This window comes from Arthrobacter sp. 01N444, from assembly GCF_056399305.1.
Genome location: NZ_JBFTRB010000002.1, coordinates 279,527 through 393,061, shown reverse-complemented (window position 1 = coordinate 393,061; position 113,535 = coordinate 279,527). Strand labels below are relative to the sequence as shown.

Sequence of the window (113,535 nt, the reverse complement as noted above, 5' to 3'; positions counted from 1 at the left end):
TCGAGGCGGCAGGCATGCTGCGGCACGTGGACTTCCACGAACAGCTCCACAGCGGGCAGGCCCACAGCTCCGGCACGGACGGCAGCCTCCGGCCCGACCTCGTGGTGCAGCTGCCCGGCGACAAGCAGCTGGTGGTCGACGCAAAGGTCCCGCTGGCGTCGTATCTTGCCGCCCAGGACCTCGGCGCCGCCCAGGCGGGCCAGCAGTCCTCGCAGCTGCCCGGCAGCCAGCAGGCGCACCTCGCCGCCCATGCCAAGGCCCTGAAGGCCCATGTGGACGCGCTGGGCAGCAAGAAGTACTGGGACATCCCAGGCAACTCTCCGGAGCTGGTGGTCTGCTTCCTGCCGGCGGAATCAATCCTGGCCGCCGCCCTCACGGCCGACCCGGCCCTGCTGGACTACGCACTGGCCAAGAACGTGGTCCTGGCCTCCCCCGGGACCCTGCTGGCGGTGCTGAAGTCGGTGGCGTTCACGTGGCGGCAGGACGTGTTGACGGACAGCGCCCGGGAACTCTTCGAGCTCGCCCGGCAGCTCTACGACCGGATGGGCACGCTCGGCGAGAACGTCACCAAGCTGGGGTCCTCGCTGAAGACCTCGGTTGAGCGGTACAACTCCATGGTCGGGACCCTTGAGGCGCGCGTCCTGCCGACCGCGAGGAAACTCAACGCCCTGGAAGCCGCCGGACTGGCCACTCCCCCCGCCGTCGAAGTTACACCGCGGGCAGTCGCGGCCCCGGAACTTCAGTCCCGTGACGAGTCAGAAGAGTCCGCGGCCTAGGTGCCCTGCGCTTGGGTCTCAGTACCCCAGGACTGTCCAATGCCCAGGACTGTCCAGTACCCAGGACTGTCCAGTGCTTAGGACTGTCCGGTGCCTAGGACTGTTCGGGGCGGGTGCCGCGGCCGCCGAGGGCGCGGGTGACGTCGCCGGCCTGCTTCAGGGTGGCCCGGAGCTCCTTCGGCAGGGAGAACAGGAGGTCTTCCTCGGCCGTGACGACTTCCTCGACCGATCCGTAGCCGTAGTCGGCGAGGAGCCGCAGCACATCCTTGACGAGGACTTCCGGGACAGAGGCCCCCGACGTCACGCCCACCGTGGCGACGCCCTCGAACCACGTCTCGTCAACCTCGTTGGCGAAGTCGACCCGGTAGGAGGCCTTGGCGCCGTATTCCAGCGCCACCTCCACGAGGCGGACCGAGTTTGAGGAGTTGGCGGAGCCCACCACGATCACCAGATCCGCCTGGGGCGAGATCTTCTTGATGGCCACCTGGCGGTTGGTGGTGGCGTAGCAGATGTCGTCGCTGGGCGGGTCCTGCAGGGTGGGGAACCGCTCCTTGAGCAGGCGCACGGTCTCCATGGTCTCGTCCACGCTGAGGGTGGTCTGCGAGAGCCAGATGACCTTTTCCGGGTCGCGGACCGTGACCTTGTCGACCTCGTGCGGGCCGTTGATGATCTGGATGTGTTCGGGGGCCTCGCCGGCGGTGCCTTCGACTTCCTCATGGCCGTCGTGGCCGATCAGCAGGATGTCGAAGTCATCCTTGGCGAACCGGACGGCTTCGCGGTGCACCTTGGTGACCAGCGGGCAGGTCGCGTCAATGGTGCGCAGGCCGCGGTCCTCGGCGGACTGGACGACGGCGGGCGAGACTCCGTGCGCGGAAAAGATCACGAGGGCGCCTTCCGGAACCTCGTCGGTTTCATCGACGAAGATGGCGCCCTTTTCCTCCAGGGAGCTGACCACATGGACGTTGTGCACGATCTGCTTGCGGACGTAGACCGGCGGGCCGTAGTGTTCCAGGGCTTTTTCCACCGCGATGACTGCACGGTCCACGCCGGCACAGTAGCCGCGCGGGGCTGCCAGGAGGACCTTTTTGGGACCGGCGACCGGGGCCGCGGCCAGGACGTCTTCCGGGGAACGCCGCCTGCGCGGAACGGATGGCATCGGAACGGAGACAGCGGTGGTGGTCATGCTCCCATGCTACCGGTGTTCAATCCTGCCCCGTTTGCGGCCGCCGGCGACCCGGACAGCCACTCCCGTGGCTACCAGTGCTGCTCCCGCGACGGCAGCAGCGACGATCCACTGGCCGAAGCTGGCAGAGCACGCCGCGACGAACTCGTTCTTGAACAGCTCCGCCACATCGTTACCGCTCGAGGTCCCGGCGACAGCGGCGCCGGCGGCATCGCTGGCAAGCTTCCATACCCCCGCGAGCACCAGCGTCCCAACGCCCATTCCGACCAGCACGGTCCACCGGCGTCGGGCCGCAACGAACGCCAGAATGAAGGCGATGGCCGCGCCGACGGCAACGGCGTAGCCCATCGGGGCGTAGACGGTGACGCGTTCGATCATCTGGCGCTGGTCGGACTGCCCGATATGGATCAGCACCTGGCCGGGCGCCTCCAGCGGAAGGGTGGTCGCCGCAGTGACCTGCTTGGCCACCAGCCCGGCAAGCGGCGCGACATCCAGGGTGAGCGAGGACGAGCCGTCAACCTCCGGCGGCAGCGTGCTGGGGTCGGCGAACGTGAGGCGGTGGCTCTTGCGCAGGGTTTCAGCCCAGGCCTCGGGGTAGCCGGGCAGTCCCGTCAGCGAGCGCGCCGCGCTGTCCAGGACCGGCCGGGCCAGCTCCGTGAAGGCTTCGGGAATGCCGGCGCTGGCGGCCAGGCCGTCGACGGCGGCCGCGGCCAGCCGCTGCTGGAACGCCGGGTCCTTGCCCAGCGGCGCGGTCAGGGCAACGAAGCCCTCTTCCTGGACGATGTTCTGGTCCACCCACATGGCTGGAACGGCGACGGCTGCCATCAGGAGCCCGATGAGGACGGCGACGGCAGAGACAAAAGTGCGCAAGGGATTCCTAGGAGGTTGATGGCATCCCTCCCATCCTAGGGCGGGGCCGGGCGCGGCCATAAAGTCGGACCCCGGTGGTAGAGCTATGGATAGAGTTGACAGAGACAACTTCCGGCTGCCGGCCGGCCCACCCGCCGGGGAGCGGGCCGCCGGCAGTCGCGGTGTAAGGACATGCAGTAAACGGCACGCAGCAAAGGACACGCACACATATGCACAAGGCACTCCACCAGGCACTCCCGGCCATGGAGCCCACGCATGCCTGAGGACGCGGCGGCGGCCACCACGCTACCGGCCACCGCGGCCCAAACCAGTCCGGACAACCCCTGGCCGCTGCAGTTGCTGTCCCAGAAGCTCAAGATGCATATCGACCGCGCGCCCTCGGCATGGGTTGAGGGGCAGGTAATCGAACTCAACCGGCGTGGCAGCAACGCCTACCTGACCCTGCGGGACATCGACGCCGAAATCTCGCTGCCGGCATCGGTCTGGACCACAGTGCTGGACCGCCAGGCCGCCCCGCTGGAACGCGGTTCCCGGGTTGTAGCCCTGATCAAGGCCGAATTTTGGCTCAAGACGGGCCGGCTGAACATGTCTGTGAAGGACATCCGGCCCGTGGGCCTCGGCGACCTCCTGGCCAGGATCGAGCGGCTGCGCCAGGCCCTCGCCGCCGAAGGACTCTTTGCCGATTCGCGCAAAAAGCGGCTTCCACTGCTCCCGCACCGGATCGGCCTGATCACCGGCCGCGACTCTGACGCCAAGAAGGATGTACTGCGCAATGCCGCCCTGCGCTGGCCGGCCGTCGAATTCGAGATCCGCGAAGTAGCGGTCCAGGGGAACACCGCCGTAGCCCAGATGATCGCGGCCTTGCGGGAACTCGACGCCCACCCCGTGGTCGACGTCATCGTCATCGCCCGCGGCGGGGGCGCCCTCGAGGACCTGTTGCCGTTCAGCAGCGAGGAGCTCATCCGGGCCGTCGCGGACGCGTCCACCCCCGTGGTGAGCGCGATCGGGCACGAAGCGGACCGGCCTATCCTCGATGACGTCGCAGACCTCAGGGCATCAACGCCCACCGACGCCGCGAAGAGGATAGTTCCCGACGTCGCCGAGGAGCTTGTCAGGGTCCGGCAGGCACGGGACCAGCTCCGTCGCGGGGTCACCCGGCTCGTTGAACGCGAGGGCGACCGGCTGGCCTCCCTGCGTTCGCGCCCCGTGCTGCTCTCCCCCGACGTCATGATCAGCCAGCGCCACGAGGACGTCGAACGGCTCAAGGTCCGCTCGCACTCGGCGATCAGCGCCGCCGTCGTGCGGGCAGCGGACCAACTGGTCCACCTCAAGGCGCAGGTGCGCGCACTCTCGCCGCAAAAGACACTGGATCGCGGCTACGCGGTGGTCCAGCTCGCCGGCGACGGAAACGCCCCCGCGGCGCACCGGGACGTTGTGCGCCATCCGTCCCAGGTGCCCGCCGGCACGGACCTCACGGTTCGGGTGGCCGGCGGCCGGTTCACGGCCCAATCCACCGGCGGCCAGGAACCGGCCGAGGAATAACCCCGGCGGACGGACGTGCCCACACGGCCACCCGTCAGCGCCCCGAACAGGCACCACCGTCAGCACCACAGACAGCGTCACCGCGGCACAAACCGCGACAATCAAGGAGCACCCACATGGCAGCAGAACCCAACCCGAACGCCGACATCGAGGCCCTCAGCTACGAGGACGCCCGCGAGCAGCTGGTCGCCGTGGTGGGCAAGCTGGAGGCCGGCGGCGCAAGCCTGGAGGAATCGCTTGCGCTGTGGGAACGCGGCGAAGCGCTGGCCAAGCGCTGCGAACAGTGGCTGGAAGGCGCCCGCAAGCGGCTCGCCGCGGCCCGGGACCAGGCCGCGGACAAGAACTAGGCACCGGCACGCCGCGGCGTGCCGGTTCCCTCCGCATTAGGAGCGCTCGACCAGATCCCGTTCCAGATCGACGTCGAACTCCGGATCCGGCCACTGCAGCTTCAGCCCTTCCAGGGCGTCCAGCATCAGCTGCTGCACCGCGATGCGGGCGTACCACTTCTTGTTGGCCGGCACGACGTACCAGGGCGCGATGTCAGTGGCCGTCTTCTCGAACGCCTCCTGGTACGCATCCATGTAGTCGTTCCAGAAGGCGCGCTCCTTGAGGTCGGTGCTGCTGTACTTCCACACCTTGGTTTCGTCATCCAGCCTGGCGAGCAGCCGGTCCTTCTGCTCGTCCCGGCTGATGTTGAGCATGACCTTGACCACCGTGGTCCCGGCTGCCGCCTGCCTTGCCTCGAATTCGTTGATGGCCTTGTAGCGCCGCTCCAGTTCCTCGGGGCTTGCCCAGCGGTGGACCCGGTGAATCAGGACGTCCTCATAATGCGAGCGGTCAAAGACGCCCACCATGCCGGCCCCCGGCACTGCCTTCTCGATCCGCCAGAGGAAATCGTAGGATTTCTCCTCCGGGGTCGGCGCCTTGAAGGACTTGAGCTGGACACCCTGCGGGTCCATCTGGCCCATGACATGGTTGACGATCCCGCCCTTGCCTGCGGTATCCATCGCCTGCAGGACCAGCAGGATGCGCTTGGTGCCGCCGAACCGGGATTCGGCGAAAAGCTGCTCCTGCAGGGTGGTCAGTTTGCCATCGAGCTCTGCCAGGAGCGCCTCGCCGTCGGATTTCCCGCCCGGGTAGCCCGGGGTGGAGTCCGGGTCGCAGTCCTTCAGCTTGAATTTTTTTCCGACCAGCAGCGTCTCGGCGGGGTGCCGCTCGAACATCACAGCATCTGTCATGGAAAGCCTCTTTCCAGTTTCGTGCAGCCGCTTCGCGGGCGAGTCCCCGAGCTCCGCTGCTGACCGAAGCCTAGTTCCCCTTATACCGGCTCAGGAAGTCCGCCATGCGGTTGATTGCTTCCTCGAGGTCCTTGACGTTCGGCAGCGTCACCATCCGGAAGTGGTCCGGCCGGACCCAGTTGAACGCCCTTCCGTGGGACAGCAGGATCTTCTGCTCGCGGAGCAGGTCCAGGACAAATTTCTCGTCGTCGCGGATGTGGTAGACCTCGGGGTCCAGCTTCGGGAACAGATACATGGCCCCGCGCGCCTGCTGCGTGCTGACGCCCGGGATGGCGTTGAGCATGTCATAGGCCTTGTTCCGCTGTTCCAGGAGGCGCCCGCCGGGCAGGATGAGGTCGTTGATGCTCTGGTAGCCGCCGAGGGCGGTCTGGATGGCGTGCTGGGCCGGCACATTGGCGCAGAGGCGCATGTTGGCTAGCAGGTTGATGCCCTCGAGGTAGTCCGCGGCGGCCTTTTTCGGCCCGGAGATGGCCATCCAGCCGGCCCGGAAGCCGCAGACCCGGTAGGCCTTGGAGAGCCCGCTGAAGGTCAGGCACAGGACATCGTCGCCGGTGAGCGAGGCGAGGTTTACGTGTACCGCGTCTTCGTAGAGGATCTTCTCGTAGATCTCGTCGGCGAAGAGCACCAGGCCGTGTTTCTCCGCGAGGGCAACGATCTTCTTCAGCGTCGCCTTCGGGTACACCGCACCTGTCGGGTTGTTCGGGTTGATGACCACGATGCCCTTGGTGCGCGGCGTGATCTTCGCTTCCATGTCCTCGAGGTCGGGCTGCCAGCCGGATTCTTCGTCGCAGAGGTAGTGCACGGGCTTCCCGCCGGCCAGGGCAACCGAGGCCGTCCACAGCGGGTAGTCCGGGGTGGGGATGAGGACCTCATCGCCGTCGTCGAGCAGGGCCATGAGCGACATTGTGATCAGTTCGCTGACGCCGTTGCCGAGGTAGATGTCATCCACGTGGATGTTCTGGATCCCGCGGGTCTGGTAGTACTGCGAGACGGCGGTGCGGGCCGAAAAAATGCCGCGCGAGTCGCTGTAGCCCTGGGCATGCGGCAGGTGGCGGATCATGTCCACCAGGATCGCGTCCGGCGCTTCAAACCCGAACGGGGCCGGGTTTCCGATGTTCAGTTTGAGGATGCGATGACCCTCCGCCTCCATCTGCTGGGCGGCCTGAAGAATCGGTCCACGGATGTCGTAAAGGACATTATGAAGCTTGGTGGACTGCTTGAATTCTGCCATTCATCAAATATGCCATATGGAGGATGTACTTCCGCTGAGACATGACTCACACACGGGCGCCGCAGTAACAACAACGACGCCGGTGCCCGGGCTGTAAGCCCGGACACCGGCGTCGCAGGGTCGCCAGTGGCCTACTGCTGGGCGAGGCCCTTTTCCTTCAGCCACGCGTCGGCGGCATCTTTCGGGTTCTGCTTCTGGCTGCCGCTCACGGCACGGTTGAGGTTGATGAGGTCTTCCGTGGTGAGGACCTTGGACACCGCGTTGAGCGTTTCCTTTGCCTTGTCCGTCATCTTGGCCGAGTTGTACAGCGGCAGCACCTGCTGGGCGATGAAGTTGTTCTTCGGATCCTCCAGCACCACGAGGTCGTTGTCCGGGATGGACGGGGTGGTGGTGTAGATGTCCGCGACCTGGACCTGGTCCGAGAGCAGCGCCTTGAGCGTGACGGCGCCGCCGCCGTCGCTGAACGGCTCGAGTTTCTTGGGCACGCAGTTGTAGTTCTTCGCCAGGCCCGGCAGGCCGTAGGCGCGCTCGGCGAAGGTCGCCGGGGCGCCGATGACGAGATCGCCGCAGACCTTCGCCATGTCTTCGATGGACTTCAGCTGGTGCTTCTCGGCCGTGGCCTTGGTGACCACCATGGCGTCCTTGTCCTCAGCCTTGGAGGCATCGAGCACGGCCAGGCCCTGCGGGAGCTTGGTCGGGAGTGCCTTCGCGATGTCTTCGGCGGAGACCTCGGTGGCGTCCTTGTTTACATACAGCAGCAGGTTGCCGCTGTAGTCGGGAACAACGTCCACCGAGCCGTCCTGGACTGCTTTGATGTAGACCTCGCGCGAGCCGATGTTCGGCTTGGTGCTGGCGGTGACGCCCGCGGCGTTCAGGGCACCGGCGTAGACCTCGGCCAGGATCTGGCTCTCGGGGAAATCAGCCGACCCGATCACCAGGGCACCGCCGGAACCGGAGGCGGCACCGCTGCTGGCCGGGGCCGAGCTCAGCGGGTTTGATGAGCCTCCGCAGGCGGACAGGGCCATGGCCAGGCCGACGCCGACGGCCAGGCCGCCGAATGCGCGCCGGCCAAGGCCTCGTTGGCGGGATTCCTTCATGACGTACCTCCTTGAACAACAGTCTCCGCGATCACGGGGTCTGTGAGATCAACCGCAGCCTGCTGGCTGCGGTTCGGCTTGGATGAGGCGCCCCGTGACAGGAACAGCCTCTGAATAAGGGCAAGGATAAGGTCGACGCTGATGGCAAGGGCGGCGATCAGCAGCGAGCCTCCCAGCATTTGCGGGAAGTCGGAGAGCACGAGCCCGTCGAACAGGTAACGGCCCAGGCCGCCCAGGTTGATGTAGGCGACCACGGAAACGGTGGCGATCACCTGGAGCACCCCGGTCCGGAACCCGCCGTACATCACCGGCAGCGCGTTCGGGAATTCCGCCCGGAACAGGACCTGCCACTCGGTCATGCCCATGGCGCGGGCGGCATCCACCACGTTGCGGTCGACGCTGGAGATTCCGGCGTAGGTGCCGGCGAGCAGCGGCGGGACGGTCAGGATCACGAGCGCCCAGATCGGCGGCATCAGCCCGATGCCGGCGAGCAGGACGAACAAGGTGAGCAAGCCGAGGGTGGGCAGGGCGCGCAGCGCGCCCGCGACTGACACGATCGCAACCCGCCCGCGGCCGGTATGCCCGACGAACAGGCCGATCGGGACGGCGATGGCGATGGCGATCACCATCACCAGGCCCGTGTAGAACAGGTGTTCGGCCAGGCGCACCGGGATTCCTGCGCTGCCGGACCAGTTCTCCGGGTCGCTGAGCCAGGCAAAGGTGTCCGTGACGACGTTATTCACGCGTTTCCCCCTCCGGTCTTGGGACGCGAAAACCGCATCGCCGCCGCGGCGGGGCCAGTCCTGTCCGGGCCCGCGCCCGAACCGGTGCCGCCACCCGTGGCCGCCGCGGCCCGGGTCCAGGGCGTCAGCAGCCGTTCAAGCAGCACCAGGACGGCGTCCATCAGCAGCGCCAGGAGAAGGATGGCGATGATGCCCACCACCACTTCGGTGACGAAGTCACGCTGGAGGCCGGAGGTGAAGAGCATTCCGAGGTTGCCGATGCCGAGCAGTGCCGCGACGCTGACCAGCGAGATATTGCTGACCGAGACCACGCGCAGCCCGGCGAACAGCACCGGCAAGGACAGCGGCAGGTCGATCTGCATGAAGCGGGCGAAGGGTTTGAACCCCATGGCGACGGCGGCCTGCCGCAGGTCCTCGTCCACCGAGTCGAAGGCATCCAGCGTGGCGCGCACCAGCAGGGCGATGGCGTAGATGGTCAGGGCCACCACCACGTTGACCGGATCCAGGATCCGGGTTCCGAGGATGGTCGGCAGGATGATGAAAAGCGCCAGCGAGGGGATCGTGTACAGCAGCGAGGACCCGGTGAGCACCAAGGACCGGAGCGCGCGGCTCTGCCGGGCGAGCTGGGCCAGCGGAACGGCTATGAGGACCCCGAACACCATCGGCAGGATGGCCAGGATGAGGTGCTGGCCGGCGAGGCTGAAGACTTCGGCCCTGTTGGCCAGGAACCACTCCATCAGAGCCCTCCGTGCCGGACGTTGCGGTCTGACTCGATGACGGCGAGGACTTCGGCGGCTCCGATGACTCCGGCCACCCGGCCGTCGTCGTCCACGGCGACGCCGAGGCCCGAGGGTGAGGACAGGGCCGCGTCCAGTGCCCGGCGGAGCGTGTCCCCCTTCCGGAACAGGGAGCCTCCGGGAACCATCGCCGGGGCGGTTCCGGTGGCGCGGCGGGGCCCGGCCCAGCCCAGGGGCCGGAGAGCGTCGTCGACCACCAGCTGCCATTCATCGGAGCTGCCCTCAGCCCCGAGCTGATCGGGCGTGAGAGTGGGGACGGGGTGGATGGTGACACCGTCCGAAGGGCTGAACGCAAGGTGCCGGAACCCGCGGTCACGGCCCACGAAGGAGGCCACGAACTCGTTCGCCGGGGCCCGCAGGATCTCCGCCGGGGCGGCGTACTGCGCCAGCTTGCCGCCGACGGCGAACACGGCCACTTTGTCGCCCAGGACGGTGGCCTCGTCGATGTCGTGGGTGACGAAGACGATCGTCTTGGCCAGGTCATGCTGGAGCCGGAGGAGCTCCTTCTGGAGTTCGTCGCGGACCACCGGGTCCACGGCGCTGAAGGGCTCGTCCATGAGCAGCACCGGAGGATCGGCCGCGAGTGCCCGGGCCACGCCCACGCGCTGCTGCTGTCCGCCCGAGAGCTGGGACGGGTACCGCTTGCCGAGCGAGGAGGCCAGCCCGACGACGTCGAGCAGTTCCTGGGCGCGCTTGCGGGCGTCGGCTTTGGACACGCCGTTGAGCCGGGGAACGGTGGCGATGTTGTCCAGCACGGAGCGGTGCGGCATCAACCCGGAGGACTGCATGACGTAGCCCATGGACCGCCGCAGCTGCGCGGCAGGGACTGAAGTGACATCGGCCCCGTCCACGGTGATGACGCCGGACGTGGGCTCCACCATGCGGTTGATCATCCGCAGGGACGTGGTCTTACCGCAGCCGGAGGGTCCGACGAAGACAGTGATGGCGCCCTTATCGATGGACATGGTCAGTCCGTCAACGGCGGCCTGACCGCCCTGGTACTGCTTGGTGACGTTCTGGAACTCGATCATGGCTTCGGCCATTTCCGGGCTTACCTAACTGTTGGCGGCAACATTGGTCGGGCCAGCGCACGGTTTCGTCAGTGTGCTGGCCATAAAGCAGTTAGCTCATAGACTAACCAGCACCCCGGACTATGTCAGCGGCGCGGGGCTCCCGTAAGGCTTCGGAAGCACAACGATTTTGGATGGGTGGCGCGCCGGAAATCCTTCCGGCGCGCCACCGCGGCCCTTGTCTCACCCGGCGGTGTGCTTCAGCGGGGCCGCCGCGCACCCTTCGCGCCACTGGTGTTTCTGCTATTTCCGTCCTGGCGGCTCTTTCCGCCGCCGTGCGCGTTCTCGTGGTTGTCCCGTTCGGCTGACCGCTGGCTCTTGCCCGCTACGACGATCTTCTGGTGCCATTCCCGCTGGTAGGCGCGCCGCGCGGCCGCGTCGTGGCGGCGCGCCAGGGCGGCGAGTTCGCGTTGCAGCTTCAGGTAGCTGGCCCACCGGCGGTCCTCCAGTACGCCGTCGGCGAGCGCGGCCTGCACAGCACAGCCGGGTTCCCGGCCGTGCGCGCAGTCCGAGAAGCGGCAGTGCTCGAAGAGCTCTTCGAGGTCGCCGAACATCTCCTCCATTCCTCCCTCGGCGTCGAAGACCCCGAAGCCGCGCACCCCCGGCGTGTCCATCAGGACGGCGCCGCCGGGCAGGGGAACGAGCGCGCGGGACGTGGTGGTGTGCCTGCCCTTGCCGTCGCCCGCCCGCACTGCCCCCGTCTCCTGGGCCGGGACGCCGGCGAGGGCATTGATGAGCGTGGATTTTCCGGCGCCAGAGGGCCCCAGCAGCACCAGCGTGCCGCCGGGCGGCAGATGGCCCAGCACTTCGTCGAGGCCATCGCCGTTCTCGGCAGAGGTGGTGACGACGTCGACACCGGCTGCCTGGCGCACGACCGTCGCCACGACGTCGTCCGCGAGGTCCGCGATGTCCGCCTTCGTGATGATCACGAGCGGCGTGGCACCGGAGTCCCACGCCGCAACCAGGGTCCGTTCGAGCCGGTTGTGCGTGAGCGGACGATCCACCGGAACGACGATCCCGACGACGTCCATGTTGGCGCCAAGGACCTGCGCCTCGGACGAGGCCTCGAAGGCACGCTTGCGGCTCAGCTCCGAGTGGCGGGGCAGGATGCCCACGATGGCGGGCTCCCCCGCCGCGTTCGGACCCAGCCAGACCCAGTCCCCGGTGGCGGGAAGCTCCCCGCCGCGCGGGTAGGGCAGGTGGGCGGTTCCGCCGCCCTCGGCCACCAGGACGAGGTTGCGGTCCACCCGGATGACGCGGCCAGGGCGGTCGCCGCCCGGCACCGGCTGGGCCGCGAACCGCTCGGCGACGCCAGCCGTGTAGCCGTAGAGGACAGGCCCCTCGGGGCCAGCCTCATCGGAGGGCACGGCCGTATGAGGCACGGACGTATGAGGCACAGATGAATGAGGCACAGATGAATTGGTAATGAGGGCGCTGCCGGCGCCCCGGGATGCAGGATAAATGGTCAACGAAAACCCTTTGGTGGGGCCCCGTGGTGCGGCGCATTGCGGGCTGCGGCGGTTTGGATGCCGCGCGCGGAGACTAGCGCTCGATGGCTAGGCTGCGCCGTGGGACGGGGCAGGAGTAATGACATGGCTTGTATCGGTGCGCTGCGCGCTCAGAAATATCGCATTCATTGCTTCCACCTCCCCGTCAATTGCCGGTCTGCTGCGGCCGGCGGTTTCTACAGGATAGCGATGGTGCCCGTGCCTGGCCAGCGGTTTAGCCGGAAAGTTTTCCGTTCAACGGCCGCTCACGGTACAAACGCAGCCCGGCATCCACGAGCGAGACCCGGTTTAGCTGCGCCACCTCATCCAGTGGAATCCAGGCCGCGTGGGTGGTGCTGCCGTTCACTTCGTGACGCAGCTCCCCGCCCGTGATCGTCGCCTCATAGACCAGCCGGAGCGACTGAAAGTCCCGTACGCCGCCGTCGAGCCGGACTTCGGACGGCCAGTGCCCGACGTCTATCCCCAGCATGGCGCCGACCTCGGCGTCGTAACCGGTTTCCTCGTGAATCTCGCGTCGGCACCCGTCCACCGGGTGTTCAGCCAGGTCCAGGCCGCCGCCGGGCAGCGTCCAGCCCTCGCGGCCGTCCTGCTTCCAGTACGCCAGGAGGATCCCGGCATCCCGGATTATGACGGCGTAGGCGGCGGGCCGGGTGTCGAATTGCATGCTCATCCCCCCAGCGTAGTGGCCGGAGGATTGCCTCCGCCTACTCCTGTTCCGCCACCAGCTGCAGCACCCCGAACACCGGCTCGTGCGCCAGGACCCGGACATCGGTGATCCCCGCGGCGGCCAGTGCCGTGCGGAACGACTCCTGGAGCCCCGTCACGTTCATGCCGAGTCCGCCGCCCAGGATGACGGGGCCCTCGATGCCGAGCTGCCGGACGGTCTGCGCGGCGAGGTCGGCGAGGTCGCGCCCGGCCTGCTCCATGAGGGCCCGGCTCGGCGCATGCCCGGCGTCTGCAGCCTCCACCACGAGACGGGCCTGCTGGGCCCAGAACCGGCGCCCGGTCTCGGGCGAGTGGAACATGGCGATCAGCTTGTTCGGGTCATCCACCCCGCAGGATGCCAGCAGGGCAGTGGAGAGTTCGTCGGGTTCCAGCCCCTGGTTCATCCGGCGCAGGCTGTGGCGGACTGCCTCCCGGCCCAGCCAGTAGCCGCTGCCCTCGTCGCCGAGCAGGTAGCCCCAGCCACCGGCCCGGGCCTCCTCGCCGCGGCCGTTCTTGCCCCACGCGGCCGATCCGGTGCCGGCGATGACGGCGACGCCGGTGCTGGCGCCGCCTGCGGCAAGCAGCAGCCGGGAGTCGTGGACCACAGTGATCCGGGCACCGGGCACGTGCGGGGCAATCAGTGCCGCGAGCGCCGCGGCGTCGTCATCGGTGTCGATGCCGCCGGCTCCGGCGTAGACCTGGGCGACGTCTCCCCCGCCGATCCTGGCGAAGAGTTCCGCGAGGTTGAAGGCGGCTTCCTCGGGGCTGACGTTCTGGACATTGGAGCTGCCCACCGATTCATCGGCAACGGGCGCGCCGTCCTCGAACCTGACGCCCCGGGTTTTGGTGCCGCCGATGTCCAGTCCGATCACGGCACCTGTCCTCGCCGTGGCAGATGGCGTGGTGGAAGATGGAACGGAGTCCGCCGCCGGCGGCATATCAGTGTTAGTCACTGGATCAGGTTACTGAATCGCTGCAAGGAGCCCGCAATGCCCCACGATCTTTTCGGCACACCCGTCATCGCGGCGCCCATGGCCGGCGGCACCTCCACACCGGCCTTCGTCGAGGCCGTGCACCGGGCCGGCGGGCTGGGCTTCCTCGCGGCCGGCTACAAGAGCGTGGCGGCCATGCAGGCGGAAATCCGCACCATCCGGGAGTCCGGCGCCCGGTTCGGCATGAATGTGTTTGTCCCGGATCCGGCCCAGCTGCCGCCCTCCGCGGCGGTGCTGGCGGAACTCGAGGATTACCGGCAGCAGCTGCGCCCCGACGCCCGGCGCTACGGCGTCGAGCTTCCGCAGTTGCGGCTCGACGACGACGACGAATGGCAGGGAAAGATCGATGCCCTGCTCTCAGACCCCGTGGAGCTGGTCAGTTTCGCCTTCGGGCTGCCCGGCCCGGACGTCGTTCGGGCCCTGCAGCGGGCGGGGTCGGCGGTGCTGGCCACTGTCACTACCGCGGCCGAGGCCGTGCAGGCGGCAGGGCAAGGCGTGGACGCCCTCGTCGTGCAGCACGCGAGCGCCGGCGGACACAGCGCGGCGTTCCTTCCGGCCCCGGAGCCGCAACCGGCTTACACAGCGGAGCCGGGCGGCACAACTGCGCAGCCGGGCGGCACGACGGCGGAGCTGCTCGCCGAGGTGCGGTCCGCCGTCGACCTTCCGCTGGTGGCTGCGGGCGGCATCATGGATGCGGCCGGGCTGGACGCCGTGCTGCGTGCCGGGGCCGTCGCAGCCCAGCTCGGCACCGCGTTTCTCCGCACTGACCAAAGCGGCGCCAAGCAGCTGCACAAGGATGCCCTGGCCGATCCGCACTTCACCCGAACCCGGCTGACGCGCGCCTTCACCGGCCGGCAGGCCCGGGCCCTGGAGAACGAATTCGTCCGCGGCCACCCCGAGGCGCCGGAGGCCTACCCTGCCGTCCACCACCTCACGGCGCCCCTGCGGGCCGCGGCCACCGCAGCCGGCGACGCGGAACGCCTGAACCTGTGGGCGGGCACGGGCTGGCAGAAGGCACAAGCCGGACCCGTGGCCGGCGTCGTGCAAGGGCTGCTCGCCGGCCGCTGACCCCCCGCCGACCCCGTCCGACCCCCACCATCGGAATCCGGCCGGACCTGGCCGAACTCCGAAGTCGCCGGAAACGTGCCAAACCGCCGTCACTTTACGGCGACCTCGGGGCCAACCGGCGACCTGAGCGTTCCGGCCTGAGCGGACCAGCCCCGGCACACCCGTCTGCCCGGCTCAGCCTGCCGAGCGTTCGCGCACGAAGCCTGCCAGGAGCGCCGGACCGTCGCGGAGCACGAATTCGCGGAACAAGCGCACGGGATCGGACTCGCCATCGGCCACGGCATTCCGCGAAACCGGCTCCCGCCAAGCGAGGCCGATCTCGCGGAACGCCAGGACTGAATCCAGGGGAATCTCAACCCAGCCCGGTCCGCCGTCGTCGGCTTCGGTGCCCCGCGACGGGTGGTGGCTGTTTTGTGCGGCTCTGCCGGGTGCGGAGCCGCCGGGCGGCAGAATGCTGACGCCGAGCCCGGCCGAGACGAGGCCGCGGACGGTGTGCGAGTCCTGGCTCTCGAAGGCAATGCGCGGGCGGAACCCCGCCTCCCGGAACAACGCGTCGGTCAGCGAGCGCATGCCGTAGCCGGACCCCATCGCTACGAAGGGCTCCTGCCGGATCTCGGCAACCTTGGCCCGACGGCGGCCGGCCAGGGCATGCCGGTGGTGGACCACCAGGCGCAACGGTTCGCGGTACAGCGCGGCCGAACCGATTCGCTTGCTGGGTGTGGCAACGGGTGCCGTGAGCGCCACGTCGGCGGAGCCCGCGGCCAGTTCCGCGAGGCAGCCGTCCCGTGCACCCTGGCTGAGGTCAAAGGCAGTCTGCGGGTGCCTGCTCCGGAACGCACTGATGAGCAGCGGCAGCATTGCCTCGCCGAAGGTGTGCTGGAACGACACGGCGATCCGGCCGCGGACCACCTCCGACTCGTGCCTGACGCTGTCCAGCCCCGTCTGGAATTCGGCCAGGGCGGCCTCGATGTGGGGCATGAGCGCCTTCGCCGCGGGCGTCAACCGCACGCCCCGGCCGTCCCGGATCAGCAGCTCCGTCCCCACGATGGCGCTGGCCCGCGCAATGGCACGGCTCACGGTCGACTGCGGCAGGCCCAGGAGCTCGGCCGTCTCGGTAATGTGCTCCGTCCGCCCCAGTTCCGCCAGCATCGGCAGCAGGGGCAGCAGCTGCACGAGCTGCCTGTGTTCGACGTCCATGTTCCCCTCCAGCAAACTGATCCATATTTGCTATCTATTCTATGGAAATCATGCATTGGAAGCATCCCTCGGGCAGGCTTTAGCCTGAAGGCATGCCACGCATTTCCGCACCCACCGGCACCGGCCCACGCCCCGCGGCCAAGGACGCAGCCAATCTCGCAGCTGATCCTGCAGCCAACACTGCCGCATGGGCTGGCCATCCGAAGGGCTCCACGGCCTACCGCCGGATCCTCGCCGGGCTTGCCTTTGCCGGCGTCGCAACCTTCGCCCAGCTCTACTCCACCCAGGCGGTGCTCCCGCTGCTGGCGGCGGATCTTCGCGTCTCGGCCGCCGAGGCCGCGCTGACGATTTCCCTGGCTACGGTGGGGCTGGCCCTGACGGTGCTCCCGTGGTCCTTCCTGGCCGACCGGATCGGCCGGGTCCGGGCAATGATGTGGGGCATCTCCGCGGCCACCGTCCTGGGCCTGCTGGTCCCCCTGGCCCCCAGCTTCCCCGTGCTGCTGTGCCTGCGGATGCTGGAGGGAATGGCCCTCGGCGGCATCCCGGCGATCGCGATCGCGTATCTCAACGAGGAGGTCAACAAGGCCCACGCCGCCGTCGCCGCCGGGAGCTATGTCGCCGGGACCACCCTGGGCGGCCTGGCCGGCCGGCTGGTCGCCGGGCCTGCGGGCGAACTGTGGGGCTGGCGGGCAGCGGCCCTGGCGGTCTCCGTTCTGGCTAGCGGAGCAGCAGTCCTGTTCCTTGTTCTGGTGCCCCGGGCCAAGGGCTTCACCGCCGCGGCCGCGGGCGGCTTCCGCGGGGCCTTTCGCACGCTGGCCGGCCATGGCCGCAATCCCCGGCTCCTGGCCCTGTACGTCCAGGCATTCCTGCTCATGGGCGGTTTCGTGGCCGTCTACAACTACCTCGGATTCCGGCTCTCAGGGGAACCGTTCAGCCTGCCCGCCACCGCGATCAGCCTGATCTTCCTGGCCTACCTCTCCGGAACCGTCTCGGCGCGCTGGGCAGCGGGCCTGACGTCGCGGTTCGGCCGGCGCACCGTCCTGATCGCCGGCACCGCACTGATGGCAGGCGGCCTGGCCCTGACGCTCACGGAACAGCTGGCCGCGATCCTGGCGGGATTGCTGCTGTTCACGGGCGGCTTCTTCGCGGCACACAGCATCGGATCCGGCTGGACCGGGCTGATCGCCACGACGGGCCGGGCGCAGGCCGCCTCGCTGTACAACCTTGCCTACTACCTCGGCTCCAGCGTGCTTGGCTGGGCCGGCGGCCTGGTCTTCCAGCGGTTCGGCTGGACGGCCCTTGCGCTGACGGTCATCGGACTGGCCGGCGCGACGGCGGCAATCACCGCCGTCGCGCATCCCGCGCCGGTGCCCGCAACCGGCACCGCGGCCGCCGGCAGGGTCACGGCATCGGGCTAGGCACCGGACCCGCGGGCTACTGCGTTGCCTCGATCGCCTGCACGAGGTCGGCGACGATGTCGGCCGGGTCCTCCAGCCCCACCGAGATCCGCAGCAGGTTCGCGTGCGGCTTGGCCGCGGCTTCGACCGGCCGGTGGGTCAGGCCGGCCGGGTGCTGGATGAGGGTATCGATCCCGCCGAGGGACACGGCGTGGGTGATCATGCCGACGGCGGCCGGGATCCGCTCGGCGTGCTCGGCGCTGGCGAGCTCGAAGGCCATGAGCGATCCCGGTCCGGACATCTGTGTCCCCACCAGGCCCTGCGGGTCGCATTCGGCCAGTCCCGGGTAGTAAACCCGACTCACGAGCCCGTGCCCTGCCAGGGCAACCGCGACTTTTTCGGCGCCGGCCTGCTGGGCGCGGACCCGGACCGGGAGCGTTGCCAGCCCGCGGTGCAGCAGGTACGCCGGCCACGGCGTCAGGATGCCGCCGGTCACGGCCCGGATCTGGCGCAGGCGCACTGCCCATTCAGGGCCTGCGGCCACCACGCCGCCCATGGCGTCCCCGTGGCCGCCCAGGAACTTCGTGGCGCTGTGCAGCACCATGGCCGCGCCGTGCTTGAAGGGTTGCTGCAGTACCGGGCTGGCGAACGTGTTGTCCACCAGGAGCGGCACACCGTCGGCGGCGGCTGCCACGCGGGCGATGTCCACCAGCTCGAGGGTCGGGTTGGCCGGCGTCTCCAGGATCACCAGGCCGGTGTCCGGCCGGAGGGCGGCGCCGACGCCCTCCGGCGTCGTGAAGGTGACCTCGTTGCCAAGGACGCCGGACGCCAAAAGGTAGTCGCTGCCGCCGTACAGCGGGCGCACGGCGACAACGTGCTTCTTGCCCGCGGCCACAACCGCGAGGAGCACGGCGCTCAGCGCCGCCATTCCGGTGGCAAAGGCGACAGACTCGGGAGTGCCTTCCAGGACAGCGACGCCTTCTTCGAAGCGTGCCACCGTGGGGTTCCACAGCCGCTGGTAGACCGTGCTTTGCCCCTCCACATGTGAGCCGCCGGTGGCCATGTGCTCGTAGGCAAGGCCCCCGTCGTGCACGGACGGCAGGGGCGCCGTCGTGGACAGATCGATGGGCACCGCGTGCACGCCCAGTTCCGTGAGCCCGCTCCGGCCTGCGTGGACCGCCAATGAATCCTGAGAAAGCACCCTTGCTCCTTACGAATATTCACCATTGAATTCCGCAAGTATCTGGCAATAATTCGCGCTTTTGTAGGGGTTCTGAATGGAACTGTCGGATAACGCCGTTTATGATGAACGGAGAACACTACTAGGAGGATCCGTGAGCAGCACCGCGAAGAATGTTCGGCCGGGAGCCAGCGAGCCGCTGGACGCGATCGACGAGCGCCTGCTCGCTGCCCTCGTCGCGGACGCCCGCATCTCGAACAAACAGCTGGCAGAGCTCGTGGGGATCGCGCCGTCGACCGCGCTGATGCGCACCCGCGCCCTGTCCGAGCGCGGCATCATCGAGGGCTTCGAGGCCAATCTGAGCCTGTCCGCGATCGGGCGTTCGGTCCAGGCCCTCATTGCGGTCCGGCTCCGGGCCCATGACCGCGAGCAGATCGACCGTTTCACTGCCCGGGTGCCCAAACTGCCGGCAGTGCTCTCGACCTTCCACACGTCCGGGTCGGTGGACTACCTGCTGCACATCGCCGTCGCCACCACCGAGGACCTCCGGGACTGGGTTCTGGACAACCTGGCCACCGACCCCGTGGTGGGCCACACCGAAACCACGCTGGTCTTCGACCACATCCAGGGCAACCACGGCCCGCTGCCCTAACGGGCCCGGCCGACGCAGTTAGGGCCGGCGCAATTAGACCCTGCGCAGTTAGCCCCGGCGCAGTGCGCTTCGCAGCGTAACGGCCGCCAGCGTCAGCGCGGCGGCGGCGCACACCGTGACGAAACCGGCGACGGCGCTCTGCAGCCCGACGATCCCGGCTGCGAGCCCCAACCCGATCACCGGGAAGGCGCTGCCAAGGTACGTAATCACGTAGACGGTGCTGATGATCTGGGCGTGCCGCGCGGCCTCCACCCTGCCGGCAACGTCATTGAACACGGTCCGGAAGGCCACGCCCTGCCCCACGCCGGCAGTGATGCTGGCCAGAATCAGCAGCCACGGGCTGCTCCAGGCGGCGGCCGCGGCGATCAGCAGGACGGAGACGCCCAGGACGGCCAGGCCGGCGGACACGGCAAATCGTCCCCGGATGGCCAGCAGCTGGCTCAGGGCTGAGGACCCCAGCGTCAGCCCTGCCAGCAGGCCGATCAGCGGCCGCGAATCGGCGTGGACAATCTGGGCGAAATAGCCGGGTGCGAGCGAGAGGCAGAAACCAAAAACGGTGAAGCTCAGGAAGCCCACAGACGACGCCAGCCAGAAGGCGCCGCGCGCGTCGCTGGAGACCGAGGGCCGCCGCGGTGCCAGGACCCGCAGGGTCTGGGGACCGGCGTGCAGGCTGATGGCGGGCCGCGCCTTGAGCAGGTACAAGGGCACCAGCACGGCGGCGAGGACGATGGAGTGCAGGTAGTACGGCGTCGACGTCGGGCCCGGCAGGAGGGACAGCATTCCGCCGATTGCGGGGCCGGCCGCCACCCCGCCGGCGGAGGCCAGGAGTGTGAACCGTGAGGCCCACTCCGGCCGGCTGGGCAGCAGCTCGCGCAGGGCAGCCGAGCTGGCCCCGGTGGCGAGCGCTACGGCGACGCCCTGCAGGGCGCGCCCGGCGGAGAGCGCCACGAGGTTGCCCGCGGTGGCGAAGACAAAGCCGCCGGCCAGGCCCACCAGCACTGCCAGTACGAGGGCGGCGCGGCGGCCGATGTGATCGGACCAGTGGCCGGCCAGGACGAGTGTGGCCACGAGGGCCAGGACGTAGGCCGAGAACGCCACTGTGACATCGAGCGCCGTGATTCCAAGTTTTGCCTGCAACAGCGGGTACAGCGGCGTCGCAAGATTCGCGCCGACCAGCAGCGTAAAGATCACAACCCCGGCCATCCCGAGCCGTGCGGTGGTGGAAGCGTCCCAGCCCCAGCGGTCAGCTGTGGCCGGGCGCATGCGGAGTTCGCTAAAGACTGTCATGGCCGTGCCCTTGCATGAAATCGGGCCGCATGCGTTCCCTGTGGGGAACACCGACGGCCCGGTCGAAAAGATTGGTACCTACAGAATGCAATACCAATGATCTGGATGTCCAAGTTCTGTGCCAAAATTGAGCAAAACAGTCATTCTCAGACTGCTCAAGTGAACCGGAGTGATGATTTGAACAGTCTGGACCCCACCGACCTGAAGATCCTGCTGGAGCTGATCCGGGATCCGCGGATCCAGATCGGCGAGCTCAGTGACACCCTGGGCATCGCCCGGAACACCGCCCAGTCGCGCGTGCGGCGCATGCTGCGCTCCGGTGTGCTGCACGACGGCGGCCGTGAAATCGATCTGGAGGCGGTAGGGTACGACGTCGTCGCCTTCGTGACGATCGAGGTCAACCACCGGGAACTCGACGGCGTCGTGGGGGCCCTGCGGCTGATCGCCCAGGTTCTGGAAGTCCACGAGATCTCCGGGCGCGGCGACGTCTGGTGCCGGGTGGTGGCGACGGATACGCACAATCTCCAGGCGGCCCTCCGGTCGATCCTTCGGATCAAAGGCGTCATCCGCACCGAGACCGTCCTGGCGCTGCACACCCATATCCCGTACCGGACCGAGCCGCTGATCAGCCGGCTCGCCCAAGGCAACGCGCTCGCCCCCGGCCGGTCCGCGTCGCGGCGGGCCGGGTCCGCCGAATTCCAGGTGGACAAAGGATAATGTCCCGGTGACTATCATCGACAACGCCGTCTACGTTGACGGCATCCGCAGCGCCGAGCCGCGGAACCTCGAGCAGACTTTTGAGACCCTGACCGAGCACGGGGGCATGGCCTGGATCGGCCTGTACCGGCCGACCACTGAGGAAATGGCGGCCGTGGCGGCAGAATTCAACCTGCACGGGCTGGCGGTGGAGGACGCGATCTCTGCCCATCAGCGCCCCAAACTGGAACGCTACGACGACAACCTGTTCACTGTGCTCCGCCCCGCCAGGTACCTGGACGAGACCGAAACCGTGGAGTTCGGCGAGCTCCACGTCTTCACGGGGCGCAACTTCGTGGTCACCGTCCGGCACGCCGAGACGAAAGTCGTGGGCCAGGTCAGGCGCCGGATGGAGGGCCGGCCCGATCTGCTGCGCCACGGGCCCGAGGCCGTCCTGTACGCGCTCATGGACCAGGTGGTGGATGACTACGGTCCCGTGGTAGCCGGGCTGGAAAACGACATCGACGAGATCGAGGACCAGCTCTTCAGCGGCGACCCCCTGGTGTCCCGGCGGATCTACGAGCTCGCCCGTGAAGTCATCCATTTCCAGCGCGCCATCCACCCGCTCCCGGCAATGATGCAACAGCTCCGCCGGGGCTTCGAGAAGTACCGGGTGGACATCGAACTGCAGCACAGCCTGCGCGACGTCGAGGACCACGTGGAGCGGCTGATTTCCCGCGCCGATTCGTTCCGTGACCTGCTGCAGAATGCGCTCACCCTGGACGGAACCCTGACCGCCAACCGCCAGAACGAGGCCAGCGCGGAACAAAACGAGCAGGTCAAGAAGATCTCGTCGTGGGCCGCGATCTTCTTCGCGCCGACATTTGTGGCCGGACTGTATGGCATGAACTTCGACAACATGCCGGAGCTGCACTGGACGCTTGGCTACCCGATGGCAATCACGCTCATGGCCGGCACGGCGGCGCTGATGTACGCCATCTTCAAGAAGAAAGGCTGGCTCTAGCCAGCGGCGCGGCGGTTCCGGACCTGGACCATGAGCCGTCGGAACGCCAGGACGAACACGACCTCGATCAGCACCATCAGCCCGAGCAGCAGCCACTTCCCGCTGCCGATGAAAACGATGGCTCCGGTGAGGACCAGAATGCTCCCCAGCGCCAGGGAGTAGACGGCAAATCCGAGGGCTACCCTGGCGCTGCGGACGCCCGTGCGGAAGCCGAAGCCCTGCGGTTTCCCACCGGGGTACCCGGCAACCCGGTCCGGACCGGCGGGCTGGAGCTTGTCGAACTCCTCCCACGGGTCGCGGTCCTGCTGCTGATTGGTCATGGTTCCATTATCCCGCGGGCCCGGAAACGCCGCGCCCCTGAGACCGAACCGTTGGACACTTTCGCGCTGAAACACTTTCGCGCTGAAACATTTTCGTGCCGTCACGACGACGGGGCCAGGACCAGTGGTCCGGGCCCCGTCATTGCATGCCGATTGGGCTACTTGCTGTGGCCGTGCCCGCCCGAGTCGCCGCGCTTGCTGGTCTTGGCGGCGTGATCGCTTTCAAGACCGGCCGGAGCGGCACGGTGCTCGGCGGCCTTGGCCTGGCCGGCGGCGCGGTGTTCAGCGGCGTTGGCCTGGCCGGCGGCGCGGTGTTCAGCGGCGTTCTGGTGTGCCCATCCGCTGTTGCCGTTCGATGCGTGGGACGCGTCGGCTACCGGCGCGTCGGCCGAATCCTTCGCATCGTCTCCGGCGGGCGCCGGGGCCGGAGCAGCGGGGGCCGGAGCCGGGGCAGCAGGCTCCTGAGCGTCCGCGACCTCTTCCGCGCCATGGTCGTCCGCGTTCTGGTCGTCCGCGACCTCTTCCGCGCCCTGATCTTCCGCACCCTGATCGTCCGCGTTCTGATCGTCCGCGTCCGCCTCTGTGCCCTGATCGTCCGCCTCCTGGTCATCCGACTCAGCCGGATCGCCCGGTTCAGACGATTCAGCCGGATCGCCCGGTTCAGACGATTCAGACGATTCGTGATCGGCGGCTTCCTGGTCGCCCACTACCGGAGTCTCCGACCCGGCCGACTCGACCGGCTCAGAGGTTTCGGTGCCGGTCGCCGTCATGGTTGACGTCGGGTCAGCCGGGAGATTGGTGGTCGCGGTGGCCGCCGCTGCGCCGGCGCCGCCAGTGACGACGACGGAGGCCACTACTACTGCCTTGCCTGTGGTGCCCAGAGCACTGAGCCAGCCGATGATTCCTGCCACGGGAGATTCCTTTCAAAGCGGATAAGAGACCGCTGCCGTCCCCCCGGTCGGCAGCCAGCGCCACACTACCGCTCGGAAACGACCACTTGTCGGCCCTTTAGCCGCTCAGGCCACATCCTGAGCCAATGTTGAGCAAACACTGAGCCTCGGGGCAATCACCACGTCCTTAGGCCGCGCGTACGTCGACCTCGCCGGGTTCTGCGCCGTCGGTGCCGAAGACCAGCTGACGGGTGGCGATCTTTTCGGTGAAGAAGCGGTCGTGGCTGACCACGACGACCGCGCCGGGGAAGTGGAGCAGTGCCCGCTCCATCACCTGGGTACTGGACATGTCCAGGTGGTTGGTGGGCTCATCCAGCAGCAGCACCGAGGCCCCGGACAGCAGGCACTGGGCCATGGCGACGCGGGCTTTCTGTCCGCCGGAGAGGTTCCCGATCTTCTGTTTGAGGTCGGCCTCGGAGAACTGGAACATGGCGAGGAACCTGTTGACGGACTTCTTCGTGGCGCTGAAGGCCAGGCTGTCCGGCAGCGCGTTGACCGCGTGCGAAACGGTGTCGGCGTCGTCGAGCTCCTCCAGCATTTTGTTGTAGGAAACAAAACCCGGCCCCTTCGCCCAGACCACTTCACCGGAATCCGCCGGTTCCTCCCCGGTCAGCACTTTCAGCAGCGTGGACTTGCCGCTGCCGTTGGAGCCCAGGACCACAATCCTGTTGCCGCGGCGGATCTCAAAGCTCAGGTCCTCGAACAGGACCTTGTCGCCATAGGACTTGCCCAGTCCTTCGACCCGGCAGAGGACATCCTTCACGTGCAGCCCTCCGTAGATCTCGGTGACGATCTGGTCCACGGGACGTGGTGTCCGCGCTTTCTTGATCTTGGCCAGCTGGTTCCCCAACCCGCGGCTGGCGGCCTTGGCGGCCTCCCGGCGGTCGGCGATGCCCTCCGCTTCAAAAGCCAGCAGCTCGGACTCATGGACGAACTGGGCCTCGAGCGTCTTGAGCCGGAACTGCTTCTGGACCACGTACTCGGCGAAGTTTCCGGGGTACTCGTGCAGGTGGAAGTTTTCCACCTCGATGATCCGGGTGACCACCGCGTCGAGGAACTTCCTGTCGTGCGAGACGATGATCGCGGCGCCGCGGTAGTCGCGGAACCAGTTTTCGAGCCATTCGACACCGGCCACGTCGAGGTAGTTGGTGGGTTCATCCAGCAGCAGGACGTCCGGGCCCTCCAACAGGATCTTGGCCAGGGCGGCGCGGTTGCGCCACCCGCCGGAGAGTTCGTCGATCGCGCACGTGCGGTGGGCGTCGCTGAACCCCAGAGTGGTCAGGACCGTGTCGATGCGCCGCTTGTAATCCCATCCGTCGAGGCGGTCCATGTCCTCGAACAGCTCGGCCTGGCGCCGGATCAGCCGGTCCAGCTCCGCCTCGGCGGGGTCAGCCGCAATGGCGGCGTCGATGGCTGCCAGCTCGGCCTCGGCAGCCTTGATCTCGACAAACAGTCCGTCAAGGACCGCAAGGATGGTTGCCTCGCCGTCGAGCTCGGAAAACTGGGAGAAGTAACCCACCCTGGTTCCCTGCTCCACGGTGACCGTTCCGGTGTCCGGGGAGACCTGGTCCAGGACGAGCTTGAGGATGGAGGTCTTCCCGGAGCCGTTCTTGCCGATCAGGCCCACCCGGTCCCCGGGCTCCAGACGGAAGAACGCCTCGCGGAGGATCTGTGTGTTGTCGAAGCGGACGCTGACGTCGTGCAGCCGGACCAGGCTCACTGCTGCGCGAGACGGTTGCGGACGATTTCGCTGACGGCCTTGCCGTCAAAACGTCCGGCCACCGTGGCGGTGACGGGCTTCATCACTGCCCCCAGCTGACGCATGGACAGCTCGACGCCGTCGGCCTTGAGCGCCGCGATGGCCTCGTCCACGATCGTCTCGACTTCCGCCGCGGTCAGTGGCTTGGGCAGGTAGGCCTCGATCACCTCGGCCTCGGCGATCTCGGCCGCGGCGCGCTCGGCTTCGCCGGCCTCGGTGTAGATGCGGGCCGTGTCGCGGCGCTTGGCGGCTTCCTTTTGCAGGAGTGCGGTCACCTGTGCGTCGTCCAGCACGATGGGCGTCTTGCCCGATTTCTCCCGGGTCTCGATCTCGCCCAGGACGTTGCGCACGGTGGTCAGGGCAACCTTGTTGCGGTCCTTCATGTGGCTCACGACGTCGGCGTGCAGGCGTTCTTTCAGGGTGGTCATAGTTCTCCTCGTGTTGTTAACAAGGCTAGCGGCAGAACCCGTTGGCCCCGATCGCCGAGATGATCCGCTGGGCGTCTTCGTCCGGGAGGGCGGGGACGTCCCCGCTGAACTCCGTCTTTGCGGCAGCGATGAGCTGGTCCGCCGTCGATTGCCCCAGCAGTCGGCCGCACAGGCGGCGGGCCTTGTCGATTGCCTGGTCGTCTGGCAGGCGGGGGTTGATCTTGGCCAGCGCGGCCAGGAGGGCTTCCTGCTGGGCCGGGTCAGGCTTGGGCAGCGACGCCGGCAGGCCCGCCGCAGGGGTCCCGGCGGACGGCTCGGGGCTCGGGGAGGCGGAGCAGGCCGCGGTCAGCAGAACAGACAGCAGGGCCAGGGCGATCGGGGTGGTGTTCTTCATCGGTGGTGGCCTTGTCTGCGCTGGATGTCTGTCTTGGATGCCTGCGCTGGATTCGGCTGCCTTGCCGCTGGATTGCACGATGGCCTTGCCGCGCGGATTGCTGCGCCGGCGCGGCCACGGCGCCGTTCACGCAGGTTCACACCATCTCATGAAATCACTGGCGTTCCGTACCCGGGGTCGCCGGCAGTGCGACACGGTGCAGCTGTTCCAAATGCCGAGAGACTGGCGTAGCGTGACCTACGTCACGTCTGGTTGAGGATTGGTATCGGCCCGCTTCGCTTCGGAAGAAGGAATCCATGGATCGCCGGACTTTTCTCACTGCATTGCTGGCTGCCCTGGAGGCGGCCGGGGCCAGTTCCGCTGCCACACCCCCCGGGCCGGCTCCGGCCCTAGTTCCGGCCCTCTCCACACCGTCCCTTGCCCGTACGGCTGCCTCTGCCTCCCGGGCTCTCAAGGGCGCAGCCCACGGCGGAGATGATGCGCTGGCATTGAGGCAAATCCGGAGTCTCAATGCCAGCTGGTACTACTCCTGGGGATCCTCGTATACCGTCACGACCAACCCGGCCTTTGTCCCGATGGTGTGGAGCGCGAATGCTTTGCTCAGACAGGACGCCCTCGGCGACGTGGCCAGGCAACTTCCCCAGACGAGGACCAAACACCTCCTCGCTTTCAACGAGCCGGACCACCCAGGCCAGGCCAGCATGTCTGTCGATGAGGCCATCCGGTTGTGGCCCCACCTTCAATCCACCGGCCTGCGTCTGGGATCTCCGGCCACGGTCGATGTCAGGAGCCCGTGGCTGGACCACTTCATGGCCAGGGCGCGGCAGGCGAACCTCCGCATCGACTTCATGACGATGCATCACTACGGCTCGCCGAACCCAGAGAGTTTCCTGGCCAAGGTCTGGTACTTGCATCACAGGTATGGGAGGCCCGTCTGGGTTACCGAATTTGCCGTTGCGGACTGGCAGGCAACCCCGGCACGCCCCTCTAAGTACACGACCCGTGAGACCGCGTATTTCATGCGGGCTGCGGTTGCCGGCATGCGAGTGATGCCCTTCGTCGAACGGTTTGCGTGGAAATCCAGGGATCCCGGTGACCCCGCCATGGGCCCGTCTTCCCTCTATCAGACGAACGGCCGGCTGACCTCACTCGGCCGGCTGTACGCTTCGCTGTGACTTCCCGTCAACAGTCGGAGAGAGACCCCCCGCTACTTGTCCGTGCTGTTCGGCCCATCCTGTCGGGTGGGAAGCACGAGGAGGGCGTTACTGACGGGACGTTCCGCGCCGCCCGAGGGATATTGAGAACGGCTCCTCCGGCAACTGCTGTTGTGGAACCGCCACCGTCCAGGTTGATCGCATGGACCATTCCAAGGGACGTACCGACGTCGGCATCCCTCACTGTCCGGGCCGCGGCTTAGGCTGGTCGCATGCCGCCAACACCTGCCCAGTCTCCGGTTCCGGTTGAAGTCCTCCTCCACACAGGTCCGGCCGAGTGGTGGCAGATCGTTGCCGCGCTGGCCCCTGTTGCTGTGCTTGTGGCGGCAGCCGTGGGAGCGTTCATGGCCTGGCGGACCCTGCGCCAGAAGGCCGTCGCCGACGACCGGGCCGAGTGGTGGAAACGGACCCAATGGGCGCTGGACCGTGCCCTGGACGAGGAGGGGGACAGCAAAGCCCTGGGGCTGGCAGCGCTGGATGTGCTCGCCCGCAGCGAGTTGGCCCGCGACGAGGAGCTTGAGCTTCTGGACATTGCGTGGGAGTCCGTGAACGGGGCCGGGGAAAGCAGAGGCGACGGGCAGCACGTCGCTGCGCAGGTTACCGGCCCGGCGGCCCTCTCGCATCACCGGGTTCGGGTCGCCGCCGCCAGGCTGCGCGTCAGACTGGACGACCGGCTCGGCCGCACGACTCCTCCCGGCACTGCGGCCCTGGCCAAGGAAGCGCTCTAGCCGCGGCTCGCCCTGCCTCGAGTGGGAGCACCAGGATGACGGCCGCGCAGACGCACCCGGCGCCGCAGAGGGGGCAGAGGTAGCCGGCTGCCTGTTGCTCGTCCGCCCAGAAGGCGGGGATCGAGGCCACCTGCGCAAAGCCGGCCCGCTCCAGCATCCCCAGGGAAGAGTGCTGTGGGTCGGCCGAGACCCAGGATGCGGACACGACATCGTGGCAGCCTCGGGCCTTCAGAAAGTCCAGGCTGGCCGCGAGCATGATCGAGCCGATGCCCGTTCCCCTGGCTGCGGGCGCGACGACCTTGGGCTTCAGCTCCCCGACCCGGGCCCCGTTCGACGCCGCCCGGGTGCCCATCGTTGCGGCTCCCATGTTTTGCTGCTCGTCTTTCGGGCGTGAGCATGCACCATGGCGTCGCCTTGGTGCGTGCATGGACAACCCGGCCGGTGGCCAACAGGTGCGCCGGCCGGGGCAGTGTCGGACTACGAGTATGTCAGGCCAGCTGCATTTAAGGGCCAGCGTGGATCCAGGACGGGATAGCCTGGCCTCCCGGACCACGCCGGCATGAGGCGGGCCCGGGAAAGCCGTTGGTCAGCGGGCGAGGTACGCTCCGCTGGTCCGCGACACGGTGGTGTAGCCGAACCGTGAGCCGGTGACGCGGACGGTGAGCTTGGTGCCCTTGTCGGCGGTCCGGACCTTGTAGGTGGATGCGTAGGCGTCAGAGATGACGACGCCGTTGCGCAGCCAGCGGTACGTGAAGGCAGTGCCCCAGCTCCACGTGCCCCGCTGCACGGTCAGGACATTCCCGACCTTGACCGTACCGGCAATCGTCGGCGTGGCCGAAATCAGGGGCAGGCCCGCCACCCTCGCCGAAGCGTTGATCGTCTGGTACTTGCCGCCCGTTGCAGTCGGGTTCACGTAGGCCGAGAGCTTCGTGCTGGCGTCGGCCTTCGTCAGGACGTAACTCCAGCCGTAGGCCCCGGCGATCTGGACGCCGTTGCGCAGCCAGTGTACGTCCGAGGTGATCCCCGCCCGGTCATACCAGGGGTCGGGAGTCAAGGTCACCTTCGACCCGACGGTCAGGGTTCCGGTAATGGCCCGCGTCGACTCACGCGCGGTCACGGGCTTGGGTGCGGTGACTTTTACCCAGGCGGTGGTGTAACCGGGGGCGGACGCGGTCACAAGGACGGCGAGGGTCTTGCCAACTTGGGGCTGTTCCGGGGTGAAAGTCGCGCCGCTGACCGTTTTCGACCCGTCCAGCCAGTTGTAGGTGAACGTCAGCCTGTCGGAGGGCACGGACCAGGTCCCGGCCGACACCTTCATCACAGAGCCGGTCACGGCGTCCCCGGTCACGACCGGCTTGGTGACGTTCGTCAGCTGCTTCAGCTCCCCGGCCGCCGGCACGGCGACCGGGTTGGAGTAGATGTGGGTGTCGTACCAAGTGCCGGACTCGAGGACCAGGGTGTGGCCCTGGTCCTTGGCCGTGATCGTGTAGGTCAGCGCAGTGGCTCCGGGAATCACGACACCGTCGCGCAGCCACTTGTAGGTGTACTCGCCCCGCCAGGCAGTCCAAGGAACTTCGTCTACGGCGGTGAGGACCTCCCCCAGGCCGGTGCCGCCGGTGACCACGGCGCCGGGGGCTTGGTCGAAGTCAGAAACCTTTCGCTGTTTAGAGGTCGCGGCGGCCGGCTTGAACCCGGGCGCGTGGCCGGTGATCCTGACGCTCAGTAGCCCCGTTGATCCCCAGCCCTTCGGGTCGAACATTTCCGCGGTGGCACCCGGGATGGGCTTGCCGTCGCGAAGCCACTGGTACTGGCGGTGGATGACCGGAGCGCCCTTGAAAGTTCCCCCAGCGAACACAAGACGGCTGGGCCTATCCGGGTGGGTGTCCAATTGAGCGATGCCAACATCCCCCGCAACGACGGACGGGACAGCGCCGCCGGCGATCGTGACGGGGTTGGTTTTGGCGGACTGCAGGGTCGTCTTTGCATAGCTCGGCGCTGCCGCCGTGGTCTTGACCCGGAGGCCCTTGCCGAGGTCCGCCGTGGTGAGCAGGTAGGTGGGGCCGGTGGCGCCCGGGATGGGCACGTCGTTGCGCAGCCACTGGTGCGTGAGCGTGGCGTCCGCGGGATCCCAGGCGCCGTTAACAACGGTCAGGGTGCTGCCGACCTGGAGGGCCCCGCCGATGCCGGGCCGCGGGCCGGCGACGGCGCCGCCGTTGACCAGCATCGGATACGGATGCCCGTCCGGCGCCGTGCAGAATCTGACTGAGTCGACCACCGGGCCGCAGGAATCGATGTTCGGTGGGATGGCCCACTGATCGGGATCGGCCTGCGCCGGAACGGCGAGGCCCGCAAGCGAGAGCGCCGTGAGCGAGAGCGCAGTGAGTGCCCCGGCGATGCCGAAGCGGATGGTCTTCTTGTTCAATTTTCCCCCAAGTCTTTGAGCCGGCTCCCGGCTCCCCCGTCGCCGAGCATAATGCCCAGACACCATTTCAACAATGATTGCGCAGGTCAGGGGCTTGGAATGATGGTGCTGCTCTGCACCGGTCACGGGTCCGTGGGCAACGCGGCCGGGGTCCAGGACCAGTGCTGGGCCGGCTTCATGCAGGCGACCTTCAGCGCAGAAACGGCCTTTTCGACTGTCCAAACCGGGAAGGGCGTTGCCGCTGGCGGCCAACGACTAAGGTCAGGCTTGGAGATTTCGGTGGGTGCCGGAGCCGTGCTCAGTCGGGCTGACGGCCGCGGATCCTGGATGATCCTGCCCTGCAGCCGGGCCACGCACTCGAAGCTTCAAAAACCCTTGAAATCTGTGGAGCTAAGGAGATTCGAACTCCTGACCTCTTCGATGCGAACGAAGCGCTCTACCAACTGAGCTATAGCCCCGAAGCAACGCCGGTCCTGACGGAACGGCGTTGCCGGTGTCCCTAGGCTACAAACTATCTGCGCTGTTTTCCAGCCAGCCCCGGAAAGTCTCAGTGCCGTGTCGCGCCTCCGGTACCAGGTTCAACCCCTCGCGCAGGTAGCGGCCCATCGCGCCGGGCAGTGGGAAGCGCACGAGTTGACCCTTTGTGCGGGTGGCCCGCTGCCATTCCCGGGCAAAGTCGACCATGTCTTTGGATTCCGGGCCGCCGAGGTTCAGCACCCGGTGCCGCGGGCCCGCGGCTGGAACGGGCGCCGGTTCAAGGGCGGTCTCCAGCAGCACCGCGGCTGCGTCGGCCGGCGATACCGGCTGGAACCGGGCACCTCTGACCACGGGGATGATCCGCAGCTTCGAGCCGGCGCCGAACAACATCGCGAGCAACGAGTGGAACTGGGTGGCCCGGACCACCACGGTTTCGAGTCCGGACAGCTCGTAGGCGTGTTCTTTGGCAGCTTTCGACCGGTAGAAGGAGGAGTTGCTGCGATCGCAGTTCACGATGGACAGCATGACGGCCCTGGCCGTTCCCGCGTCCTGTGCAGCGGCCAGAAGCCGCGCACCGCCGTCGGCGAAGTTCTTGCGCGCCTTCCCGGCGCGCCCTTCCAGGCAATCGATCACGACGTCGGCGCCGGCCAGGGCGGCCGCTATCCCCTCTCCCGTCGTGACGTCCGCGCGGAAGTACTCCGCGCCCGGGATGTTGCCGGCGGCGCCGGCCCCTGGCGGGTTGCGGCTGAGGACGGCCACGGCGTGCCCGGCGTCGACGGCCAGGCGCACCACTTCTCGGCCCACTTGCCCGGTTCCACCGGCAACGCAGATCCTTGTCATGACCCGAGGCTACCGCAGCGAAGCCCGCTGGCGACGCTGCGGGGAAATGAAAAACCCCGGGCCGCCATCGCTGGCTGCCCGGGGTAATCTCCGGAAGGACGGGGCGGATCAGGCGCGGCGCCGCTGGAGGACATCATCCAGGTTGCTCAAGGCGCTCTGGGCCTTGCTGAGCTGCTTAGTCTCAGAATCGTCGGCGGTCTGCGGATCGGACGCTGCCGGTCGCGCCGAGGCCTGCTTGAGAGACGGTTTCCCTACGGCCTTCGGCGCCTCGGGAAGGTCAAGGGGCATTGGGGCCGCACGTTCGGCCTTCGGGGCTTCGACGTAGGTGGGCTTGGGAACCTCGACGGGCTCCCAGCTCGTGCCCTCCGCTACTGCACCCGCGTCGGCTGCCATGGCCGCCGAGGCATCCCCAGAGGCAACGGCTTCAGCGAGGGCGGCCTGGCGGAGTTCCAGTGCCGTCAGCGGCTTCGGCGCGGGCTCGGGCGTGTCGCGGCCCGCTTCGGCGTCGAAGAGCGGGCTTTCCGGCCGGGCAGCGGGACGTCCGTCGGGAAGGGAGGGGGTCTGTTCGGGCACCGACGGCCGCGCAGGGGTGCGTACCGGGCTGCCCATGGCTGCACGGAATGCAGCGTTCATCTTCCGCCGGCGATCGCGGACAGCAAGACGACGAAGCAGCGCCACTGCGGCGAAGGCGCCCAAGAGGGCGGTCACCGGCAGCCAGCCTGAACCGATGCCGAAAAGCCGAAGGGCCCCGGACACCACTGCCGTGAGGAGAGCCAGGAGCCCGGCTACCGCCAGCACCAGCCGCGCCCAACGAATCCGGAATGCCGGGGAGCCCGACGCAGCAATCGGACTCACCCGAGGGGTCGCCGCTTTGCCCGCCCCAGGCCCAGGTGTGCCGCCGGCCGGGTCTGCGCGCTGTGTGCTGATCATGGGTTTCTCCTGCTGCGCCGCCATTTTCATAACCTTCCCCGCATGTGGATCTGCTGGTTCCATGTCAATGACATCCGCCAGGAATTCGCCTGCAGGCTGCAGCTGGTGGCGTCCGTTCCGGAGAACGTAAGGCGCCACCCACACGATCCAGAGCGCAACAGCAATGACAAGGATCACAGAGCTGCTAAGAGGGAAGTCCACACTCAAAACCGTATGAGGTATATGGGGTGCTGCCCCGCATTGTCAGGGGTGTGTCGCGCGCGCAGCGGCGACTGGCCGGCGTCGGGGCGTCGTGGCTGGTCAGGCGGCTCTCATGGGCCTCAGGACTGGCGGGTTCTCAGCCACCGCGCGAGGAGGCCTTCCGGCACTTCCTCAGCCGTGAGCGCGAACGTCCGGTGGTCTGCCCATTCACCGTTGATGTGCAGGAACCTGGGCCGGAATCCCTCGTCACGAAACCCGAGTTTTTCCACCACGCGCAGGCTCGGCGCGTTCTCCGGTCTGATGTTGATCTCCATGCGGTGCAGGCCAAGGGTGCCGAAGCAATAGTCGGTCGCCATGGCCACGGCGGTCGGGGCGATCCCCCGGCCGGCCCGTTCCTTGTCGACCCAATAGCCAAGCGTCGCCATCATGGCCGATCCCCAGACGATCGAGGACACCGTCAGCTGCCCCACGATCACCGGCGCCTGATGGCCTGGTGTCCATTCCGCGATGACGAACGGCAGGGCCGTGGCCTGCGCGGCCTGGGCCTTGAGCGAGCGCACCATCTGCCGGTAGTCCGGCAGGCCGCCGCCGGGGACCGGGTTCGATGCCTCCCAGGGGGCCAACCACTCGCAGTTGCGGGACCTGAGCGCTGTCCACTCCCTGCGGTCCCGGTACCGGATCGGGCGCAACACGATGTCGCCGCTCTCCAAGGTCACCGGCCAGGTGAAGCTGCCCCCCACGGGAGTTATTTGGCGAGGCTGGGGGCCAGGCTGGACGCGAAGCCGGGCAGCCATTCGCGCAGGCCCGGGCCGAGGTCCTCACTGTCGCAGGCGAGCTGGACACAGGCCTTGAGGTAGCTGAGCTTGTCGCCGGTGTCGTAGCGGCGGCCGCGGAAGATGACGCCGTACACGCCGTAGCCCTCGCCGGTGCCGGCCGAGAGTTCCTGCAGGGCGTCCGTGAGCTGGATTTCCCCGCCGCGGCCGGGCGCGGTGCGCTCCAGCACTTCAAAGACGGCCGGGTGCAACACGTAGCGGCCAATCACGGCCAGGTTGGACGGGGCGTCCGCGACATCGGGCTTCTCCACGAGCTGGTTGATGCGGACGTAGTCCTCACCGCCGATTGCCTCGACGTCCGCGCAGCCGTAGGCACTGATCTGGGACGGGTCCACCTCGATCAGAGCGACCACTGACCCGCCGGTCTTGGCCTGGACCTCGATCATGGTGCTGAGGAGCTCATCGCGGGCGTCAATGAGGTCATCTCCCAGGAGGACGGCGAACGGCTCATGCCCGACGTGCTGCTTGGCCCGGAGGACCGCGTGGCCGAGGCCCATGGGATCGCCCTGGCGGACGTAGTGGATGTCACCGAGGTTGCTGGCGGCCTGGATGGATTCGAGCTTCGCAGTGTCACCCTTCGCCTCCAGGGTGGACTCCAGCGCGGGGACGCGGTCGAAGTGGTCCTCCAACGCCCGCTTGTTGCGGCCAGTGATCATCAGGATGTCGTTCAGGCCGACATTCACGGCCTCCTCGACGACGTACTGGATGGCCGGCTTGTCAACGACAGGCAGCATTTCCTTGGGCATGGCCTTTGTGGCCGGGAGAAACCTGGTACCAAGGCCCGCGGCGGGGATAACGGCCTTGCGGACGGAAGCGATGGGTGTATTCACACGACTAATCTAACGGAGGGACCAATCATTGCGTAATCATTATGCGAACTGCCTGCCGGGCCCCCCGGTGCAGCGCGGCCGCAAAAGGCAGAGGACGGGCCAAGATGGCGTCAAAAGAGGAAATTCGCTCCAGCCACAGGGCGGCGCGTTCCGCACTCCCGCTGGCCGCACAGGACACCGCCGCGGCGGGCATCGCCAGCCACGGGCTCGCGTGGGCCTCCGGGCTTGGCCGCGGCCGCCAGGGCACCTTCGCGGCGTACCTCGGTGTGGGCGCCGAACCGCCCACACTGCCACTGCTGACTGCCCTGGTCGAGGCCGGGCACCGGGTGCTGCTGCCCGTTTGCGAACCCGACATCGAGCTCAGCTGGGTGTACTGGACTCCCCAGTCCGGGTTTGTCCGCAGCCGGTACGCGCCCATCCAGGAGCCTGTCGGAGAGCGCCACGGAACCGAAGTCATGCGGGACGCCACCGCAATCTTCCTGCCGGCCACCGCGGTGGATTTCTCGGGCAACCGAATCGGGCAAGGCGGCGGCTACTACGACAAGTTCCTTGCCGCCCTGGCTGCCATGTCCTCCGCATCCGGCGGGGCGGACGCCGGGGCGGCCGACGCTGCAGCCGACGCTGTCGCGTTGCCGACTGCCGCCGTCGTCTATGACACGGAGGTGCTGCCCGCAGGCAGCATCCCCGCGGAGTCGTTCGACCGGAAAGTCGACACGGCGCTGACCCCGGGCGGGATCGTCCGGCTCGGCCGATCCCGGCCTGCCTGATCCGGGTTCCCGCCAAGGTGATAGAATTGGCACTCAGGCCCTGCGACTGCTAAGGACGGAACAGGTCGATAGACATATCGGCGGTGATCCGGACTCCGCAGCACGGGACCTGCTCGTTTGCCCCTGAGGAGGATTTCCAGTGCCCACGTATGCATACGCCTGCAAGGACTGCAGCCACGCCTTCGAGATCGTGCAGTCGTTCAGCGACAACTCCTTGACGTCCTGCCCCGAGTGCCAGGGCACGCTGCGCAAGAAGTTCAACAGCGTCGGCGTAGTGTTCAAGGGCTCCGGCTTCTACCGGACCGATTCGCGCGACACCAAGGGCAGCACGGTTTCCCCGGCTCCTGCAGCTCCCGCGGCCACCCCCGCGCCCGCCGCAGCGGCCAGCTAAGGCACCTGCCGGGTTGGCACCGGCCGCCGGCTGGGCTACGGCCGGCTGATTCTGGGCACTGCCTGAATCCCTGTCCGCTGTTGCCGCTGTTGCCGTTGTCCACATAGGACGTTCCGCAGCTGCCGCCGCTCTGCGCAGATCCGTAGCGTGGCGGCATGGAACTTTTCCTCACCGCGGTTTCCCCGCCTTCGTTCAAGACGGCTGCCCCGGCGGCGCCTGTGCCGTCTTCCACGCCTTTGTTCAGGCCGTTCCGCGCCGCAATGCCTGAAGCTGGCCCCGGCCGCTGGTCCCGTACCGGTATCCGTCCAACGAGCCTTCCTGCCGCCACGTTTTCCGCCGCAGGCCTTCCGTTCCGGAGCCGGATCGGTCCCGTGAAACCCCGCCGGCGTCCGCCCCGCGGCCGCCCGTCGTGGCGCCGCCTGCGCGGCTGGCTGAACCGGAACCGGCGGCTTATCGCGGCCCTCCTGTTCTGCATCCCCGCCGGACTGACAGTTCAGCAACTGGCTCCAGCGCCCACTGACACTGTCGCAGCCTTCGCCGCCGCGGCCGATCTGCCTGCTGGAAAGTCCCTGGAACCCGGCGATCTCACCAGGATCAGCGTGCCACCCGGCCTTATTCCTGCGGGCAGCCCCGGCAGCGAGACCGCGTTCGAGGGAAAACAGCTGGCCGCACCGTTGCGCCAGGGCCAGCTCCTCACCGACGCCCAGATCCTGGGACCGGGCCTGCTCGCCGGAAGCCCGCGAGGCTCTGCGGCCGTGCCGCTGAGGATGGCAGATCCGGCCTCCATCCAGCTGGTCACCCCCGGGCAGCTCGTCAACGTGGTGCTCACTGCCGGCAACGGCATGGAACAACCCGGCGAAAGCCAAATCCTGGCCGAAGCCGTTCCAGTGCTCTGGACGTCGGCGCAGGGCGGCAAAGCCGGCTCCTGGCCCGCCACTGCGGAGACTGACGGGCTGGTGGTGGTGGCAGCGACGGCCGACCAGGCCCGTAGGCTGGCGGGCGCGTCTACCCAGGGCAAATTGTTTTTCGTGCTTGTGGCGTCACCGCCGGGCTAGCTGTCCAGCCAGCAGGGCGTTTCCGCCGGGCCAGTGGCCCGGGCCGTATGCTCCGACGCGGGCCGCGCCCGCAGGCTCTGGGCTGCGGGCCGCCACGTCAGCCCCAGTGCGGCGGCTTCTGTTCCTGGAGCCAGGCGTCGTGATCGTAATTATCAGGCTGGTCACCCCAGCGCCGGGGGTCGTCTTCCGCCGCCTTGTTCGGCAGCACACCCTCCGGAACGGTGGCCTGTGCCTCCGAACGGCGCGACGTCTCCTTCGCGGCCTCCTGGTCCGGCCCGTCGCCGGTCGATTCGCCGGTCGATTCGCCGGCCTTCGACCCTGCGGGGTCGGCCGCGGCCCCGGTCGATTCGCCGGGCTTCGGCTCCGCGGTGTCGGCCGCGGCGCCCGCAGCGCCGGCTTCGCGGGCGCCGGTGGCGCCGGCGTCGTTCGTGTTGCCGGTGTCGTTCGTGTTGTCGGTGTCGCCGGTCTCGCCGGTGTTGCTAGTGATGCCGTCCGCACTCATGCCGCCGGCCTCCTTACTGCCTGTATTGCCTGTCATTGCTGTTGCTGGTGCCTGCCGGCGGAATTCTTGGCCAGCAGTTTCGTGGCCGCGGAACACCTGTCCCGAGGGTTCGGCCGCCACGTGGTACTCGGCGGCCCGCGCCTCGTCGATCGCCAGGTGTTCGATGCCGTCGTCGAAGAAACCGTGCGATGTCCGCAGCCGGCTGGACACGGCGGGCTTCTCCAACCCGAGGTAGCCGCCAATCCGGTCGGCGCAGGCCGAGGGGTCGGTGAAGACCTCTATGGTCCATAGGGGCATGTACCGCCAGCCAAGCCGCTCCAGGAGCTGCGGCCTGAGCCTGCTCCGTTCGCGGACGCTCATCCGCCGGTAGTGGCTCGTACCGTCCGACTCGATCGCCACCGGACGGGGAATCTCCGCATCGTCCTGGCCGATCGTGGTCATCGGATCGGCGGCCGCCACCATGTTCAGGACACCGTCGTACTGGTGCCACACCCGTGCCCCGCGGGCCCGGAGCCGGTCACCCAGGTCGGCCACGAGCGGATCGGCGCCGAGCGCCTGCTCGCTGGCCGCAGCCCGGGAGGCGGGGCTGCCAAGATCCGTGTTGCCCGCGATCTCACGGTCCAGGAGCTCGTAGAAGTCCACGGCGCCGTGGCTGAGGCGGCTGACATCAAGGTCTTCGGGCCGGAAGCAGCTGAGCACGTGCAGGGACCGGCGGGCACGCGTCATCGCCAGGGCGAATTTTGCTCGGCCACCTTCGGCGGAAAGCGGCCCGAGGCTGTGGAGGGTGCGCCCATGCGGGGTACGGCCATAACCCGGGGAAAAAATGACGTGGTCGCGGACCAGGCCCTGGGCCCGTTCCAGATCCACTACGCGGAAGGACTCATCCCCCGCAGTGAAGAAGCTGCCCAGCATGGGGTAGTTGGGCAGTTGCGCCCTGATGGCCTCGCCGATCCGGGCGGCATGGCGAAGGCTGCCGGTCACCACGGCCAGCGACGTCCGGGGGCGGAGCCGGGCGTGCTCGAAGACCAGCTCCACCGCGCGGTTGACCTCGGCAACAACCGATTCGACGCCGTCGTGGTCAGCGCTGGGCAGCCCCGTGCCGTCGGGGAGGTACTCCACGCTGAGGGTACGGTCCAGCCCTGTGGCGGATTGGCCCTCCGGGAGGCGGGTGAGTTCCCCGCCGTAAAAACCCTTGCTGAGCTGGCGCACCAGGTCTTCATCGACCGCACGGTACACGGTCCTCAGGTTCCAGACCGGAAGCACGGCAGAGAGTGCCCGGAACGAGCTCTCAACGCTTTGGTAGGAGCTCTCCCCCGCGGCGAGCCGTTCGACGCCCACGGTAAAGGTCCGGGGGCTGGCGATCTGTTCGTCGCCGAAGGCGATGACCTGCCGGGACCGGGCGATCGCCGGGAGGACGGCCTGCAACGAGGTCGTCTCGGCGTCGAGAATCACGACGGCATCGAAGGTCTGCTCGATCGGCAGCAGACCCGTCATGAGGTAGGGGCTGACGGACCACACCGGTACCAGTGTGGGCAGCAGCTCCTGCGCCTGGCCGCTCAGGGCTGCCAGGGTCACCCGGCCGTCCTTCAGCAGGCTGCGCAACAGCTCGGCCTGGCGGGGGTACGCCGAGATGGCAGTGCGCCAGCGCTCGGACAGGTTCCAGCGCAGCCGGGCAGCGCCGCTGGCGATATGGGCGTTGTCCGCGAGACGGTACTCCGCCTCAAGCTGGCGCAGGGCGTCGCCGTCGGACATGGCGAGGTAGTCATCGCCGCTGATCATGGCCTCCAGGGCCGACTGCCACCAGGCCAGCTCGAGTTCGGCGGTCACCGAACCTTCCGGGACCTCTCGCTCGGCAAGGTCGGCGAGAAGCTCGCCCAGGCCGTGCTCTCGCATGCTTTCGACGAGCAGCGTGCGCTCCGGAAGGGTTTCAAGGGTCGCGGTGTCGGCGACGAGCCGCCGCACCCGGGGCAGGAGTTCGTCGTAGGGTGCGCGGTCCAAGTCGCCGCCGGCGGCGGTGTGCTTGACAGCCAGGCCCAGTTCAGCCAGTTCCGCTGCAAGCTCCCGGTAAAGGCCGCTGATTTCAGCCAGCCCGGACGGCACGGCCGGGTGCCGCTGCGTGGTCGCGTAGCCGGACCAGGCGGCGCGCTGTTCCTGCACGAGGACCAGGGAGCTGTGCAGGTCCGCGATGTGCACGCCGGGCCGGACGTACTCCTTGGCCACCCTGCGCAGGCGTGAGCGCTGCATGGACGGCATTTCGATCCCGCGTTCCCTGCGCCAGGCAGAGGACGCGGTGGCCGAGATCAGGTCGTGGACGGGCCGGTCAAAGATGTCGGGAGTGAATTTGTCCAGACTTTCGCGGACGGCCACGAGAAGTTCGATCTGCTCGCCCCATTCGGCGAAGGTCCGGCCGAGCCGGATCTCTGCGTGTTCCGCCACGGCATCCATGCGCCCGCGCAGCAACGGCAGTTTTTCCGAAACGGACTGGGCAACGCCCTGCGCTTCCTGCGTCTCCTTGCGGGTCAGCAGGCGCGCGCCGTGCCAGGGGCTGGTGGTCGACGCGCGGCTGAAGCTGCCGAGCTCGGCGGCGCGGCGGAGCCGGCCTGCGAGCTCCTCCCGGTCCCGGATATTGTCCAGCACGCTGCGCTTGAGCCGGACGGTCGTCGCCGGTGCCGGCTGGATGGAGGTCAGCTCTGCAAGGGACTGCATGGCCTCATACGGCGAGCAACCCCAGCGCGCCCGGACGTTGTGCAGGGAGGCTACATGGTCCATGAGTGCGTGGCGGTGGCCGGTCAGTGTGGCGTGCAGGTTGCTCAGTTGCGGCTGCAGCGACTTCTCGTTGCGGACGATCGCCCGGACCAGCTGGCCCTTCAGCTGCAGCGGGCTGGCGCTGCCCGTCAGCTGCAAGAGGACCGAATCCAGGCCGAGGCCATCCAGCTGCCCGGAGATCTCGGCGAGGCTGGCCCGCCTGTCGCCAACCACCAGGACGGACTTGCCCTCGTCCACCAGGGCGCCGATGGTGTTGATGACTGTCTGGGTCTGGCCCGTGCCCGGCGGGCTGCTGACCACCAGCGAGTCGCCCGCCCGGACGGCGTCGACCACATACTGCTGGTCCGTGTCGGCGTCGAGCAGCAGAAGCTCGTCGGCGGGGTCACGGTCGTCCGTGCTGGGGAAGCGGCCGGGTTCCAGAGCAGGCACGTCGACCAGTTCGCCGGAACCGGACCGGGCCAGCGCGGTGACCAAGGGGTTGTTCTGGTTGATCCACGGATCATCGAGGTTGCCGGAGAGGTCGGCGAAGGTGGAGACGAGCAGGTTGTGTTCGACCTCCGCGCCGTGAATCGGCTGGACCAGGGTGCCCAGGCGGTCCAGAACGGGCTGCGGGTCGTAACGGGCCGTGCTGTACGCCATCCGCGTCACCGCGTTGACGTCGAAAACGATCCCGTGGACGGTCTTGAGGTGCCGGACCAACGCCGGGTTGATCTGCGCCTGTTCGGTGAGCTGCAACTCATAGTCGTCCTCGCCGGGGCGCACCGTGAGGGATATGGCGGTGAGCATGACCGGGGCCGAGATCCGTTGCGGCTTACCGCCGACGGCGGACGTCCAGACGACCGTGCCGGCGGAGAAATACCCCGCGTCGATGCCGCGGTCATTGGCGAGTTCGAAAATCTTGGAGCGCAGGTTGCGCGATGCCCGGGCCGCGACAACGAATTGCTGGCGGTCGCGGATCAGGGTCGAGAGCCGGGTACGCCGCCCTGCCATCAGCTGGGCGAGCCCCGAGGGATGGGCATGAGTCAGGTCAATTGAGCCTTCGGGCGTCTTGGTGAAGCGCAGCATGGTATCTGCACCGGTGACGGGCTTGAGCCCCGACAGCCATTTCCTGAACTCCTCGGAGCCCTCGGGGTGGCCTTGACCAACTGACACTTCTGCCTTCTTTTCTGTGCTCGACTTCTCTGTGCCGGACCGCGGCGGGCTCGACTCTGGCGGGTTCGTCGTATCAACGCTCGTCTGTGTTGCGTCCGCGCTTTCCCTGGCCGCATCTTGTGTGCTCGCGGTTGCCAGGCTCGCGCGGGACGCCTTGGACCATACCGGCATGCTTTCGAGGGTAGCCCGAATCCCCCGCAGGTGCGGGGCCGCAACACTGGGCGGTGCGAAATTCAGGCTGAATTGTCAGAAACATTGTCAGGAACAAAATGAAATGGCCGGCCTCGAAAGGCCGGCCACTCAGATTGCTATTCCCACTCGATGGTTCCCGGCGGCTTGCTGGTCACATCCAGCACCACGCGGTTGACGCCTTCCACCTCGTTGGTGATCCGGTTGGAAATCCGGGCCAGGAGATCGTAGGGCAGCCGCGACCAGTCGGCGGTCATGGCGTCCTCGGAGGACACGGGGCGCAGGACAATCGGGTGTCCGTAAGTGCGGCCGTCGCCCTGGACGCCCACGCTGCGGACGTCCGCCAGCAGCACCACGGGCATCTGCCACACTTCGTCATCCAGTCCGGCCGCGGTCAGCTCGGCGCGGGCGATCGCGTCGGCCTTGCGGAGCAGGTCCAGGCGTTCCTTGGTGACATCGCCAACAATCCGGATGCCGAGGCCCGGGCCGGGGAACGGCTGGCGTCCGACGATTTCCTGCGGCAGGCCGAGCTGGGCACCGACCGCGCGGACCTCGTCCTTGAACAGGGCGCGCAGTGGTTCAACCAGTTCAAACTGCAGGTCCTCGGGGAGCCCGCCCACGTTGTGGTGGCTCTTGATGTTGGCCGCACCCTCGCCGCCGCCGGATTCGACGACGTCGGGGTACAGGGTGCCCTGGACGAGGAACTTGATCTTCTCCCCGTGCGCCGCTGCCTCGGCAATGATCGCCAGTTCGGCTTCCTCGAAGGCGCGGATGAATTCGCGGCCGATGATCTTGCGTTTGGTCTCGGGATCGCTGACGCCGGCAAGGGCGCTTAGGAAGCGCTCCTGCTCGTTGGCGACGTAGAGCTTGACGCCGGTGGCGGCCACGAAGTCGCGTTCGACCTGTTCGGCTTCGCCCTCGCGCAACAGCCCGTGGTCCACGAAGACGCAGGTCAGCTGGTCGCCGACGGCGCGCTGTACCAGGGCGGCGGCCACAGCCGAGTCGACGCCGCCGGAGAGGCCGCAGATGACCCTGGCGTCGCCGATCTGGTCACGGATCCGCTGGACCTGCTCTTCCAGAATGTTGCCGGTGGTCCAGTTCGGTTCCAGCCCGGCGCCCTTGAAGAGGAAGTTTTCCAGGACCTGCTGGCCGTAGGCGGAGTGCTTGACTTCGGGGTGCCACTGGACGCCGTAGAGGCGCTTGTCCTCATTGGCGAAGGCCGCGACGTCGGCGCCCGCCGTCGTCGCCAGGACCTCAAAGCCCTCGGGGGCTTCGTGGACGGAGTCGCCGTGGCTCATCCAGGTGCTCTGGTGCTGGGGCATGCCGGCCAGGATGGAGCGGCCCTCGCCGAGTGTGGTGGTCTCGGTGGCGCCGTATTCGCGCAGGCCCGTCTGGGCCACCTTGCCGCCGAGGGCGTTGGCCATGGCCTGGAAGCCGTAGCAGATGCCGAAGACCGGGACGCCGGCCTCGAAGAGGTCGGCACCGACGCTGGGGGCGCCGTCGGCGTAGACGCTCGAGGGCCCGCCCGAGAGGATGATCGCGGCGGGGTTCTTGGCCAGCAGCTGCTCGGTGCTGTACGTATGCGGAACCACTTCCGAATACACATTCGCTTCCCGGACGCGGCGGGCAATCAGCTGCGCGTACTGGGCACCGTAGTCAACAACCAGAACCGGCCTGTGGGACGTCTGGGATGCAGTGGGAGTAGTCACCCCACTAGACTACTTTGCGCTGCTGCCCGCCCGCACATTGAGAAGCCGGTGCTGGCCCGAATCGCGGGCCGAGGTAAGCGAACTCACATGCCCGACGGCGGCCGCCGGCGTCGAGTCACTGACCCGGAAGGACTGATCGGGACGGATCAGGAAGGGCGCCGGGTCAGGAGGGGTTCAGTACCGCTGGGGCGCCTGCGGGTTTGCTGCGAGTTCGGCCTCGACCTCGGCGTGGAACTTCTTCTCGACGAAGAAGGACAGGAACGGCACGACGCCACCCAGGGCCATAACCACCAGCTTGGTGAACGGCCAGCGCATGAGCGACCACAGCCGGAAGTTGGAAATCAGGTACACGACGTACATCCAGCCGTGCACGATCAGGACCGTGATGGAGAGGTTGACGCCCCCGATCACCCCTGGCGGCTCGGCGTCGGCGAATCCGAGGCCGAACGGCTGGCCGGTGACGGCGTTGGTGCCGCCGGCGAAGAGGTACTGACCGAAGCCGTACCGGGCGATCAGTTCGGCGCAGAGCAGCAGCAGCATCGTGCCCGTCAGGTAGGCGAGCACCTTGTAGAACTTCAGGGCGGACCGGATTTGGGCCTCGGTGCCGCCGAAGCGGCGCTTCTTCCCGGCTTTCCCCGTGCCGTTGGTGGACTGCGGCTGGATGGCGGGCTGGGGCTCGATCATGATTGCACTCTCGGGTCTGTGGGTTGGGGGGCTGTGGGATGGGATTCGGTGGGCGCTTGGGCCGCGTTGTGGTGGGCCGCGTGGCGGTCGGTTGGGGGCTCTTCGCCGGCCGTTTCCTCGTCGAGCGCGTCTTCGAGGTCGCGGCGGTAGTCGTCCTTGACGAGCCGCCACCAGATGAACAACGCGAAACCGGCGAAGACCACCCATTCCACGGAATAAAAGAGGTTGAGCCAGTTGACCTGCTGCGCGGGCGGCTGCGGGCCGATCCGGAGGGGTTTGACGTCGCCGCCTGCGGCCGCGGCCCCGACGTCGGTGCCGCCTGCCAGTTCGGTGGTCGCTGCGACAAAGCCCGGATAGCTGCTGACGTTCCAGTCGTTGATGAGTTCGGCAACCGAGACGGCGCTGGCGCGGCCGGGTCCGGGATCCGTCCGCGGCAGCGGGGACTCGGACGGCAACAGCCGCCCGGTCAGTTCGATGGTGCCCGACGGCGGCGCCACGGCATCCGCGGGATCCGCCACCCATCCGCGTGCGACCGGAATCCAGGTCTGCGGTGTGGCCCCGCCGCCTTTCAGGGCCGGGGCATCCTTGACGGCGAAGGCCGACACGATCCAGTAGCCCTTCGCCCCGTCATTGAGCCGGCCGGGGACGAGGACCTGCTTCTGGGGGTCGTAGCTGCCGGTGGCGGAGACCATCTGGTCAGCCACGGATCCGGGGAAGAACCCACCCGGCTGCAGGACCGAGGTGAGCTGCCGCGTTTGCTCCGTTGTGGTGGAGACCGGGGCTTCGGCCTGCGTTGAACGGCCGAATTGCCACTGGCTGAGCAGCACAAAGACCCCGGAAATGGCGATCGCGAACACGAGTCCTGCGATCCAGCGGGGTTTGAGGGCAGTTTTCAGCACCCCTTAAAGGTACTTCGTCCCTGTGTAGAACAGCGAAACGGGCCATCGAGAGAGGGGCAGCCGGGTCCCTGCGTGGCGACGGAGTCGACACGAAAGGGCCTGCCCCAATCTCAGTGGTCGAAGAACACCAGGCTGGAATTGATCAGTTCGGCGATCACTTCGGCGTCGTAGGCGCGGCGGAGCGATTCGCGGAAGGACTCTTTCGACAGTGAGCGTGCCAGCGTCGCGAGCACTTCGAGGTGATCGGAAAAGGAGCTCGCCGGGGTGGCGATGAGCAGAATCACTGTGGCCGGGCCGTCGGCCGCGCCGAAGTCCAGCGCCCTGCCATACTTCGTGATGCCGACCGCGATGGATGTCTGTGACACGAGCTCGCTGCGGGCGTGCGGCAGGCCGACACCGCCGGGCAGGCCGGTGGCGAGCTGGTGCTCCCGGGCATTGACCTGCTTGAGGAAGCCCTCGAGATCGGAGATTCGTCCGGCAGCATGCATGCGTTCAGCGAGCTGGGCAGTGGCGTCGAGCTTGTCCGTGGCATCCATTTCGAGGATCACCATCTCGGGTGTGGTGAGCTCGGCGTCGTACCGGTCCAGTGGTTCCGCCAAGAGATGTCCCTTCGAAGTGGCGTCAGTGACGCCGGCCGGCAGTCCAATGACTAGCGTTGCAATCCTGCACTGCCGGCCGGCGCTGAGTCTTAGCGCAGGGGCACAATGTCCTCCACGCCCAGCCGTGCGGCGTCGGCGGATTCGTCGTCCGGCTGCTGTTGGCTCAGGCGCTCGGCATCAACCCGGGCCAGATAGTGCTTGATTTCGCCCTCGCGCTGCGCATCACTCCAGCCGAGAACGTCTCCCATTAGTTTAGCGACTACCGGAGCGGCGGACACACCGCGGTCCCACGCTTCAATCGAAATCCGGGTGCGGCGGGTCAGGACGTCCTGGACGTGCCGGGCTCCCTCGTGCGTGGCCGCGTAGACGGCTTCGGCGGCCAGGTAGTCGTCAGCGCCCGGCAACGGTTCGGCCAGTTCCGGGCTGTCGGCGATGAGCGCCAGCACCTCCGGCGTCATGGCACCGTAGCGGTTGAGGAGGTGTTCGATCCGGGCAACGTGGACGCCGGTCTCCTCCGCCATCCGGTTCCGCTGGTTCCACGCGGCCTTGAAACCGCTCGCCCCCAGCAACGGGACGGATTCCGTGCAGCTGGCCGGGACACGCTCGTCCATGCTGCGCGTCGCCTCGTCGACGGCGTCCTTGGCCATGACCCGGTAGGTGGTCCATTTACCGCCCGCCACCACCACGAGACCCGGCACGGGGTGGGCCACCACGTGTTCGCGGGAGAGCTTCGCGGTGGAATCGCTTTCCCCGGCCAGCAGCGGCCGCAGCCCCGCGTAGACGCCCTCGACGTCCTCGCGGGTCAGCGGGCGCTTGAGGACCTTGTTGACGTGCTCGAGCAGGTAGTCGATGTCCTTGCTGGAGGCCGCGGGGTGGGCCTTGTCGAGGTGCCAGTCGGTGTCAGTGGTCCCGATGATCCAGTGCCTGCCCCAGGGGATGACGAAGAGCACGGATTTCTCGGTCCGCAGGATCAGCCCCACCGTGGACTGGATCCGGTCGCGGGGCACCACGAGGTGGATGCCCTTGGAGGCCCGCACCTTGAGCTGCCCGCGGTCTGTCACCATGGCCTGGGTCTCGTCGGTCCAGACCCCGGTGGCGTTGATGACCTGCTTGGCGCGGATTTTGAAGCTGGAGCCGTCCTCGTGATTGACCACCTTGGCGCCGACCACGCGCTCGCCCTCGCGCACGAAGTCCACAACCGACATCTGGTTGACCGCGTGGGCGCCGTAGTGCGCCGCGGTCCGCACGAGGTTGGCGACGTACTTGGCGTCGTCGACCTGGCCGTCGTAGTAGCGGATGGATCCGACGAAGGCGTCGTCCTTGAGGCTGGGGGCGGCGCGCAGGGTCCCTCGCCGGGACAGGTGCTTGTGGAAGGGGACGCCGCGGCTGTGCCCGCCGGTGATGGACATCGCGTCGTACAGGGCGATTCCGGCGCCGACATAGGGCCGCTCCAGGAACGGTTTGTGGAGCGGGTACAGGAACGGGACCGGCCGGGCCAGGTGCGGCGCCAGGACGGAGAGAATGAGGCCGCGCTCATGCAGTGCCTCTTTGACCAGGCCGAAGTCGAGCATTTCGAGGTACCGGAGGCCACCGTGGATGAGCTTCGAGGACCGCGACGACGTCCCCGCAGCCCAGTCGTTCGCCTCGACGATGCCCACACTGAGCCCGCGGGTCACGGCGTCGAGGGCGGCGCCGGCACCCACGATGCCTCCGCCCACGATCAGGATGTCGAGCTCTTTGCCGGGGGCGGTGCTGCCCCTGAGCACGGTGATTGAAGCCTCGCGAGCCGCTGGCCCGAGGGCACCTCCGGCCTCGGCAGAACCGCCGGGAAAACTGTTCATGTCACGCCTCCATCCGGATCAAACCTCGTAGGGCACCAGACTACGTCCAAGTTTCCCGGATGGGCAGGGCCCTCAACGGCCCGCGCGCGGTTTCAGTTGCCGGCGTACGGCGAGACGACGACGTCGACGCGCTGGAATTCCTTCAGGTCCGAGTAGCCGGTGGTCGCCATTGAACGGCGCAGCGCGCCGACGAGGTTGGAGGTGCCGTTGGTGTGGTGGCCGGGCCCGAACAGAACCTCTTCGAGCGGCCCGACCGTTCCCACGTTGACCCTGTCGCCGCGGGGCAGTTCGAGGTGGTGGGCTTCCTGGCCCCAGTGCCAGCCCTTGCCGGGGGCTTCGTCGGCGCGGGCCAGGGCGCTGCCCAGCATCACGGCGTCGGCGCCCATGGCGATGGCTTTGACGATGTCGCCGGAGGATCCCATGCCGCCGTCGGCGATCACATGGACGTAGCGTCCGCCGGACTCGTCCATGTAGTCCCGGCGGGCCGCCGCGACATCGGAGATCGCGGAGGCCATGGGCGAGTGGATGCCCAGGGCGCGCCGGGTGGTGGTGGTGGCTCCGCCGCCGAAGCCGACCAGCACGCCGGCGGCGCCGGTGCGCATCAGGTGCAGGGCCGGGGTGTAGCCGGCCGCCCCGCCGACGATCACGGGGACGTCGAGTTCGTAGATGAACTGCTTGAGGTTTAGCGGCTCGTGGTCCTTGGAGACGTGCTCGGCCGAGACAGTGGTCCCGCGGATGACGAATATGTCGACGCCGGCGGCCACCACGGTCTTGTAGTGTTCCTGCGTGCGCTGCGGGGTCAGGGAGCCTGCCACCGTGACGCCGGCGGCGCGGATCTCGGCGAGGCGGGAGGTGATCAGCTCAGGCTGGATCGGCGCCTGGTAGAGCTCCTGCATGCGCCGGGTGACGGCCGGGCTGTTGGTCTCGTCAGCGAGGCCCGCGATTTCGTCCAGTACGGACTGCGGGTTCTCGTACCGGGTCCACAGGCCTTCGAGGTCGAGCACACCGAGTCCGCCGAGGCGGCCCAAGGCGATGACGGTCTCCGGCGACATGGCCGAATCCATCGGCGCCGCGATGACCGGCATGTCGAACTTGTAGGCATCGATCTGCCAGGAGACGGAGACGTCCTTGGGGTCACGGGTGCGCCGGTTGGGGACGATCGCAATGTCATCCAGGGAGTAGGCACGACGCCCACGCTTGCCACGGCCAATCTCAATCTCGTAAGTCACTGCTCTAGGTTATCCCAGCGGACGCGGGGCGCCGCTTCGGCGTACTGTGGCGTCATGCTTTGGCGTAACGGACAGCGTTGGATCTTCGACGGACACATTGCCGGACTCGGCACGGGATCGGGCCTGCGCGCGGTGGTGGGCCTGTGGACGCAGTCCCCGTTCGGGTCCTTCACCGACGCGATGGTCCAGCTGCCCTCCGGCCACCGGATCCTGCTGGCACCGAGCGTCGAGGCCGCCGGCTTCATCAGCGCGGTCTATAACTTCGACGAAACCTGCATCGTGCCCCTGGCATCAGAGCATGGGGCGGGGCAGCTCGCCGTCGACGCCGGGCCGCTGCGGATCCGCGCCCGGCTCGGGTCCCGCACCCGGCTGGGCGCCGTGGCGCGGCTGGTCCCCCGGGCTCTGGCGGTGCATCCGCGCTGGCTGCGTGCGGTCAACCCCATTGCGGGCAGAATCATCCCCGGCGTGCGCACTGCGGGCACGGCCAAGGGCGGCCGGCGGGAACACTACGGGGTCACCGATCTGCACCGCATCGACTCCGCGACCGTCAGCTGGGGCGGCGCCGACGCCGGCCCGCTCACCGCCATCCGCCCCGCCGTCAGCTTCGGTTTCAGCAGCGTCCCGCCCGAACCCAGCCTGGCCCGGGTGCGGACGACCATCGAGGGCGCTCCGCTTACTCGCCGCTGACGTTCTCGGTGTCCGGGACGGTGAGCTGGGACTCGAACATCCGGAAGTACCGGCCGCGGCGCGCCACAAGTTCCCTGTGGGTGCCTTGTTCCACGATGCGGCCTTCCTCGAGCATGTAGACCACATCGGCCTTCTCGATCGTGGCCAGGCGGTGGCTGATGGCGATGATGGTGCTGCTGCGGTCGGCGAAGAGCCGCGTGAAGATCCGGTGTTCCGCCAGCGCGTCGATGGCCGACGTCGGCTCGTCCATCACCATGAACGATGCGCCGCGGTAGAAGTTCCGGGCCATCGCCAGCCGCTGCCACTGCCCGCCGGAAAGGCCGGAGCCCTTCCGCCCGCGCGGGTCCTCCATCCAGTTGCTGACGTGGTTATCCAGGCCGTTGGGCAGTTTGTTGATGAATTCGAGGGCCTCGGCATCCGCGGCGGAGCGCCGGACCCGTCCGTCGTCGCGGGGCGAATCGACGTCGCCGAAGAAGATGTTTTCCGCCGCGGTGGCGAATTCATACTTCAGGAACTCCTGGCTGAGCACCGCCAGGTGCCGGTGCCAGGAGGTGACGTCGACGGCGGCGAGGTCCACGCCGTCGAGCATCACCTGCCCGGAGTCCGGACGGTACAGCCCGGCCAGGATACGGATCAGGGTGGACTTGCCGGCGCCGTTCTCCCCCACGATCGCGATGTGCTGGCCCTGCCTGATGGTCATCGAAATGCCGCGGATCACCTCCAGTTCGCTGCCGGTGTACGTGAAGCGGATGTCCCGCAGTTCCACCGTCTTCGGCGCCTGCAGCAGCGGCGGGGCGTGGCCGGACGGCACGGGCAGGGCCATGAAGAGCTCGTAGTCCGTGAGGTTCGCCAGGTCCTCGTCGATTGAGCTCAGTGAGGAGACGAGGCTGTTGGCGGTCGAGAGGGCGCGGCTGACAATCTGCTGGACATAGAGGAACTGCCCCACCGGCTGGGCCCGGGCGATGATCTGGCCCACCACCCAGATCAGCGAGACCACCTCGGCACCGTACTGCAGGGCATCGGCCGCGAGCTGTTTGGGGATGTAGCGCTTCTGGAAGTCCAGCCGGCGCTTTTCATCGGCGTCCCGCAGGCGGGAGCGCAGGCCCATCAGGTAGCCGACAATCCCGTAAAGCCGCATCTCGGCGATGTGCTGCGGCCGCAAGAGGTTGGTTTCGATCATCCTGCGCTGCCGGCGCGAATCGACCTGGGTGTTCCAGTGCGCGATCTGTTCGCGGGAGAGCTTGAACTGCAGGTAGACGCTGGGGACGATCGCAACCAGGACGATCACGGCGATCCACCAGCTGACCAGCAGCAGCGCGCCGATCGCCAGCAGCACGGAGACGAGCTGGGTGAAAATCGCGGCGATCCGGTCCAGGACGCGGGCGTAGGAGTCGGAGAAACGCTTCGCCCGGTCGTACAGGTCCACGGTCTCTTTGTCGTCGTAGCGCCAGAAGTCCAGGGTCAGGAAGCGCTCGTACATCAGGTCACCGACGATCGCGCCGACCCGGAAACTCATGAGCTGCTGGATGTAGCGGTCCACGCTGCTGAACGATCCCCAGAAGAGCCCGAGTGCCGCGGTGATGATGACGTACACGACGGCCTGCGCGCCGGCGTCGGCGTCGCCCGCGTAGGCGGCGGCCAGCGCCGTGGTGGTCAGGGCGGCGAAGTACGTCGTGACCAGCGGCAGCAGTGCCGAGATCAGCGAGCCCAGGACCTTCATGACGACGGCGGCGGGCGAGGCGCGGAAGCTCACCCGCAGCACTTGTGCCACGGCGCGGGCGTAGGGCTTGAGCGCGAGCTTGCGTTTGGGCGCGCGTGCCGGCAGGAGTTCGGACATGCCTCCAGCCTAGTTCCGGGACCCGGAGCCGGGCGTGAGCGGCACTGCCGCCGGGATTCGGGGCGCCCTTAAACTGGGTGAGCCCGCCGAAACTGTGGTTTCGGCGGGCTCACCCGGTTCGGGCAGCGGGTCTTAGCGCGACCCGTAGTTCGGGGCTTCGACCGTCATCTGGATGTCATGCGGGTGCGACTCCTTGAGCCCGGCCGCGGTGATGCGGACGAACTTGCCGCGCGCCTTCAGCTCCGCCACGGTCGGTGCGCCGGTGTAGAACATGGTCTGGCGGAGCCCGCCGACCAGCTGGTACGCCACCGACGACAGCGGACCGCGGTACGCGACCCGGCCCTCGATGCCTTCCGGGATGAGCTTGTCATCGCCGGAGACGTCGGCCTGGAAGTAACGGTCCTTGGAGTACGAGGTGTTCTTGCCGCGGGTCTGCATGGCGCCGAGGGAGCCCATGCCGCGGTAGCTCTTGAACTGCTTGCCGTTGACGAAAATCAGGTCGCCCGGGGATTCGTCGCAACCGGCCAAGAGGGAACCGAGCATCACGGTGTCGGCGCCGGCGACGAGCGCCTTGCCGATGTCACCGGAGTACTGCAGGCCGCCGTCGGCGATCAGCGGCACGCCGGCCGGGATGGCGGCCTTCGCCGACTCGTAAATGGCCGTGATCTGCGGGACGCCGACGCCGGCCACCACACGGGTGGTGCAGATGGACCCGGGACCGACGCCGACCTTGATGCCGTCGGCACCGGCGTCGATCAGGGCCTGGGCGCCTTCGCGGGTGGCGGCCTGGCCGCCGATGATGTCCACGTGCGCGGCAACGGGATCGGACTTGAGCCGGCGGATCATTTCCAGCACACCCTGGGAGTGGCCGTTCGCGGTGTCCACGAAGAGGGCATCCACACCGGCGTCGATCAGCGCCATGGCGCGTTCCCAGCCGTCGCCGAAGAAGCCGATCGCCGCGCCGACGCGCAGGCGGCCTTCGTCGTCCTTGGTGGCGAGCGGGTACTGCTCGGCCTTGGTGAAGTCCTTCGTGGTGATCAGGCCCTTGAGCCGGCCCTGCTCGTCAACGAGCGGGAGCTTCTCTATCTTGTTCGTGGCCAGCTTGTGCGAGGCTTCCTCGCGGCTGATGCCGACGTGTCCGGTCACGAGCGGCATCTTGGTCATGACATCGCTGACCAGCCGCAGCGGGAAATCGGATTCGGGCACGAAGCGGGTGTCGCGGTTGGTGACGATGCCCAGCAGCCTGTTGCCCTCGTCCACGACCGGCAGGCCGGAAACGCGGTAGCGTGCGCAGATTTCGTCCAGCTCGGCCAGCGTGGCCTCGGGGCCGATGGTCAGGGGGTTGGTGATCATGCCGGATTCGCTGCGCTTGACCCGGTCCACCTGGTCGGCCTGGTCGGCGATGGAGAGGTTGCGGTGCACGACGCCGAGACCGCCCTGGCGGGCCATGGCGATGGCCATCCGGGACTCCGTGACGGTGTCCATCGCGGCGGAGAGCAGCGGGGTCTGGACCGTGATGCGCTTGGAGATCCGGGACGACGTGTCCGCTTCCGAGGGGATCACGTCGGTGTGGCCGGGCAGGAGCAGGACGTCGTCGTACGTCAGGCCGATGAAGCCGAAGGGATCGTGTTCGGGCTGGGTCATGAGTGCGCCTCTTACCTTGGGTTACGGGTTCACGGGTAGGGGTTGCAACAGATGACCAGCCCGTCATTACGGGTCTGGCCTGTGCAGAAGGTCATGCAGAAGGTTCGTGCAGATGATTCGTGCAGAAGTCCTCAATAAATAGTAGAACCTTGGCGGCGATAGCCATATTCCGGGCGGTAATGTCCGGTTTCAATGTGAGCCGCCCCATGCCGGACGGCTCCCCCGGCTCCCCCGTCCGGCCGGTGCTGCTCCCCGGCCGGTCGGCGTCGGACTACTTCCAGCCGGTGGCGGCGAGCAGCCTACTTCCAGCCGGTCGCGGCGAGCAGCCGCCGTTCGAACATGGGGATCATGGTCTGGACGTACGTCTTGGTCAGGTGGTTGTCGTCCTTGTAGACGTACACGTTGCCGACCACCGCGGGGCATGTTCCGTTGGCGCAGATGAAATCGCTCATGTCCATGAGGTGCAGCCTGGGCACCTGGCCGCGGTACGCGTCCAGCGGCGAGGACCCCGCGAGCGATTCCTGCTCCGGCACATTGCACTCCGAGGCATCCGGGCCGTTCTTCTGGACGCACTCGGGCATATTGATGGTGAAGCGGGGGTTGTCGCGGATGCCCACCACGTCCATGCCGGCGTCGGTGAACGGCTTGATGCCCGCCAGGTACTCAGGCACTTCGGTCTCGAACGGCGCTTCCTTGTGAGTCAGGGACGCAACCGTGAAAACGGCGTCGGGGCGGTGGTCCAGGACGTACTGCGCGCTGGCCCGGTTGAAGGCGTTGCAGTCCGCGTCCCGCTCCGGGGACTCCCCGCCGAAGCGGCAGTTGCCCTTCAGGAGCGTGACAACTTCCCAGCCGTGGCTTTTCGCGATGGGGCCCAGCGCCGCCATGTACTGCTGGGCATGGGAGTCACCGAGCACCACGATCCGTTTGGTGACCTTGTCTGGCTTGTTGTTCTGCAGGCACCCCTGAAGCAGGGGGTCGCTGGGGACGTTGGCGTCCGTGCACAGCCCGTCGATGTCCGCCCACTCGTTCTTCATCGCCGCCGGCGCGGGGATGATCTTGGCTTCCGGCGTGGGCTTGCCGGCGTTTTCCGGTGCCAGGGCGGCCGCGCCGGGGGTCAGTTCCTTGGGCTGGGACGCCGCCTCGGCTTCGTCGGCCAGGAGCTGGCTCTGCCACACGGCGACGGGACCCGCCAGCAGGGCACCACAGGCGGCAATCACGACGGCGGTGCGCCAGGCGCGGCGCTTGGGCCAGTGCCATTCGCGCAGGGGCTTCTCGACGAAGCGGGTGGTGAGCACGGCCAGGACGAGGGACGCGGCAACGATGCACAGCCCCTGGAACAGGTTGGGCGCCGTGATGCCCGCCCCGGCGAGGGCCAGGACCAGCAGCGGCCAGTGCCAGAGGTAGAGCGCATAGGAGTTATCCCCCAGCGCCACCAGGGGTTTCCAGGTCAGGAAGCGGTCAACCCCGAAGCGGCTGCCGCTTTGACCGGCGGTGATGATCGCCGCGGCGGCCAGCGTGGGCCACAGCGCGATGAATCCGGGGAACGAACGGTCCACGGTCAGCAGGAGCCCGCAGGAGAGCATGGCCACGAGGCCGCCCCAGCCGAGCACGACGCGAAGGACCCTGCCCGGCTTCAGGTACGGCAGGGCGAGGGACAGGAGCGAGCCGAGCGCGAACTCCCAGAGCCGGGCTCCGGTATCGAAGTAGGCGTGGGCCTGGTTCGTTGCGGTCTGCTGGATCGAGTAGGCCAGGGACACGGCGAAGATGGCGCCGAAGGCCGCGGCCAGCAGGGAGCGGTAACGCAGCAGGACGTGGTCCTGGCCGGTCCGGCGGCGGAGCAGGCGGGAAAGAAGTGCGGTGCCGGCAAAGACGAGCGGCCAGAGCACGAACACCTGGCCCTGGATCGAGAGTGACCAGAAGTGCTGGAGCGGGCTCGCGCCCGAATGGTCCTGGGCGTAGTAGTCCACGGCGCTGTCCGCCAGGAGCCAGTTCTGCCGGTACAGCAGGGAGGCCCAGGCCTGTTCAAGGACGTCGGGCCAGCGGCTTTGCGGCAGGATGGCCCAGGTGCCGGCGAGGACGCCGAGAACCACCACGACGACGGCGGGCAGCAGGCGCTTGAGCAGATGCAGCCAGTGGCTGAGCAGCCGCAGCGGCGCGCCGCTTTCGACTTTCCGCGTGAAGCTGAGTGTCATCAGGAAGGCTGAAATGAGGAGGAAGATGTCCACGCCGCCGGAGACCCGGCCCAGCCACACATGGTACGTGACCACCATGAGGACCGCGAGGGCGCGAAGGCCCTGGACTTCGGGGCGGTAGCTTGTTTTTCGGGTCGCCGGAGAACCTGCATCCGCCCGTGGCGGGGTGACGGTGGTTCGCTCGTTCGACACAAAGATCCCTTCAGGCCGGTTTCCAAAACATCAATGTTACCGAAACGTAATTTTCTTTGCCAATCACACGGGCCCGGCGGTGTCCTTCACACGCCTGGCCGGCGGCGCACCCAGGGGGCGGCGGCGCCGTCGGCCGCGGGGCGGAAGCTAGGCTGGTAGGAGTCTGAGGAGGCCGCCACGTGATCGTGCAGGTGCGCATTTGTGTTCCGGGTGAATTGTCCGGAGTTGTTCTCGAAAGTTGTACGAACCACGTCGGCGTCTCGGAAGTGGCGCTCGCGAAGGCCTCTTCCGTCACGCCGCCCGGGGACGTCATCGAGGTTCTGCTGGCCCGGGAATCCGTGGAGGGGCTCGTGGAGAAGCTGCACGCCCTCGACGTCCAGCAACGGGGATCGATTACGGTCATCGCACCGGACCTTGTGCTCTCGGACCGCGCCGACAGGGCGGAGGCGGAGGCTCCAGGTGAGGGCGCGGACGCCGTGATCTGGGACGAGGTGTCGCGGCAGACCGGCGAGGATTCGCGCCTGACGTGGAGTTTCCTGGCGTTCCTGGTCCTGGCGACCCAGCTGGCGGCCATCGGCATCGTGACGGACTCCACCATTGCGATCGTCGGCGCCATGGCCGTGGGCCCGGAGTTCGGCCCGCTGGCTGCCCTGGCCGTAGCCCTGGTCCGGCGCCAGCGGCGGCTCGGACGTGACGCGGCGCTGGCCCTCGGCGTCGGTTTTCCCGTCGCGATGCTGGCCGCCGCGCTGACCGCGTGGCTCTCCGTGCCACTCGGGCTGTTCCCCGCAGACGCGCTGGACCACGGTTCAGCAGTTGAATTCATCTACCACCCCGGCCCCTATTCCCTGATCGTCGCCGTCCTCGCCGGGACAGCCGGGATGCTGTCGGTCATCAGCCGGCGCTCGGCGGCGCTGATCGGGGTGTTCATCTCCGTCACGACGGTGCCGGCAGCCGGGTTCGTGGCCGTGGCACTGGTCCTGGGCGAGTACCAGAAGGCAGCCGGCTCCGCCCTGCAGCTGTTCCTGAACCTGCTCGGAATCGTGGTGGCCGCCGTCGGGGTCCTGCTGTTCTACCGGCTGGTGACCAGGCGGCTGGCGCCGGACGCTGCCCGCCAGCTGCGGCGCAGGGCGGACCGCTCCCAGCACTGAGCCACGGGCGCCGCAGGTGCCCGCGACGGCCGGCAGTCCTGGGGACTACGGCCGGCAGGCCCGGGGACCGTGGAGCTTAGGGGCCCCATCCGGTCGCGGCGAGGAGCCTCTCGCTGAACATGGGGGCCATGCTGGCCGCATAGCTCCGGCTGAGGTGGTTGTCGTCCAGGTAGACGTAGGTGTTGCCGACCGCGCCCGGGCATTCCGTGCCATTGCAGATCAGGTCAGTCATGTCAACGAACGCGACGCCCGGCACCTTGCCATCCAGCGCGGCCAAGGGATTCGTTGCCGCAAGCATGCCCTGCTCGCGCGGCCTGCAGTCCGGCGCGTCGGCACCCTTGGTCGCTACGCACTCTGCCATGTTGAAGGTAAAACGCGGATTGTCCCGGAGGGCCACGACCTTGATGCCCTCGTCCGTCCAAGACTTCGCGGTGGCTTCGAAGCCCGGGATCACGGTCTCCTGTGGCGACGACGGCGCTGCCTCAGTGCCCACGATGATAATGGCGTCCGGCGGGTTGTTCTTCACTTCCGATGCGACGGCCGCATTGAAATTGTCGCAATCCGCCGAGACGTGCTGCGGCGCGATGTTGGGCTTGCAGGCACCCTTGAGCATGGCGTAGAGCCGCCAGCCCTTCTCATCGCTGAGGGGAGCAATCGAGCCCAGCCATTGCTGTGCGTGGGAATCCCCGATCACGAGGACCTTTTTCGCTCCGGTGCCGGATTGATTGTTCTGGAAACAGTCCTTCTGAAGGACCGGGTCCTGCGGCTGCAGGTCACCGGAGCACGAGTTAGGGAGGCTGGCCCAGTCCTGCGGCAGCGTCTGCGGGGTGGGGAGCAGGACGGCGTTGGCGTCGGCCTGGTCCACAAAGCCCGGCGTCAGCGCCAAGGCGCCCGGGTTGTTCTTCGGGGCTTGGGCCAGGACTGCTTCGCTTTCGAGGTGCTGCTGGATCTGAATCCCCGCCAGCGGCACGGCGGCGGTGACCACGGCCACGGCGATGGCAACGAAGGCGCGGCGCCGCCGCACCTCCGGCCACTGCCACTCACGCCAGGGCTTCTCAATGAAGCGGGTGGTGAGGTAGGCGAGCACCAGGGAAACAGTGACGATGACGGCGCCTGTGATCAGACCCGCTTTTTCCCTGTGCATCACGGCAAGGGAGATGACCAGAACCGGCCAGTGCCAGAGGTACAGGGCATACGAAATGTCGCCCAGCCGGACCAAGGGCTTCGAACTCAGGATCCGGTCGACGCCCAGCTTGCTGCCCGACTGCCCGGCTGCGATGACACAGGCGGCCGCCAGGGTGGGCCAGAGCGCCACAAACCCGGGAAAGGAAGCCTGGACGTTGAGCAGGAGGCCGCAGCTGAGCATGGCCACAATGCCCAGCCAGCCAAGCCCGATCCGCCAGCCCCGCGGAAGCCGCAGGGCAGGAAGGGCCAAAGCCACGAGCGTGCCCAGGGCAAACTCCCACAGCCGGGCCCAGGTGTCGAAGTACGCCTCCGTTTGGCTCGCCTGGGTGAAGACGATCGAGTAGAGCAGCGAAACAACGAAGATCACGGCGAAGACGTAGGACAGCAGCACACGGTAGCGGAGCCTGAAGCGCTTGGCGACGAACGCGGCCCCCACAAAAATGAGCGGCCACAGGATAAAGACCTGGCCCTGGATCGAAAGGGACCAGAAATGCTGGAAGGGACTGGCCTGGCTGTGATCCGCGGCGTAGTAGTTTGTCGCCTGGGTCTGCAGGAGCCAGTTCTCGGCATAGCCCAGGGAGGCCCAGCCCTGGTTGATGATTTCCATCCACCGGGTCCGGGGCAGGAAGAGGACAGTTGCGGCAAGGATGGCCACCAGGACGGTGACGGCGGCAGGGACGAGGCGCCGGAAAAGGTGCAGCCAGTGTTTGATGAGGGCCATGGACCGGCCCTGCTCGTACCGGCCCACGAACTGAAGCGTCATAAGGAATGCCGAGATCAGCAGGAAGACGTCCACGCCGCCGGAAACCCGGCCCAGCCAGATGTGATAGGTCATGACCATCAGCACAGCGAGGGACCGGAGTCCCTGGATTTCGGGCCTGAAGGTGGATTTTCGGCCAGACTTGGCTGCGGGATCGTGCCCCGTCGCGGCAATGTGCCGGGCAGGCCGGGGCAAGGTTCCTTGCTGTGTCATAGAACTACCCCTCAACCAGATAACCAAAGCCTCCATGTTACCAAACCGTAATTTTGATGGCCAATCGTCACGGCGGCCACTGAACCCCATTGAGGCATGCCAACGTGGGAGTTTCCAGTGAACCCGGGACGCTGGAGCGGCACCTGACGGGTTAACTCTGCCAGAATCACGGCAACTTGCGGCCACGAACACGGCAGGACGGCAGCAGAGACTCGACAGAAAAAGGACGGCCCGGCAGATGCCGGACCGTCCCCTGCGGGCAGAGCCTAGTGCTTGTGCCCTGCGTGCTCGTCTTCGTCAGCCGGCTTCTCCACCACGAGGGTTTCCGTAGTGAGGACCAGTGCCGCGATGGAGGCCGCGTTGCGCAGAGCCGCACGCGTCACCTTCACGGGGTCGATCACGCCGGCGGCGATCAGGTCTTCGTATTCGCCGGACTTGGCGTTGAAGCCCTGGTTCACGGCGGATTCGGCGACCTTGGCAGCCACGACATAGCCGTCGAAGCCGGCGTTCTGGGCGATCCAGCGCAGCGGCTGGACCAGGGCGCGGCGGACGATGCCCACGGCCGCAGCCGCGTCACCTTCGAGGGCCTGGACGGCAGCGTCCTCGTCGAGCGCCTTCAGCGCGTGGATGAGGGCGGAGCCGCCGCCGGCCACGATGCCTTCTTCAAGGGCAGCGCGGGTGGAGGATACGGCGTCCTCGATGCGGTGCTTCTTTTCCTTCAGCTCAACCTCGGTGGCGGCGCCGACCTTGATCACGCCGATGCCGCCGGCCAGCTTGGCCAGGCGTTCCTGCAGCTTTTCCTTGTCCCAGTCCGAATCGGTGCGGGTCAGCTCGGCGCGCAGCTGGGCAACACGGGCGGCGACGTCCTCGGCCGAACCGGCGCCGTCGACGATCGTGGTGTTGTCCTTGGTGATCGTGATGCGGCGTGCGGTGCCGAGCACCTCGAGGCCAACGGTGTCCAGGCTCAGGCCCAGCTCCGCGGAGACAACCTGCGCACCGGTGAGGGTCGCGATGTCCTGGAGCATGGCCTTGCGGCGGTCACCGAAGCCCGGCGCCTTGACGGCGACGACGTTCAGCGTGCCGCGGATGCGGTTGACGATCAGCGTGGACAGGGCCTCGCCCTCGACGTCTTCGGCGATGATGAAGAGCGGCTTGGAGCTCTGCAGCGCCTTTTCCAGCAGCGGCAGGAAATCCTGCACTGAGGAGATCTTGCCCTGGTTGATCAGGATCAGGGCGTCCTCGAGGACGGCCTCCTGGCGTTCCGCGTCGGTGACGAAGTACGGGGACAGGTAGCCCTTGTCGAACTGCATGCCCTCGGTCAGTACCAGCTCGGTCTGCGTGGTGGAGGACTCCTCGATGGTGATCACACCATCCTTGCCGACCTTGCCGAACGCCTCGGCCAGCAGCTCGCCGACCTCGTCGCTCTGGGCGGAGATTGCGGCAACGTTGGCAACCTGCGTGCCTTCAACCGGGCGCGCGTTCTCCAGCAGGCGGGCGGCGACGGCCTCGACCGAAACCTCGATACCGCGCTTGATTTCGCCCGGTGCGGCGCCTGCCGCTACGTTGCGCAGGCCTTCCTTGACCAGGGCCTGGGCCAGGACGGTGGCGGTGGTGGTGCCGTCGCCGGCAACGTCGTTGGTCTTGGTGGCGACCTCCTTGGCAAGCTGCGCGCCAAGGTTCTCGTAGGGGTCATCCAGCTCGATTTCACGGGCGATGGTCACACCATCGTTGGTGATCGTGGGGGCGCCCCACTTCTTGTCCAGTACGACGTTGCGGCCGCGCGGACCCAGCGTGACCTTGACGGTGTTGGCGAGCTTATCGATGCCGGCTTCAAGCGACCGGCGGGCAGCGTCGTTAAACGCAAGCTGCTTTGCCATGGTTTTGTCCTTTCAAGACAGAACCCCGCGCAACTGATCCATTCAATGCGAAAGGATCGGCTGCGCGGGGGTCCAAGAGAGTTACTTTACGACGATCGCCAGAACGTCGCGGGCGGAGAGCACGAGGTACTCGGTGCCGCCGGTCTTGACTTCGGTTCCACCGTACTTGGAGTAGATGACGACGTCGCCAACGGCAACGTCAACGGGAACGCGGTTGCCGTTGTCATCGAAGCGGCCGGGGCCTACTGCAACAACTTCGCCTTCCTGCGGCTTCTCCTGCGCGGAGTCCGGGATAACCAGGCCGGAAGCCGTGGTCTGCTCGGCTTCGAGCGGGCGGACAACAATACGATCCTCAAGAGGCTTAATAGAGACCGACACTCGGACCTCTCCTTTTCGTCAGCAAATTCGTGGACTATGAAGCGGTGATGCCAAGGCGCACAGACCGTCGTCGCGGTGCCGGCAGCGTGCCTGGCGGAACGCGCTTCATGTGTTAGCACCCTCCTAGGGAGAGTGCTAATGACGACTCTATGTAAATGGTTAGCACTCGGTCAAGGCGAGTGCCAGAAATTCGTTCCGGGTGAACATTTCCCCCTAGGGGACATGCCCATTTTTGCCTGCGGCCAGAGGACACTTGGGCATCATGCTCTGTGCCCGTGCTGAGCGATGGACATGCCCAAGGTGCGCGGGCTGCCCGGGAGGACATGCCCATTTTTTGCTGCGGCCAGAGGACACTTGGGCGTCATGCTCTGTGCCCGCGCTGAGCGATGGACATACCCAACGGGTGCGGGCTGCCGGGGAGGACATGTCCATCCGTGGCGCAGGAGGCTGGGCATGTCCCCTGGCCCGTGGCCGTTGGCCGTTTGGCGGTGCGGTGCGCGCCCACCAGCGGCGTCTATTCGCGCGCCTACTCGATGGCTACTGGTCTGCGAGGTCGTCGAAGTCCACGTCCTCGCCGTCGTCTTCGTCCGTGTTCTGGCCTTCGTCATTCCGGTGCCGGAACGACAGCACGGCGCCGGCGGCGGCCAGCAGAATGCCGGCGACGAGGAAGATGATGCCGCCGAGCCGGGCCGCGGCATAGGTCTCGCGGATGGCCCGAGCCTCGTCCGTGGCGTCCTGGACGTTCTTGCCGCCGACGGAATACACGGTGGCGTTGAAGGAATCGAGGAAGAAGATAATCACCAAAAGTGCGACGGACACGACGGCGATCACCGCGCCGGCGATCAGCGCCGGTTTTGCGTAGCGGGCAAGTCCCTGCGGCCGCCGGCGCTCCTGCCTGGCGTCGTCGTCGCCGGCCGTGTCCTGCCCGGCCGTGTCCGCTGAGATGCTGTCGCCTGTGCCGCTGTCTTCCATGCCATCAAGCCTAGCCCCCGCCGTCCGGTCACAACGCGCCCGCGGACCTCAACTACGCTGGATGCCATGACTGACGCACCGCAGGAATATATTGCCCCGATCCTCACCCCCGAGGGCTGGGAGCTGCTGGCGTCGTTGGGCCCGTACCGCGAGGACGAGGCCTTCCGCCTCACGGCGTCGCTGCGCAAGGCCGGCCACTCCCCCGAGCTGGTCTCGGCCGTGCTCACCCAGTCCCGGCTGCGGACCAAGGCCGAGGCGAAGTTCGGCGAATTCGCCCGGCAGATGATTTTCACGAAGGCCGGTCTGGAGCAGGCCACCCGGCTCACGGTGGCGGCACGGCACGCGCAGCGGTTCGCGGAGGCCGGGATCGGCCACGTCGCCGATCTCGGCTGCGGGCTGGGGGCCGACACGATGGCCCTGGCATCCCTGGACCTGGTGGTCACCGCCGTGGAAATGGACGAGGCCACGGCCGCCTGCGCCACCATGAACCTGATCCCCTTCCGCAACGCCACCGTGGTCCACTCCGATGCCACCTCGGTTTCGCTCGAGGGGATCGACGGCGTCTGGCTCGACCCAGCCCGGCGCACGACGTCCACTTCGGGTACCAAACGGATCTGGGATCCGGAGGATTTCTCCCCGCCGCTGTCCTTCGTGGAGTCACTCGCCGGCTCCGGCCGCGCCGTCGGCGTGAAGATGGGCCCGGGCATGCCGCACGATTCCGTGCCGGCCGGCTGCGAGGCGCAGTGGGTCTCCGTGGGCGGGGACGTGACCGAGGTGGCCCTGTGGTTCAACGCGGTGCGGCGTCCGGGGGTGCGGCGCGCGGCCCTCGTGCTCGGCCCCCTTGGTTCCGCTGAGCTCACCAGCGGCGAGGACTTCGGCGCCGGCCCGGTGGCGCCCGTGGGTCCGGTGGAGGGGTACCTGTACGAGCCCGACGGCGCGGTGATCCGCGCCGGCCTGGTGGCCGACGTCGCGCTCCAGCTGGGCGGGCACCTCGTGGACGAGCACATCGCCTACATCTGCGCCCCGGAGCTGCATGACACCCCGTTCGCCAAGGCGTACAGGGTCCTGGAGGTGATGCCGTTCAACGTCAAGGCACTCAAGACGTGGGTCAAGGATAAAGGCATCGGGGTCCTGGACATCAAGAAGCGCGGTATGGCTGTCACGCCCGAAGAGCTGCGCAAGCAACTCCTGCCCGGCGGCAGCGCAAAGCACAAGGACAAGAAATCCGCCACCCTGGTCCTCACCAGGATCGGCGAGGACCGGGTGGCCGTCTCGGTGGAGCCGGTCTAGCCCCGCCAGCGGGATCCCACCGGCCGAGTGCCCCGCGGCGCCGTGCCCCGCCGCCGGATGTCAGCGAAGCGGCCGGTCAACTGGGCTGTCGCGCTACTGGGCCCGCGTGAACTCCTCGGCTGCCCGGATTTGCTCGTCGGTCGGCCGGACGCCGGTGTACAGCACGAACTGCTCGAGCGCCTGGATCGTGGCGACCTCGGCTCCGGTGATCACGGTCTTGCCGGCCGCGCGGCCGGCCTTGATCAGCGGTGTCTCGGCCGGGAGCGCGACGACGTCGAACACCACTTTGGCGGCATCGATGGCCTCCTGCGGGAAGGGCAGCGCGGCGGCGTCCGGGCCGCCGGCCATCCCGATGGGGGTGACGTTGATGAGCATGTCCGCCGTGCCGGTACCGGACGGCGCAGAGCCCAGGTCCGCGCTCCAGGCGAAGCCGTACTGTTCGGCCAGGGCGCGGCCGGAGCCCTCGTTGCGGGCCACGACGGTCACGTCCTTGAACCCGGCATCCCGGAGCGCGGCCACGGTGGCCTTGGCCATGCCGCCGGAGCCCAGGACCAGCACCGAGTAGTCCGTGGGGACTGCATTGCTCTGCAGGAGCTGCTCGATTGCGGTGTAGTCGGTGTTGTACGCCGTGAGCCGGCCGCCGTCGTTGACGATGGTGTTGACCGAGTCGATGGCCTTCGCCGACGGGTCCATGACGTCAACGAGGGCGATCACGTCCTCCTTGTAAGGCATGGACACCGCGCAGCCGCGGATGCCGAGGCCGCGCACCCCGGCGATCGCCTGGGCGAGGTCGGTGGGGGCAAAGGCCTTGTAGATCCAGTTCAGGCCCAGCTGTTCGTACAGGTGGTTGTGGAAGCGCGTCCCGTTGTTGCTGGGCCGGGCCGAGAGCGAGATACACAGGGTCATGTCTTTGTTCAGAATGGGCACAGCTCCATTAAACGCCAGGATCGCTCCGGCCACCCGCAGCCCAACGCGCAACCGCGCGCGCCGTCGCTGACCAGCGACGTTGTGAATACACTCACGCAGCAGCGGCAACTTTGACACCGTCCCGGGGCCGCCCCTGCACTAGACTTGGACCACCCGTAGCCCTGCCGGCCCCCGGCCGGCGCACTGGTGTGTGGGAAATTGCACGTGACACCGCCGGTGCCATGTCCAGAGGCATGTCCGAGGATGTTCGCCAGCGCATTTCCCCACCAGGACCACGGCCAGCGACAGCAGAACAGTGAAGGGACCACATGAAGATCGAGTTCGCTTCATCCAGGCAGTCGACTCTTGGCGTGGAATGGGAGCTGGCGCTCGTCGACGCCGAGACCGGTGAGCTGGCCTCCGTGGCGAACCAGGTGCTGCGCGGCGTCGCTGCCCGGCATCCCGAACTCAATGAGGACGACGAGCACCCGCACATCAAGCAGGAGCTGCTGCTGAACACCGTGGAGCTCGTCACCGGCATTTGCACCACCGTCGCGGAGGCCAAGGCGGACCTGAGCAGCTCGCTCGCGGCTGTCCGGGACGTGACCGATCCGATGGGCGTGGAGATCTTTTGCGCCGGGAGCCACCCCTTCAGCCCGCCCCAGCTTCAGCCCGTCACGGACAAGGAACGCTACGCCAAGCTCATTGACCGGACCCAGTGGTGGGGCCGGCAGATGGTCATTTACGGCGTCCATGTGCACGTCGGACTGGACAGCCGGGACAAGGTCCTTCCGGTGCTGGACGGCCTGGTCAATTACTTCCCGCACTTCCAGGCGCTCTCCGCGTCCAGCCCGTTTTGGGGCGGCGAGGACACCGGATACGCCTCGCACCGCGCCCTCATGTTCCAGCAGCTGCCCACCGCCGGGCTGCCGTTCCAGTTCGCCAGCTGGGAGGACTACGAGTCCTACGTCCAGGACATGTTCACCACCGGTGTGATTGACACGCTCTCCGAGATCCGGTGGGACATCCGCCCCGTTCCGGCGCTTGGCACCATCGAGATGCGCATTTGCGACGGCCTGGCGACCCTCGAGGACGTCGGGGCGATCGCGGCGCTGACGCAGTGCCTTGTCGACGAGTTTTCCACCACGCTGGAAAACGGCGGCACCATTCCCACGATGCCCCCGTGGCATGTGCAGGAAAACAAGTGGCGCGCGGCCCGGTATGGCCTGGACGCGATCATCATCCTCGACGCCGACGGCAACGAGCAGCTCGTAACGGAGCACCTGCGCGAGACGCTCAAGCGGCTTGAGCCGGTGGCTGCGAAGCTGGGCTGCAGCGCCGAACTGGCCGACGTCGAGAAGATCATCGAGCGCGGCGCCGGCTACCAGCGGCAGCGCCGGGTCGCCGCCGAGCACGGCGGGGACCTGCGCGCCGTCGTCCTGGACCTGGTCAAGCAGATGCGCCAGGGCCAGGACGCCTAGCTCCGGCGCCCAACAGCCGCCACGCAGGCGGCCGAAGCCCCAGGCCGTCTAGCTCCACGCGGACGAAGCCTCAGGCTGTGGCCTCAGGCGGAGACGGTCGTGACCGGCATTGAGGAATCCGGCGCAAAGCCGATGCCGCTCGGCTTCACGCCGGCCATCACCAGTTGCGCCCCGAGCGAGGCCACCATGGCGCCGTTGTCCGTGCACAGTGGCAGCGGCGGCACCGTCAGCCGGATGCCGGCCGCACTGCAGCGTTGTTCGGTGAGCTGGCGCAGCCGCGAGTTGGCGGCGACCCCTCCACCCAGGAGGACCTCCTTGATGCCGTTTTCGCGGCAGGCGAGCACTGCCTTGGCGGTAATGACATCCACCACGGCTTCCTGGAAGGCCGCGGCGATGTCCGCCACGGGCACCTCCTCGCCGCGGGCCTCGAACTGCTCCACGCAGCGGGCGACGGCGGTCTTGAGCCCGCTGAAGGACCAGTCGTAGCGGTGCGGCCCGGGCTCCTCGGCGGTCCCCATGTACTTGGGCTGGGTGAGCCCGCGCGGGAACCGGATGGCTTTGGCGTTGCCCGTGCGCGCGAGCTTGTCGATGGCCGGACCGCCCGGATAGCCCAGGCCCAGAAGCCGCGCCACCTTGTCATACGCTTCGCCGGCGGCGTCATCGATCGTGGAGCCCAGCAGCTCGACGTCGTCCGTGATGCTCCGGATCCGCAGGATCTCGGTGTGGCCGCCGGAGACCAGGAGCGCGCCCATATTCTCCGGCAGGGCGTGCGGCGTTGTTTGCGGCGACGGCGCGCCGGCGCCCTGCTGCAGGAGCCCGACGCCGACATGCGCCACCAGGTGGTTGATGGCGTAGAGCGGTTTGCCGGTGGCGACGGCGAGCGCCTTGGCCGCGCACACTCCCACCATGAGGGCACCTGCCAGGCCCGGCCCGGAGGTGACGGCGATCGCGTCGATGTCCGCGAGCGTCACTCCCGCCTCCGCGAGGGCCTCCTCGAGGGTGGGGACGAACGCGTCGAGGTGGGCGCGGGAGGCGATCTCGGGGATCACGCCGCCGAAGCGGACGTGTTCGTCCATAGAGGACGAGACGGTGTTCGTCAGCAGGGTGGTTCCCCGGACGATGCCGACGCCGGTTTCGTCGCAGGAGGACTCGATGCCGAGCACGAGCGGCTGGGTGCGGTTCATGGTCGGCCTGCTTCCGTTGGCTGGGGGCTGAGCGGTTCGCGGGGCAGCTGGAGCCGCATGATCAGGGCGTCGACGCCGTCCCGGTAGTAGCGGGGCCGGATGTGGATCTGTTCGAAGCCGAAGCGCAGGTAAAGCTGCTGGGCCCGGGGGTTGTCCGCCCTGACCTCGAGCAGCACATCCTGGGCGTGCCGGCGCCGGCTTTCCGCGATCAGCTCGGTGAGCAGGGCAGAGCCGATGCCCTTGCCTTCCTGCTCGGGCACCACGGCGATCGTCTGGACGTCCGAAATCGGTTCGATGCACATGAGCCCGGCATAGCCCACGATCCCGCCGTGGATCTCCGCCACGAGGTAGCGGCGGGTATCCACCTGCGCCAGCTCGTCGTGGAACATCTGCAGCGGCCAGGCATCCACGGGAAAGAGCCGGAGTTCCAGGGCGTGGATGGCGGGGATGTCCGCGGCGTCCATGTCCCGCAGGGTGACTCCGCCGGGCAGCCGGACGGCTCGCTCCGCGCTCACAGGGCACGCTTCCGGGGTCCGGGCACCTGGGCGTCGGATTCGCGCAGGTACAGGGGGGTGGAGTCCAGGAGCTGTTCCCCCGCGGAGAGCCGGGCGAGTGCGAACTGGCCGAGCGAGAGGGCCTCCGGCTGGCGGGTGCTGAATTCCGCGACCGCCTTGACGACGTCGGAGTAGATTCCTGCCCCTGCACCGTACACGGGCAGATCCGGCAGGTCCGCGGCGAATCCCACGTGCGGGCCGTCCTCCAGATGCGGCAGCTGGGCATCGGAGAGGGTGTACCGGGCCCAGTACACTTCCTTGCGGCGCGCATCGGTGGCGACAATGAACTCCGCGGCCGAGTCGGTGGATTCGGCTACTTCCAGGGCGATCGCGTCCAGGCTCATGACGCCGTACAGCGGCTTGCCCCAGACAAAGGCGAGGGTGCGGGCCGTGACGATCCCGGAGCGCAGTCCTGTGAACGGGCCGGGGCCGACGCCGGTGACGATAGCGTCGACGTCGTGCCCGCTGACGCCGGCCTCAGCCAGGAGCCCGTCGATCCCCGGGGCCAGGACCTCCGCGTGGGTGCGCGTGTCCTCGGTGGCGAAGCTGGCGAGCACGGATTCCGGTGCATCATCGGAGACCAGGGCGGCGCTGGCGACAGCTGAGGTGTCGATGGCGAGGATCAGCATCAGGGATTCCGTTCCGGGGTCTGGGGCGTGGTCCAGGGGAGGGGCCTGGCGCCGGGCATAGTCTCGGACAGCGGCTCGGCGCCGGGCAGCGTCGGCGCTTCAGCCCAGCGCGGACCGAAGCCGCGGATCACGACGGTCCGCGGCTCGTCGTCGTCCGTGTCGAAATCCAGAACGGGACTGGCGCCGGTTTCGGCGGGGGCTTCGGGGGCTTCGGGGGTTTCGGCGGAAGCGGCGGCGCCTCCGCGGGTGCGGTGGAGTTCCACCTCCAGCCGGCTGTCGCTGAGGTGCTCAACCCGGCCGCGGCCCCACTCGACCACGGTCACGGCGCTGTCCATGGTGTTTTCAAGATCGATGTCGTCGATTTCAGCGGCCGACTCCAGCCGGTAGGCGTCCACATGCACCAGGTCCGGTCCGCCCGGCCGGGGTCCTCCGGGCAGGTTGGGGTGGATGCGCACCAGGACAAAGGTCGGCGAGATAATGCCGGCCCGCACTCCCAGGCCCTCCCCCAGCCCCTGCGTGAACGTGGTCTTGCCGGCACCCAGTTCGCCGGTCAGGACCAGCAGATCGCCGGTTTCCAGCACGGCGCCGAGGGCCGCGGCGAGCGCATGCGTCTGCGCCGCCGTGTGGACCTCAAGGCTCCGTTCCCACGCGGGCGCGCTCACGGCCGCTCTTCGCCGGTGGAGGGCTCTTCGTTCAGGTAGCGGCGCGGCACGCGGGGGCTGATCCTGGTGACGATCTCGTAGTTGTTGGTACCGGCGGCCTTGGCCCAGTCATCGGCTGTGGGTCCGCCGTCGGCGCCGTCGCCAAACAGCACTGCCTCGGCGCCGAGGATGCTCGGGCCTCCGGCCGCCACGTGGCGGGGTCCGAGGTCGATCACCATCTGGTCCATCGCAATGCGACCCACTACCGGATAGTTCACGCCCTCGACCCGGACGGGGCCGCCGGTGGCGATGCGCGGCACGCCGTCGGCGTAGCCCAGCGGGATGAGCCCGAGGGTGCTGACGCCGTCCGTGCGGTAGTTCAGCCCGTAGGAAACGCCCTGCCCGGCGGGCACGTCCTTGCAGTGCGAGACCACCGTGCGGACCGTCATGGCCGGGCGCAGCCCGAGCTCGGCCGGACTTTGCCCTTCGAAGGGTGACAGCCCGTACAGGCCCAGCCCCACGCGGACGAGGTCAAAGTGGGTGTCCGGCCGGGAGAGGGTGGCCGGGGTGTTGGCGAGGTGGCGGACCTCGGGGTCCACGCCGGCGTCCTGGGCGACGGCGAGGACCTGGCGGAACGCGGCGAGCTGCTCGTCGGTTTCGGGCCGTTCGGGTTCGTCGGCGACGGCCAGGTGGGAGAAGATCCCCACGACCCGGAGCAGGCCCTGGTCCTGGTGTTCCATGGCTTCGCCGACCAGGCTGTCCCAGGCGTCGAGGGTGGCGCCGTTGCGGCCGAGCCCGGTGTCGACCTTCAAGTGGACGCGGGCGGGCCGTTCCTGCTCGCGGGCTGCGGCCACGATCCGGTCCAGTTCCCAGCCCGAGCAGCCGATGTCGATTCCTGCGGCCACTGCGGCGGCGAAGTTGCTGTCCGGGGTGTGCAGCCAGGCCAGCAGGGGCGCCTCGATCCCGGCGGCGCGCAGGGCGAGGGCCTCGGAGATGTGGGCGACGCCAAGCCAGCTGGCCCCCGCGCCGAGGGCCGCGCGGGCCACCTGGACGGCGCCGTGCCCGTAGGCGTCGGCCTTGACCACGGCCATGACCTGCGCGGGTGAGGCCACCGCTGCGATGCGGCGGACGTTGTGCCGGATGGCGTCGAGATCGATTACGGCTGAGCGCTCCTCAGCGTGGGCCGGCACTGCCGCCGAACCGGGCAGGAGATCGCCTGTTGCTGCTTGGTAAGTCACCTAACGATTCTAGGCGCGGCGCTGCGGGCCGAATAATCGGCCGGGCCCGGCCACCGCTGGACATGCCCATTCCTCCCCGCGGGGCATGCCCAATTTTCACGCCCAGGGCCGCGCAGAACGGCTCCATGCCCACGCCCCGGCCCCAGCGGAGGACATGCCCACTGGTGCCACGAATCCGGCCGCACACCCACCCCGGGACATGCCCAATCTTCACACCCAAGGCCGCGCAGAACGGGTCCATGCCCACGCCCCGGCCCCAGCGGAGGACATGCCCAGTGGTGCCACGAATCCGGACCCAGCGAAGGAGATGTCCACTGGTGCCAGCCACGAAAGCCCAGCCGCGCCCGCCCGTCTACGCGTCGGACTGGTGGGCGATGGTCGCCGTCGCGCGCCGCTGCGCCTCGGGCGGGACGTCGTGCACGATCTCTTCCAGGAAACGGTAGCGGCGAAGCCATTGGCTGCTTTGCCGTTCCTTCCGTGCGTTGGCCCGCTGCCACCAGTCGGCAATGTCGCCCCAGCCGGGCGCGGCCAGCGAGCCGCCCACCTCCTGGACGGCCAGGGCGGCGCACAGATTGGCGAAGCGGAGACGGTCTCCCAGCGGCCAGCCGGCCAGGGATCCGACAATGAAGGCCGCACCGAAGCAGTCACCGGCGCCGGTGGGATCGTAGGCCCGGACCGGCAGGGACGGGACCCACTCCTCCTCCCCCGTTTCCGAATCCACGGCCATGGAACCCTGGGCGCCGAGGGTGACCACCGCCACCGGAACCCGGTCCGCAAGCGAGTACAGGGCGGACCAGGGGTCGTCGCAGCCCGTGAAGTTCATGGCCTCGTGCTGGTTCGGCATGAAAGCATGGAAATACTTCAGGTGGTCCAGCCGGGTCGAGGACCACGCGCCGGTGGGGTCCCAGCCGACATCGCCGAACAGCTGGACGCCGTTCTTGTGCGCGTCGACAGCCCACGGTTCGAGTTCCTCCCCCAGCTCCGCAACGGCTGCGAGCGCCGGCGGCGGGCATCCAACCAGCTCGGTGGAAGTCACCGGCGCCGGGTGCCCGTGCGTCACCATGGACCGGTCCTTCTCCACGCTCAGGGACACCGTGACGGGCGAATGCCAGCCCGGAACACGCCGGGACAGGGACAGGTCCACGTGTTCCTGGGCGGCCAGAATCTTCCAGTTGTAGTCACCGTAGCCGTCATCGCCGAACACGGCGGCAAGACCGGTCCGCAGTCCCAGCCGGGAGGCGGCGATGGCCTGATTGGCGACGCCCCCGGGGCAGCTGCCCATCCCGTCGCTCCAGATTTCCGTGCCGGGCTGCGGCGCGTGGGGCAGCCCGGTGAAGATGATGTCCTGGAACACGGTCCCGGTCAGGAGCAAGTCGAATCCGTCCGCGGCCGGGCTGCGGACGGCAGAGAGCGGATCAAATCGCCGCGCCGGGGTCGCGTCCATATACGGCACATTACGCCGTACCGCCGTCGAGGGATACCAGGGGAAAGCGGGGCCCAAACCGGAGGGGAACACGGCGGGGAATAGACTGTCCGCATGCGGCTCACGATCGCCGGCGGGGGCGGCTTCCGCGTCCCCCTGGTCTACCGGGCGCTCTCTGCCGGGCCTTTCACGGGGCTGGTGCGGGAGCTGGTGCTCTACGACGTCGACCCCGCCAGGCTGGCGGCCATCGAGGCGGTCCTGGCCTCCCTGGCCCAGCAGGGCCCGCCGGGTTCCGGCCCGCCGGGTTCCGGCCCGCAGATCCGTGCCGTGTCCTCGCTCCCCGAGGCCTTGGACGGCGCCGACATGGTCTTCGCCGCCATCCGGCCCGGCGGCACGGCCGGCCGGACCGCCGACGAGCGGATCGCCCTGGACCTCGGACTCCTGGGCCAGGAAACCACCGGCGCCGGCGGGATCTCCTACGCGCTGCGCTCCATTCCGCCGATGCTGCGGCTCGCGGAGGAAATGCGGAGCCGCTGCCCCGGGGCGTGGCTGCTCAACTTCACCAACCCCGCCGGCATGGTCACGGAGGCCCTGGTCCCCGTGCTCGGCCCCAGGGTGATCGGGATTTGCGACTCCGCCAGCGGCCTGGTGCACCGCGCGGCGCGGGCCGCCGGCGTCGCGCTGCCCGAGGGCACGCTCGACGGCGTGGGCTACTACGGCCTGAACCACCTCGGCTGGCTGTACCGGCTGGAGGCCGGGGGCCGGGACGCCCTCCCGGCACTGCTCACGAACCCTGCGGCGCTGTCGGAATTCGAGGAAGGCCGGCTGTTCCCGCCCGGGTTGCTGGCCAGCCTTGGCTGCCTGCCGAATGAATATCTTTTCTACTACTACGACACCGTTCGGGCGGTGGCAGGCATGCGCGCCGCAGGTCAGACCCGGGGGGAATCGATCGCCCGGCAGCAGACCGAACTCTATCCCCGCCTGGCTGCCGCCGGAGCCGAGGCTTTTGCGCTGTGGGAGGATGCCCGCAGGTCCCGCGAGGAGGGCTACCTCGCGGAGGCCCGCACCTCGGGCGAACGCCGCGACGAGACCGATCTCGCAGGCGGCGGCTACGAGCGGGTGGCGCTGGCGGCCATGCGCGCCCTCTCCGGCGGCGGCCCGGCGGACCTGATCCTCAACACGCGCAACGCCGTCACCACGCCCGGGTCCGCCGGCCCGGAAGCGGCGCCCGCCGGCCCGGAAGCGGGCGGCGCCGGGTCCGGAGCGCAGGTGGTGCCGGCTGTCCCGGGGCTGCCGGCCGACGCCGTCGTCGAAGTTCCGTGCCGGGTGACGCCCGACGGCGCCGAGCCAGTCCCGCAGGACCGCCCGGGACCGGCGCAACTGGAGCTGCTGCGGCGCGTCAAGGACGTCGAACGGCTCGTGGTGGAGGCGGCGACGACCGGCCGGCGGGAGGCGGCCCTCGCCGCGTTCGCCAGGCATCCGCTCGTGGACTCGGATGACCTCGCCGGAAAACTGCTGGCCGGCTATGAAGCAGCCTTCCCGGAACTGGGCCGTCTCTGGCACGGCGGGCCGTAGCTGCCCGCGGGCCTTAACGGCCCGCCAACATCAGCGTCCCGGCGTCCCGCGGCACCGGGCCGGCAACCCTACAGCTTTCGGTACATCACGTGCAGGCCCACGTAGCCCAGTTCAGGGTGGTTGAATGCCTCGGGAATGGTCGCGAGCACCTCGAAGCCCATGGATTTCCACGCTGCCACGGCCCGGACATTGCTTTCCACCACGGCGTTGAACTGCATGGCCCGGAAACCGGCGTCGCGCGCGGCGTCGAGCGAATAGGCGCAGAGGGCCCGGGCCAGTCCGCGGCCGGCCTGGCCCGGGTGGACCATGTAACCCGCGTTGGCCACATGGCTGCCGCCGCCGCCGTGGTTGGGGTGCAGCTCGCCGGTGCCAAGAACCGCGCCGGTGTCGGAGGCAACCGCGACGAACGTCCGGCCCGGCGCCTGCTTGAACCAGCGTGCGCGGGCCTCGTCCTCGGCGGTGTCCCGGTCCCAGGTGAAGGTCTCCCCGGCCCGGACGACGGGTTCCAGGATCGCCCAGATGCCCGGCCAGTTCTCCGGGCGGGCCTCCCGGATGGTCCAGCCGGCTGCAGGTTCTTGTCCTGTCGTTGTGTTCACAGCGGCCACGTTAGCAGCACGCCCCGGTCTGCGAACCGAACGGGCCCGTGAACCGGCCGGCACTTCAGGAGTAATGTTTTATCGACATGCATTGGGCAGAAAGAAATGGGCAGAGGAAAGGGGAACCGTGTCTCTGATCCGCCGCGTCGCTTTCCTTTCCCTGCACACCTCGCCCATGGAACAACCCGGCTCCGGTGACGCCGGCGGCATGAACGTGTACGTCCGGGCGCTGGCCGCGGCCCTCGCCGAGACCGGCGTGGAAGTGGAGATCTTCACCCGGTCCACCTCGGCCACGCAGCCCGCCGTCGAACACCCGTCCCCGGGCGTGTGCGTGCACAACGTCCTCGCCGGCCCGCCCCGTAAGCTGCCCAAGGAGGAGCTCCCGGGGTTGCTGCACAGCATGGTCGCCGAGATCAACCGGATCCGGCTGCTCCAGCCGCACGGCCGGTATGACGTCATCCATTCCCATTACTGGGTCTCCGGGGTGGCCGGGCTGGAGCTCGCGGAGCTGTGGCGGCTGCCCCTCGTCCACACCATGCACACGATGGCGAAGGTCAAGAACCAGCTCCTCGAGTCCGGCGAACAGCCCGAGCCGCGGCGGCGTGAGGACGGCGAGCACCGGATTGTCGACGGCGCCACCCGGCTGATCGCCAATACCGGCACCGAAGCGGCCGAGCTGGTCTCGCACTACAACGCCGACATCGACCACATCGACGTCGCGCCGCCCGGCGTGGACCTGGCCGTCTTCACGCCGGCCTTCAGGAACCGGGCCAGGGCCCAGCACGGCATCGCCCCGGGCAAGTTCCATCTGCTGTTCGCGGGCCGGATCCAGCGGCTCAAGGGCCCGCAGATCCTGATCAAGGCGGCGGCGCTCCTGCGCTCCCGGCGCCCGGACATCGACCTGCAGCTGACCATCCTGGGGGCCGTCAGCGGCGCCAAGGACTTCAACCTCAAGACGCTGATCAGCGCCGCCGGAATGGACGACGTCGCCACCCACCACCCGCCGGTGAACGCCCCGGAGCTGGCCGGCTGGTACCGGTCCGCCGACGTCGTGGTGATGCCCTCCTACAGCGAGTCCTTCGGCCTGGTGGCGCTGGAGGCGCAGGCCTGCGGGACGCCGGTCCTCGCCACGAAAGTCGGCGGCCTCTCCCGCGCCGTCCAGGACGGACGGACCGGGATGCTGATCGAGGGCCACAAGGCCAGCGACTGGGCGGACGCCCTCGAGTCGCTCTTCGACGACACCCAAACCCGCACCGACATGGGGCGCGCCGCCGCGATCCATGCCCAGGAGTTCGGCTGGCAACGCACCGCCGCGATTACGCTGGAGAGCTACCACACCGCCGTAAGCCAGTATTTTGGAAGCCTGACCATCCCGGTGGGCCACACACCCTGAACCGGTTCCACCACCTCCGCCCGCTCCAACCCCGCCCGGCAACACCGGACCGGGACAAACCCGCCGACGCCACGAGCCGAAGGACAACGATGTCTGAGACCACCACTGCCGGGAACAACGTCCCCAGCGACCTGGAAATTGCCCAGCGGGCAGTCATGAAGCCGATCGGGGAGATTGCGGCGGCCGCCGGCATCGCCCCGGACGCGCTGGAACTCTACGGACCCTACAAGGCCAAGATCGACCCGGCGAAGCTGACCGTTCCGGCGGGCACCCCCGTGCGCGCGCCCGGCAAGGTGGTGCTGGTCTCCGCGATGTCGCCCACCCCCGCCGGCGAAGGCAAGTCCACCACGACGGTGGGGCTCGCGGATTCCCTGGCCCGGGCCGGGCACAGCGTGATGATCGCGCTGCGCGAGCCCTCGCTCGGCCCCATCCTGGGCATGAAGGGCGGCGCGACCGGCGGCGGCTACTCCCAGGTGCTGCCGATGGACCAGATCAACCTGCACTTCACGGGCGATTTCCACGCCATCACTTCGGCGAACAACGCCCTCATGGCCCTCGTGGACAACCACATCTTCCAGGGCAACGAACTCAACATCGATCCGCGCCGGATGACGTTCAAGCGCGTCCTGGACATGAACGACCGATCCCTCCGGGAGGTCGTGATCGGCCTCGGCGGGCCCGCCCAGGGCACGCCGCGGCAGGACGGCTTCGACATCACCGTGGCCTCGGAGATCATGGCCGTGTTCTGCCTCGCCACGGACCTGAACGATCTGCGCGACCGGCTCGGCCGGATCACGTTCGGCTACACCTACGACCGCCGGCCCGTCACCGTGGCCGACCTCGGCGTCCAGGGCGCCCTGACCATGCTGCTCAAGGACGCGATCAAACCCAACCTCGTGCAGACCATCGCCGGCACCCCGGCGCTGGTGCACGGCGGGCCCTTCGCCAACATCGCCCACGGCTGCAACTCCCTCATCGCCACGCAGACGGCCCGCCGCCTTGCGGACATCGTCATCACCGAGGCGGGGTTCGGCGCGGACCTCGGCGCCGAAAAGTACATGGACATCAAGGCGCGGATGGCCGACGTCGCCCCGTCCGCCGTCGTCCTCGTGGCCACCGTCCGGGCGCTCAAGATGCACGGCGGCGTGCCGAAAGACCTGCTCAAGGAGCCCAACGTGGAGGCGCTGGCCGCCGGCGTCGCCAATCTGCGGCGCCACATCCGCAACGTCGAGAAGTTCGGCATCACCCCGGTCGTGGCGGTCAACAAATTCGCCACGGACACCGCCGAGGAGCTGGACTGGCTGCTTCAGTGGTGCGCCGCGGAGGGTGTCCAGGCCGCGGTGGCCGATGTCTGGGGCCGCGGCGGTGGCGGCGACGGCGGCGACGAGCTCGCGGCGAAGGTGGCGGCCGCGATCGACGCCCCGCACGGCTTCCGGCACCTGTATCCGCTGGAGATGTCCGTGGAGGACAAGATCCGGACCATCGTGCAGGAGATCTACGGCGCCGACGGCGTGGATTTCTCCGTGCCCGCGCTCAAACGGCTGGCCGAGATCGAGAAGAACGGCTGGTCCGGGATGCCGGTGTGCATGGCGAAGACCCAGTACTCCTTCACCGACGACGCCACCCGCCTCGGCGCGCCCAAGGGCTTCACCATCCACGTCCGGGATCTCATCCCCAAGACCGGCGCGGGCTTCATCGTGGCCCTCACCGGCGCCGTGATGACCATGCCGGGCCTGCCCAAGGTGCCGGCAGCGATGCGGATGGACGTCGACGACGCCGGCAACCCGGTCGGCCTCTTCTAACCCACCCGACGCTCCCTCACCTCCTGCATCCCCCCAACCAACGATCCCTCAGGTCCGGCAACTCCCCAACCGACGCTCCCTCAGGTCCGGCGCGGCGCTTGCGCCTGCCGCCGCGGGCCGATCCGGGAGATCTGTGGATAACTCCTGCGCGGCTCTCCAAATAGGTTCAAAATGCCAGCATGGAAAAGCCTACGAAGCTTCCCGGTCCACTCAGCGCAGCACCCTTTACCATCGCGGATGCAAGGTCCTTGGGAGTGCCGAGAACCAGGCTCAGGCACTCCGACGTAATTCACATCAGCCGGGGTCTCTACCGGCCCACGGATTGGGACTTCGAGCTGGAGGCGGCGGCTCGTGCGTTGGCCGCAGCGTCGCCCGGCGCCTGGATCTCCCACGTCACCGCTGCCAGGCTCCGATGCCAGATATTGCCTCCTTGGCTCTCGGACTCGGAGGAGCTACACCTGAGCAAGCCGCGGGCGCTCCCGGAGGTCCGGCGCAAAGGCATTCTCGGACACACGGTTCTTGCGTTGGAGGGCGAGGTCGAGACAGTGGACGGGATCCGGATCAGCACGCGCTCCCGGACGTGGCTCGACCTCGCCCTGCGGTTGAGCCTGCCGGAGTTGGTCTGCCTGGGTGATGAGCTGGTGCGGATTCCCCGACTGGGGTTGGAAGGGCGCAGTGATCCCTTTGCGACCATCGATGAGCTGCGTTGGATGGTGAGCCGTCACCCGAACCTGCAGGGAATCGTCCGCGCCCGTGCCGCACTGGACTTGATGCGCGTGGGCTCGGATTCAGCGCCGGAGACGTTGCTGCGGCTGGCGATGTGCGACGCCGGGCTCCCGGAACCGGAACTGCAGCTCCCGCTGCGACCGGACAGTCCTGCCGCGCCGACGGCGGACCTTGGGTATCGCCGTCGGCGGCTGGCGGTTCAGTACGACGGCGGGCACCACCTGCTCCCCGCACAGATCTTCAGCGACCGCCGCCGTGACAAGGCCTTCGAGGCAGCCGGATGGACAGTGCTCGTCCTGACAAAAGATGACCTCGCGGATGGCTTCTCCGGCGCCGTCACCAAGATGAAGCGAATCCTCCGCACCTCATACCTCAGCCCGCCGGCCGCAGCTGGCTTTTCCAGCGCAATCTGAGGCAGCGAGCCGCCGATGTCTGCAAGACGTGAGGGAGGATCGGGTCGGTATCGGCCAAAGGTGAGGGAGCATCCCGGACCCAATCCGAAAACGACGACGCTCCCCCACCATTGGTGAGGGAGCGTCGGGTTGGAACACGCCAAACGTGAGGGAGCGTCCAGAGGCAGGGCGGCAGCGGGGGCGGTTAGCGCTCCAGGTCGCCGCGGATGAAGGCCTCGACCTTTTCACGGGCGAGGTCGTCGTTGAACTGCTCCGGCGGGGACTTCATGAAGTAGCTCGACGCCGAGACCAGCGGGCCGCCGATGCCGCGGTCCAGGCCGATCTTGGCGGCACGGATGGCGTCGATGATCACGCCGGCGGAGTTGGGCGAGTCCCAGACTTCGAGCTTGTATTCCAGCGACACCGGGGCGTCGCCGAAGTTGCGGCCCTCAAGGCGGACGAAGGCCCACTTGCGGTCATCGAGCCACTGGACGTAGTCGGACGGGCCGATGTGGACGTCCTTGGCGGCGAGCTCGGCCTCGACGTTGGAGGTAACGGCCTGGGTCTTGGAGATCTTCTTGGACTCCAGGCGGTCGCGCTCGAGCATGTTCTTGAAGTCCATGTTGCCGCCGACGTTCAGCTGGTACGTGCGGTCCAGGGTGACGCCGCGGTCCTCGAACAGCTTGGCCATGACGCGGTGCGTGATGGTGGCACCGATCTGGCTCTTGATGTCATCGCCCACGATCGGCACGCCCGCGGCGGTGAACTTGTCCGCCCACTCCTTGGTGCCGGCCAGGAAGACCGGCAGGGCGTTGACGAACGCCACGCCGGCATCGATCGCGCACTGGGCGTAGAACTCGGCGGCCTGCTGGGAGCCGACCGGCAGGTAGCAGACCATGACGTCAACCTGGGCGTCCTTGAGAGCCTGGACGACGTCGACCGGCTCCTCCGGGGACTGCTCGATGGTCTCGAGGTAGTACTTGCCCAGGCCGTCCAGGGTGTGGCCGCGCTGGACCGTGACGCCGGTCGGCGGGACATCGGCGATCTTGATGGTGTTGTTTTCGCTGGCCAGGATGGCGTCGGACAGGTCCTGCCCCACCTTCTTGCCGTCGACGTCGAACGCGGCAACGAACTGGACGTCGCCGACGTGGTACTGGCCGAACTCCACGTGCATCAGGCCCGGGATCGTGGCCTTGGGGTCGGCATCTTTGTAGTACTGGACGCCCTGGACCAGCGAAGCGGCGCAGTTACCTACGCCGACGATTGCAACACGAATCGGATGTGAAGACACGGAACTCCTTTTGAGAAACAAGGGTGACCGGCGCGGCCGCACTCTGAGGTACTGCATCAGTTGTGCGGGCGGCAGGCGGACACGACGCCGTAAGGCGCCCTTAGTAGTCTAGTCAACGCCGCCGGGGCCGCGGTTGTTCCCCGGCGGACCCGGCGCTTCTGTTAACTGCGGTAACTGCGGATGCCTACGACTTCTGGGCCCACAGGTTGATATCTGATTCGACGGCGAATTCATCGATCGCGTCGATCTCATCGGCCGTGAAATCCAGGTTGTTGATCGCCGACAAGGTGTCCTCAAGCTGCCGGACGCTGGACGCGCCCACCAGTGCGGACGTGACCGACGAGCCCTTGCCCTGATCGCGCAGGATCCAGGCGATGGCCAGCTGCGCGAGCGTCTGCCCGCGGCCCTCGGCGATCCGGTTGAGCCCGCGCACGCGGTCCAGCTTCTGCTCGGTGATCATGGATTCGCCCAGGGACTTGTGCTGGGCGGCCCGGGAGTCGGCCGGAATGCCCTTCAGGTAGCGGTCGGTGAGCATGCCCTGGGCCAGCGGCGAGAACGCGATGGATCCGGCGCCCACCTGCTCCAGCGCCTCGAAGAGGTTGGGGCTGCCGTTCTCGGTCCAGCGGTTGAGCATGGAGTAGCTGGGCTGGTGGATCAGCAGCGGGGTGCCGAGTTCCTTGAGGATCCCCGCGGCCTCGATGGTCTGTTCCGGGGTGTAGGACGAAATGCCTGCGTAGAGCGCCTTCCCGGAGCGCACGGCCTGGTCCAGGGCGCCCATGGTTTCTTCCATCGGCGTTTCGGGGTCCGGGCGGTGGCTGTAGAAGATGTCCACATAGTCCAGGCCCATCCGGCCCAGCGACTGGTCCAGGCTGGCCAGCAGGTACTTGCGGGAGCCAAAGTTGCCGTACGGGCCCGGCCACATGTCGTAGCCGGCCTTGCTGGAGATGATCAGCTCGTCGCGGTACGGCTTGAAGTCGTCCTTGAAGTGGCGGCCGAAGTTGGTCTCGGCGCTGCCATAGGGCGGGCCGTAGTTGTTGGCGAGGTCAAAGTGGGTGACGCCCAGGTCGAAGGCCCGGCGCAGGATGGCGCGCTGGATCTCGAACGGCTTGTCGTCGCCGAAGTTGTGCCACAGGCCCAGTGAGATGGCCGGGAGTTTCAGGCCGCTGCGCCCCACGCGGCGGTAGGGCATGGAGTCGTAGCGGGTATCAGCTGCCAAATATGTCATACGTCATATCCTGCCTTAGTGGGTGAGTACCGCGGCGCTGTGGCCGGGTAGATGCAGTGTTGTGGCCGGCGCCGCGCCGCCAGGAGCGGGTTCAGCATCGGAAGCCGGGTCCAGCCGGACGCCGTCATCGGTTGCCAGGGCCAGGGCCGCCCCGCGGACCGGGACCCGCCGCGCCTCGGCGGAAAAGTTCATCGCCACGTCGGTGCGGCCGCGGCGCAGCAGCAGCCAGCCCTCGTCCTCGCTGACGTCGACGGCGGTGTCCTCGAAACCGGGTTCCGTCAGGTCCGGCGTGGTGCGGCGCAGCGCGATGAGCGCCCGGTACAGCTCCAGGAGGCGGGCATGGTCCCCTCCCGAGGCCTCGGCCCAGTCCAGCTTGGACCGGGTGAAGGTCTCCGGATCCTGCGGGTCGGGGACGACGGCGGGGTCCCAGCCCATGCGCTCGAACTCCCTGATCCGGCCCTCGGCCGTCGCCTTGCCCAGCTCCGGTTCCGGGTGGGAGGTGAAGAACTGCCACGGGGTGGTGGCCCCGTATTCCTCGCCCATGAACAGCATGGGCGTGAACGGCGAAGTCAGGGTGGCGACGGCGGCGAGCGCGAGCGGCCCGTAGCCCAGGGTCTGGGACAGCCTGTCCCCGGTGGCACGGTTGCCGATCTGGTCGTGGTTCTGGCTGCACACCACCAGCGCGGCCGGGTGGACCTGGGCCGGGTCGATGGGCCGGCCGTGGTGGCGGGCGCGGAAGCTGGAGTAGCTGCCGTCGTGGAAGAACCCGCGCTCCAGGACCTTGGCCAGAGCCCCGATCGAGTCGAAGTCGGCGTAGTAGCCGGTGGTTTCGCCGCTGACGTTGACGTGGACGGCGTGGTGGAAGTCATCGCTCCACTGCCCGGCCAGCCCGTACCCGTTGGTGTCCCGCGGATAGAGCAGGCGCGGGTTGTTCAGGTCCGATTCCGCGATCATCGTGGCCGGGCGTCCGGTCTCGGCGGCTATTTCGTCGGCGAGGGCGCCGAAGTCCTCCAGCAGGTGCACGGCGCGCTCGTCCTTGAAGGCGTGCACGGCGTCCAGGCGCAGGCCGTCCACGTGGTAATCGCGCAGCCACATAGCGGCGTTGTCCAGGATGTAGCGGCGCACCTCGTCCGACTCCGGGCCGTCAAGGTTAACCGAGTCGCCCCAGGTGTTGCCCTCCCCCGATTTCAGGTAGGGCCCGAACCGGGGAAGATAGTTGCCGCTGGGGCCGAGGTGGTTGTAGACGACGTCCTGGATGACGCCCAGGCCGGCGGCGTGGGCGGCGTCCACGAAGCGCTGGTACGCGGCGGGTCCGCCGTAGCCTTCGTGCACGGCGTACCAGAGGACACCGTCGTAGCCCCAGTTGTGGGTGCCGTTGAACCCGTTGACCGGCAGCAGCTCGACGAAGTCGATGCCCAGCTCCGCCAGGTACGACAGCTTCCCTGCCGCGGCGTCCAGTGTTCCCTCCGGCGTGAACGTGCCCACATGGAGTTCGTAGATGACGGCGCCCTTGAGCTCCCGCCCCGCCCACTGGCCGTCAGCCCACTGGTATTCTCCGGCGTCGAACGTGCGGGAGAGCGCGTGCACGCCCGCGGGCTGGCGGCGGGACCGCGGGTCCGGCAGCGGGGTGGGATCCCCGTCCACCAGGTAGCCGTAGTCCACGTCCCCGGCGGCGGGCGCCCCGGCGGCGGTCCACCAGCCGGGTGCCTCCGCGCCGCGGCGGGTCATGTCGTACTTCCGGCCGTCAGCGAGGAGCGTGACGTCCTGCGCTTCCGGTGCCCAGAGATCGAAGCGGTCGCTTCCGTGTGCAGGCAAGGTCATGGCATTCTTCCGTTCCCCATGTCGGTACTATTCCCCATATCGAAGGTCTGCTTAGGCGGTGGGCACCAGGAGGGCCACGGGGTAGTCCCGCAGGATCTCCCCCACCGCCACGGCGCCCGGACCGTGTGTGGCACCGGTCAGTTCATCGGCCATGGCCGCGGCGAGCTCGACGGTCGTGTCCTGCCATCCGCCGCGCTGCTCCAGCCCGCGGGGCAGCCGGGTCGCGAGCGTCAGCGCCCCCGGGGCTGCGGGAGTCCCGCGGTCAAAGGCGAGCAGGTGCGCAGCGGCGTCGCCCGTGGCGGTGACCGGGGCGTACCCGGTGAACAGCTCCGGCCGGTCCCGGCGCAGCCGCAGGGCCCGCGAGGTGACGAGGAGTTTCGCTGCCTCGTCCAGGAACGACGCCGGACGCTCACCGGCATCGAGCGCGGCGAGGGCGCGCCGGCGGGCACCGAAGTCGAACGGCCGCCGGTTGTCCGGATCAGTCAGCGAGCGGTCCCAGAATTCGGTGCCCTGGTACACGTCCGGCACCCCGGGCATGGTGAGCTGCACGAGCTTGGCGCCCAGGGAATTGGCGGCCCCGTAGGGCTCCAGCAGGGCCACGAGGGACTCCAGTTCGGCGGTCACCTCCGGGGTGTCGAAGGCGGCGTCGACGGCGGCTGCAAGTTTCGCCTCGAAGGCCTCGTCCGGATCGATCCAGTTGGTCGAGTTCCCGGCCTCCCGGGCGGCTTTTTGCGCGTAGGACTGCAGCCGGTCCCGGTCTGCGGGCCAGACGCCCGCGACGGCCTGCCACAGCAGGTTGGCCAGCGGGCCGTCCGGCAGCGGCGCCAGCTTCTGCAGCCGCTGCAGGGATGCCTGCCATTCCAGTGCGAGCTCGGCCAGCACCGAGATCCGGGCCCGGGTGTCCTCGCTGCGCTTGGTGTCGTGGGTGCTGAGGGTGGTCATGGACAACGGCTGCTCGGCCTGGCGCCGGGCCATCCGGGTGTGGAATTCTTCCGGTGCCACGGCGAACTCGGTGGGGTCGGCGCCGACTTCGGTCAGGGTGCCCAGCCGGGTGTAGCGGAAGAACGCGGTGTCTTCCACGCCCTTGGCCATGACCATCCCGGAGGTCTGCTGGAAGCGCATGCCCAGTTCTGCGGAGGGGGCTGCCTGCGCGTCGAGCAGCAGCGGCAGCAGCACGCCGACGGCGCCTTCCAGTTCGGGGCGGCGGCGGACCGCGAGTTCGCATGCCTCCTTCAGGACGTCAGCACCCTCTGGAAGATAGCTGCGGTAGACCGGGAACGCGGCGATGATCTCGGACAGTGCGTCCGCCGCGGCTTCCTGGCCCAGTCCTGCCGCGGCAGGGACCAGCCGTGCCAGCCGGAGCATCTCCGAGTGCAGGATTCCGTCCGTGATCCGGCGTTTGGTGCCGCGGATCATGTCCTCGTAGTCGGCAGCGCCGCCGCGCAGTTCGGCGTCGAGCGCGTCAAGCGGCGCCTGGCCCGCGGCGTCGACGAACACCCGGTCCACGTCAGCGAGGGCGTCGTAGCCGGTGGTGCCCTCGCACTCGAAGCCGGCCGGCAGGGCCTCGCCCGGTTCCAGGATCTTCTCGATCAGCAGGTAGCTGCCGCCCGTGGCCTCCCGCAGCCGGTGCAGGTATCCCTCCGGATCGGCGAGGCCGTCCGGGTGGTCGATCCGCAGCCCGTCGACGAGCCCCTCCCGGAACCAGCGCACAACCTCCGCGTGGGCTTCATCGAAGACCTCGGGGATCTCCACCCGGATCCCCGCCAGGCTGTTGACGGCAAAGAACCGGCGGTAGTTCAGGTCCGTGTCGGCCCGGCGCCAGCCGATCAGTTCGTAGTGCTGACGGTCGTGGACCTCGCGGGGATCGTCGGCAGTGGAGTCACCTGCGGTGTACGTGCCCTCTGCAAGCGGAAAGCGGTGGTCGTAGTAGCGCAGTTCCCCGTCCTTGATTTCCAGCGCGTCGACGTCGGAGTCGTCCCCCAGCACCGGGATCCGCACCCGGCCGCCGCCGAAGTCCCAGTCGACGTCGAACGCCTGCGCGTAGCGGGACTGCTGTCCCTCCTTCAGGAGAGACCACCACCACGGGTTCTGGGCCGGGGTCGCGACGCCGACGTGGTTGGGCACGATGTCGACCAGCACCCCCATGCCGGCCTCCCGCGCGGCGGCCGACGCCGCCAGCAGGCCGTCCGCGCCGCCCCGGTCCGGATCAATGGCGGAGGGATCGGTGACGTCGTAGCCGTGGTCCGAGCCGCGCTCCGCCGTGAGGATCGGCGAGAGGTAGATCCAGTCCACGCCCAGCGACTTCAGGTACGGCACGGTCTGCGCGGCGTCCTGCAGCGTAAACCCGGGCCGGATCTGCAGCCGGTACGTCGAGACGGGGGTTCTCATTTAGCCCGGCCCTTCGGGGTCTTCGGCTTGTCGGCCCCCGCCTTTTTCGAGCCGGAGGCTTTAGCCGAGCCCTTGGAGGCGCCGGTTGCCGGGGCCTCCGGAGCCGGGTCCGCCGGAGCCGGCGCCTCCGGTGCCGGGTCCGCCGGAGCTTCCGGTGCCTGGACCGCAGAACCTGCATCCGCCGAATCCTCGTGCTCGGCCATCGCGGCGAGGGAGGCTGCCGCGGAGTAGTCCACCTCCACCTCGGGGCCGGAGTGGGCCCGGAGCACCACCATCGACTTTGCCGCCAGCTTCAGCACGGACCCGGCTTTCAGCGGGGCCTCAGTGTCCGCCTGGTCTGCGGTGTCCACCAGCACGTCCCAGAACCGTGAGTACTCCTCGGCCGGCAGGGCGAAGTCCACGTCGCCGTCGTGGGCGTTGAAGCCGAGCAGGAAACTGTCGTCGGTGATCCGGCGTCCGCGGGAGTCCTGTTCCTGGATGCCGTGGCCGTTGTAGAACACGCCGATGGTCCGGCCGAAGCCGCTGCCCCAGTCCTCCGGGAGCATTCCGGTGCCGTCGGTCTTCAGCCAGACGATGTCCGGCAGTTTCTCGCCCTCACCGCGGACCACCGGGCGGCCGTCGAAGAAGCGGCTGCGGCGGAACGTCGGGTGGTCGTGCCGGATCTTGTTGACGACGGCGGTGAACTCCACCAGCGGCTGGTCCATCGCGTCCCAGTGGATCCAGCTCAGCTCGGAGTCCTGGCAGTAGGTGTTGTTGTTGCCCTGCTGGGTGCGGCCGAGCTCGTCGCCGTGCAGGAGCATCGGGACGCCCTGCGAGAGCAGCAAGGTGGCGATGAAGTTGCGCTGCTGGCGGGCACGGAGGGTCAGGACCTGGTCGTTGTCCGTGTCCCCTTCCTCGCCGCAGTTCCAGGAGCGGTTGTGGGATTCGCCGTCGTTGTTGCCTTCGCCGTTGGCGTCGTTGTGCTTCTCGTTGTAGGACACGAGGTCGCGCATGGTAAAGCCGTCGTGCGCCGTGACGAAGTTGATCGAGGCCACCGGGCGCCGGGCGGAGCTTTCGTAGAGGTCCGCGGAACCGGTCAGGCGGGAGGCGAATTCGCCCAGGGTCGAGGGCTCGCCGCGCCAGAAGTCGCGGACCGTGTCGCGGTATTTGCCGTTCCACTCGGTCCACTGGGGCGGGAAGTTGCCCACCTGGTAGCCGCCCGGGCCGATATCCCACGGCTCGGCGATCAGCTTGACCTGGGAGACGATCGGGTCCTGCTGGATGAGTTCGAAGAAGGTGGACAGCTTGTCCACGTCGTAGAACTCGCGGGCCAGGGTGGAGGCGAGGTCGAAGCGGAAGCCGTCGACGTGCATTTCCGTCACCCAGTAGCGCAGGGAGTCCATCAGCAGCTGAAGGGAGTGCGGGTGCCGGACGTTGAGGGAGTTACCGGTGCCGGTGTAGTCCATGTAGTGCTTCTGGTCATCGTCCACCAGCCGGTAGTAGGCCTGGTTGTCGATGCCCTTGAAGGACAGCGTGGGGCCGAGGTGGTTGCCTTCAGCGGTGTGGTTGTACACCACGTCCAAGATCACTTCGATGCCGGCCTTGTGCAGCTCGCGGACCATGGCCTTGAATTCCTGCACCTGGTGCCCGACGTCGCCGGAGGAGCTGTAGGTGTTTTGCGGGGCGAAGAAGCCGATGGTGTTGTAGCCCCAGTAGTTGTTGAGGCCCTTCTCCTCGAGCGTGCCGTCGTTGACGAACTGGTGGACGGGCATGAGCTCGATCGCGGTGACGCCGAGCTTCTTCAGGTGCTCAATCACGGCCGGGTGGGACACGCCGGCATAGGTGCCGCGCTGCTCTTCGGGAATTTCCGGGTGGAGCTCGGTCAGGCCCTTGACGTGCGCCTCGTAGATGACCGACTGGTGGTAGGGGATCCGCAGCTGGCGGTCGCCGTCCCACTCGAAGAACGGGTTGATGACGACGCCGTGCATGGTGTGCGGGGCCGAGTCGCTGTCATTGCGCGAGTCGGGGTCGCCGAATTCGTAGGTGAAGAGCGCCGGGTCCCAGTCGATCTGGCCCTGGACGGCCTTGGCGTAGGGGTCCATCAGCAGCTTGTTCGGGTTGAAGCGGTTGCCGTGTTCGGGTTCGTACGGGCCGTGGACCCGGTAGCCGTACTTCTGTCCGGGCTGGACCTGCGGCAGGTAGCAGTGCCACACGTAGCCGTCCACTTCGGTCAGTTCGATCCGGGTTTCGGTGAGGTCGTCAGCGAGGAGGCACAGTTCCACCCGCTCGGCACGCTCGCTGAACAGGGCAAAGTTGGTGCCAGTGCCGTCAAAAGTGGCTCCCAGCGGGTAAGCCGATCCGGGCCAGACTTCCATGTGTACTCCTCGTGCGGAACGAATATTCTCTAGACAGACTACTTGTAAGTAGGGTTAGTATTTGCCCGGGCGCTCGGAGCGCCCCCGTTTGTTACAGCTCCCGCATCACCTCCGGAATGGCACGGGCGATGGCCGTTGCGGTCACTGGCCCCCCGCGGGAAGCCCGGACTCCGGCAAGACCGTGGATGCTGGCTGCCATCGCCGCGATCGCCGCCCATCTGGCGTCGGGGTCGATGTCATATGCACCGAAGCGCCCGACGTCGGCGCCCAACTGGGCCAGCAGCGCGCCGATGACTCCGGCCAGGACGTCGCCGCTGCCTGCCGTGGCGAGCCAGGGCGTGCCTTCGGACTGGCTGAAGAAGTCCTGGAAGGGGGAGGCCACAAGGGTCGTGGCGCCCTTGAGCAGCACGGTGGCTTCAGTCAGGCCCGCAGCCCGCCGCACTGCGCTGAGGGTGGATGCTTCGACGGCGGAGCGGTCCAACCCGGCCCCGAGGCGCTGAAGCAATGCCGACAGTTCGCCGGCGTGGGGTGTCAGGATCACTTGCGGGGCCAGCACATCAGGCAGGGCCGGCAACGCGCCGGCGTCGGCGATCGTCGGCAGGCCCGAGTCTGCGGCGTCGCGGGCGCGCTGCAGCTGCTCCTCATCGGAGTCATCGAGTCCGGAGCCAACGAGCCACGCCTGCACGTGCGTGTCGGCCACGGCGCCGGTGCTGCACACCACCTCGGGACAGGAACGGCGGACCAGGTCGGCGACGTCCGGCGGCCCCAGGTAACGCACCATTCCGGCGCCGGCTGCCAGGGCGCCCTGGCAGGCCAGCACCGCGGCGCCGGGATAAGCGCCGGAGCCCGCGACCACCCCCAGCACCCCCCGGGAGTACTTGTGCGCCCGCCGCTGCGGGCGTGGCAGGAGGGCGGACAGGTCTGCGGCCTCAAGCCGTCGCAGGGACGGCCATGGCAGCGCCTGCTCGATTCCGATCGGGACCACCCGGATGGCGCCCGCGAAGTCCGCGCCCGGGTCCGCCAGCAGGCCGGCCTTGGCGGCCCCAAAGGTCACCGTCATGTCGGCCGCCAGCACCGGCGCGTGCGCCTCCCCCGTGTCCGCGTCCACCCCGCTGGGGATATCGCAGGCCACCACCAAGGGGGAACGGGAGCCTGGCCGGGAACGCTCCAGGGCCGCGACCAGTTCGGCGGCCGGTCCGCGCAGCCCGCCCTGGGCTCCGGTCCCGAGGACTGCGTCGATCACGACGTCGGCGCCGCCGGCCAGCGCGGCGAGTTCGGCAGCGTTGTCACCGGTGAGGGCCACGGCATGGCCGCCGGCCTTCCGGAACGCCGCCAGCCCGGCGTCGTGGGCCGCGCCCGCGGTGAGCACCGCCGTCGTGCGCATGCCGCGGCGGGCCAGCAGCGCAGCGGCGAAGAGCCCGTCTCCGCCGTTGTTGCCCTTGCCCGCCAGCACGGCCACGCTGGAGCCGTACAGCCGCTGCCCGCGGCTCCGCAGTTCGCGGATCACGGCGTTGGCGAGGCCGTACGCGGCCCGCTGCATAAGAACAGCGCCCGCACCGGAGCCCAGGGTGTCGTCGAGAAATGGCTTTTCGGCCTCTCGCACTTGGGTTCCGGTGTAGGCGCTGATCATGGTTTCAGTCCATTCGCGGTCGCTGGGGAATGCTCGGCGCTGGGGCCGGTTCTGCCTGGACGGCCGTCTCAGCCTTCGGCGACAACCGTCGCCGTGGCGATCCCGCCGTCGTGGCTCATGGACAAGTGCCAGCGCTTGACGCCCTTGGACTCCGCCACGGCCAGCACGGTGCCTTTGACCTGGACGGTGGGGCCGTTCTGGTCCAGCCCAATCCAGCAGTCCTGCCAGTTCATGCCGGCCGGCGCCCCCAGCACCTTGGCCACGGCCTCCTTCGCGGCAAACCGCGCGGCGAGGGACCGCGTGTTCAGTTCCCGCTCGGCGGGGACGAACAGCCTGTCGCGCAGCCCGGGGGTGCGCTCGAGCTGGCGCCCGAACCGCTCAATGTCTACGACGTCTACGCCTATGCCAACAATCATGGCGTTATTCTACGGTCACGCTCTTGGCCAGGTTGCGTGGCTGGTCCACGTCGTAACCCTTGGCCGAGGCGAGTGCGAGGGCGAAGATCTGCAGCGGAACCGTTGCGAGCAGCGGCGCCAGGAGCGTGGGGGTCTCGGGGATGTAGAAGACGTGTTCGGCGTACGCCTTGACGGCCTCGTCGCCTTCTTCGGCGATCACGATCGTCTTGGCGCCCCGGGCACGGACTTCCTGGATGTTGGAGACCACCTTGGAGTGCAGCGAGTCGCGGCCGCGCGGGGAGGGGACCACCACGAAGACGGGCTGGCCTTCCTCGATCAGCGCGATCGGGCCGTGCTTGAGTTCTCCTGCGGCGAAGCCCTCGGCGTGGATGTACGCGAGCTCCTTGAGCTTAAGCGCGCCCTCCATCGCCACCGGGAAACCGACGTGGCGGCCCAGGAACAGCACGGACTTGGCGTCAGCCATGGACTGGCCGAGTTCCTTGATCTGGGCCTCGTTGTCGAGGATGCGCTGGATCTTGGCCGGGATCTTGCCCAGGTCGGCCAGGATGTCCTTGATCTCGCCCTGGAACTTGTTGCCGCGCAGCTGTGCCAAATAAAGGCCCAGCAGGTAGGCGGCCGTGATCTGGGCCAGGAACGCCTTGGTCGAGGCCACGGCGATTTCGGGTCCGGCGTGCGTGTAGAGCACGGCGTCAGATTCGCGCGGGATGGTGGAGCCGTTGGTGTTGCAGATGGAGACGGTCTTGGCGCCCTGTTCCTTGGCGTAGCGGACCGCCATGAGGGTGTCCATGGTCTCGCCGGACTGGGAGATGGAGACAATCAGCGTGTTCTCGTCCACGATCGGATCCCGGTAGCGGAATTCGTGCGAGAGCTCGACCTCGGTGGGGATCCGGCACCAGTGCTCAATGGCATATTTCGCCACCTGCCCGGCGTAGGCGGAGGTGCCGCACGCGAGGACGATGATCTTGTTGACGTTCTTGAGCAGCTGCGGATCGACGCGGAGCTCATCAAGCGTCAGCTTGCCGTGGATGTCGGAGCGGCCCAGCAAGGTCTGCAGCACGGCATCCGGCTGGTCGTGGATTTCCTTTTCCATGAAGGACGGGAAGCCGCCCTTTTCCGCCGAGGCCGGGTCCCAGTTGACGTGGTATTCCTTGCCCTCGGCGGGGGCGCCGTAGAAGTCCGTGATTTCCACGGAGTCGGCGGTGATCGTGACGATCTGGTCCTGGCCGAGTTCCACGGCGCGCCGGGTGTAGTCGATGAAGCCGGAGACGTCGGAACCGAGGAAGTTCTCGCCTTCGCCGAGGCCGACGACGAGCGGGGAGTTCCGGCGGGCAGCGACCACAACGTCGGGCTGGTCGGCGTGGACTGCGAGGAGCGTGAAAGCTCCCTCGAGCCGCTGGCAGGCAAGCTGCATGGCCCGGGTGAGGCCGCCGTTGCTGGCGTCACCGCCGAGCTGGTTCCGGTAGACGTCCCCGAGCAGGGCAGCCGCCACTTCCGTGTCGGTCTCGGACTCGAAGGTGGCGCCCTTGCGCTGGAGTTCGAGCTTGAGCTCGGCGAAGTTCTCGATGATGCCGTTGTGGATCAGGGCCAGCTTGCCGCCGTCGGACAGGTGCGGGTGCGCGTTCTGGTCCGTCGGGCCGCCATGCGTGGCCCAGCGCGTGTGGCCGATTCCCGTGAGGGATTCCGGCAGCGGGCGGGCGTCCAGCTCTGCAATGAGGTTGCTCAGTTTGCCGGACTTCTTCCGGGAAGAAATCGTGCCGTCGGCCACTACAGCGATACCCGCGGAGTCGTAGCCGCGGTACTCCAGGCGCCGCAATCCTTCAAGGACAACGTCCAAGGCATTGTGTCCAGCATTTACCCGGCCATCTGAGTGGCCCACATATCCAACGATTCCACACATGGTCATAAGCCTAGCGGGTTTCCGGGAGGGAGGACGTGGGACGGCGGGGCGTGAAGGCCCCTGAGCGGGGCTCAGGACCGCCTGCCCCGGCGTCCACCGGCCAGTCCATTTCGCTCTCGGCGTTGTGAAGGGCAGAATCTCTAGGGTGACTTTGCAACGCAATGAAGCGAACGGGGAAGGTGTCTCCCCGTTCGTGGAGCTGGACCGGCAGACCTGGTCCCGGCTCGCTGCCCAGATGGAGCAGCCCCTTAATGAAGAGGATGTGTTCCGCCTTCGCGGCCTCGGGGACCCCCTCGACATCAAGGAAGTGCGCGAGGTCTACCTGCCGCTGTCCCGGCTCCTGCACCTTTATGTGGAAGCCGCGGGCCAGCTTCACGCGGCCACCACCACCTTCCTCGGCGAAAGCACCCAGCGCACGCCGTTCGTGATCGGCGTGGCCGGTTCGGTGGCCGTAGGCAAGTCCACCATCGCCCGCGTCCTGCGCGAAATGCTCCGGCGCTGGCCCGGCACCCCCAACGTGGAGCTCATCACCACGGACGGATTCCTCTACCCGCTCGCCGAGCTCAAGCGCCGGCAACTGCTCGAGCGCAAGGGTTTTCCGGAGTCCTACGACCGCCGTGCCCTGCTGCGCTTCGTGAGCGAGATCAAGGGCGGCGCCGAGGAGGTCCGGGCCCCCTGGTATTCCCACGTCACCTATGACATCGTCCCCGGCAAGGAAGTGGTGGTGCGCCGCCCGGACGTGCTGATTGTCGAGGGGCTGAACGTCCTGGCCCCGGCCCGGCCGCGGCAGGACGGCAGGCAGGGCCTGGCCCTGAGCGACTTCTTCGATTTCTCCATCTACGTCGACGCGAAGACCTCGTATATCGAGGAGTGGTACGTAGACCGGTTCCGCAAACTGCGGAGCACAGCCTTCGCCCAGCCGGAATCGTACTTCCACCGTTACGCAACACTCTCCGATGCCGAGGCCGAAGAGACCGCCCGTGAGATCTGGAAGCGCATCAACGAGCCCAACCTCGAGGAAAACGTCCTCCCGACCCGGGGCCGCGCGCAACTGGTCCTCACCAAGGACGCCGACCACTCCATCCGCCGGATGCTGCTGAGGAAGGTCTAGCACAGATGTGCTACGACGACGCGGAGGGGACGGCGGGACGGCAGGAAGCCGGCCAGGAATCGCCGAGCCGCCGGGCTTTCAGCCGCCTCCTGCTGGCGGGCACGGGCCTCGCGGCGCTGTCCGCCTGCACCCCGGCCCAGTCCTTCACGCCGTCCGGCACGCCGGGGCCGACGCCGGGCACGGGCACGGGCAGTTCGACGCCAACCGCCGCCGCGGCGTCGACCCCGCCGGCAAGCTCATCGTCGGCGACCCCGACGCCCGCGACGTCGTCGGCTGTCCCGCCGCCGGCCGCAGCACACCCTCCATCGGCCGCGGCGCCGGGGCCGCAGCATTCACTCACGGACCCCACCAGCCCGTGGGTGGTCGTCAACAAGCACCGCCCGCTCTCCCCCGCCACCTTTGTGCCGCCGGACCTGTCCCGGCCGGCCGTCCGTCTGGCGACCTCGGGCGAGGCGGCACTGCTGAACAGCACGACGGCGGCCGCGGCTGAGACAATGTTCGCGGCCGCGGCTGCCGACGGCGTCATCATCACCCTCGCCAGCGGGTACCGCTCGTTCACGACGCAGCGGGCCACCTACGGCAGCTACGTGAATTCCCGCGGCCAGGCGGAGGCCGACACGGCCTCGGCCCGGCCCGGCTACTCCGAGCACCAGACGGGCTGGGCGTTCGACATCGGCGACGGCAGCGGGGCGGACGCTTTCACGCCCCAGTTCAAGGACCGTCCGGCGGCGATCTGGGCCAAGGCGAACGCCCACCGCTTCGGCTTCGTGGTCCGCTACCCGTGGATGCTGCACGAAATCACCGGGTATTTCTACGAGCCATGGCACCTGCGCTTCATCGGTGTCCAGGCCGCCACGGACATGGCCGCCCGCGGGATCGCCACGTTGGAACAGTACTTCGGCCTGGAGGCCGCCCCCGCCTACCGGTAAGGGCGGCCCTCCGAAGTACCCCTCGGACTTTCCAGCTCAGGGCGCATATACCGTGTACATTGTCCGAATGGGGGATACCGGGGACGGCAGCGTGCGCGACGAAATCTACGCCACTGTGGGGCGTATGGCCGCACTGACGTATGCCGCTGAGCGGCATGTGTGCGCGCTGGCCCCTCGCCTTTACAGCTCTCAGCCCCCGGCTCACGCCATCGATGGTTCCTTGCTGGACCTGCTGATGTTCCCGGACGTCCGGCTGGCTCATGGCAGCAGCACGTTTCACCAGTTCTTTGACGGCGTCAAGACCATCCTGGGCCCGACGCCGAAGTTAGGGTCTGCAACTCTCCGGAAGGCAATTTTTCGATGAAACTTCGTGAGCTGTCGAGGTCAATTGACGTTGAACGGGTAATTTTGGTCCCAGTCATGGCGCTCTTGTTGTTATCTGCGGTTAACGCGCTATTTTCGGGTGGAAATCACGCATCGTCGTCTGTTCTCGTCGCCGCACTGTACCTGAGCTACCAGGTACTCATGACCATCTTCTATGTCATGGTGGTCATCTTCCTTCTCACGAGGAACCCTGCAAGTGCCCGGAGCAAAGGGATTGCGCCCACGGTCGCTGCCTACTTGGGGACTTTCCTGCCATTCCTCTTTGCGTTTGCTGGCGGATCGGAAGTGTCCGAGGGATTTGCTTTGTTTGCGGTGGGGCTCATGACTCTGGGAATGTCGTTCACTGTCTATGCACTGATCACGCTGGGCAAAAGTTTCGGCGTTGGGCCCCAAGTGAGAACGCTCGTGCAGCACGGACCGTACCGGCTCATCCGTAACCCACTTTACGTCGGAGAGATGGTGACTCTGACCGGGGCAGTATGCTTCGAACCCACGTGGCTGAAGACGGTAATTCTCTTGGCGCTGGGCGTGATCCAGGCCTACCGCGCAGCCCAGGAGGAACAGCTACTGGAGGCGAACTTGCCCCAATATGCAGCTTACAAGCTGCGAACTAAGAGATTTGTGCCCGGCGTGTTCTGACCACGCCGCGGCCAAAGGCGACTGGCGGCATCCGCACTTTGCATGATCATGTGGCCCCGTATCCTGCCCCGCTCACGGGGAGCTCTCCCAGTGGCTAGCTTCCCGGGAAGCCCCCAATCTCAGCAACTCAGGCGCTAGTGCCTGAGTTGCTGATTGCGCTGTGCGCGTATCAGTCGACCATGAGCTCCAGGGCCAATTCGGTCCGGACCACCTGGGCCAGCCGCTCGGCGACGTCCGAGGCGGTTTCATGGTCTGCGGCCTCCACCATGACCCGCACCACCGGTTCGGTGCCTGAGGGACGCAGCAGGACGCGGCCGGTGTCGCCGAGTTCGGATTCGGCGATCGCCACGGCCGCGGCCACTACTTCATCGCCCTTGACCCGCGTACGGTCCACGCCCTTGACGTTGATGAGGACCTGCGGCAGCTTGGTCATCACCGTGGACAGTTCCTTGAGCGGGCGCCCGGTGAGGGCCACCTGTGCCGCGATCTGCAGGCCGGTGAGGACGCCGTCGCCGGTGGTGGCGTGGTCGGCAAAAATCACATGTCCGGACTGCTCGCCTCCGAGGCTAAAGCCGCCGTTGCGCATTTCCTCGAGGACGTAGCGGTCCCCCACGCCGGTTTCGCGCAGGCTGATCCCGGCGTCGCGCAGGGCGAGCTTCAGGCCGAGGTTGCTCATGACGGTGGCCACAAGGACATCGTCCTTAAGCTTTCCGGCGGCCTTGAGGGCCACGGCCAGGATGGCCATGATCTGGTCGCCGTCCACCTCATTGCCTTCGTGGTCCACGGCCAGGCAACGGTCGGCGTCGCCGTCGTGCGCAATGCCGAGGTCCGCCCCGTGGTCCAGGACAGCGCGCTTGAGCGGGCCAAGGTGCGTGGAGCCGACGCCTTCGTTGATGTTGAGCCCGTCCGGTTCGGCGCCAATGACGATCACGTTGGCGCCGGCGTCCTTGAACACCTGCGGGGAACAGCCGCTGGCCGCGCCGTGGGCGCAGTCGAGGACGACCTTCAAACCGTCCAGGCGGTGCGGAAGCGTGCCGAGCAGGTGCACGATGTAGCGGTCCTCTGCGTCGGAGAAACGCTGGATCCGTCCCACCTCACCGCCGACGGGCCGGTATGGCTCCTTGGCGAGCTGCACTTCAATGGCGTCCTCGACGTCGTCGGGCAGCTTCTGGCCGCCGCGGGCGAAGAACTTGATCCCGTTGTCCGGCGCGGGGTTATGGGAGGCGGAGATCATGACGCCGAAGTCGGCGTTGAGGTCCGCCACGAGGTAGGCGGCGGCCGGGGTGGGCAGCACGCCGGCGTCGTAGACGTCGATTCCCGAGCTTGAGAGCCCTGCCTCCACGGCGGCCGCGAGGAACTCGCCGCTGGCCCGCGGGTCGCGTGCCACCACGGCGATCGGCCGTTTCCCGGTCGTGTTGCGGTCATGGCCAAGTACGACGGCGGCGGCCTGGGCCAGCTGCAACGCGAGCTCGGCGGTCAGCAACCCGTTCGCCAGGCCACGGACTCCATCGGTTCCAAATAATCTAGACATCGGACCAAGTTTAGTCGATGGACGGGGCAAGTCCGGCTTAAACAGCGAAAGCCCGCCCCGCCGAGTGGCGGAACGGGCTTTCGTGCAAGCGCCAGAAGCGCTTGGAAGCGGGATTAACGCTTCGAGTACTGCTGAGCCTTACGGGCCTTCTTGAGACCGGCCTTCTTGCGCTCGATGACGCGGGCGTCGCGGCGCAGGTAACCGGCCTTCTTCAGCGTGGCGCGGTTGTTCTCGGTGTCGATCTCGTTCAGTGAACGGGCGATGCCGAGGCGCAGGGCACCGGCCTGGCCGGAGATGCCGCCACCGTGGATGCGGGCGATGACGTCATAGGCGCCGTCAAGATCGAGGATCTTGAAGGGCTCGTTGACGTCCTGCTGGTGCAGCTTGTTCGGGAAGTAGTTCGCCAGCTCGCGGCCGTTGATGGTCCACTTGCCGGAGCCGGGCACAACGCGAACGCGTGCAACGGCTTCCTTACGACGGCCAACTGCAGCGCCGGCAACGGTCAGTGCCGGGCGTTCCTTCTTCGGCGCGGCTGCTTCCGCAGCACCGCTCTCCGAGGTGTAGCTGGTCAGGTTTTCCTCAGCCACAACGGCCTCGGTGGTCTCTTCGTTCTGAGCCACGATTCTCCTTGTATAGATAAGTTGTTTGGTGGCCAGGACTACTGGGCGACCTGGGTGATTTCGAAAGTCTTGGGCTGCTGGGCGGCGTGGGGGTGCTCTGCACCGCGGTACACCTTCAGCTTGCCCAGCTGCTGTGCAGCGAGGGAGTTCTTCGGGAGCATGCCCTTGATGGCCTTCTCCACGGCGCGAACCGGGTTGGACTCAAGCAGCTCCGCGTAGTTGACGGAGGTCAGGCCGCCCGGGTAGCCGGAGTGGCGGTATGCGCGCTTCTGCTCCAGCTTGGCGCCGGTGAGGGCAACCTTTTCAGCGTTGATGATGATGACGAAGTCGCCCATGTCCATGTGGGACGCAAAGGTGGCCTTGTGCTTGCCGCGCAGCAGGATTGCGGTCTGGCTGGCAAGACGACCAAGGACAACGTCGGTGGCGTCAATGACGTGCCACTGGCGGTTGATATCGCCGGGCTTCGGGGTGTACGTACGCACGGTGTTTGCCTCGTTCTTGTTCTGGCGTTCTTGTTTTAGGCGTCACTCTTACGGTGCACCTACTATCTATGCGCTACCGGAACAGAGGTGAGGGCTCCATGTAACCAGTCATCCTGAGGTCTCGAATGTGCACGTTGAGTAGCTATCCTGCAACCGGATTCTCAAGCGGGCACGCACCATCGAGATAGGACACGCACAACGACTACCAAGAATAGCCGACGGCGGCCTCTTGGGTCAAAATGGGGTGTCCGGATGCATCCTGTCTGCTCTCTTCGCAGACTGTCCCGTGCCGGCCCGTCGCATCCCTGGAGGAACCGTGTCCGATCCCGCCGCCGCCAGCACCGTCTCGCTGCTGTTCACCCAGCCGGCCGGATCGCTCACCGGGATCCTCTTCTTAGCCGGCGTCGCTCTCGCGGGCGCTTGCCTCTCCCTGTTGGCCGAGCTCCTCATCCTGCGCGCGCTCCCCCGCCTTGGCGGACCCCTGTCGGTACGAACCAGACTGACGACGGCGGCGGCCACCTTTGCGCTGTCCGCACTGCTGGCCTGGCGCTTCGGGCTCTCCCCTGAACTCCCCGCCTACTTCCTGCTGGCAGTGGCCGGCGTCCAGCTGGCGCGCATCGACCTGATCCACCACCTGCTGCCCAACCGGCTGGTCCTGCCTCTGCTGGGGGCCGGAATCGTGCTACTCGGGGTCGCTGCGGGGGTGTCCGGCGAGGCGGGAAGCCTCCTGCGAGGGGCGGGCGGCGCCTTAATTTTGTTCGTTTTGTACCTTTTTCTTGCCCTGACCAGCCGAAACGGTCTTGGAATGGGTGATGTGAAGCTCGCAGCACCACTTGGACTGTACTTGGGCTACCTAGGCTGGTCCCACTTGTTCTACGGCGGAGCCTTGGGGTTCGTCGCTGGAGGCGCTGCCTCGCTGCTTCTGGTCCTCAAAAACCGCGGAAACAAGCCGACGGAAGTGCCTTACGGGCCCTCGATGCTGGCTGCCGGCCTGGCAGTCATCCTGCTGCTGCCGTAAGTGGCCTCCGCGTCCGCGTGGACACCGCTTAAGTAAGACGACTTATCAAACCAAGTAGTAGAGCCCCGCTCCTACTTGGAAACTGAGTACACCTCTCATTTGTGGGCAAGTGGTACCCCCAATTCCCCTCCAAAAGTCGAGTATCGATCTTCATTGCGCCGCCGATTACGGCCGTGCAAATGTTGTCCCAACGAACTCCAGTGAATAGGCAAAGGGGATTTGCTGGAAATTCGTTCACTATTCGCAAACTCTGGAAAAGGAAATTAAAATGACTGGTCTCATGGTCTCAATGCTCGCTTTTGTCTCTGGAATCAAGAACCGCCTCTCGGACGAGGAAAAGGGCGCCACCGCCGTTGAATACGGAATTATGGTCGCCCTGATCGCAGTCGTTATCATCGGCGCGGTTACCACCCTTGGCACTAACCTCAACACCGCTTTCGGCGACATCGCCCGCCAGGTCGCACCGCCGGCAGCACCGTAGCGGCCAACCGCCCACAACGCACGCCACTCTGCCGGCTGTCCGCCACACCGGGCAGCCGGCAGAGGCGTTTCGGCGACGGCACTCCGGCGCGGCAAGCCGCGCCCAGGCTGACGCCCTAATGTGCGCCCAAGCAATCTTGAGGTTTTTCCCAGAGGTGAGGAATTAATCATGAAATCTCGTTTAGTCGCGGGGCTGGCTGCGCTAGTCCTGGCGATCGCCGGCACCCTGATGCTGGTAAATTACGTGTCGAATGCAGACCGACGGGCACAAGAGTCACTCCAGCCCGTCGACGTCGTCGTGGTCGATTCGGCGGTTCCGGCCGGCACCACGGTGGAAGACCTCCGTTCCCACGTCAGGCTCCGGTCCATTCCGGATGCGGCAAAGGCCGCCGGCGCGTTGTCTTCGCTGGACGGAATCACAGGTCAGGTCACGGCCGTGGCCTTGGAACCGGGCGAACAGTTGCTGGCAAGCCGGCTGGTGGACCCGTCCCAGCGTGTCACCGCGGGCGCAGTGCAAGTACCCGCCGGCATGCAGGAAGTCACCGTTCTCCTTCCCCCGGAAAGCGTGGTCGGCGGCACCCTCCGAGCCGGAGACCTGGTGGGACTCTACGTAACCCAGGGGGATCCTGCGGCTCCGCAAGTCATGAGCACTCAGCTGGTCTTCGACAAGGTTTTGGTGACAGCAATCCAGCAGGCGCCGCCCAGCAGCGGAAACACGGCGGATGGAACGTCCGCCGTTCCCACCGGCTCCTCGTTTGTGACCCTCGCCCGCAATTCCACTGACTCCGCCAAGATCATTCTCAGCGCCCGCGTAGGCAATATCTGGCTGACCAAACAAACGGCGAAGACACCGCCAAGCCAGCGAACAGCCGTCACCACCAGCGGGATCTTTCAATGAGCCGCTTCCTAGTCCTGACCTCCTCCCCGGAGTTCGAGCGCCATCTCGCCTCAGCCCTGGGCGACACCCACGACGTCCAGGTCCTCGCCTCCGAAGCCGCGGGCGGCAGCCCCGGCCACCTGCTGGCCCAAAACTTGGGCGGTCCCATCGACGTGATGGTCTTCGGCCCGGACGTCCGGTCGGAGCAGATGCTCGCCCTGTCGGCAAGCCTTGAGCACACTTTCCCGGACATTGTGCTCGTGCTGGCGGCAGTCGCGGCACCCGAGCTCACGCTGGCCGCCATGCGGTCCGGCATCCGCGATGTCCTGCCGCCGGACACGGAGCCTGGACGAATGCGTCAAGCGTTGGAACACGCTGCCGAAACGTCCAGGAGCCGCAAGCAGATTGCCTCCGATGATGCCAGCCAGAAACGGGTCCGTGGGCGGGTGATCTCCGTGATGTCCCCGAAGGGCGGGGTGGGCAAGACCACCGTTGCCACCAATTTGGCCGTTGGACTGGCCAAACTGGCACCGATGGGGGCGGTCATTGTCGATCTCGACCTTCAATTCGGTGACGTGGCCTCAGGGCTTGGCCTGGAGCCGCAGTACACCATCAACGACGCAGTCTCGGGTGCCGCGTCCAGTGACGCCATGGTGCTCAAGGCTTTCCTCAGCCCGCATCCGTCGGGGGCGTACGCCATGTGTGCGCCGCGCCGTCCGGCAGACGCCGACCTCATCAAGCCGGCGCACGTAACAACTCTGATCAACCAGCTCTCTTTGGAGTTCCCGTTTGTCATTTTGGATACGTCACCGGGGCTCGGGGAAGAGGTCCTGGCCGTTCTGGAACTGGCCACCGATGGGGTCTGGGTTTGCGGCATGGACATTCCCAGCATCCGTGGGCTCAACCACGGACTGGACGTGCTGCGGCAACTGGACCTCATGCCCCCGTCGAACACGATTGTCCTCAACTTCGCCGACAAGCGCAGCGGACTAACCGTCCAAGACGTTGAAGCGACGGTTGGCCTGCCAGTGGACATCATCCTGCCGTGGTCCCGCACATTGCCGTTTTCAACGAATGCCGGCGTCCCGCTAATCCAGGACAGCCGTCGGGATCCTGCCCTGAAAGGGCTGAGAAACCTGGTTGCGCTTTTCGGGCAGAATTCGTCCTCACCCGCAAGCCAGCGTCCAAACCGAAGGGGCGAAAAGCCATGAGTCTCGTTGACCGACTTGAAGCCGTCCGAATGGCCACGGAAGGCCCCGCCCGGCCAGACCATACGCCCGGTATCGCCATGGTTCCAGTGCCTGCGGCGGCCGAACCCGTCGGCACCAATCTGCTGGGAACCCTGGCCGTGGCACCCCAAGCCAACTCCTCGGACGCCCTGGCGGGGATCAAGAAGCGCGCGGCCGAAGAGCTGACAGCCCGCCTGGGCAATCGCATCACCGACAGCAGCCTCGACGAAGGCGACGTGCGGCGCATGGTGCGCGAGGCCCTTGGCTCCTTTATCGATGACGAGCAGGTCCCCCTGACACCGGAAGAAAGGCGGCGCCTGATCCGGGAGATCGTGGACGAAGTCCTGGGCCTCGGGCCGCTGCAGCGGCTTCTGGACGACCCGCTGGTCTCCGAAATCATGGTCAACGGCGCTAGCCGCATCTATGTGGAACGCGGCGGACGGCTGCACTTGACCGGGACAACCTTCAGTTCCGATGCCCACCTGCGCAGAGTCATCGAAAGGATTGTCTCGCGGGTGGGACGCCGCATCGACGAGTCCTCGCCGCTGGTTGACGCCAGGCTTGAGGACGGCTCGCGAGTCAATGCCGTCATCCCGCCACTCGCCGTGGACGGCCCGTCCTTGACGATCCGAAAGTTCTCCGCCGTACCCCTGACCGTCGAGGACCTGATCAAGTTCGACTCCCTCTCACCGGCCATGGCACAGCTGCTCCATGCCTGTGTACAGGCACGCCTGAACATCATCGTCTCCGGTGGTACCGGCACGGGAAAAACCACACTGCTCAACGTTCTTTCCTCGTTCATTCCCGACGACGAACGCATCGTCACCATTGAGGACGCCGTGGAACTGCAACTGCAGCAGGAGCACGTGGTCCGTTTGGAAAGCCGGCCTGAAAACATCGAAGGCCGCGGAGCCGTTGGCATCCGCGATCTCGTCCGGAACTCCTTGCGAATGCGCCCGGACAGGATCGTAGTTGGCGAAGTCCGGGGCGGGGAAGCCCTGGACATGCTCCAGGCCATGAACACCGGCCATGACGGATCCATCTCCACCGTGCACTCGAACTCCCCCCGGGACGCGGTAGCCCGCATGGAGACCCTGGTGCTTATGGCGGGGATGGATCTTCCACTGCGGGCCATCCGCGAACAAATCGCCAGCGCAGTCCATCTGATCGTCCAGTTGAGCAGGCTGAAGGACGGCACGCGTCGGGTGACCCACATTACTGAAGTCCTCGGAATGGAAGGTGACGTGGTGACTCTCCAGGACGCATTCGTCTTCGACTACGCGGCGGGCGTCGACCAGGATGGCCGGTTCATCGGCAAGCCCGTTCCCACGGGTGTCCGCCCGCGCTTCGTCGAACGGTTCGCCGACCTGGGAATCAGCATCCCCGGCGAAATCTTCTTCCCCGCCTCCGCCAAGACAGGACGGTGAGCACCGTGACCCACGACTACGCTCTGCTAGCCGGCACCGTACTCATTCTGGTTGCCTTTGCCCTCGCCCTTTTTGTCGCGTTCCGTCCCCGGTTTACGGACATCCACGTCGATCGGAGGAGGCCGCCGGCGGAGTCCAACTCCTCGATGATTTCGAAGCTGAGCGGCGTCACAGTTGCCGCCGTGGAGCGTCGCGTCGGGCACAAGAGTAGCGGCCCATTCGGCCGCGATGCACTCAGCGAGGCCGGCCTGAAACTCCAGCCCTCCGAATTCATCGTTCTCATCCTGGTTGCCTCCTTCATTCTGGGCCTGGCAGGCTACGTGCTGCAGGGCTGGCTCCTCACCGTCCTGTTCGCGGTCATCGGTCCGGTGGGCGCTAAGGCGCTACTCTCCCTCAAAACGGGGCGCCGCCGCGCCGCCTTCGAGGGTCAGCTCAGCGACATGCTCATGTCCGTCTCCGGCAGCCTGCGCGCAGGCCACAGCATTGCCCAGAGCATGCACACGGCCAGCGCCGAGATGCCGGCTCCGATGGGCGAGGAACTCGCCAGGATCGTCAACGAGGCCAGGGTCGGCCGGCCGGTTTCGGAATCGATGGCCGAGGTCGGCCGCAAGATGCAATGTGAAGACTTCGAATGGCTCAGCCAGGCGATTGAGATCAACCGTGAAGTCGGCGGCGACTTGGCTGGGGTCCTCGACCATGTCGCGGAGACTGTGCGCGAAAGAGCTCAGATCAAGGGCCAGGTCCGCGCCTTGGCGGCAGAAGGAAAGTTCTCGGCATACATCCTGATTGCGCTGCCGTTCTTTGTCGCAATCTTCATCAATCTCGTCAACCCGGGATACATGTCGGTCCTGACAACCACGGTGCTGGGCTGGGTACTCATCACAGCCAGCGTGGTCATGATGGTCATCGGCTCCTTCTGGATCAGCCGCATGGTCAAGATCGAATTCTAAAGGAGCTGAGCACATGACCCCCACAGTCTGGCTGCTGATCGCCAGTATCATCCTTCCTTTGACCTACTTCACCTGGTCCCTGATCGGCGTCGACAGGGCTTCCGGCCGCGTGATCCAATCGAGATTGGCTGCCGTTTCGGCCCCGCAGGCAGGGGCCTCCCCGGCTGGCCCTCACTGGCTGCTACGTCTTGCCCGCAGGCTGACACCCGCTGCCTATGTGTCCCACTTGGACCGGATGCTCGGGAACGCGGGCCGGCCGGCCTCCATGCCGTTGGATCGCCTCTTGAGCCTGAAACCGCTAGCGGCCCTTGGCGGAGTTCTGTTGGCACTACTTTTCGGCGGCACAAAGAGTCCGCAGGGGGTCCTGCTGTCAGTGTGCCTCACGGCAGCCTGTTACTTCCTCCCGGACCTTCTGGTCTACAACAGCGGCACGAAACGCCAGGCGAGATTGCAGCTGGACCTGCCCAATGTCTTGGACCAATTGCTCATCTCGGTCGAGGCCGGCCTCGGCTTTGAAGCCGCAATGGCCCGCGTGGGGACGAGCGGGAAGGGTCCGCTGGCGGACGAGATGGTGCGCACCCTGCAGGACATCCAGGCCGGCAGAACCCGCCGTGAGGCCTACAAGGCCATGGCCGCGCGGTCCACGGTTGCGGATTTGAAGAGTTTCGTGGGTGCCGTCATCCAAGCCGATGTGCAGGGCCTTTCTGTCGCCCGGGTCCTGAAACCCCAAGCGGACCAGATGCGGATCAAGAGACGTCTTCGGGCAGAGGAAAAAGCAATGAAACTTCCGGTGGCCGTGGTATTTCCGTTGCTTCTCTTTATTTTTCCGCCGCTGTTTATCGTCATCCTCGGCCCTGCCGTCATCAATGCAATCGCCACGTTTTCGGGCCGGTAGCGAAAGCATCCAAGCCGGCACGCAATTCATCACTCACCTCGCCGGAGTGGGCAGGAATCAACCAGATTGTAAGGAGCAACAGATGTTTAGGTCCAGGACAGGACATCGAAAGGTTCGGGATGGCCGGCAGCGCGGTGCGACGGCAGTTGAATTTGCCTTGGTGCTTCCCTTGCTCCTGTCCATGCTCCTTGGAGTGATCGATTTTGGGACGGCCCTCGGGCAAAGCGTCAGCCTGCAAGGGGCGGCACGCGAAAGCGCACGGCAGGGAGTCACACAGGGTGATGTCATTGCGTCCGCCAACCGCGCACGGGGGTCGCTTGACAGCACCAGGCTCCAGGTGCGATTCGCCGTCGACACGTCGGCTGGGGCTCCCGGGCTTATGGTTGTCTGCCTGCGCTACCCCCAGTCGTCGCTGAGCGGATTCTATTCGTGGGCACTCGGCGGCGTGTTCGAAGCAAAAGCCGTCATGAAAATGGAAAGCCCCGCGACCGTGGCCGCGGGCGCACAGCGTTGGACCGGAGGAACATGTACCCCCTGACACCAGGATCGATCCTGAAGTGGATACGTCGCGTCGGTAGTAACCGGGGGCCAGTGAACGACACGAACATGCGCGGTAAGGCAAACCGGCAGCGCGGGGCGGCGACGGTCATTTTCGCGTTGCTGGTTCCCGTACTCTTCGGAGCCCTTGCGATGGGCGTCGACGTCGGCAAGCTGGTCTACGAGCGCCAGCACCTGAGCAATGCGCTGGACGCCGCCGCACTGGCTGGTGCGTCATACCTCCCCGGCGACCCGGTGGCCGCCCGCAACGCCGCGGCGTCATTCGCCCGGGCCAACGACCCCGCGGCGGCGCCCACGGTCAACTTCTGGTGTGTGGTGGCGTCAACAGGCGCCGGCCGGACCGTGCTGAGCAGCCAGATCCCGAGCGTCTGCAATCCCGGAACGATCGCCGGTGCCAGGTGCAGCGAAACCATTTGCGCGATCCCCTGCATCCCGGGGGGTAGCAACGCCTGCAATTCGATCACCGTGACCGACGATAAGGACGTCGCGTTCAGCTTCGCGCCCGTGATCGGGATTAATACCGGCAACACCGGCTCGCTGGCGTCAGATGCCTGCAAGGGTTCCTGCGGCTCCCAGATCCCGAATCCGATGGATATTGCCATAGTGGCAGACCGAACCGGCAGCATGAGCACCGCGAATCGGGACCTGATGGTCGCCGGGATCAAGAGCACCCTCCAAACCATGACCCGGGATCAGCAATACGTGGCGCTGGGCACAATCCACCGAAGCAAGACATCTCCGGGAAGTTGTATCACCACGCCATCCACGGACAACACAGGTCCTTGGATCCCGGTTCCGTTCTCCAACGACTACACCCAAAACCCCGCAATTCCAGGCGGAACGCCACCACTGAACGCGGGCAGCACGCTGGTCAAGGGCCTGACCTGCCTGTCGGCTTCGAGCGGAGGAACGTATCTGGCGGCGCCGCTGAAAGCCGCCTCGCGGTACGTGCTTGGCACACCCAGCCTGCCCTCGCGCGCTGGAACGGCACGCAAGGCCATCATCCTGGAAACGGACGGCCAACCCAACGAGCAAAACGTCGCGGGATCCGACAACTCATTGAACAACGCAAACGACATCGGGACTACCAACGCGTCAGCTGCGTGCAACAACCTGAACGCGGTCGCAACCAACGCCAAGGCGGCGGGCCTGCTCATCGTGACAGTCGCATTCGGAGACGCAACAAGCGCGCAGTGCGGCAGCGGCGGCGCGTTTGTCCGGAACGTCCTGGCCACCGCGGCGTCGAAGGACTCACACGGCATCCCCAGCGACGCCGACAACGACTGCTCCACAGCGGCGCTCCGGAATATCGAGAACTCCGACGGAGACTTCTTCTTCTGCGCAGCAAGCGGAAACGAACTCGGCCCGATCTTCGTCTCTGCGGTCAATGCGATCAGTTCCAACTCCCGGCTGATACGGATCCCGAGCTGAATGATCGGCCGGCGTGCACGGGGCCGGCCGCAGGAGACCCAGATACCGGACCCCCTTGGACCAGAGCCAAGGGGGTCCTTCTGTGGGCCCGGCTACAGCAATGTTGCATTCTAGGCGCAAGATGCGCGCAGGGAATGTACAGGAAACGTGCAGTTTGGGAAGCCTTGGCACAGGAAGCGGCAAAGGCAATCGTCGGCGTGTCGGCGGTTGCTAAGTTCCTCTCAGTGCTGGTGCAGGGCCAGCCTCCCAACTCGCTCAGGAGTCACCAATGCGTTCCATTCTCTCCAGCTTCGCAGCCCGTCTTCGCCGCGACCAGCGCGGCGCCACCGCCGTCGAATACGGCATCATGGTCTCCCTCATCGCGGTCGTGATCATCGTCGCCGTCACGATGCTCGGCGGCACTTTGGCGACCACATTTGAATCGGTATCGTGCAGCGTCAGCGGTAAGTCGTACACGGCAGCCGTGCCGGCAAGCACCGGTGTGACTGCAGCGGCCTCTTCCTGCCGCTAGTCCGACTGCCAGCGGGTGGCAGTGGCCTTGGGCCGCTGCCACCCTGTCGCATCCAGAGCCCACACTCGAACGGAAGGCGGTCGCCCATGTCCAAAACATCGGAGAGGGGCGCCGTCGCCGTGGAATTCGCTCTTCTCGCGCCAATCCTGGTGATGCTGCTGCTCGGCATCAGCGAATTCGGCCGGGCCTACAACGCCCAGGTCACCCTCTCCAGCGCCGCCCGCGAAGGCGTCCGGGTCATGGCCATCAGCAACAGCCCCAGTGCTGCGCGGACGGCGGCCAGGAATTCAGCCACCGCGCTGAAGCCGGCGCTCAGCGACACCAATATCACCATCACCCCCGCCACCTGCGCCACCGGAATCCAAGTGACCCTCAAGATCACTTATTCGCTCTCGACGATGACCGGCATCGCGGGTCCGTTCACCATGGAAGGCAAAGGAGTCATGCTGTGCGGCGGCTAGCAGCGCCACCAGCCAACGGCGAGCGCGGCGCCATCAGCATCCTGGTCGCGATCCTCATGGTTACCCTGTTGGGGTTCGCGGCGCTGGCGGTCGACGTCGGCATGCTTTATGCCGAGCGGACCCAACTGCGCAACGGGGCTGATGCCGCAGCCCTGGCCATCGCGCAGAAGTGCGCGAAAAACATCAACGACGCCGATTGTTCCACCACCTCCGCCCTCGCCCGCAGCCTCGCCGATAGCAATGCTGCTGACGGGAAAAGCAACGTTGCCGACCTCGTACTGGACAAGGCCGCCCGCACCGTGAAAGTGACAGCCGGGGCACAGGAAACCGGGAAAGCGCCTAACCGGGTTACCCTGTTCTTCGCCCGGGCCTTGGGCCTTTCAAGCGCCGAAGTAACCGCTACCTCCCGCGTGGAGTGGGGAACGCCGTCCACGGGCACGATCCTTCTGCCCCTGGCCATTGCCCAATGCAAGCTCAACCTGCCGCCAGGTTCGCTGGCTGGCGCCGAACAGGTCCTGGACATGGATTCCGGCGGCTGTGGCGAGATCCCGGGTGGCTTCGGCTGGATTTCGGACAGCGATGCAAAATGCGGAGTCACCCTGTCAGCCGGACAAGCAAACAACTCTGGCGTTTGGTTTTCCAGCAACACGGGCGCGAGCGCACCAGGCGAATGCACCGCTGCGGACTTGAGCAAGATGAACGACCAAACAGTCCTTTTCCCGCTGTACGACGTGGCCACCGGCAACGGCTCCAGCGGCAAGTACTACGTGAAGGGATTTGCCGCCTTCCATGTCACTGGTTACCACTTTGCCTCTAACAGCTGGTCATTAGGCGGGACGCTCAAGAACAAGACCATCAGGGGCTACTTCGTGCGATATGTCTCTTTGTCCGACGCCTTCGCACTCGGCGCAGCACCGGACTACGGGACCTCAATAGTCCGCCTTACCATTGGAGTGCCCTAACAGTGAAGTCACGCTTATTGGCAGGAATCGCGGCCCTGGTGCTGGCCGTCGTCGGAGCCATCCTGGTAGTCAGCTACGCGCAGGGCGCCGACAGCAGGGCGGTGCAGGGCCTGCAGCCCGTCACCGTTCTCGTGGTGTCGAAAGCTGTGCCGGCCGGCACGTCGGTCGCGGCCTTGAAAGCATTCGTGACCAGCCAGGATCTTCCCGGAAAAGCCGTCTCGAAGTCGGCTCTCACGAACCTGGACGGGCTGGCCGGCAAAGTCACCGCCGTCGACCTCCTCCCTGGCGAACAGCTCGTCGCCGAGCGGCTGATTGAGCCGGAGGCACTAAAGGCGAGCGGAGCGGTTGAAGTGCCCAAGGGCCTGCAGGAGGTTTCCTTCCAGCTCGAGCCCCAGCGGCTCGTCGGCGGCCGTCTCGCGGCGGGCGACCATGTGGGTGTCTTCATCAACCTCAAGGACGGCGGCCTCGAGGCGAAGGCAGACAAAGAGACTACCAAGCTGACGGTACACAAGGCTCTCGTGACGGCTGTCCAGCGCGCCCCGGTGGTGGCTCCGTCCCCGCAGCCCTCTGCCGCCGGCTCCCCCGCGGAAGCCGAGGACACGTCGCTCCCCACCGGCTCCATGATCGTTACGGTCGCCGTGAATGATATGGACGCCACAAAGATTGTCTATGCCGCAAACTTCACGGAATCGGCCAGCATCTGGCTGAGCAAGGAACCGCTCAACGCCACGGACAGCGGCCGCCCCGGCATCGTAACGCGACCAGAGGTGTACAAATGAGCCGCTTTGTCCTGATTTCGCCGAACACTGATTTCGATGCCCGCGTCCGCCAGGCCCTGGCCGGCGGCCTTCCGGGCGGCCTGCAGACCTTCGCGTTCGTCAATCCCGCGAACCCGGCGGAGCTCTTCGCCAGCCTCAACCAGGAACGGCCCGAGGTCCTGATCTTGGGACCGGACGTGCCGGTGGAGGACGCCCTGCGCCTGGCGACGGTATTCGACGTCCAGCTTCCCGAACTCAGCGTCATCCTGGTAGGTGACCCCGATCCGAACTTCGTCCTGCTGGCCATGCGGGCCGGCATCCGCGACATCCTCAGCCCGGCGGCGGACCCGGCCCAGATCCGGGTGCTGCTGGAGCGGGCCTGCCAGTCATTCGCCACCCGCAACCGAACCACGGCGGCCAGCCAGCCGGACAGCGCGAGGGGGTTGGTGATCGGCGTCTTCTCCCCCAAAGGCGGGGTCGGCAAAACCACGATTGCCACCAACATCGCCATCGGACTCGGCAAAGTGGCGCCCATGGGCGTGGTCATCGTGGACCTGGACCTGCAGTTCGGGGACGTGGCCTCGGGCCTGTACCTGCACCCGGAGCACACCGTGACCGACGCCGTCTCGTCCGCGGCCAGCCAGGATTCCCTCGTCCTCAAAGCCTTCCTCACCGTCCATCCCGGGAGCATCTACGCCCTCTGCGCCCCCCGGACGCCCGAGGAGGCCGACGACATCACACCCCAGCAAGTCACGCGCCTGCTCGAACAACTGGCCGAACAGTTCCAATACGTCGTGGTCGACACCGCACCCGGGCTCCCGGAGGTCGGGCTGGCCGCCCTCGAGCAGTGCACCGACGCCGTCTGGGTGACTGCCATGGACGTGCCGAGTATCCGCGGGCTGCGCTCCGGCCTGGATATCCTCCGGCGCCTGGACCTGCTGCCCGAGACCCGCCACGTGGTGCTGAACATGGCGGACTCGAAGTCCGGGTTGAGCGTCCAGGACGTCGAGGCGACCATCGGCGCGCCCGTGGACGTCAGCATCCCGCGGTCCAAGGCAGTGGCGTTCTCCACCAACCGCGGCATCCCGGTCCTCCAGGACGGACGCAAAGATCCTGCCATCAAGGGACTGAAACAGCTCGTCAACCGGTTCGATCCCGCCTGGCGCGCCACCGCCCAGAAGAAACTGCACCGCCGGGTGGTGGTCTGATGAAACTGTCCGAACGGCTCCGCTCCGCCGAGGGAACGATTGCGTCCGCCCCACGGGCCGAATCCCCGCAGGCCGCATCTCCGTTGGCCATGTCCCCCACCGGAGGAAGCGCGACGACGGCGGCAGCGCCGGCCGCCGTCGTGCTCCAGAAGACTGACCGCCCACCGCTGCCGGCTTTCCCGGAGCACCAGGACTCCCGCGCCCGGGGCCAGCAGCCCGTCGACGCTTTCGCCGCCCTCAAACAGCGGGCCGCCACTGCGTTGTTCGAGCGCATGGGAACCCGCTTCAACGATTCGGCAACCACGGAAGAGGACCTCCGCACCTCCGCGCGGGAGGAGCTGACGCGCATCATCGACGCCGAACAGGTCCCCCTGTCCGCCGAAGAGCGCTCCCGGCTGGTCCGCGACGTGGCCGACGACGTCCTGGGCTACGGCCCGTTGCAGCGCCTCCTGGACGATCCCGCCGTCACGGAAATCATGGTCAACCGGATGGACCAGATCTACGTGGAACGCAACGGCAAACTGACCTTGACGGAGTCGCGGTTCAGCTCCGAGGACCACCTCCGCAAGGTGATCGAGCGCATCGTTTCCAAAGTGGGCCGGCGCATCGATGAGTCCTCGCCCCTCGTGGATGCTCGGCTCGAGGACGGGTCCCGCGTCAATGCCGTTATCCCGCCGCTCGCCGTCGGCGGTTCGTCGCTGACCATCCGAAAGTTCAGCAAGGTGCCGCTGACTGTCCGGAACCTCATCGAGTTCGGCACATTGACGCCGGAAATGGCGGAACTGCTGAACGCCTGCGTGAAGGCCAAGCTCAACATCATCGTCTCGGGCGGCACCGGCACCGGCAAAACGACACTGCTGAACGTCCTTTCCTCGTTCCTGCCCCACGACGAGCGGATCGTGACGATCGAGGACGCCGTCGAACTCCAGATCCAGCAGGAACACGTGGTGCGGCTGGAAAGCCGGCCTTCGAACACTGAGGGCAAGGGCGAGGTGACCATCCGCGAACTGCTGCGGAACTCCCTGCGCATGCGACCGGACCGGATCGTGGTGGGCGAGGTCCGCGGCGGCGAATCGCTGGACATGCTCCAGGCCATGAACACAGGCCACGACGGGTCGCTCTCGACAGTGCACTCCAACTCGCCCCGGGACGCCGTGGCCCGTCTGGAGACGCTGGTGCTCATGGCCGGCATGGACCTGCCGCTGCGCGCCATCCGGGAACAGATCGCCTCGGCCGTCAACCTGATTATCCAGATCTCCCGGCTGCGGGACGGCACCCGGCGGATCACCCACGTCACTGAGGTCCAGGGCATGGAGGGCGACATCGTCACGCTCCAGGATGCCTTCGTGTTCGACTACGCCGCCGGCGTCGACGCCCACGGCCGGTTCCTCGGCAGGCCGGTCCCCACCGGCATCCGTCCGCGTTTCATCGACCGTTTCGAGGACCTGGGCATCCACGTCTCCCCCGCTGTGTTTGCTGCTCCGCTGACCCCGGCCGGAAGGGCGTGATCTGTCCATGACTCTCCTGCCCATCGGCGTCGGCCTGCTTTTCAGCGCAGTGGTGGTCCTGGGATTCGCGCTGCTCTCCCCCGGCGGGGCCAGTGTCCCCCTGGACCGGCGCAGGCCCGTCCAGGGCCAGGCCGACTCGCAGCTGACGCGGTTCGCCGGCTCGGCCGTCCACCTGGTCGACGGATTCTTTTCCGGCCGCAAAGTCCGGCTCTTCAACCGCGAGTCGCTGGAACAGGCCGGCCTGCGCCTGAGCCAGGCCGACTTCTACGTCCTGCTCCTGGCCGGAGCGGTTGCGGGGGGCCTCGCCGGGTTCGTCGTCGCGGGCCCGTTGCTGGCGGTCCTCCTGGTGCTCCTTGCGCCGGTCGTGGGCCACCTCGTGCTCCGCATCCTGGCCGGCAAGCGCCGCACCAAGTTCGACCAGCAGCTCGGCGATACCCTGCAGCTGCTGTCCGGCGGCCTCCGGGCCGGGCACAGCATCATGCGCGCCATTGACGCCGCCGCGTCCGAATCCCAAAGCCCGACGTCGGAAGAGATGCGCCGCGTGGTTACGGAGACCAGCCTGGGCCGGGACCTCCTGGACTCCCTGAGCGACACCGCGGACCGGATGCGGAACGAGGACTTCGTCTGGATCGCCCAGGCCATCCAGATCAACCGCGAAGTGGGCGGGAACCTGGCCGAAGTCCTGGACCAGGTCAACGAGACCATCCGCGAGCGCAGCGAGATCAAAGGACACATCAAATCCCTCGCCGCCGAGGGAAAGTTTTCCGCGTACATCCTCATGGCCATGCCGATCGGGATCGTGGTGATGCTAATGCTGGTCAATCCCGGCTACATGAACCCGATGTTCACGCACCCGCTGGGCTGGGGCATGATGGCCGCCTCCGTCATCCTCATGGCCATTGGCGGGCTGTGGATGCGCAAAATCATCGACCTGAAGTTCTGAGGCGGCTATGGCACCTGCTGTACTTCTTGCCACGCTGCTGGTGGCCTTGCCGCTCGGCTATCTGGCGTGGTCGCTGCTCTCCGTCGACCGGAGGTCACAGCGCGCCATGCGGGAGCTGCTCGCGCTGGGTACCGACCCGGCCGAGCTCACCCATCGGGAGCGCAGCAGTCTGCTGGAACGGGCCGGCTACCGGCTGACTCCCGCGGCGTACGTCCGCAAACTGGACCGGCTGTTGTCCCTCGCCGGGCGCCCCGCGTCGCTGCCGCTGGGCCGCGTGCTCGCGGCCAAGCCGCTCCTTGGGCTGCTGGGCGCCCTGCTGGGCTTCTGGATCAGCGCCAACAGCCCGACGCCGGTCCTCAAGCTCGTGGGAATCTTTGTGTTCCTGCTCGGCTACTTCATCCCCGACCTCCTGCTTTACAGCAGAGGGCAGGAACGCCAGAAGACCATGCAGCTGGAACTGGCCAACACGCTGGACCAGATGCTGATCTCCGTGGAAGCGGGCCTGGGCTTCGAAGGCGCCATGGCCCGGGCCGGCGAGAACGGCAAGGGCCCCCTGGCGGAGGAACTTATCCGGACCCTGCAGGACATGCAGGTAGGGCGCAGCCGGCGCGAGTCATACGTGGCACTGGCGGAACGGACCAACGTGCCCGAGCTGCGCAGCTTCGTCCAGGCCGTGGTCCAGGCCGACACCTACGGCATTGCCATCAGCCGGGTGTTGCGGGTGCAGGCGAAGGTCATGCGGGTCAAGCGCCGGCAACGGGCCGAGGAGAAGGCCATGAAGCTGCCCGTCACCATCCTGTTTCCCCTGCTGTTCTTCATCTTCCCTGTGCTTTTCATCGCCATCCTGGGCCCGGCCGTCATCAACGCCATCGACACGTTCAGCGGCCAGTAAACGGCCGCCGACACGGCCATGGCCGGCACCAGCGGCCGGGATTGGTTCCCCTCGGGAAAGCCTCAGGGTTTCCGCAGGATAGACCGGGCTGCAAGGCATCGGCCGCATCAGCAAGTAGCGTGGTCACATGTCCCTTCCAAGCGCTTGCCCCGACGACGGAGATGCGGGCATTGCCCTCGCTCCCACCACCTCTCCGGGACTGCCGGCGCCTGCCCTCACGGCATCCAGCGCGGCAGCGGCCTTCCCAGAGGTCTTCCCGGAGGTCCTCCCCGAGGACCTGCCGGCGGCCCCGCTCGTGGACCCTGCCGCGCTTCAGGACCTGGGTGCACAGCTGGAAAATCCGGCCGTGGCGAAGGGATTTGCCAGGGACTACACCCGGATGTGGGACCAGCGCTACCGCTCGCTGGCCTCGGCCCTCGAACGCGGGGATCTCGCGGGCTCGATGGACGCTGTGCTGAGCCTGAAGACGTCCTCGGCCATGGTCGGAGGCCTGCGCCTGGCCCAGCTCGCCGGTGAACTGGAGAACGCCCTCAGGGCCGGAGACATTGGCCGCGCACTGTCGCTCCTGCGCGACGTTGCCGCGCGCGGCGGGGAAACCGTCGACGAGCTCCAGTTCAGCTACGTCCTGTGGGACAGCTAGGACCGGCGGGACCGCTGCCGCCTACAGGTTTCCCGGGTGCCGGGCACCGGAAGCCCCTCCGGGGGCTACCGCGCCGGCGACAGCCGGTAGCCCACGCCGCGGACGGTCTGCAGCCAGCGCGGCTGTACGGGGTCCTCGCCGAGTTTCCTCCGCAGGTTGCCGATATGCACCTCGACGGCGCGTTCGTCGGATTCGCTGATGTAGGCGTCCGCCCGGTAGTAATCGCCCCGGACCACGCGCACCAGCTCGGTCTTGGACCGCACGGCGCCGGCGCCCTTCAGGAGCGCCTGCAGCAGGTCGAACTCGCTGCGGGTCAGGCTGACCGCCACGCCGTCGACGCTCACGGACCGGGTCTCGGGGTTCAGGTCCAGGCCGTTGTGGTGCAGCACTGGACTCTGGGACGCTGCAGGGGCGGCGGCCGCCCCAGAATCCAGCGCGGATCCGTCCGCGGCGCCGAGGTCCTGCCGGGGCCGGCGCATCATGGCACCCACGCGCGCGCGCAGCTCCCGGGGCCGGAATGGCTTCGCCAGGAAATCATCAGCCCCGGTATGAAACGCCGTCAGGGTGTCCAGTTCGTCGGTTCGCGCTGTCAGCATGACCACGTACGCGTCACTGAACTGCCGGATCCGGCGCAGCACCTCGAAACCGTCGATGTCGGGAAGCCCGACATCGAGGGTGACCACGCTTGCCTCCCGCGCCCTGACGACGTCGACCCCTTCACGTCCGCCGGCC

104 protein-coding genes and 1 tRNA gene (2 of these 105 only partly in view) are annotated in these 113,535 nt (G+C 67.4%); 43 read left to right on the top strand and 62 right to left on the bottom strand.

Going from position 1 to position 113,535, the window contains the following annotated elements; all coding sequences use genetic code 11:
* On the top strand, positions 1 to 776 hold the 3' portion of the coding sequence (locus AC1DKN_RS04130; RefSeq protein ID WP_230008652.1) for a DNA recombination protein RmuC. The gene continues 463 nt to the left of window position 1, outside the view; only the last 776 of its 1,239 coding nucleotides appear in the window; its start codon lies off the left edge, out of view; the stop codon is at positions 774 to 776.
* A gap of 94 nt (positions 777 to 870) precedes the next feature.
* Here AC1DKN_RS04130 and AC1DKN_RS04125 read toward each other — a convergent pair whose 3' ends face one another.
* The gene (locus AC1DKN_RS04125) at positions 871 to 1,959 is read right to left on the bottom strand and encodes a 4-hydroxy-3-methylbut-2-enyl diphosphate reductase (protein WP_018773787.1); all 1,089 of its coding nucleotides are present in this window, start codon (positions 1,957 to 1,959) and stop codon (positions 871 to 873) included.
* Between the two features lie 9 nt (positions 1,960 to 1,968).
* A complete protein-coding gene (locus AC1DKN_RS04120; RefSeq protein WP_230009061.1) occupies positions 1,969 to 2,829 on the bottom strand; it encodes a hypothetical protein in 861 nt (286 codons plus the stop codon).
* A 255-nt stretch (positions 2,830 to 3,084) separates the two neighbouring features.
* Between AC1DKN_RS04120 and xseA the strand changes: the two genes are divergently transcribed.
* Both xseA and AC1DKN_RS04110 read left to right on the top strand, forming a co-directional pair.
* Entirely contained in the window at positions 3,085 to 4,371 is a 1,287-nt protein-coding gene (gene xseA, locus AC1DKN_RS04115; RefSeq protein ID WP_230009060.1) for an exodeoxyribonuclease VII large subunit, read from the top strand.
* A 116-nt stretch (positions 4,372 to 4,487) separates the two neighbouring features.
* On the top strand, positions 4,488 to 4,718 hold the full coding sequence (locus AC1DKN_RS04110) for an exodeoxyribonuclease VII small subunit (RefSeq protein ID WP_018773784.1): 231 nt from the start codon (positions 4,488 to 4,490) through the stop codon (positions 4,716 to 4,718).
* A 36-nt stretch (positions 4,719 to 4,754) separates the two neighbouring features.
* On the opposite strand, the gene AC1DKN_RS04105 is transcribed toward AC1DKN_RS04110, so the two are convergent.
* The 9 genes from AC1DKN_RS04105 to AC1DKN_RS04065 all read right to left on the bottom strand — a co-directional run bounded on the left by AC1DKN_RS04105 (position 4,755) and on the right by AC1DKN_RS04065 (position 13,758).
* Positions 4,755 to 5,609, bottom strand: a complete 855-nt coding sequence (locus AC1DKN_RS04105; protein WP_476850328.1) for a polyphosphate kinase 2 family protein — start codon at positions 5,607 to 5,609, stop codon at positions 4,755 to 4,757.
* Positions 5,610 to 5,679: 70 nt separating this feature from the next.
* Positions 5,680 to 6,900 (bottom strand): pyridoxal phosphate-dependent aminotransferase, encoded by a 1,221-nt coding sequence (locus AC1DKN_RS04100; RefSeq protein WP_079550274.1) that lies wholly within the window; start codon positions 6,898 to 6,900, stop codon positions 5,680 to 5,682.
* Positions 6,901 to 7,031: 131 nt separating this feature from the next.
* On the bottom strand, positions 7,032 to 7,997 hold the full coding sequence (locus tag AC1DKN_RS04095; RefSeq protein WP_223913874.1) for an ABC transporter substrate-binding protein: 966 nt from the start codon (positions 7,995 to 7,997) through the stop codon (positions 7,032 to 7,034).
* Positions 7,994 to 8,740 (bottom strand): ABC transporter permease, encoded by a 747-nt coding sequence (locus tag AC1DKN_RS04090; protein ID WP_223913873.1) that lies wholly within the window; start codon positions 8,738 to 8,740, stop codon positions 7,994 to 7,996. Before AC1DKN_RS04090 ends, AC1DKN_RS04095 begins: the two co-directional genes overlap by 4 nt.
* Positions 8,737 to 9,477, bottom strand: a complete 741-nt coding sequence (locus AC1DKN_RS04085; protein ID WP_476850326.1) for an ABC transporter permease — start codon at positions 9,475 to 9,477, stop codon at positions 8,737 to 8,739. The genes AC1DKN_RS04090 and AC1DKN_RS04085 overlap by 4 nt, the downstream gene beginning before the upstream one ends.
* Complete coding sequence (locus tag AC1DKN_RS04080) at positions 9,477 to 10,580, bottom strand: ABC transporter ATP-binding protein (RefSeq protein WP_476870511.1); 1,104 nt, start codon at positions 10,578 to 10,580, stop codon at positions 9,477 to 9,479. The genes AC1DKN_RS04085 and AC1DKN_RS04080 overlap by 1 nt, the downstream gene beginning before the upstream one ends.
* A gap of 227 nt (positions 10,581 to 10,807) precedes the next feature.
* Complete coding sequence (gene rsgA, locus AC1DKN_RS04075; RefSeq protein ID WP_476870510.1) at positions 10,808 to 11,989, bottom strand: ribosome small subunit-dependent GTPase A; 1,182 nt, start codon at positions 11,987 to 11,989, stop codon at positions 10,808 to 10,810.
* A 340-nt stretch (positions 11,990 to 12,329) separates the two neighbouring features.
* The gene (locus tag AC1DKN_RS04070; protein ID WP_028275721.1) at positions 12,330 to 12,785 is read right to left on the bottom strand and encodes an NUDIX hydrolase; all 456 of its coding nucleotides are present in this window, start codon (positions 12,783 to 12,785) and stop codon (positions 12,330 to 12,332) included.
* A gap of 34 nt (positions 12,786 to 12,819) precedes the next feature.
* Positions 12,820 to 13,758 (bottom strand): N-acetylglucosamine kinase, encoded by a 939-nt coding sequence (locus tag AC1DKN_RS04065; RefSeq protein WP_476870540.1) that lies wholly within the window; start codon positions 13,756 to 13,758, stop codon positions 12,820 to 12,822.
* A 51-nt stretch (positions 13,759 to 13,809) separates the two neighbouring features.
* Here AC1DKN_RS04065 and AC1DKN_RS04060 point away from each other — a divergent pair, with 51 nt between their 5' ends.
* Positions 13,810 to 14,880: a nitronate monooxygenase gene (locus tag AC1DKN_RS04060; RefSeq protein WP_476870509.1), complete on the top strand. Its 1,071-nt coding sequence runs from the start codon at positions 13,810 to 13,812 to the stop codon at positions 14,878 to 14,880.
* 174 nt (positions 14,881 to 15,054) lie between these two features.
* On the opposite strand, the gene AC1DKN_RS04055 is transcribed toward AC1DKN_RS04060, so the two are convergent.
* Positions 15,055 to 16,077, bottom strand: coding sequence for a LysR family transcriptional regulator (locus AC1DKN_RS04055; protein WP_476870508.1), 1,023 nt, complete (start codon positions 16,075 to 16,077; stop codon positions 15,055 to 15,057).
* A gap of 92 nt (positions 16,078 to 16,169) precedes the next feature.
* On the opposite strand from AC1DKN_RS04055, the gene AC1DKN_RS04050 reads away from it, so the two are divergent.
* Entirely contained in the window at positions 16,170 to 17,495 is a 1,326-nt protein-coding gene (locus AC1DKN_RS04050; protein ID WP_476870507.1) for an MFS transporter, read from the top strand.
* A 16-nt stretch (positions 17,496 to 17,511) separates the two neighbouring features.
* On the opposite strand, the gene AC1DKN_RS04045 is transcribed toward AC1DKN_RS04050, so the two are convergent.
* Positions 17,512 to 18,675, bottom strand: a complete 1,164-nt coding sequence (locus tag AC1DKN_RS04045; RefSeq protein ID WP_476870506.1) for a trans-sulfuration enzyme family protein — start codon at positions 18,673 to 18,675, stop codon at positions 17,512 to 17,514.
* 133 nt (positions 18,676 to 18,808) lie between these two features.
* On the opposite strand from AC1DKN_RS04045, the gene AC1DKN_RS04040 reads away from it, so the two are divergent.
* Complete coding sequence (locus tag AC1DKN_RS04040; protein WP_018773770.1) at positions 18,809 to 19,306, top strand: Lrp/AsnC family transcriptional regulator; 498 nt, start codon at positions 18,809 to 18,811, stop codon at positions 19,304 to 19,306.
* A gap of 48 nt (positions 19,307 to 19,354) precedes the next feature.
* Here AC1DKN_RS04040 and AC1DKN_RS04035 read toward each other — a convergent pair whose 3' ends face one another.
* Entirely contained in the window at positions 19,355 to 20,593 is a 1,239-nt protein-coding gene (locus tag AC1DKN_RS04035; RefSeq protein WP_476870505.1) for an MFS transporter, read from the bottom strand.
* A gap of 177 nt (positions 20,594 to 20,770) precedes the next feature.
* Between AC1DKN_RS04035 and AC1DKN_RS04030 the strand changes: the two genes are divergently transcribed.
* The gene (locus AC1DKN_RS04030; RefSeq protein ID WP_476870539.1) at positions 20,771 to 21,310 is read left to right on the top strand and encodes an Lrp/AsnC family transcriptional regulator; all 540 of its coding nucleotides are present in this window, start codon (positions 20,771 to 20,773) and stop codon (positions 21,308 to 21,310) included.
* Positions 21,311 to 21,317: 7 nt separating this feature from the next.
* On the top strand, positions 21,318 to 22,313 hold the full coding sequence (gene corA, locus AC1DKN_RS04025) for a magnesium/cobalt transporter CorA (RefSeq protein WP_230009012.1): 996 nt from the start codon (positions 21,318 to 21,320) through the stop codon (positions 22,311 to 22,313).
* Here corA and AC1DKN_RS04020 read toward each other — a convergent pair.
* From AC1DKN_RS04020 to AC1DKN_RS04000, 5 genes are all read right to left on the bottom strand, one after another.
* On the bottom strand, positions 22,310 to 22,633 hold the full coding sequence (locus AC1DKN_RS04020) for a hypothetical protein (RefSeq protein WP_476850318.1): 324 nt from the start codon (positions 22,631 to 22,633) through the stop codon (positions 22,310 to 22,312). The two genes, corA and AC1DKN_RS04020, sit on opposite strands and share 4 nt — an antisense overlap.
* Positions 22,634 to 22,791: 158 nt before the next feature.
* On the bottom strand, positions 22,792 to 23,544 hold the full coding sequence (locus AC1DKN_RS04015) for a hypothetical protein (RefSeq protein WP_476870504.1): 753 nt from the start codon (positions 23,542 to 23,544) through the stop codon (positions 22,792 to 22,794).
* Positions 23,545 to 23,710: 166 nt separating this feature from the next.
* Positions 23,711 to 25,303 carry an ABC-F family ATP-binding cassette domain-containing protein gene (locus AC1DKN_RS04010; protein ID WP_476850316.1) on the bottom strand — a complete coding sequence of 531 codons (1,593 nt, stop codon included), beginning with the start codon at positions 25,301 to 25,303 and terminating at the stop codon, positions 23,711 to 23,713.
* The gene (locus AC1DKN_RS04005; RefSeq protein ID WP_018773763.1) at positions 25,300 to 25,770 is read right to left on the bottom strand and encodes a GatB/YqeY domain-containing protein; all 471 of its coding nucleotides are present in this window, start codon (positions 25,768 to 25,770) and stop codon (positions 25,300 to 25,302) included. Before AC1DKN_RS04005 ends, AC1DKN_RS04010 begins: the two co-directional genes overlap by 4 nt.
* A 25-nt stretch (positions 25,771 to 25,795) precedes the next feature.
* Positions 25,796 to 26,164, bottom strand: coding sequence for a hypothetical protein (locus AC1DKN_RS04000; protein WP_476850315.1), 369 nt, complete (start codon positions 26,162 to 26,164; stop codon positions 25,796 to 25,798).
* Positions 26,165 to 26,460: 296 nt separating this feature from the next.
* Between AC1DKN_RS04000 and AC1DKN_RS03995 the strand changes: the two genes are divergently transcribed.
* Positions 26,461 to 27,339: a glycosyl hydrolase gene (locus tag AC1DKN_RS03995; protein ID WP_476870503.1), complete on the top strand. Its 879-nt coding sequence runs from the start codon at positions 26,461 to 26,463 to the stop codon at positions 27,337 to 27,339.
* 7 nt (positions 27,340 to 27,346) lie between these two features.
* Here AC1DKN_RS03995 and AC1DKN_RS03990 read toward each other — a convergent pair whose 3' ends face one another.
* Complete coding sequence (locus AC1DKN_RS03990) at positions 27,347 to 27,529, bottom strand: phosphodiester glycosidase family protein (protein ID WP_476870502.1); 183 nt, start codon at positions 27,527 to 27,529, stop codon at positions 27,347 to 27,349.
* 61 nt (positions 27,530 to 27,590) lie between these two features.
* Between AC1DKN_RS03990 and AC1DKN_RS03985 the strand changes: the two genes are divergently transcribed.
* Positions 27,591 to 28,106 carry a hypothetical protein gene (locus AC1DKN_RS03985; protein ID WP_476870501.1) on the top strand — a complete coding sequence of 172 codons (516 nt, stop codon included), beginning with the start codon at positions 27,591 to 27,593 and terminating at the stop codon, positions 28,104 to 28,106.
* On the opposite strand, the gene AC1DKN_RS03980 is transcribed toward AC1DKN_RS03985, so the two are convergent.
* The 7 genes from AC1DKN_RS03980 to galU all read right to left on the bottom strand — a co-directional run bounded on the left by AC1DKN_RS03980 (position 28,036) and on the right by galU (position 34,639).
* The gene (locus AC1DKN_RS03980) at positions 28,036 to 28,473 is read right to left on the bottom strand and encodes an N-acetyltransferase family protein (RefSeq protein WP_476870500.1); all 438 of its coding nucleotides are present in this window, start codon (positions 28,471 to 28,473) and stop codon (positions 28,036 to 28,038) included. The genes AC1DKN_RS03985 and AC1DKN_RS03980 overlap by 71 nt on opposite strands.
* Positions 28,474 to 28,692: 219 nt before the next feature.
* On the bottom strand, positions 28,693 to 30,528 hold the full coding sequence (locus AC1DKN_RS03975) for a hypothetical protein (RefSeq protein WP_476870499.1): 1,836 nt from the start codon (positions 30,526 to 30,528) through the stop codon (positions 28,693 to 28,695).
* Between the two features lie 385 nt (positions 30,529 to 30,913).
* A tRNA-Ala gene (locus AC1DKN_RS03970) sits at positions 30,914 to 30,986 on the bottom strand.
* Positions 30,987 to 31,032: 46 nt separating this feature from the next.
* Positions 31,033 to 31,845 carry an SDR family oxidoreductase gene (locus tag AC1DKN_RS03965; RefSeq protein ID WP_476870498.1) on the bottom strand — a complete coding sequence of 271 codons (813 nt, stop codon included), beginning with the start codon at positions 31,843 to 31,845 and terminating at the stop codon, positions 31,033 to 31,035.
* A gap of 108 nt (positions 31,846 to 31,953) precedes the next feature.
* Positions 31,954 to 32,952, bottom strand: a complete 999-nt coding sequence (locus AC1DKN_RS03960) for a hypothetical protein (protein ID WP_476870538.1) — start codon at positions 32,950 to 32,952, stop codon at positions 31,954 to 31,956.
* Positions 32,953 to 33,095: 143 nt separating this feature from the next.
* Positions 33,096 to 33,716 carry a GNAT family N-acetyltransferase gene (locus AC1DKN_RS03955; RefSeq protein ID WP_476870497.1) on the bottom strand — a complete coding sequence of 207 codons (621 nt, stop codon included), beginning with the start codon at positions 33,714 to 33,716 and terminating at the stop codon, positions 33,096 to 33,098.
* A 5-nt stretch (positions 33,717 to 33,721) separates the two neighbouring features.
* Entirely contained in the window at positions 33,722 to 34,639 is a 918-nt protein-coding gene (galU, locus tag AC1DKN_RS03950; RefSeq protein ID WP_476855733.1) for a UTP--glucose-1-phosphate uridylyltransferase GalU, read from the bottom strand.
* Between the two features lie 104 nt (positions 34,640 to 34,743).
* Between galU and AC1DKN_RS03945 the strand changes: the two genes are divergently transcribed.
* The 3 genes from AC1DKN_RS03945 (at position 34,744) to AC1DKN_RS03935 (ending at position 36,852) form a co-directional block, all read left to right on the top strand.
* Positions 34,744 to 35,406, top strand: a complete 663-nt coding sequence (locus tag AC1DKN_RS03945) for a 5-formyltetrahydrofolate cyclo-ligase (protein ID WP_230007623.1) — start codon at positions 34,744 to 34,746, stop codon at positions 35,404 to 35,406.
* Positions 35,407 to 35,545: 139 nt separating this feature from the next.
* Positions 35,546 to 35,797 (top strand): FmdB family zinc ribbon protein, encoded by a 252-nt coding sequence (locus AC1DKN_RS03940; protein WP_079550223.1) that lies wholly within the window; start codon positions 35,546 to 35,548, stop codon positions 35,795 to 35,797.
* 371 nt (positions 35,798 to 36,168) lie between these two features.
* The gene (locus tag AC1DKN_RS03935; RefSeq protein WP_476870496.1) at positions 36,169 to 36,852 is read left to right on the top strand and encodes an RcpC/CpaB family pilus assembly protein; all 684 of its coding nucleotides are present in this window, start codon (positions 36,169 to 36,171) and stop codon (positions 36,850 to 36,852) included.
* A 97-nt stretch (positions 36,853 to 36,949) separates the two neighbouring features.
* Here AC1DKN_RS03935 and AC1DKN_RS03930 read toward each other — a convergent pair whose 3' ends face one another.
* The 7 genes from AC1DKN_RS03930 to AC1DKN_RS03900 form a co-directional block, all read right to left on the bottom strand.
* Positions 36,950 to 41,272, bottom strand: a complete 4,323-nt coding sequence (locus tag AC1DKN_RS03930) for an AAA family ATPase (protein WP_476870495.1) — start codon at positions 41,270 to 41,272, stop codon at positions 36,950 to 36,952.
* Positions 41,273 to 41,580: 308 nt separating this feature from the next.
* The gene (guaA, locus tag AC1DKN_RS03925; RefSeq protein WP_079550220.1) at positions 41,581 to 43,170 is read right to left on the bottom strand and encodes a glutamine-hydrolyzing GMP synthase; all 1,590 of its coding nucleotides are present in this window, start codon (positions 43,168 to 43,170) and stop codon (positions 41,581 to 41,583) included.
* A gap of 174 nt (positions 43,171 to 43,344) precedes the next feature.
* Positions 43,345 to 43,854 (bottom strand): DUF3817 domain-containing protein, encoded by a 510-nt coding sequence (locus AC1DKN_RS03920; RefSeq protein WP_028275738.1) that lies wholly within the window; start codon positions 43,852 to 43,854, stop codon positions 43,345 to 43,347.
* Positions 43,851 to 44,753, bottom strand: coding sequence for an SURF1 family protein (locus AC1DKN_RS03915; RefSeq protein WP_476870494.1), 903 nt, complete (start codon positions 44,751 to 44,753; stop codon positions 43,851 to 43,853). Before AC1DKN_RS03915 ends, AC1DKN_RS03920 begins: the two co-directional genes overlap by 4 nt.
* A 110-nt stretch (positions 44,754 to 44,863) precedes the next feature.
* Entirely contained in the window at positions 44,864 to 45,352 is a 489-nt protein-coding gene (locus AC1DKN_RS03910; protein WP_028275739.1) for a PTS sugar transporter subunit IIA, read from the bottom strand.
* An 89-nt stretch (positions 45,353 to 45,441) separates the two neighbouring features.
* Positions 45,442 to 47,193, bottom strand: a complete 1,752-nt coding sequence (locus tag AC1DKN_RS03905) for a glycerol-3-phosphate dehydrogenase/oxidase (protein ID WP_028275740.1) — start codon at positions 47,191 to 47,193, stop codon at positions 45,442 to 45,444.
* 92 nt (positions 47,194 to 47,285) lie between these two features.
* Positions 47,286 to 48,422 (bottom strand): GuaB3 family IMP dehydrogenase-related protein, encoded by a 1,137-nt coding sequence (locus AC1DKN_RS03900; protein WP_230007196.1) that lies wholly within the window; start codon positions 48,420 to 48,422, stop codon positions 47,286 to 47,288.
* Positions 48,423 to 48,476: 54 nt separating this feature from the next.
* Here AC1DKN_RS03900 and AC1DKN_RS03895 point away from each other — a divergent pair, with 54 nt between their 5' ends.
* A complete protein-coding gene (locus AC1DKN_RS03895) occupies positions 48,477 to 49,109 on the top strand; it encodes a hypothetical protein (protein WP_476870493.1) in 633 nt (210 codons plus the stop codon).
* On the opposite strand, the gene AC1DKN_RS03890 is transcribed toward AC1DKN_RS03895, so the two are convergent.
* The 3 genes from AC1DKN_RS03890 to AC1DKN_RS03880 all read right to left on the bottom strand — a co-directional run bounded on the left by AC1DKN_RS03890 (position 49,096) and on the right by AC1DKN_RS03880 (position 54,974).
* Positions 49,096 to 50,946, bottom strand: a complete 1,851-nt coding sequence (locus tag AC1DKN_RS03890; protein WP_028275742.1) for an ABC transporter ATP-binding protein — start codon at positions 50,944 to 50,946, stop codon at positions 49,096 to 49,098. The two genes, AC1DKN_RS03895 and AC1DKN_RS03890, sit on opposite strands and share 14 nt — an antisense overlap.
* Before the next feature lie 132 nt (positions 50,947 to 51,078).
* Positions 51,079 to 52,590 (bottom strand): IMP dehydrogenase, encoded by a 1,512-nt coding sequence (guaB, locus tag AC1DKN_RS03885; RefSeq protein ID WP_018773740.1) that lies wholly within the window; start codon positions 52,588 to 52,590, stop codon positions 51,079 to 51,081.
* A 299-nt stretch (positions 52,591 to 52,889) separates the two neighbouring features.
* A complete protein-coding gene (locus tag AC1DKN_RS03880; RefSeq protein WP_476870492.1) occupies positions 52,890 to 54,974 on the bottom strand; it encodes an acyltransferase family protein in 2,085 nt (694 codons plus the stop codon).
* Positions 54,975 to 55,153: 179 nt separating this feature from the next.
* Here AC1DKN_RS03880 and AC1DKN_RS03875 point away from each other — a divergent pair, with 179 nt between their 5' ends.
* Positions 55,154 to 56,122, top strand: a complete 969-nt coding sequence (locus tag AC1DKN_RS03875; RefSeq protein WP_476870491.1) for a DUF389 domain-containing protein — start codon at positions 55,154 to 55,156, stop codon at positions 56,120 to 56,122.
* Positions 56,123 to 56,198: 76 nt separating this feature from the next.
* Here the strand turns inward: AC1DKN_RS03875 and AC1DKN_RS03870 are convergent, their stop codons facing one another.
* The 4 genes from AC1DKN_RS03870 to AC1DKN_RS03855 form a co-directional block, all read right to left on the bottom strand.
* Positions 56,199 to 58,280 carry an acyltransferase family protein gene (locus tag AC1DKN_RS03870; RefSeq protein WP_476870490.1) on the bottom strand — a complete coding sequence of 694 codons (2,082 nt, stop codon included), beginning with the start codon at positions 58,278 to 58,280 and terminating at the stop codon, positions 56,199 to 56,201.
* Between the two features lie 266 nt (positions 58,281 to 58,546).
* The gene (groL, locus tag AC1DKN_RS03865; protein ID WP_018773736.1) at positions 58,547 to 60,157 is read right to left on the bottom strand and encodes a chaperonin GroEL; all 1,611 of its coding nucleotides are present in this window, start codon (positions 60,155 to 60,157) and stop codon (positions 58,547 to 58,549) included.
* A gap of 81 nt (positions 60,158 to 60,238) precedes the next feature.
* Entirely contained in the window at positions 60,239 to 60,535 is a 297-nt protein-coding gene (groES, locus tag AC1DKN_RS03860; protein WP_028275747.1) for a co-chaperone GroES, read from the bottom strand.
* A gap of 537 nt (positions 60,536 to 61,072) precedes the next feature.
* Positions 61,073 to 61,507, bottom strand: a complete 435-nt coding sequence (locus AC1DKN_RS03855; RefSeq protein WP_476850299.1) for a hypothetical protein — start codon at positions 61,505 to 61,507, stop codon at positions 61,073 to 61,075.
* A gap of 66 nt (positions 61,508 to 61,573) precedes the next feature.
* On the opposite strand from AC1DKN_RS03855, the gene AC1DKN_RS03850 reads away from it, so the two are divergent.
* Positions 61,574 to 62,797 (top strand): class I SAM-dependent methyltransferase, encoded by a 1,224-nt coding sequence (locus tag AC1DKN_RS03850; RefSeq protein WP_476870489.1) that lies wholly within the window; start codon positions 61,574 to 61,576, stop codon positions 62,795 to 62,797.
* A gap of 93 nt (positions 62,798 to 62,890) precedes the next feature.
* On the opposite strand, the gene AC1DKN_RS03845 is transcribed toward AC1DKN_RS03850, so the two are convergent.
* On the bottom strand, positions 62,891 to 63,724 hold the full coding sequence (locus AC1DKN_RS03845) for a shikimate 5-dehydrogenase (RefSeq protein ID WP_476870488.1): 834 nt from the start codon (positions 63,722 to 63,724) through the stop codon (positions 62,891 to 62,893).
* A gap of 308 nt (positions 63,725 to 64,032) precedes the next feature.
* On the opposite strand from AC1DKN_RS03845, the gene AC1DKN_RS03840 reads away from it, so the two are divergent.
* Positions 64,033 to 65,184 (top strand): glutamate--cysteine ligase, encoded by a 1,152-nt coding sequence (locus AC1DKN_RS03840; RefSeq protein ID WP_476870487.1) that lies wholly within the window; start codon positions 64,033 to 64,035, stop codon positions 65,182 to 65,184.
* Positions 65,185 to 65,267: 83 nt separating this feature from the next.
* Here the strand turns inward: AC1DKN_RS03840 and tsaD are convergent, their stop codons facing one another.
* The 6 genes from tsaD to AC1DKN_RS03810 form a co-directional block, all read right to left on the bottom strand.
* The gene (gene tsaD, locus AC1DKN_RS03835) at positions 65,268 to 66,368 is read right to left on the bottom strand and encodes a tRNA (adenosine(37)-N6)-threonylcarbamoyltransferase complex transferase subunit TsaD (RefSeq protein ID WP_476870486.1); all 1,101 of its coding nucleotides are present in this window, start codon (positions 66,366 to 66,368) and stop codon (positions 65,268 to 65,270) included.
* A complete protein-coding gene (gene rimI / locus AC1DKN_RS03830; protein WP_476870537.1) occupies positions 66,365 to 66,832 on the bottom strand; it encodes a ribosomal protein S18-alanine N-acetyltransferase in 468 nt (155 codons plus the stop codon). The genes tsaD and rimI overlap by 4 nt, the downstream gene beginning before the upstream one ends.
* A gap of 47 nt (positions 66,833 to 66,879) precedes the next feature.
* Positions 66,880 to 67,551 (bottom strand): tRNA (adenosine(37)-N6)-threonylcarbamoyltransferase complex dimerization subunit type 1 TsaB, encoded by a 672-nt coding sequence (gene tsaB / locus AC1DKN_RS03825; protein WP_476855724.1) that lies wholly within the window; start codon positions 67,549 to 67,551, stop codon positions 66,880 to 66,882.
* Complete coding sequence (gene tsaE, locus AC1DKN_RS03820; protein ID WP_476870485.1) at positions 67,551 to 68,213, bottom strand: tRNA (adenosine(37)-N6)-threonylcarbamoyltransferase complex ATPase subunit type 1 TsaE; 663 nt, start codon at positions 68,211 to 68,213, stop codon at positions 67,551 to 67,553. The genes tsaB and tsaE overlap by 1 nt, the downstream gene beginning before the upstream one ends.
* A complete protein-coding gene (alr, locus tag AC1DKN_RS03815) occupies positions 68,210 to 69,430 on the bottom strand; it encodes an alanine racemase (protein ID WP_028275756.1) in 1,221 nt (406 codons plus the stop codon). Before alr ends, tsaE begins: the two co-directional genes overlap by 4 nt.
* Positions 69,431 to 69,782: 352 nt before the next feature.
* Positions 69,783 to 70,874, bottom strand: coding sequence for a carbohydrate kinase family protein (locus AC1DKN_RS03810; protein WP_476850291.1), 1,092 nt, complete (start codon positions 70,872 to 70,874; stop codon positions 69,783 to 69,785).
* Between the two features lie 93 nt (positions 70,875 to 70,967).
* Between AC1DKN_RS03810 and AC1DKN_RS03805 the strand changes: the two genes are divergently transcribed.
* Positions 70,968 to 72,428, top strand: a complete 1,461-nt coding sequence (locus AC1DKN_RS03805; protein WP_476870484.1) for a family 4 glycosyl hydrolase — start codon at positions 70,968 to 70,970, stop codon at positions 72,426 to 72,428.
* A 68-nt stretch (positions 72,429 to 72,496) separates the two neighbouring features.
* On the opposite strand, the gene AC1DKN_RS03800 is transcribed toward AC1DKN_RS03805, so the two are convergent.
* Complete coding sequence (locus AC1DKN_RS03800) at positions 72,497 to 73,024, bottom strand: N-acetyltransferase family protein (protein WP_476870483.1); 528 nt, start codon at positions 73,022 to 73,024, stop codon at positions 72,497 to 72,499.
* A gap of 127 nt (positions 73,025 to 73,151) precedes the next feature.
* Between AC1DKN_RS03800 and mshA the strand changes: the two genes are divergently transcribed.
* From mshA to AC1DKN_RS03785, 3 genes are all read left to right on the top strand, one after another.
* Complete coding sequence (gene mshA / locus AC1DKN_RS03795) at positions 73,152 to 74,417, top strand: D-inositol-3-phosphate glycosyltransferase (RefSeq protein WP_476855720.1); 1,266 nt, start codon at positions 73,152 to 73,154, stop codon at positions 74,415 to 74,417.
* Between the two features lie 89 nt (positions 74,418 to 74,506).
* The gene (locus AC1DKN_RS03790) at positions 74,507 to 76,219 is read left to right on the top strand and encodes a formate--tetrahydrofolate ligase (protein ID WP_476850287.1); all 1,713 of its coding nucleotides are present in this window, start codon (positions 74,507 to 74,509) and stop codon (positions 76,217 to 76,219) included.
* 179 nt (positions 76,220 to 76,398) lie between these two features.
* Positions 76,399 to 77,358 (top strand): hypothetical protein, encoded by a 960-nt coding sequence (locus AC1DKN_RS03785; protein ID WP_476870482.1) that lies wholly within the window; start codon positions 76,399 to 76,401, stop codon positions 77,356 to 77,358.
* Between the two features lie 184 nt (positions 77,359 to 77,542).
* Here AC1DKN_RS03785 and AC1DKN_RS03780 read toward each other — a convergent pair whose 3' ends face one another.
* The 8 genes from AC1DKN_RS03780 to glmS all read right to left on the bottom strand — a co-directional run bounded on the left by AC1DKN_RS03780 (position 77,543) and on the right by glmS (position 90,359).
* Positions 77,543 to 78,628 carry an inositol-3-phosphate synthase gene (locus tag AC1DKN_RS03780; RefSeq protein ID WP_018773719.1) on the bottom strand — a complete coding sequence of 362 codons (1,086 nt, stop codon included), beginning with the start codon at positions 78,626 to 78,628 and terminating at the stop codon, positions 77,543 to 77,545.
* Between the two features lie 184 nt (positions 78,629 to 78,812).
* Entirely contained in the window at positions 78,813 to 79,853 is a 1,041-nt protein-coding gene (mgrA, locus tag AC1DKN_RS03775) for an L-glyceraldehyde 3-phosphate reductase (protein WP_476870481.1), read from the bottom strand.
* 15 nt (positions 79,854 to 79,868) lie between these two features.
* Positions 79,869 to 81,674, bottom strand: a complete 1,806-nt coding sequence (gene treZ, locus AC1DKN_RS03770) for a malto-oligosyltrehalose trehalohydrolase (protein WP_476870480.1) — start codon at positions 81,672 to 81,674, stop codon at positions 79,869 to 79,871.
* Positions 81,675 to 81,725: 51 nt separating this feature from the next.
* The gene (gene treY, locus AC1DKN_RS03765; RefSeq protein ID WP_476870479.1) at positions 81,726 to 84,062 is read right to left on the bottom strand and encodes a malto-oligosyltrehalose synthase; all 2,337 of its coding nucleotides are present in this window, start codon (positions 84,060 to 84,062) and stop codon (positions 81,726 to 81,728) included.
* Positions 84,059 to 86,416: a glycogen debranching protein GlgX gene (gene glgX / locus AC1DKN_RS03760; protein WP_476870478.1), complete on the bottom strand. Its 2,358-nt coding sequence runs from the start codon at positions 86,414 to 86,416 to the stop codon at positions 84,059 to 84,061. The genes treY and glgX overlap by 4 nt, the downstream gene beginning before the upstream one ends.
* Before the next feature lie 91 nt (positions 86,417 to 86,507).
* Positions 86,508 to 88,046: an NAD(P)H-hydrate epimerase gene (locus AC1DKN_RS03755; RefSeq protein ID WP_476870477.1), complete on the bottom strand. Its 1,539-nt coding sequence runs from the start codon at positions 88,044 to 88,046 to the stop codon at positions 86,508 to 86,510.
* Between the two features lie 68 nt (positions 88,047 to 88,114).
* Positions 88,115 to 88,462 (bottom strand): holo-ACP synthase, encoded by a 348-nt coding sequence (locus AC1DKN_RS03750; protein ID WP_018773713.1) that lies wholly within the window; start codon positions 88,460 to 88,462, stop codon positions 88,115 to 88,117.
* A 4-nt stretch (positions 88,463 to 88,466) separates the two neighbouring features.
* Entirely contained in the window at positions 88,467 to 90,359 is a 1,893-nt protein-coding gene (gene glmS, locus AC1DKN_RS03745; protein ID WP_476870476.1) for a glutamine--fructose-6-phosphate transaminase (isomerizing), read from the bottom strand.
* Positions 90,360 to 90,504: 145 nt separating this feature from the next.
* On the opposite strand from glmS, the gene coaA reads away from it, so the two are divergent.
* Entirely contained in the window at positions 90,505 to 91,470 is a 966-nt protein-coding gene (gene coaA, locus AC1DKN_RS03740; RefSeq protein ID WP_026266484.1) for a type I pantothenate kinase, read from the top strand.
* A 10-nt stretch (positions 91,471 to 91,480) separates the two neighbouring features.
* Here coaA and AC1DKN_RS03735 read toward each other — a convergent pair whose 3' ends face one another.
* A complete protein-coding gene (locus AC1DKN_RS03735; RefSeq protein ID WP_476870475.1) occupies positions 91,481 to 91,810 on the bottom strand; it encodes a hypothetical protein in 330 nt (109 codons plus the stop codon).
* 19 nt (positions 91,811 to 91,829) lie between these two features.
* Between AC1DKN_RS03735 and AC1DKN_RS03730 the strand changes: the two genes are divergently transcribed.
* From AC1DKN_RS03730 to AC1DKN_RS03720, 3 genes are all read left to right on the top strand, one after another.
* Positions 91,830 to 92,399: a M15 family metallopeptidase gene (locus AC1DKN_RS03730; protein WP_476870474.1), complete on the top strand. Its 570-nt coding sequence runs from the start codon at positions 91,830 to 91,832 to the stop codon at positions 92,397 to 92,399.
* 67 nt (positions 92,400 to 92,466) lie between these two features.
* Positions 92,467 to 92,763, top strand: coding sequence for a hypothetical protein (locus AC1DKN_RS03725; protein WP_476858973.1), 297 nt, complete (start codon positions 92,467 to 92,469; stop codon positions 92,761 to 92,763).
* On the top strand, positions 92,760 to 93,422 hold the full coding sequence (locus tag AC1DKN_RS03720) for a methyltransferase family protein (protein WP_476858974.1): 663 nt from the start codon (positions 92,760 to 92,762) through the stop codon (positions 93,420 to 93,422). Before AC1DKN_RS03725 ends, AC1DKN_RS03720 begins: the two co-directional genes overlap by 4 nt.
* 169 nt (positions 93,423 to 93,591) lie before the next feature.
* On the opposite strand, the gene glmM is transcribed toward AC1DKN_RS03720, so the two are convergent.
* The 3 genes from glmM to rplM form a co-directional block, all read right to left on the bottom strand.
* Positions 93,592 to 94,953, bottom strand: coding sequence for a phosphoglucosamine mutase (gene glmM, locus AC1DKN_RS03715; RefSeq protein ID WP_476858975.1), 1,362 nt, complete (start codon positions 94,951 to 94,953; stop codon positions 93,592 to 93,594).
* A 113-nt stretch (positions 94,954 to 95,066) separates the two neighbouring features.
* Positions 95,067 to 95,573 carry a 30S ribosomal protein S9 gene (gene rpsI, locus AC1DKN_RS03710; RefSeq protein ID WP_441425047.1) on the bottom strand — a complete coding sequence of 169 codons (507 nt, stop codon included), beginning with the start codon at positions 95,571 to 95,573 and terminating at the stop codon, positions 95,067 to 95,069.
* A 38-nt stretch (positions 95,574 to 95,611) separates the two neighbouring features.
* Positions 95,612 to 96,055 (bottom strand): 50S ribosomal protein L13, encoded by a 444-nt coding sequence (gene rplM / locus AC1DKN_RS03705; RefSeq protein ID WP_015937805.1) that lies wholly within the window; start codon positions 96,053 to 96,055, stop codon positions 95,612 to 95,614.
* Between the two features lie 316 nt (positions 96,056 to 96,371).
* Between rplM and AC1DKN_RS03700 the strand changes: the two genes are divergently transcribed.
* The 18 genes from AC1DKN_RS03700 (at position 96,372) to AC1DKN_RS03615 (ending at position 112,803) form a co-directional block, all read left to right on the top strand.
* Positions 96,372 to 97,073 carry a prepilin peptidase gene (locus tag AC1DKN_RS03700; RefSeq protein WP_476870473.1) on the top strand — a complete coding sequence of 234 codons (702 nt, stop codon included), beginning with the start codon at positions 96,372 to 96,374 and terminating at the stop codon, positions 97,071 to 97,073.
* A 268-nt stretch (positions 97,074 to 97,341) separates the two neighbouring features.
* Entirely contained in the window at positions 97,342 to 97,554 is a 213-nt protein-coding gene (locus AC1DKN_RS03695; protein ID WP_476858977.1) for a Flp family type IVb pilin, read from the top strand.
* A 168-nt stretch (positions 97,555 to 97,722) separates the two neighbouring features.
* Positions 97,723 to 98,451: a Flp pilus assembly protein CpaB gene (cpaB, locus tag AC1DKN_RS03690; protein ID WP_476858978.1), complete on the top strand. Its 729-nt coding sequence runs from the start codon at positions 97,723 to 97,725 to the stop codon at positions 98,449 to 98,451.
* Entirely contained in the window at positions 98,448 to 99,641 is a 1,194-nt protein-coding gene (locus tag AC1DKN_RS03685) for a CpaE/TadZ family protein (protein ID WP_476858979.1), read from the top strand. Before cpaB (AC1DKN_RS03690) ends, AC1DKN_RS03685 begins: the two co-directional genes overlap by 4 nt.
* Positions 99,638 to 101,086: a CpaF family protein gene (locus AC1DKN_RS03680; protein ID WP_476858980.1), complete on the top strand. Its 1,449-nt coding sequence runs from the start codon at positions 99,638 to 99,640 to the stop codon at positions 101,084 to 101,086. Before AC1DKN_RS03685 ends, AC1DKN_RS03680 begins: the two co-directional genes overlap by 4 nt.
* Positions 101,083 to 102,036 carry a type II secretion system F family protein gene (locus tag AC1DKN_RS03675; RefSeq protein ID WP_476858981.1) on the top strand — a complete coding sequence of 318 codons (954 nt, stop codon included), beginning with the start codon at positions 101,083 to 101,085 and terminating at the stop codon, positions 102,034 to 102,036. Before AC1DKN_RS03680 ends, AC1DKN_RS03675 begins: the two co-directional genes overlap by 4 nt.
* Positions 102,037 to 102,049: 13 nt before the next feature.
* Positions 102,050 to 102,931, top strand: coding sequence for a type II secretion system F family protein (locus AC1DKN_RS03670; protein ID WP_476858982.1), 882 nt, complete (start codon positions 102,050 to 102,052; stop codon positions 102,929 to 102,931).
* Complete coding sequence (locus AC1DKN_RS03665; protein WP_476863737.1) at positions 102,903 to 103,469, top strand: TadE/TadG family type IV pilus assembly protein; 567 nt, start codon at positions 102,903 to 102,905, stop codon at positions 103,467 to 103,469. Before AC1DKN_RS03670 ends, AC1DKN_RS03665 begins: the two co-directional genes overlap by 29 nt.
* Positions 103,470 to 103,522: 53 nt before the next feature.
* Positions 103,523 to 104,920 carry a pilus assembly protein TadG-related protein gene (locus tag AC1DKN_RS03660; protein ID WP_476858984.1) on the top strand — a complete coding sequence of 466 codons (1,398 nt, stop codon included), beginning with the start codon at positions 103,523 to 103,525 and terminating at the stop codon, positions 104,918 to 104,920.
* A gap of 268 nt (positions 104,921 to 105,188) precedes the next feature.
* Positions 105,189 to 105,431, top strand: coding sequence for a Flp family type IVb pilin (locus AC1DKN_RS03655; protein ID WP_476855701.1), 243 nt, complete (start codon positions 105,189 to 105,191; stop codon positions 105,429 to 105,431).
* A gap of 86 nt (positions 105,432 to 105,517) precedes the next feature.
* On the top strand, positions 105,518 to 105,892 hold the full coding sequence (locus AC1DKN_RS03650) for a TadE/TadG family type IV pilus assembly protein (protein WP_476858985.1): 375 nt from the start codon (positions 105,518 to 105,520) through the stop codon (positions 105,890 to 105,892).
* On the top strand, positions 105,880 to 106,854 hold the full coding sequence (locus AC1DKN_RS03645) for a pilus assembly protein TadG-related protein (protein ID WP_476858986.1): 975 nt from the start codon (positions 105,880 to 105,882) through the stop codon (positions 106,852 to 106,854). The genes AC1DKN_RS03650 and AC1DKN_RS03645 overlap by 13 nt, the downstream gene beginning before the upstream one ends.
* A 17-nt stretch (positions 106,855 to 106,871) precedes the next feature.
* Positions 106,872 to 107,633: a Flp pilus assembly protein CpaB gene (cpaB, locus tag AC1DKN_RS03640; RefSeq protein ID WP_476870472.1), complete on the top strand. Its 762-nt coding sequence runs from the start codon at positions 106,872 to 106,874 to the stop codon at positions 107,631 to 107,633.
* Positions 107,630 to 108,820 carry a CpaE/TadZ family protein gene (locus AC1DKN_RS03635; RefSeq protein ID WP_476870471.1) on the top strand — a complete coding sequence of 397 codons (1,191 nt, stop codon included), beginning with the start codon at positions 107,630 to 107,632 and terminating at the stop codon, positions 108,818 to 108,820. Before cpaB (AC1DKN_RS03640) ends, AC1DKN_RS03635 begins: the two co-directional genes overlap by 4 nt.
* A complete protein-coding gene (locus AC1DKN_RS03630; RefSeq protein ID WP_476851473.1) occupies positions 108,820 to 110,328 on the top strand; it encodes a CpaF family protein in 1,509 nt (502 codons plus the stop codon). Before AC1DKN_RS03635 ends, AC1DKN_RS03630 begins: the two co-directional genes overlap by 1 nt.
* 7 nt (positions 110,329 to 110,335) lie before the next feature.
* The gene (locus AC1DKN_RS03625) at positions 110,336 to 111,271 is read left to right on the top strand and encodes a type II secretion system F family protein (RefSeq protein ID WP_476870470.1); all 936 of its coding nucleotides are present in this window, start codon (positions 110,336 to 110,338) and stop codon (positions 111,269 to 111,271) included.
* Positions 111,272 to 111,278: 7 nt separating this feature from the next.
* Positions 111,279 to 112,163, top strand: a complete 885-nt coding sequence (locus AC1DKN_RS03620) for a type II secretion system F family protein (RefSeq protein ID WP_476858989.1) — start codon at positions 111,279 to 111,281, stop codon at positions 112,161 to 112,163.
* A gap of 127 nt (positions 112,164 to 112,290) precedes the next feature.
* A complete protein-coding gene (locus AC1DKN_RS03615) occupies positions 112,291 to 112,803 on the top strand; it encodes an Hpt domain-containing protein (RefSeq protein WP_476851476.1) in 513 nt (170 codons plus the stop codon).
* 65 nt (positions 112,804 to 112,868) lie between these two features.
* Here AC1DKN_RS03615 and AC1DKN_RS03610 read toward each other — a convergent pair whose 3' ends face one another.
* Positions 112,869 to 113,535, bottom strand: partial view of a response regulator transcription factor gene (locus tag AC1DKN_RS03610; RefSeq protein ID WP_476858990.1) — the 3' portion only. The gene runs 101 nt beyond the window's last position; the window shows 667 of its 768 coding nt (coding positions 102–768); the start codon falls outside the window, past its right edge; its stop codon occupies positions 112,869 to 112,871.

Excerpts from the sequence above, each read along its gene's own strand:
- treZ (WP_476870480.1), bottom strand. The coding sequence starts at position 81,674 with ATGACCTTGCCTGCACACGGAAGCGACCGCTTCGATCTCTGGGCACCG.
- AC1DKN_RS03695 (WP_476858977.1), top strand. The coding sequence starts at position 97,342 with ATGACTGGTCTCATGGTCTCAATGCTCGCTTTTGTCTCTGGAATCAAG.
- AC1DKN_RS03620 (WP_476858989.1), top strand. The coding sequence starts at position 111,279 with ATGGCACCTGCTGTACTTCTTGCCACGCTGCTGGTGGCCTTGCCGCTC.
- AC1DKN_RS04020 (WP_476850318.1), bottom strand. The coding sequence starts at position 22,633 with ATGACCAATCAGCAGCAGGACCGCGACCCGTGGGAGGAGTTCGACAAG.
- AC1DKN_RS04000 (WP_476850315.1), bottom strand. The coding sequence starts at position 26,164 with ATGAAGAACACCACCCCGATCGCCCTGGCCCTGCTGTCTGTTCTGCTG.
- rimI (WP_476870537.1), bottom strand. The coding sequence starts at position 66,832 with ATGGACGCCGCGGACATCCCCGCCATCCACGCCCTGGAACTCCGGCTC.
- AC1DKN_RS03680 (WP_476858980.1), top strand. The coding sequence starts at position 99,638 with ATGAGTCTCGTTGACCGACTTGAAGCCGTCCGAATGGCCACGGAAGGC.
- AC1DKN_RS04035 (WP_476870505.1), bottom strand. The coding sequence starts at position 20,593 with ATGACAGTCTTTAGCGAACTCCGCATGCGCCCGGCCACAGCTGACCGC.
- AC1DKN_RS03720 (WP_476858974.1), top strand. The coding sequence starts at position 92,760 with ATGAAACTTCGTGAGCTGTCGAGGTCAATTGACGTTGAACGGGTAATT.
- AC1DKN_RS04095 (WP_223913874.1), bottom strand. The coding sequence starts at position 7,997 with ATGAAGGAATCCCGCCAACGAGGCCTTGGCCGGCGCGCATTCGGCGGC.
- AC1DKN_RS03920 (WP_028275738.1), bottom strand. The coding sequence starts at position 43,854 with ATGATCGAGCCCCAGCCCGCCATCCAGCCGCAGTCCACCAACGGCACG.
- AC1DKN_RS03965 (WP_476870498.1), bottom strand. The coding sequence starts at position 31,845 with ATGACAAGGATCTGCGTTGCCGGTGGAACCGGGCAAGTGGGCCGAGAA.
- AC1DKN_RS03790 (WP_476850287.1), top strand. The coding sequence starts at position 74,507 with ATGTCTGAGACCACCACTGCCGGGAACAACGTCCCCAGCGACCTGGAA.
- AC1DKN_RS03670 (WP_476858982.1), top strand. The coding sequence starts at position 102,050 with ATGACCCCCACAGTCTGGCTGCTGATCGCCAGTATCATCCTTCCTTTG.
- AC1DKN_RS03615 (WP_476851476.1), top strand. The coding sequence starts at position 112,291 with ATGTCCCTTCCAAGCGCTTGCCCCGACGACGGAGATGCGGGCATTGCC.
- tsaD (WP_476870486.1), bottom strand. The coding sequence starts at position 66,368 with ATGAACCGCACCCAGCCGCTCGTGCTCGGCATCGAGTCCTCCTGCGAC.
- AC1DKN_RS04105 (WP_476850328.1), bottom strand. The coding sequence starts at position 5,609 with ATGACAGATGCTGTGATGTTCGAGCGGCACCCCGCCGAGACGCTGCTG.
- guaB (WP_018773740.1), bottom strand. The coding sequence starts at position 52,590 with ATGACCCAGCCCGAACACGATCCCTTCGGCTTCATCGGCCTGACGTAC.
- AC1DKN_RS03850 (WP_476870489.1), top strand. The coding sequence starts at position 61,574 with ATGACTGACGCACCGCAGGAATATATTGCCCCGATCCTCACCCCCGAG.
- AC1DKN_RS03995 (WP_476870503.1), top strand. The coding sequence starts at position 26,461 with ATGGATCGCCGGACTTTTCTCACTGCATTGCTGGCTGCCCTGGAGGCG.
- AC1DKN_RS03945 (WP_230007623.1), top strand. The coding sequence starts at position 34,744 with ATGGCGTCAAAAGAGGAAATTCGCTCCAGCCACAGGGCGGCGCGTTCC.
- AC1DKN_RS03685 (WP_476858979.1), top strand. The coding sequence starts at position 98,448 with ATGAGCCGCTTCCTAGTCCTGACCTCCTCCCCGGAGTTCGAGCGCCAT.
- AC1DKN_RS03990 (WP_476870502.1), bottom strand. The coding sequence starts at position 27,529 with ATGGTCCATGCGATCAACCTGGACGGTGGCGGTTCCACAACAGCAGTT.
- AC1DKN_RS03665 (WP_476863737.1), top strand. The coding sequence starts at position 102,903 with ATGCAATCGCCACGTTTTCGGGCCGGTAGCGAAAGCATCCAAGCCGGC.
- AC1DKN_RS04050 (WP_476870507.1), top strand. The coding sequence starts at position 16,170 with ATGCCACGCATTTCCGCACCCACCGGCACCGGCCCACGCCCCGCGGCC.
- AC1DKN_RS03810 (WP_476850291.1), bottom strand. The coding sequence starts at position 70,874 with ATGGACGCGACCCCGGCGCGGCGATTTGATCCGCTCTCTGCCGTCCGC.
- AC1DKN_RS04055 (WP_476870508.1), bottom strand. The coding sequence starts at position 16,077 with ATGGACGTCGAACACAGGCAGCTCGTGCAGCTGCTGCCCCTGCTGCCG.
- AC1DKN_RS03625 (WP_476870470.1), top strand. The coding sequence starts at position 110,336 with ATGACTCTCCTGCCCATCGGCGTCGGCCTGCTTTTCAGCGCAGTGGTG.
- AC1DKN_RS03635 (WP_476870471.1), top strand. The coding sequence starts at position 107,630 with ATGAGCCGCTTTGTCCTGATTTCGCCGAACACTGATTTCGATGCCCGC.
- AC1DKN_RS04100 (WP_079550274.1), bottom strand. The coding sequence starts at position 6,900 with ATGGCAGAATTCAAGCAGTCCACCAAGCTTCATAATGTCCTTTACGAC.
- glmS (WP_476870476.1), bottom strand. The coding sequence starts at position 90,359 with ATGTGTGGAATCGTTGGATATGTGGGCCACTCAGATGGCCGGGTAAAT.
- treY (WP_476870479.1), bottom strand. The coding sequence starts at position 84,062 with ATGAGAACCCCCGTCTCGACGTACCGGCTGCAGATCCGGCCCGGGTTT.
- AC1DKN_RS03840 (WP_476870487.1), top strand. The coding sequence starts at position 64,033 with ATGAAGATCGAGTTCGCTTCATCCAGGCAGTCGACTCTTGGCGTGGAA.
- AC1DKN_RS03855 (WP_476850299.1), bottom strand. The coding sequence starts at position 61,507 with ATGGAAGACAGCGGCACAGGCGACAGCATCTCAGCGGACACGGCCGGG.
- AC1DKN_RS03985 (WP_476870501.1), top strand. The coding sequence starts at position 27,591 with ATGCCGCCAACACCTGCCCAGTCTCCGGTTCCGGTTGAAGTCCTCCTC.
- glgX (WP_476870478.1), bottom strand. The coding sequence starts at position 86,416 with ATGGAAGTCTGGCCCGGATCGGCTTACCCGCTGGGAGCCACTTTTGAC.
- AC1DKN_RS04065 (WP_476870540.1), bottom strand. The coding sequence starts at position 13,758 with ATGCCGCCGGCGGCGGACTCCGTTCCATCTTCCACCACGCCATCTGCC.
- AC1DKN_RS04085 (WP_476850326.1), bottom strand. The coding sequence starts at position 9,477 with ATGGAGTGGTTCCTGGCCAACAGGGCCGAAGTCTTCAGCCTCGCCGGC.
- AC1DKN_RS03650 (WP_476858985.1), top strand. The coding sequence starts at position 105,518 with ATGTCCAAAACATCGGAGAGGGGCGCCGTCGCCGTGGAATTCGCTCTT.
- AC1DKN_RS03785 (WP_476870482.1), top strand. The coding sequence starts at position 76,399 with ATGGAAAAGCCTACGAAGCTTCCCGGTCCACTCAGCGCAGCACCCTTT.
- AC1DKN_RS04080 (WP_476870511.1), bottom strand. The coding sequence starts at position 10,580 with ATGGCCGAAGCCATGATCGAGTTCCAGAACGTCACCAAGCAGTACCAG.
- AC1DKN_RS04005 (WP_018773763.1), bottom strand. The coding sequence starts at position 25,770 with ATGACCACCCTGAAAGAACGCCTGCACGCCGACGTCGTGAGCCACATG.
- AC1DKN_RS03805 (WP_476870484.1), top strand. The coding sequence starts at position 70,968 with ATGCGGCTCACGATCGCCGGCGGGGGCGGCTTCCGCGTCCCCCTGGTC.
- AC1DKN_RS03655 (WP_476855701.1), top strand. The coding sequence starts at position 105,189 with ATGCGTTCCATTCTCTCCAGCTTCGCAGCCCGTCTTCGCCGCGACCAG.
- groL (WP_018773736.1), bottom strand. The coding sequence starts at position 60,157 with ATGGCAAAGCAGCTTGCGTTTAACGACGCTGCCCGCCGGTCGCTTGAA.
- AC1DKN_RS03725 (WP_476858973.1), top strand. The coding sequence starts at position 92,467 with ATGGGGGATACCGGGGACGGCAGCGTGCGCGACGAAATCTACGCCACT.
- AC1DKN_RS04110 (WP_018773784.1), top strand. The coding sequence starts at position 4,488 with ATGGCAGCAGAACCCAACCCGAACGCCGACATCGAGGCCCTCAGCTAC.
- AC1DKN_RS03980 (WP_476870500.1), bottom strand. The coding sequence starts at position 28,473 with ATGGGAGCCGCAACGATGGGCACCCGGGCGGCGTCGAACGGGGCCCGG.
- AC1DKN_RS04060 (WP_476870509.1), top strand. The coding sequence starts at position 13,810 with ATGCCCCACGATCTTTTCGGCACACCCGTCATCGCGGCGCCCATGGCC.
- AC1DKN_RS03890 (WP_028275742.1), bottom strand. The coding sequence starts at position 50,946 with ATGTCCGAACTCCTGCCGGCACGCGCGCCCAAACGCAAGCTCGCGCTC.
- xseA (WP_230009060.1), top strand. The coding sequence starts at position 3,085 with ATGCCTGAGGACGCGGCGGCGGCCACCACGCTACCGGCCACCGCGGCC.
- AC1DKN_RS04125 (WP_018773787.1), bottom strand. The coding sequence starts at position 1,959 with ATGACCACCACCGCTGTCTCCGTTCCGATGCCATCCGTTCCGCGCAGG.
- AC1DKN_RS03630 (WP_476851473.1), top strand. The coding sequence starts at position 108,820 with ATGAAACTGTCCGAACGGCTCCGCTCCGCCGAGGGAACGATTGCGTCC.
- AC1DKN_RS03755 (WP_476870477.1), bottom strand. The coding sequence starts at position 88,046 with ATGATCAGCGCCTACACCGGAACCCAAGTGCGAGAGGCCGAAAAGCCA.
- glmM (WP_476858975.1), bottom strand. The coding sequence starts at position 94,953 with ATGTCTAGATTATTTGGAACCGATGGAGTCCGTGGCCTGGCGAACGGG.
- AC1DKN_RS03870 (WP_476870490.1), bottom strand. The coding sequence starts at position 58,280 with ATGACACAGCAAGGAACCTTGCCCCGGCCTGCCCGGCACATTGCCGCG.
- AC1DKN_RS04070 (WP_028275721.1), bottom strand. The coding sequence starts at position 12,785 with ATGAGCATGCAATTCGACACCCGGCCCGCCGCCTACGCCGTCATAATC.
- cpaB (WP_476858978.1), top strand. The coding sequence starts at position 97,723 with ATGAAATCTCGTTTAGTCGCGGGGCTGGCTGCGCTAGTCCTGGCGATC.
- mgrA (WP_476870481.1), bottom strand. The coding sequence starts at position 79,853 with ATGACATATTTGGCAGCTGATACCCGCTACGACTCCATGCCCTACCGC.
- AC1DKN_RS03895 (WP_476870493.1), top strand. The coding sequence starts at position 48,477 with ATGCTTTGGCGTAACGGACAGCGTTGGATCTTCGACGGACACATTGCC.
- tsaB (WP_476855724.1), bottom strand. The coding sequence starts at position 67,551 with ATGCTGATCCTCGCCATCGACACCTCAGCTGTCGCCAGCGCCGCCCTG.
- AC1DKN_RS03905 (WP_028275740.1), bottom strand. The coding sequence starts at position 47,193 with ATGAACAGTTTTCCCGGCGGTTCTGCCGAGGCCGGAGGTGCCCTCGGG.
- AC1DKN_RS03750 (WP_018773713.1), bottom strand. The coding sequence starts at position 88,462 with ATGATTGTTGGCATAGGCGTAGACGTCGTAGACATTGAGCGGTTCGGG.